At 41.6% G+C, this 115343-nt stretch carries 123 protein-coding genes and 3 pseudogenes (2 of these 126 only partly in view); 24 read left to right on the forward strand and 102 right to left on the reverse strand.

The genetic code is table 11. The features are described from left to right. The 7 genes from AB3489_RS11390 to AB3489_RS11420 all read right to left on the reverse strand — a co-directional run. Positions 1 to 1346 carry the 5' portion of a reductive dehalogenase gene (locus AB3489_RS11390; RefSeq protein WP_368292977.1) on the reverse strand. Its footprint begins 46 nt before the window's first position, so the window shows 1346 of its 1392 coding nt (coding positions 1-1346); it begins with the start codon at positions 1344 to 1346; its stop codon lies off the left edge, out of view. A 15-nt stretch (positions 1347 to 1361) separates the two neighbouring features. Continuing rightward, on the reverse strand, positions 1362 to 1673 hold the full coding sequence (locus AB3489_RS11395) for a dehalogenase (RefSeq protein ID WP_368292979.1): 312 nt from the start codon (positions 1671 to 1673) through the stop codon (positions 1362 to 1364). Between the two features lie 251 nt (positions 1674 to 1924). Continuing rightward, positions 1925 to 2617: a Crp/Fnr family transcriptional regulator gene (locus tag AB3489_RS11400; protein WP_368292980.1), complete on the reverse strand. Its 693-nt coding sequence runs from the start codon at positions 2615 to 2617 to the stop codon at positions 1925 to 1927. Between the two features lie 408 nt (positions 2618 to 3025). Then, complete coding sequence (locus AB3489_RS11405; protein ID WP_368292981.1) at positions 3026 to 3736, reverse strand: Crp/Fnr family transcriptional regulator; 711 nt, start codon at positions 3734 to 3736, stop codon at positions 3026 to 3028. A gap of 573 nt (positions 3737 to 4309) precedes the next feature. Next, on the reverse strand, positions 4310 to 5698 hold the full coding sequence (locus tag AB3489_RS11410; protein WP_368292982.1) for a reductive dehalogenase: 1389 nt from the start codon (positions 5696 to 5698) through the stop codon (positions 4310 to 4312). Between the two features lie 15 nt (positions 5699 to 5713). Continuing rightward, the gene (locus AB3489_RS11415; protein ID WP_158208144.1) at positions 5714 to 6025 is read right to left on the reverse strand and encodes a dehalogenase; all 312 of its coding nucleotides are present in this window, start codon (positions 6023 to 6025) and stop codon (positions 5714 to 5716) included. A gap of 199 nt (positions 6026 to 6224) precedes the next feature. Then, the gene (locus tag AB3489_RS11420; RefSeq protein WP_068883695.1) at positions 6225 to 6902 is read right to left on the reverse strand and encodes a Crp/Fnr family transcriptional regulator; all 678 of its coding nucleotides are present in this window, start codon (positions 6900 to 6902) and stop codon (positions 6225 to 6227) included. A 482-nt stretch (positions 6903 to 7384) separates the two neighbouring features. Between AB3489_RS11420 and AB3489_RS11425 the strand changes: the two genes are divergently transcribed. The 4 genes from AB3489_RS11425 (at position 7385) to AB3489_RS11440 (ending at position 10189) form a co-directional block, all read left to right on the forward strand. Continuing rightward, on the forward strand, positions 7385 to 8080 hold the full coding sequence (locus AB3489_RS11425; protein ID WP_368292983.1) for a Crp/Fnr family transcriptional regulator: 696 nt from the start codon (positions 7385 to 7387) through the stop codon (positions 8078 to 8080). A gap of 36 nt (positions 8081 to 8116) precedes the next feature. Beyond that, complete coding sequence (locus AB3489_RS11430; RefSeq protein ID WP_368292984.1) at positions 8117 to 8305, forward strand: hypothetical protein; 189 nt, start codon at positions 8117 to 8119, stop codon at positions 8303 to 8305. Between the two features lie 143 nt (positions 8306 to 8448). Continuing rightward, positions 8449 to 8757, forward strand: coding sequence for a dehalogenase (locus tag AB3489_RS11435; RefSeq protein ID WP_068883701.1), 309 nt, complete (start codon positions 8449 to 8451; stop codon positions 8755 to 8757). A 13-nt stretch (positions 8758 to 8770) separates the two neighbouring features. After that, on the forward strand, positions 8771 to 10189 hold the full coding sequence (locus tag AB3489_RS11440; protein ID WP_368292985.1) for a reductive dehalogenase: 1419 nt from the start codon (positions 8771 to 8773) through the stop codon (positions 10187 to 10189). 227 nt (positions 10190 to 10416) lie between these two features. Here AB3489_RS11440 and AB3489_RS11445 read toward each other — a convergent pair whose 3' ends face one another. From AB3489_RS11445 to AB3489_RS11485, 9 genes are all read right to left on the reverse strand, one after another. Beyond that, entirely contained in the window at positions 10417 to 11142 is a 726-nt protein-coding gene (locus AB3489_RS11445) for an MBL fold metallo-hydrolase (protein ID WP_368292986.1), read from the reverse strand. Between the two features lie 35 nt (positions 11143 to 11177). Then, complete coding sequence (locus tag AB3489_RS11450) at positions 11178 to 11528, reverse strand: antibiotic biosynthesis monooxygenase (protein WP_368292987.1); 351 nt, start codon at positions 11526 to 11528, stop codon at positions 11178 to 11180. A 22-nt stretch (positions 11529 to 11550) separates the two neighbouring features. After that, the gene (locus tag AB3489_RS11455; RefSeq protein WP_368292988.1) at positions 11551 to 11997 is read right to left on the reverse strand and encodes a hypothetical protein; all 447 of its coding nucleotides are present in this window, start codon (positions 11995 to 11997) and stop codon (positions 11551 to 11553) included. After that, a complete protein-coding gene (locus AB3489_RS11460; RefSeq protein WP_368294629.1) occupies positions 11978 to 12616 on the reverse strand; it encodes a GTP-binding protein in 639 nt (212 codons plus the stop codon). Before AB3489_RS11460 ends, AB3489_RS11455 begins: the two co-directional genes overlap by 20 nt. A gap of 208 nt (positions 12617 to 12824) precedes the next feature. Then, positions 12825 to 13772 (reverse strand): uroporphyrinogen decarboxylase family protein, encoded by a 948-nt coding sequence (locus AB3489_RS11465; protein WP_368292989.1) that lies wholly within the window; start codon positions 13770 to 13772, stop codon positions 12825 to 12827. Positions 13773 to 13856: 84 nt separating this feature from the next. Beyond that, the gene (locus AB3489_RS11470) at positions 13857 to 14492 is read right to left on the reverse strand and encodes a corrinoid protein (protein WP_368292990.1); all 636 of its coding nucleotides are present in this window, start codon (positions 14490 to 14492) and stop codon (positions 13857 to 13859) included. Between the two features lie 64 nt (positions 14493 to 14556). Further along, positions 14557 to 15360, reverse strand: a complete 804-nt coding sequence (locus AB3489_RS11475; protein WP_368292991.1) for a methyltetrahydrofolate cobalamin methyltransferase — start codon at positions 15358 to 15360, stop codon at positions 14557 to 14559. A gap of 292 nt (positions 15361 to 15652) precedes the next feature. Further along, complete coding sequence (locus AB3489_RS11480; protein ID WP_368292992.1) at positions 15653 to 17074, reverse strand: reductive dehalogenase; 1422 nt, start codon at positions 17072 to 17074, stop codon at positions 15653 to 15655. Between the two features lie 13 nt (positions 17075 to 17087). Further along, entirely contained in the window at positions 17088 to 17393 is a 306-nt protein-coding gene (locus tag AB3489_RS11485; protein WP_020492099.1) for a hypothetical protein, read from the reverse strand. Between the two features lie 563 nt (positions 17394 to 17956). On the opposite strand from AB3489_RS11485, the pseudogene AB3489_RS11490 reads away from it, so the two are divergent. Together AB3489_RS11490 and AB3489_RS11495 are read left to right on the forward strand one after the other, a co-directional pair. Beyond that, positions 17957 to 18093: pseudogene (locus AB3489_RS11490) on the forward strand (dehalogenase); the annotation flags it as partial. A gap of 25 nt (positions 18094 to 18118) precedes the next feature. Next, positions 18119 to 18919, forward strand: coding sequence for a nuclear transport factor 2 family protein (locus AB3489_RS11495; RefSeq protein WP_368292993.1), 801 nt, complete (start codon positions 18119 to 18121; stop codon positions 18917 to 18919). Between the two features lie 248 nt (positions 18920 to 19167). Here the strand turns inward: AB3489_RS11495 and AB3489_RS11500 are convergent, their stop codons facing one another. The 3 genes from AB3489_RS11500 to AB3489_RS11510 are packed head-to-tail and all read right to left on the reverse strand — an operon-like array spanning position 19168 to position 22092. Further along, a complete protein-coding gene (locus AB3489_RS11500; protein ID WP_368292994.1) occupies positions 19168 to 20433 on the reverse strand; it encodes a 4Fe-4S binding protein in 1266 nt (421 codons plus the stop codon). Between the two features lie 33 nt (positions 20434 to 20466). After that, a complete protein-coding gene (locus AB3489_RS11505; protein WP_368292995.1) occupies positions 20467 to 20769 on the reverse strand; it encodes a dehalogenase in 303 nt (100 codons plus the stop codon). 30 nt (positions 20770 to 20799) lie between these two features. Beyond that, positions 20800 to 22092 (reverse strand): reductive dehalogenase, encoded by a 1293-nt coding sequence (locus AB3489_RS11510; protein ID WP_368292996.1) that lies wholly within the window; start codon positions 22090 to 22092, stop codon positions 20800 to 20802. A gap of 394 nt (positions 22093 to 22486) precedes the next feature. Between AB3489_RS11510 and AB3489_RS11515 the strand changes: the two genes are divergently transcribed. Next, complete coding sequence (locus AB3489_RS11515; RefSeq protein ID WP_368292997.1) at positions 22487 to 23101, forward strand: TetR/AcrR family transcriptional regulator; 615 nt, start codon at positions 22487 to 22489, stop codon at positions 23099 to 23101. 609 nt (positions 23102 to 23710) lie between these two features. On the opposite strand, the gene AB3489_RS11520 is transcribed toward AB3489_RS11515, so the two are convergent. The 5 genes from AB3489_RS11520 to AB3489_RS11540 all read right to left on the reverse strand — a co-directional run bounded on the left by AB3489_RS11520 (position 23711) and on the right by AB3489_RS11540 (position 27685). Further along, positions 23711 to 23839 (reverse strand): hypothetical protein, encoded by a 129-nt coding sequence (locus tag AB3489_RS11520; RefSeq protein ID WP_282432345.1) that lies wholly within the window; start codon positions 23837 to 23839, stop codon positions 23711 to 23713. 14 nt (positions 23840 to 23853) lie between these two features. Further along, positions 23854 to 25023 (reverse strand): uroporphyrinogen decarboxylase family protein, encoded by a 1170-nt coding sequence (locus tag AB3489_RS11525; protein WP_368292998.1) that lies wholly within the window; start codon positions 25021 to 25023, stop codon positions 23854 to 23856. Between the two features lie 74 nt (positions 25024 to 25097). Continuing rightward, on the reverse strand, positions 25098 to 25733 hold the full coding sequence (locus tag AB3489_RS11530) for a B12-binding domain-containing protein (RefSeq protein WP_368292999.1): 636 nt from the start codon (positions 25731 to 25733) through the stop codon (positions 25098 to 25100). Between the two features lie 253 nt (positions 25734 to 25986). Then, positions 25987 to 27366 carry a reductive dehalogenase gene (locus AB3489_RS11535; RefSeq protein ID WP_368293000.1) on the reverse strand — a complete coding sequence of 460 codons (1380 nt, stop codon included), beginning with the start codon at positions 27364 to 27366 and terminating at the stop codon, positions 25987 to 25989. 13 nt (positions 27367 to 27379) lie between these two features. Continuing rightward, positions 27380 to 27685, reverse strand: coding sequence for a dehalogenase (locus AB3489_RS11540; RefSeq protein WP_068883735.1), 306 nt, complete (start codon positions 27683 to 27685; stop codon positions 27380 to 27382). Positions 27686 to 27939: 254 nt separating this feature from the next. Between AB3489_RS11540 and AB3489_RS11545 the strand changes: the two genes are divergently transcribed. Further along, the gene (locus AB3489_RS11545) at positions 27940 to 28629 is read left to right on the forward strand and encodes a Crp/Fnr family transcriptional regulator (protein ID WP_368293001.1); all 690 of its coding nucleotides are present in this window, start codon (positions 27940 to 27942) and stop codon (positions 28627 to 28629) included. A gap of 279 nt (positions 28630 to 28908) precedes the next feature. Here the strand turns inward: AB3489_RS11545 and AB3489_RS11550 are convergent, their stop codons facing one another. From AB3489_RS11550 to AB3489_RS11595, 10 genes are all read right to left on the reverse strand, one after another. Next, positions 28909 to 30135, reverse strand: coding sequence for a 4Fe-4S binding protein (locus AB3489_RS11550; RefSeq protein WP_368293002.1), 1227 nt, complete (start codon positions 30133 to 30135; stop codon positions 28909 to 28911). A 23-nt stretch (positions 30136 to 30158) separates the two neighbouring features. After that, a complete protein-coding gene (locus AB3489_RS11555; protein WP_025205301.1) occupies positions 30159 to 30461 on the reverse strand; it encodes a hypothetical protein in 303 nt (100 codons plus the stop codon). An 18-nt stretch (positions 30462 to 30479) separates the two neighbouring features. Further along, the gene (locus tag AB3489_RS11560; protein WP_368293003.1) at positions 30480 to 31772 is read right to left on the reverse strand and encodes a reductive dehalogenase; all 1293 of its coding nucleotides are present in this window, start codon (positions 31770 to 31772) and stop codon (positions 30480 to 30482) included. 319 nt (positions 31773 to 32091) lie between these two features. Further along, the gene (locus AB3489_RS11565) at positions 32092 to 32316 is read right to left on the reverse strand and encodes a hypothetical protein (RefSeq protein ID WP_368293004.1); all 225 of its coding nucleotides are present in this window, start codon (positions 32314 to 32316) and stop codon (positions 32092 to 32094) included. A 77-nt stretch (positions 32317 to 32393) separates the two neighbouring features. Continuing rightward, entirely contained in the window at positions 32394 to 33458 is a 1065-nt protein-coding gene (locus tag AB3489_RS11570; RefSeq protein ID WP_368293005.1) for an endospore germination permease, read from the reverse strand. A 27-nt stretch (positions 33459 to 33485) separates the two neighbouring features. Further along, positions 33486 to 34637, reverse strand: a complete 1152-nt coding sequence (locus AB3489_RS11575) for a Ger(x)C family spore germination protein (RefSeq protein WP_368293006.1) — start codon at positions 34635 to 34637, stop codon at positions 33486 to 33488. Positions 34638 to 34674: 37 nt separating this feature from the next. After that, a complete protein-coding gene (locus AB3489_RS11580) occupies positions 34675 to 36279 on the reverse strand; it encodes a spore germination protein (protein ID WP_368293007.1) in 1605 nt (534 codons plus the stop codon). Positions 36280 to 36701: 422 nt separating this feature from the next. Further along, a complete protein-coding gene (locus AB3489_RS11585) occupies positions 36702 to 37958 on the reverse strand; it encodes a 4Fe-4S binding protein (RefSeq protein ID WP_368293008.1) in 1257 nt (418 codons plus the stop codon). A gap of 31 nt (positions 37959 to 37989) precedes the next feature. Continuing rightward, positions 37990 to 38292 carry a dehalogenase gene (locus AB3489_RS11590; RefSeq protein ID WP_368293009.1) on the reverse strand — a complete coding sequence of 101 codons (303 nt, stop codon included), beginning with the start codon at positions 38290 to 38292 and terminating at the stop codon, positions 37990 to 37992. Between the two features lie 34 nt (positions 38293 to 38326). Further along, on the reverse strand, positions 38327 to 39646 hold the full coding sequence (locus tag AB3489_RS11595; protein WP_368293010.1) for a reductive dehalogenase: 1320 nt from the start codon (positions 39644 to 39646) through the stop codon (positions 38327 to 38329). Between the two features lie 191 nt (positions 39647 to 39837). Between AB3489_RS11595 and AB3489_RS11600 the strand changes: the two genes are divergently transcribed. Further along, positions 39838 to 40530, forward strand: coding sequence for a Crp/Fnr family transcriptional regulator (locus AB3489_RS11600; protein WP_368293011.1), 693 nt, complete (start codon positions 39838 to 39840; stop codon positions 40528 to 40530). Positions 40531 to 40734: 204 nt separating this feature from the next. Here AB3489_RS11600 and AB3489_RS11605 read toward each other — a convergent pair whose 3' ends face one another. From AB3489_RS11605 to AB3489_RS11730, 26 genes are all read right to left on the reverse strand, one after another. Beyond that, positions 40735 to 41103 (reverse strand): YccF domain-containing protein, encoded by a 369-nt coding sequence (locus AB3489_RS11605; protein ID WP_368293012.1) that lies wholly within the window; start codon positions 41101 to 41103, stop codon positions 40735 to 40737. 54 nt (positions 41104 to 41157) lie between these two features. Next, on the reverse strand, positions 41158 to 41805 hold the full coding sequence (locus tag AB3489_RS11610; RefSeq protein ID WP_368293013.1) for a pentapeptide repeat-containing protein: 648 nt from the start codon (positions 41803 to 41805) through the stop codon (positions 41158 to 41160). Next, complete coding sequence (locus tag AB3489_RS11615) at positions 41795 to 42349, reverse strand: RDD family protein (protein ID WP_368293014.1); 555 nt, start codon at positions 42347 to 42349, stop codon at positions 41795 to 41797. The genes AB3489_RS11610 and AB3489_RS11615 overlap by 11 nt, the downstream gene beginning before the upstream one ends. A gap of 17 nt (positions 42350 to 42366) precedes the next feature. Further along, entirely contained in the window at positions 42367 to 43347 is a 981-nt protein-coding gene (sppA, locus tag AB3489_RS11620; protein ID WP_368293015.1) for a signal peptide peptidase SppA, read from the reverse strand. A gap of 334 nt (positions 43348 to 43681) precedes the next feature. Next, positions 43682 to 45070 (reverse strand): reductive dehalogenase, encoded by a 1389-nt coding sequence (locus AB3489_RS11625; RefSeq protein ID WP_368293016.1) that lies wholly within the window; start codon positions 45068 to 45070, stop codon positions 43682 to 43684. A gap of 16 nt (positions 45071 to 45086) precedes the next feature. Next, positions 45087 to 45398 (reverse strand): dehalogenase, encoded by a 312-nt coding sequence (locus AB3489_RS11630; protein ID WP_368293017.1) that lies wholly within the window; start codon positions 45396 to 45398, stop codon positions 45087 to 45089. 326 nt (positions 45399 to 45724) lie between these two features. Then, a complete protein-coding gene (locus AB3489_RS11635) occupies positions 45725 to 47101 on the reverse strand; it encodes a reductive dehalogenase (RefSeq protein ID WP_368293018.1) in 1377 nt (458 codons plus the stop codon). A gap of 16 nt (positions 47102 to 47117) precedes the next feature. Further along, a complete protein-coding gene (locus tag AB3489_RS11640) occupies positions 47118 to 47432 on the reverse strand; it encodes a dehalogenase (protein ID WP_199698284.1) in 315 nt (104 codons plus the stop codon). Between the two features lie 130 nt (positions 47433 to 47562). Beyond that, the gene (locus AB3489_RS11645; RefSeq protein WP_368293019.1) at positions 47563 to 48282 is read right to left on the reverse strand and encodes a Crp/Fnr family transcriptional regulator; all 720 of its coding nucleotides are present in this window, start codon (positions 48280 to 48282) and stop codon (positions 47563 to 47565) included. A 458-nt stretch (positions 48283 to 48740) separates the two neighbouring features. Next, positions 48741 to 49187 (reverse strand): hypothetical protein, encoded by a 447-nt coding sequence (locus tag AB3489_RS11650; protein WP_368293020.1) that lies wholly within the window; start codon positions 49185 to 49187, stop codon positions 48741 to 48743. A gap of 1 nt (position 49188) precedes the next feature. Continuing rightward, positions 49189 to 49848, reverse strand: coding sequence for a GTP-binding protein (locus AB3489_RS11655; protein WP_368294630.1), 660 nt, complete (start codon positions 49846 to 49848; stop codon positions 49189 to 49191). A 124-nt stretch (positions 49849 to 49972) separates the two neighbouring features. Then, a complete protein-coding gene (locus AB3489_RS11660; RefSeq protein ID WP_368293022.1) occupies positions 49973 to 50860 on the reverse strand; it encodes a uroporphyrinogen decarboxylase family protein in 888 nt (295 codons plus the stop codon). Positions 50861 to 50987: 127 nt separating this feature from the next. After that, positions 50988 to 51623 (reverse strand): corrinoid protein, encoded by a 636-nt coding sequence (locus AB3489_RS11665; RefSeq protein WP_368293023.1) that lies wholly within the window; start codon positions 51621 to 51623, stop codon positions 50988 to 50990. Positions 51624 to 51710: 87 nt separating this feature from the next. Further along, positions 51711 to 52514 carry a methyltetrahydrofolate cobalamin methyltransferase gene (locus tag AB3489_RS11670; protein ID WP_368293024.1) on the reverse strand — a complete coding sequence of 268 codons (804 nt, stop codon included), beginning with the start codon at positions 52512 to 52514 and terminating at the stop codon, positions 51711 to 51713. Positions 52515 to 53043: 529 nt separating this feature from the next. Beyond that, positions 53044 to 53736, reverse strand: a complete 693-nt coding sequence (locus AB3489_RS11675; RefSeq protein ID WP_368293025.1) for a Crp/Fnr family transcriptional regulator — start codon at positions 53734 to 53736, stop codon at positions 53044 to 53046. Positions 53737 to 54400: 664 nt separating this feature from the next. Continuing rightward, positions 54401 to 55657, reverse strand: a complete 1257-nt coding sequence (locus tag AB3489_RS11680) for an FMN-binding protein (protein ID WP_368293026.1) — start codon at positions 55655 to 55657, stop codon at positions 54401 to 54403. Between the two features lie 192 nt (positions 55658 to 55849). Then, entirely contained in the window at positions 55850 to 56167 is a 318-nt protein-coding gene (locus AB3489_RS11685) for a 1,1-dichloroethane dehalogenase (RefSeq protein WP_368293027.1), read from the reverse strand. A 22-nt stretch (positions 56168 to 56189) separates the two neighbouring features. Beyond that, the gene (locus AB3489_RS11690; protein ID WP_368293028.1) at positions 56190 to 57578 is read right to left on the reverse strand and encodes a reductive dehalogenase; all 1389 of its coding nucleotides are present in this window, start codon (positions 57576 to 57578) and stop codon (positions 56190 to 56192) included. Positions 57579 to 57738: 160 nt separating this feature from the next. Further along, entirely contained in the window at positions 57739 to 58410 is a 672-nt protein-coding gene (locus AB3489_RS11695) for a Crp/Fnr family transcriptional regulator (protein WP_368293029.1), read from the reverse strand. Between the two features lie 204 nt (positions 58411 to 58614). Next, a complete protein-coding gene (locus AB3489_RS11700; protein WP_368293030.1) occupies positions 58615 to 59682 on the reverse strand; it encodes an endospore germination permease in 1068 nt (355 codons plus the stop codon). 237 nt (positions 59683 to 59919) lie between these two features. Continuing rightward, positions 59920 to 61080, reverse strand: coding sequence for a Ger(x)C family spore germination protein (locus AB3489_RS11705; protein WP_368293031.1), 1161 nt, complete (start codon positions 61078 to 61080; stop codon positions 59920 to 59922). Next, positions 61077 to 62657, reverse strand: a complete 1581-nt coding sequence (locus tag AB3489_RS11710; protein WP_368293032.1) for a spore germination protein — start codon at positions 62655 to 62657, stop codon at positions 61077 to 61079. The genes AB3489_RS11705 and AB3489_RS11710 overlap by 4 nt, the downstream gene beginning before the upstream one ends. A 52-nt stretch (positions 62658 to 62709) precedes the next feature. Then, entirely contained in the window at positions 62710 to 63666 is a 957-nt protein-coding gene (locus AB3489_RS11715) for a hypothetical protein (protein WP_368293033.1), read from the reverse strand. 309 nt (positions 63667 to 63975) lie between these two features. Continuing rightward, positions 63976 to 64659 carry a Crp/Fnr family transcriptional regulator gene (locus AB3489_RS11720; RefSeq protein WP_368293034.1) on the reverse strand — a complete coding sequence of 228 codons (684 nt, stop codon included), beginning with the start codon at positions 64657 to 64659 and terminating at the stop codon, positions 63976 to 63978. A 40-nt stretch (positions 64660 to 64699) separates the two neighbouring features. After that, positions 64700 to 66088 carry a reductive dehalogenase gene (locus AB3489_RS11725; RefSeq protein ID WP_368293035.1) on the reverse strand — a complete coding sequence of 463 codons (1389 nt, stop codon included), beginning with the start codon at positions 66086 to 66088 and terminating at the stop codon, positions 64700 to 64702. Beyond that, on the reverse strand, positions 66081 to 66392 hold the full coding sequence (locus tag AB3489_RS11730) for a dehalogenase (protein WP_368293036.1): 312 nt from the start codon (positions 66390 to 66392) through the stop codon (positions 66081 to 66083). Before AB3489_RS11730 ends, AB3489_RS11725 begins: the two co-directional genes overlap by 8 nt. Before the next feature lie 418 nt (positions 66393 to 66810). On the opposite strand from AB3489_RS11730, the gene AB3489_RS11735 reads away from it, so the two are divergent. The 4 genes from AB3489_RS11735 to AB3489_RS11750 all read left to right on the forward strand — a co-directional run bounded on the left by AB3489_RS11735 (position 66811) and on the right by AB3489_RS11750 (position 71457). Further along, the gene (locus AB3489_RS11735; RefSeq protein WP_368293037.1) at positions 66811 to 67227 is read left to right on the forward strand and encodes a YlqD family protein; all 417 of its coding nucleotides are present in this window, start codon (positions 66811 to 66813) and stop codon (positions 67225 to 67227) included. 45 nt (positions 67228 to 67272) lie between these two features. Further along, positions 67273 to 68925, forward strand: coding sequence for a chaperonin GroEL (gene groEL, locus AB3489_RS11740; RefSeq protein WP_368293038.1), 1653 nt, complete (start codon positions 67273 to 67275; stop codon positions 68923 to 68925). A gap of 116 nt (positions 68926 to 69041) precedes the next feature. Further along, positions 69042 to 70616, forward strand: a complete 1575-nt coding sequence (locus tag AB3489_RS11745) for a molecular chaperone GroEL (RefSeq protein WP_368293039.1) — start codon at positions 69042 to 69044, stop codon at positions 70614 to 70616. Between the two features lie 130 nt (positions 70617 to 70746). Next, complete coding sequence (locus tag AB3489_RS11750) at positions 70747 to 71457, forward strand: Crp/Fnr family transcriptional regulator (protein ID WP_025205267.1); 711 nt, start codon at positions 70747 to 70749, stop codon at positions 71455 to 71457. 18 nt (positions 71458 to 71475) lie between these two features. On the opposite strand, the gene AB3489_RS11755 is transcribed toward AB3489_RS11750, so the two are convergent. The 3 genes from AB3489_RS11755 to AB3489_RS11765 all read right to left on the reverse strand — a co-directional run bounded on the left by AB3489_RS11755 (position 71476) and on the right by AB3489_RS11765 (position 73038). Beyond that, complete coding sequence (locus tag AB3489_RS11755; RefSeq protein WP_025205266.1) at positions 71476 to 72087, reverse strand: zf-HC2 domain-containing protein; 612 nt, start codon at positions 72085 to 72087, stop codon at positions 71476 to 71478. After that, the gene (locus AB3489_RS11760; RefSeq protein WP_368293040.1) at positions 72084 to 72566 is read right to left on the reverse strand and encodes an RNA polymerase sigma factor; all 483 of its coding nucleotides are present in this window, start codon (positions 72564 to 72566) and stop codon (positions 72084 to 72086) included. Before AB3489_RS11760 ends, AB3489_RS11755 begins: the two co-directional genes overlap by 4 nt. Before the next feature lie 172 nt (positions 72567 to 72738). Next, positions 72739 to 73038, reverse strand: a complete 300-nt coding sequence (locus tag AB3489_RS11765) for a hypothetical protein (RefSeq protein WP_368293041.1) — start codon at positions 73036 to 73038, stop codon at positions 72739 to 72741. Positions 73039 to 73308: 270 nt separating this feature from the next. Here AB3489_RS11765 and AB3489_RS11770 point away from each other — a divergent pair, with 270 nt between their 5' ends. Then, the gene (locus tag AB3489_RS11770; RefSeq protein WP_368293042.1) at positions 73309 to 74427 is read left to right on the forward strand and encodes an aldo/keto reductase; all 1119 of its coding nucleotides are present in this window, start codon (positions 73309 to 73311) and stop codon (positions 74425 to 74427) included. A gap of 2 nt (positions 74428 to 74429) precedes the next feature. Here AB3489_RS11770 and AB3489_RS11775 read toward each other — a convergent pair whose 3' ends face one another. The 4 genes from AB3489_RS11775 to AB3489_RS11790 form a co-directional block, all read right to left on the reverse strand. Further along, positions 74430 to 76271, reverse strand: coding sequence for a cell wall-binding repeat-containing protein (locus AB3489_RS11775; RefSeq protein ID WP_368293043.1), 1842 nt, complete (start codon positions 76269 to 76271; stop codon positions 74430 to 74432). A gap of 240 nt (positions 76272 to 76511) precedes the next feature. Then, entirely contained in the window at positions 76512 to 76973 is a 462-nt protein-coding gene (locus tag AB3489_RS11780) for a GyrI-like domain-containing protein (protein ID WP_368293044.1), read from the reverse strand. Between the two features lie 100 nt (positions 76974 to 77073). Continuing rightward, on the reverse strand, positions 77074 to 77895 hold the full coding sequence (locus AB3489_RS11785; RefSeq protein ID WP_368293045.1) for a helix-turn-helix transcriptional regulator: 822 nt from the start codon (positions 77893 to 77895) through the stop codon (positions 77074 to 77076). Beyond that, complete coding sequence (locus AB3489_RS11790) at positions 77838 to 77981, reverse strand: hypothetical protein (protein WP_368293046.1); 144 nt, start codon at positions 77979 to 77981, stop codon at positions 77838 to 77840. Before AB3489_RS11790 ends, AB3489_RS11785 begins: the two co-directional genes overlap by 58 nt. A gap of 230 nt (positions 77982 to 78211) precedes the next feature. Here AB3489_RS11790 and AB3489_RS11795 point away from each other — a divergent pair, with 230 nt between their 5' ends. Beyond that, on the forward strand, positions 78212 to 79135 hold the full coding sequence (locus AB3489_RS11795) for an RluA family pseudouridine synthase (protein ID WP_368293047.1): 924 nt from the start codon (positions 78212 to 78214) through the stop codon (positions 79133 to 79135). A 2-nt stretch (positions 79136 to 79137) separates the two neighbouring features. Here the strand turns inward: AB3489_RS11795 and AB3489_RS11800 are convergent, their stop codons facing one another. Beyond that, the gene (locus AB3489_RS11800; RefSeq protein ID WP_025205259.1) at positions 79138 to 79332 is read right to left on the reverse strand and encodes a YwbE family protein; all 195 of its coding nucleotides are present in this window, start codon (positions 79330 to 79332) and stop codon (positions 79138 to 79140) included. 37 nt (positions 79333 to 79369) lie between these two features. Continuing rightward, positions 79370 to 80104 (reverse strand): type II toxin-antitoxin system prevent-host-death family antitoxin, encoded by a 735-nt coding sequence (locus AB3489_RS11805; RefSeq protein ID WP_368293048.1) that lies wholly within the window; start codon positions 80102 to 80104, stop codon positions 79370 to 79372. Positions 80105 to 80225: 121 nt separating this feature from the next. On the opposite strand from AB3489_RS11805, the pseudogene AB3489_RS11810 reads away from it, so the two are divergent. From AB3489_RS11810 to AB3489_RS11820, 3 genes and pseudogenes are all read left to right on the forward strand, one after another. Next, a pseudogene (locus AB3489_RS11810) lies at positions 80226 to 81120 on the forward strand (aldehyde dehydrogenase family protein); the annotation flags it as partial. A gap of 131 nt (positions 81121 to 81251) precedes the next feature. Further along, a complete protein-coding gene (locus tag AB3489_RS11815; RefSeq protein WP_368293049.1) occupies positions 81252 to 81527 on the forward strand; it encodes a hypothetical protein in 276 nt (91 codons plus the stop codon). A gap of 305 nt (positions 81528 to 81832) precedes the next feature. Beyond that, on the forward strand, positions 81833 to 82354 hold the full coding sequence (locus AB3489_RS11820) for a metal-dependent hydrolase (protein WP_368293050.1): 522 nt from the start codon (positions 81833 to 81835) through the stop codon (positions 82352 to 82354). Between the two features lie 42 nt (positions 82355 to 82396). On the opposite strand, the gene AB3489_RS11825 is transcribed toward AB3489_RS11820, so the two are convergent. The 11 genes from AB3489_RS11825 to AB3489_RS11875 all read right to left on the reverse strand — a co-directional run bounded on the left by AB3489_RS11825 (position 82397) and on the right by AB3489_RS11875 (position 91408). Next, positions 82397 to 83083, reverse strand: a complete 687-nt coding sequence (locus tag AB3489_RS11825) for a DNA alkylation repair protein (RefSeq protein ID WP_368293051.1) — start codon at positions 83081 to 83083, stop codon at positions 82397 to 82399. A gap of 462 nt (positions 83084 to 83545) precedes the next feature. Continuing rightward, positions 83546 to 83830 (reverse strand): ArsR/SmtB family transcription factor, encoded by a 285-nt coding sequence (locus tag AB3489_RS11830; protein WP_368294631.1) that lies wholly within the window; start codon positions 83828 to 83830, stop codon positions 83546 to 83548. A gap of 139 nt (positions 83831 to 83969) precedes the next feature. Beyond that, positions 83970 to 84212, reverse strand: a complete 243-nt coding sequence (locus AB3489_RS11835) for a thioredoxin family protein (protein ID WP_368293052.1) — start codon at positions 84210 to 84212, stop codon at positions 83970 to 83972. Positions 84213 to 84284: 72 nt separating this feature from the next. After that, the gene (locus tag AB3489_RS11840) at positions 84285 to 85295 is read right to left on the reverse strand and encodes a permease (protein WP_368293054.1); all 1011 of its coding nucleotides are present in this window, start codon (positions 85293 to 85295) and stop codon (positions 84285 to 84287) included. Between the two features lie 266 nt (positions 85296 to 85561). Then, the gene (locus tag AB3489_RS11845; protein ID WP_368293055.1) at positions 85562 to 86221 is read right to left on the reverse strand and encodes a B12-binding domain-containing protein; all 660 of its coding nucleotides are present in this window, start codon (positions 86219 to 86221) and stop codon (positions 85562 to 85564) included. A gap of 9 nt (positions 86222 to 86230) precedes the next feature. After that, positions 86231 to 87523 (reverse strand): PocR ligand-binding domain-containing protein, encoded by a 1293-nt coding sequence (locus AB3489_RS11850; RefSeq protein WP_368293056.1) that lies wholly within the window; start codon positions 87521 to 87523, stop codon positions 86231 to 86233. A 211-nt stretch (positions 87524 to 87734) separates the two neighbouring features. Continuing rightward, positions 87735 to 88700 carry a uroporphyrinogen decarboxylase family protein gene (locus AB3489_RS11855; RefSeq protein WP_368293057.1) on the reverse strand — a complete coding sequence of 322 codons (966 nt, stop codon included), beginning with the start codon at positions 88698 to 88700 and terminating at the stop codon, positions 87735 to 87737. 92 nt (positions 88701 to 88792) lie between these two features. After that, positions 88793 to 89422: a corrinoid protein gene (locus tag AB3489_RS11860; protein WP_368293058.1), complete on the reverse strand. Its 630-nt coding sequence runs from the start codon at positions 89420 to 89422 to the stop codon at positions 88793 to 88795. Positions 89423 to 89473: 51 nt separating this feature from the next. Then, positions 89474 to 90277, reverse strand: coding sequence for a methyltetrahydrofolate cobalamin methyltransferase (locus AB3489_RS11865; protein WP_368293059.1), 804 nt, complete (start codon positions 90275 to 90277; stop codon positions 89474 to 89476). A gap of 68 nt (positions 90278 to 90345) precedes the next feature. After that, positions 90346 to 90816 carry a hypothetical protein gene (locus AB3489_RS11870; RefSeq protein ID WP_368293060.1) on the reverse strand — a complete coding sequence of 157 codons (471 nt, stop codon included), beginning with the start codon at positions 90814 to 90816 and terminating at the stop codon, positions 90346 to 90348. Beyond that, entirely contained in the window at positions 90809 to 91408 is a 600-nt protein-coding gene (locus AB3489_RS11875) for a GTP-binding protein (protein ID WP_025205254.1), read from the reverse strand. The genes AB3489_RS11870 and AB3489_RS11875 overlap by 8 nt, the downstream gene beginning before the upstream one ends. Before the next feature lie 409 nt (positions 91409 to 91817). Between AB3489_RS11875 and AB3489_RS11880 the strand changes: the two genes are divergently transcribed. Continuing rightward, positions 91818 to 92063, forward strand: a complete 246-nt coding sequence (locus tag AB3489_RS11880) for a hypothetical protein (protein WP_019226215.1) — start codon at positions 91818 to 91820, stop codon at positions 92061 to 92063. 262 nt (positions 92064 to 92325) lie between these two features. Here the strand turns inward: AB3489_RS11880 and AB3489_RS11885 are convergent, their stop codons facing one another. The 12 genes and pseudogenes from AB3489_RS11885 to AB3489_RS11940 form a co-directional block, all read right to left on the reverse strand. Continuing rightward, a complete protein-coding gene (locus tag AB3489_RS11885) occupies positions 92326 to 93618 on the reverse strand; it encodes a GMC family oxidoreductase N-terminal domain-containing protein (RefSeq protein ID WP_368293061.1) in 1293 nt (430 codons plus the stop codon). Then, entirely contained in the window at positions 93615 to 94178 is a 564-nt protein-coding gene (locus AB3489_RS11890) for a hypothetical protein (protein WP_368293062.1), read from the reverse strand. Before AB3489_RS11890 ends, AB3489_RS11885 begins: the two co-directional genes overlap by 4 nt. 34 nt (positions 94179 to 94212) lie before the next feature. After that, positions 94213 to 94629 (reverse strand): hypothetical protein, encoded by a 417-nt coding sequence (locus AB3489_RS11895; protein WP_368293063.1) that lies wholly within the window; start codon positions 94627 to 94629, stop codon positions 94213 to 94215. A gap of 117 nt (positions 94630 to 94746) precedes the next feature. After that, positions 94747 to 95940: a radical SAM/SPASM domain-containing protein gene (locus AB3489_RS11900; protein ID WP_368293064.1), complete on the reverse strand. Its 1194-nt coding sequence runs from the start codon at positions 95938 to 95940 to the stop codon at positions 94747 to 94749. A gap of 115 nt (positions 95941 to 96055) precedes the next feature. Beyond that, positions 96056 to 96148, reverse strand: a pseudogene (locus AB3489_RS11905) (ABC transporter permease); the annotation flags it as partial. Beyond that, positions 96115 to 96258: a hypothetical protein gene (locus tag AB3489_RS11910; RefSeq protein ID WP_368293065.1), complete on the reverse strand. Its 144-nt coding sequence runs from the start codon at positions 96256 to 96258 to the stop codon at positions 96115 to 96117. The gene AB3489_RS11910 and the pseudogene AB3489_RS11905, both read right to left, overlap by 34 nt. Positions 96259 to 96276: 18 nt before the next feature. Next, complete coding sequence (locus tag AB3489_RS11915) at positions 96277 to 96570, reverse strand: hypothetical protein (protein ID WP_368293066.1); 294 nt, start codon at positions 96568 to 96570, stop codon at positions 96277 to 96279. Further along, positions 96522 to 96707 carry a hypothetical protein gene (locus AB3489_RS11920; protein ID WP_368293067.1) on the reverse strand — a complete coding sequence of 62 codons (186 nt, stop codon included), beginning with the start codon at positions 96705 to 96707 and terminating at the stop codon, positions 96522 to 96524. The genes AB3489_RS11915 and AB3489_RS11920 overlap by 49 nt, the downstream gene beginning before the upstream one ends. A gap of 3 nt (positions 96708 to 96710) precedes the next feature. Further along, a complete protein-coding gene (gene hydF, locus AB3489_RS11925; protein ID WP_368293068.1) occupies positions 96711 to 97916 on the reverse strand; it encodes a [FeFe] hydrogenase H-cluster maturation GTPase HydF in 1206 nt (401 codons plus the stop codon). A gap of 14 nt (positions 97917 to 97930) precedes the next feature. Further along, positions 97931 to 99349 carry a [FeFe] hydrogenase H-cluster radical SAM maturase HydG gene (hydG, locus tag AB3489_RS11930; RefSeq protein WP_368293069.1) on the reverse strand — a complete coding sequence of 473 codons (1419 nt, stop codon included), beginning with the start codon at positions 99347 to 99349 and terminating at the stop codon, positions 97931 to 97933. 81 nt (positions 99350 to 99430) lie between these two features. Continuing rightward, positions 99431 to 100477, reverse strand: coding sequence for a [FeFe] hydrogenase H-cluster radical SAM maturase HydE (gene hydE, locus AB3489_RS11935; RefSeq protein WP_368293070.1), 1047 nt, complete (start codon positions 100475 to 100477; stop codon positions 99431 to 99433). After that, on the reverse strand, positions 100458 to 100748 hold the full coding sequence (locus tag AB3489_RS11940; RefSeq protein ID WP_019226250.1) for a TM1266 family iron-only hydrogenase system putative regulator: 291 nt from the start codon (positions 100746 to 100748) through the stop codon (positions 100458 to 100460). The genes hydE and AB3489_RS11940 overlap by 20 nt, the downstream gene beginning before the upstream one ends. Positions 100749 to 101277: 529 nt before the next feature. Here AB3489_RS11940 and AB3489_RS11945 point away from each other — a divergent pair. The 3 genes from AB3489_RS11945 to AB3489_RS11955 all read left to right on the forward strand — a co-directional run bounded on the left by AB3489_RS11945 (position 101278) and on the right by AB3489_RS11955 (position 102759). After that, entirely contained in the window at positions 101278 to 102165 is an 888-nt protein-coding gene (locus AB3489_RS11945; RefSeq protein ID WP_368293071.1) for a DUF3102 domain-containing protein, read from the forward strand. Positions 102166 to 102257: 92 nt separating this feature from the next. Next, positions 102258 to 102482, forward strand: a complete 225-nt coding sequence (locus tag AB3489_RS11950; protein WP_019226252.1) for a DUF1659 domain-containing protein — start codon at positions 102258 to 102260, stop codon at positions 102480 to 102482. A 37-nt stretch (positions 102483 to 102519) separates the two neighbouring features. Further along, positions 102520 to 102759: a DUF2922 domain-containing protein gene (locus AB3489_RS11955; protein WP_015044481.1), complete on the forward strand. Its 240-nt coding sequence runs from the start codon at positions 102520 to 102522 to the stop codon at positions 102757 to 102759. A 128-nt stretch (positions 102760 to 102887) separates the two neighbouring features. Here the strand turns inward: AB3489_RS11955 and AB3489_RS11960 are convergent, their stop codons facing one another. The 4 genes from AB3489_RS11960 to AB3489_RS11975 form a co-directional block, all read right to left on the reverse strand. Next, positions 102888 to 104942: an ABC transporter permease gene (locus tag AB3489_RS11960; protein ID WP_368293072.1), complete on the reverse strand. Its 2055-nt coding sequence runs from the start codon at positions 104940 to 104942 to the stop codon at positions 102888 to 102890. Next, complete coding sequence (locus tag AB3489_RS11965) at positions 104932 to 105699, reverse strand: ABC transporter ATP-binding protein (protein WP_368293073.1); 768 nt, start codon at positions 105697 to 105699, stop codon at positions 104932 to 104934. The genes AB3489_RS11960 and AB3489_RS11965 overlap by 11 nt, the downstream gene beginning before the upstream one ends. A 432-nt stretch (positions 105700 to 106131) precedes the next feature. After that, on the reverse strand, positions 106132 to 107151 hold the full coding sequence (locus tag AB3489_RS11970) for a sensor histidine kinase (protein ID WP_368293074.1): 1020 nt from the start codon (positions 107149 to 107151) through the stop codon (positions 106132 to 106134). Continuing rightward, positions 107148 to 107816 (reverse strand): response regulator transcription factor, encoded by a 669-nt coding sequence (locus AB3489_RS11975; RefSeq protein WP_368293075.1) that lies wholly within the window; start codon positions 107814 to 107816, stop codon positions 107148 to 107150. Before AB3489_RS11975 ends, AB3489_RS11970 begins: the two co-directional genes overlap by 4 nt. Before the next feature lie 382 nt (positions 107817 to 108198). On the opposite strand from AB3489_RS11975, the gene AB3489_RS11980 reads away from it, so the two are divergent. Beyond that, a complete protein-coding gene (locus tag AB3489_RS11980; RefSeq protein WP_368293076.1) occupies positions 108199 to 108810 on the forward strand; it encodes an Ig-like domain-containing protein in 612 nt (203 codons plus the stop codon). A 131-nt stretch (positions 108811 to 108941) separates the two neighbouring features. On the opposite strand, the gene AB3489_RS11985 is transcribed toward AB3489_RS11980, so the two are convergent. Both AB3489_RS11985 and AB3489_RS11990 read right to left on the reverse strand, forming a co-directional pair. Next, a complete protein-coding gene (locus tag AB3489_RS11985) occupies positions 108942 to 109301 on the reverse strand; it encodes a BRO family protein (RefSeq protein ID WP_368293077.1) in 360 nt (119 codons plus the stop codon). 44 nt (positions 109302 to 109345) lie between these two features. After that, on the reverse strand, positions 109346 to 110278 hold the full coding sequence (locus AB3489_RS11990) for a helix-turn-helix transcriptional regulator (protein WP_368294632.1): 933 nt from the start codon (positions 110276 to 110278) through the stop codon (positions 109346 to 109348). A gap of 118 nt (positions 110279 to 110396) precedes the next feature. Between AB3489_RS11990 and AB3489_RS11995 the strand changes: the two genes are divergently transcribed. Then, entirely contained in the window at positions 110397 to 110924 is a 528-nt protein-coding gene (locus tag AB3489_RS11995) for a cysteine hydrolase family protein (RefSeq protein WP_368293078.1), read from the forward strand. A gap of 54 nt (positions 110925 to 110978) precedes the next feature. Here AB3489_RS11995 and AB3489_RS12000 read toward each other — a convergent pair whose 3' ends face one another. The 4 genes from AB3489_RS12000 to AB3489_RS12015 all read right to left on the reverse strand — a co-directional run. Beyond that, the gene (locus AB3489_RS12000; protein WP_368293079.1) at positions 110979 to 111998 is read right to left on the reverse strand and encodes a virulence RhuM family protein; all 1020 of its coding nucleotides are present in this window, start codon (positions 111996 to 111998) and stop codon (positions 110979 to 110981) included. Positions 111999 to 112159: 161 nt separating this feature from the next. After that, positions 112160 to 112762, reverse strand: coding sequence for a class I SAM-dependent methyltransferase (locus tag AB3489_RS12005; protein WP_368293080.1), 603 nt, complete (start codon positions 112760 to 112762; stop codon positions 112160 to 112162). Between the two features lie 283 nt (positions 112763 to 113045). Beyond that, positions 113046 to 113174 carry a putative holin-like toxin gene (locus tag AB3489_RS12010; RefSeq protein ID WP_368293081.1) on the reverse strand — a complete coding sequence of 43 codons (129 nt, stop codon included), beginning with the start codon at positions 113172 to 113174 and terminating at the stop codon, positions 113046 to 113048. 75 nt (positions 113175 to 113249) lie between these two features. Further along, on the reverse strand, positions 113250 to 115343 hold the 3' portion of the coding sequence (locus tag AB3489_RS12015) for a DEAD/DEAH box helicase family protein (protein WP_368293082.1). It continues 1257 nt past the right edge of the window; the window shows 2094 of its 3351 coding nt (coding positions 1258-3351); its start codon lies beyond the right edge, outside the window; its stop codon occupies positions 113250 to 113252.

Raw genomic sequence — 115343 nt, forward strand, 5'->3', positions numbered from 1 at the left:
GGAGGCAGTTTGTATTTTTCCGGCCACTCAAGCCACCATTTATATTTCTCGATCTGTTCGGTGCCATATCCAAACATATCATCAATAGATTTCAGCATCGACGCAGAGGTTTTAGTCTGGCTTCCAAACCAAGTTCCCGCCTGGTGGAACCAGGAATCTTCCTTCGAATTCCACGGGCAGACCTTCATGCATCTCCCGCAGGATGCACCTTCTTCATTACTTGCCCGGAATTCGGCACACTTGTCTGCATTGGTGGCCCAACGCAGGTAACCGTTCATTTCTTGCATATCATCATCTTGTGAAATAGCGCCGGAAGGACAATTGTCGGCACATTTCTTACAGATACGACAGAAGTCAAGAAGGCCAAAATCAACGGGTTTATCCGGAGTAAGCGGCAAATCTGTTGTAATAGCAGCCACCTTATGGCGGAATCCTAACCGGGGATGAATGGTACACTCACCTGTGCGTGATAATTCGCCCAATCCTGCCGCTATAATAACCGGAGGCATATTTGCGTTATAATCCACAGCGTATTGTGCCCGGGCGTTATAACCAAGATTTCTGATATATTGCGCAATAATAACAGAAATGACTCCAGTTGAGTGATATCCCAGGAAAGATTGGGAGAGGCTGATGGCATCATAACCTGTAGAAGCGAGCGTTGTTTTCAAATTCTGATCGACCATAACCACTATAACATAGGGCATGTCCGGTTCAGTCATCGGTTTGACGCACTGTTCCCTGGGCAACTCAAACAATTCTCTTCCGGGAAACGGTTCATATATTACTTTTTCAGAATAGTAAGCATACGACGGCATCTTGCCGATTCCCACATCATCGGCTCTTAAAAAATAAGCCAAGTCTTTGATATGCATCGACATTTGTTCCGGATCAGGAATTTCCGTTTTCACAGGAGCAACGGGACCTTCCACGAGGGGTCTAGGTAGGGCGGTCCCCATTACTATCGCCATGGCCATGGGGTCTTTGGGTATGAGATTATAGAGTCCCAATTGTCCCCTTTGACTGACTTTTCCCTCAGCACAACGATCAAACCCGCTGTCATATTGGCTGGTTCTCTTTATCGGTCCGACAATTTTCGTAGTTCCCAGCCACTTGTCGTTTTGTTCTACAAAACGAAGTGAGACGCTGCCCATATCATGAACAGGATGTAATTTGGACCATTGACCTTTGGGTGCGGCAGTATACCTAAACGTCTCGCCCGCCGCACTGGCGACCTTGGCTGGCGCTGTCAGCGCCCCAACAACTCCCATAGCAGTAGCGGCAGCACCGGCTTTCAGGAAATTTCTCCGGTTTATCTTTAACTGCTGTTTTTGTTCGTTACTCAATTTCTTCCCTCCTAATCAAGCTTGTTGTGAACTTGTGTTTCCCGTTTTCTTCACGCCGATAAAACCTAGCAGCCGTGCCTGAACGACAGCAAGCACCACAGATATCCCTAAGAACAAGAATATAGCCGTACTTGTTGCTTTAACATGGCCGACCGATGCGTTAATGTAAACAAAGGAAACCCCCATCCACGTGATGGCATACCAAATAACATATAAGGCCCAGTTCAGTACTGTTTTCCACATTAAGTCCCTTTTGGCGCGAGGTTTAATAAAAAGAATCCCCGCTAAAAATAACACACCGGCAATAAAAATTAAGAATGTACCCATACATCCACCTCCCTTTTAATATAATTTTAAAGATATTCTTGATAGGAATTTTAGTATGAATTAAACATTAATTAATTTTCTATATCAGCACCTTCTGTATTAGTCATAAATGAGATAATTAAAATATAAATAAAATTTTTATTTTTTTGATCTCTATAATAAACAAACCCTCAGGAACAAAAATCCATGAGGGTTTGTTTATTGACAGCTTTCCAATGACTTGAAAAATTTGTATTATCTGATACTATCTTTTAAAAAAGACGTTTCTCAAATGTTAGCTCTTTTAATCTATCTAAATCATGGATAATGATCTTGCCTTTCTTTTTCTCGATAATCTTTTGCTTTTCCAAATATCCTAATACTTTGGATACTGTAACAAAATGGACTCCTGATATTTCAGAAATTTGTTTCTGAGACAATTCAAGACGGACTTCATATGAATCCCCTACGGGTATTCCGTTAGATATGCAAAGTCCATAAAGAAGTCTTACAATTCTGACCGTAGGATTGTATAATTCCATTTCAATGGTCTGTTTCATAAAATAAATGCCTTTGGCAAAAAGATTTTTCATAATTTCAAAATATAAATCACAGTCAATTTGAAAAATTGTTATAAGCTGCTCCTTTGAAAAAAAACACACTCTGCATTTTTCTATTGCAGTCGCGTAGGCATTATCATTATTCAGCTGAAAGATCCTATCCATGACTCCATTTTTGCCGCAAAAATATACCAACCTTTGCCCACCTTCCTCTGTAACCATGTTGAGCTGGATTTTTCCCGAAAGTACATAGATTAGCATGCACTCATCCCCTGGTAAAATAACCGCACTTCCTTTGGCATAGGATTTCACAACTCCTAAGTGGACAAATCTTTGCAATTTTTCAACGGGATAGAATGTGTCAGGAATTGTTCTTGTCAATTCATTAAAAAAATCATATTCCATGGCTTTCTAACCCCCCAATAATACACTTTCTTATTAATTTATATATTTTCCTACTTATTTGTTTGCATGCATTAAATTTTTTTGTTAGTAAACTGTGTTAAAATACGATAAATAAAAGGAATAATAACTTAAATAGGTACTTTTGGGAAGAAATAATGCCATGAGTCTAGATATTTGAAAATCTTAATTTAATTATAGAATTTGCGATATTAGAATACAATAACTTTTTATCAAACTTTTTTATCTATAAAAATGCTGGTAACGGTCTATCTGACTATTACCAGCATATATCGGACTATTTACTCTTGTTTAGGGCTATTTCAACATTTTACATAGAGCCATTAATTATAATTCAGGTTTGGTTATCAGAATGGCATTTTTTTGTTTGACTAACCCTTATAATATAAATTATAAATTCTTAAATATTTGTGTTCTCTGCGTCAACTCTTTTAGTTTTTCAAGATTATAAATAATCATCTTTCCATTCTTTTTTACCAAAATGTCCTGTCTTTTCAGAAGGGTAAATACCTTTGATACCGTCACATAATGAGCACCGGTTATCTCAGAAATGTTTTTTAGTGTTAACTTTATGCTAACTTCAATATGGCTGTCTACCGGTACCCCCATAGAAATACAAAGATCATGAAGTAACCTTACAACCCTAACCGCCGAATTAAAATAATCCATTTCAACAGCCTGCTTCATAAAATAAGAAGCTTTAGCATTGCTATTTTTTAATAAGTCCAAGATAATATCTCTGTCCAACTGAAAAATATGTTCAATCTGTTCTTCAGAAAAATGACATACTTTGCTATCTTCTAACGCCAGCAAACAACCCTCAAAAGTAGATTTGTAAGCATAATGGTACAGATGACCAAATACGCTATGCTTCCCACCAAAATAGACCATTCTTTCCCTTCCATCATCAAAAATGTAATTTAATTGTACCTTGCCATTAAGTACATAAAATAATTCGCTCCTTCCTTCTCCCGAGAAGCCAATATAGCTTCCTTTGGAATAAAGTTTTGCAGTACCATAATGTACATATTTTTCCAATTTACTTACTGCATAAAAAGTATCTGGAATTCCTCCCATCCATTTTCCAAAATTCTCTTGCATTTTTATCTCCTCTCCTTTCCTTATTAAATTGGGTGCCACTATAGGCATTTTTCAGAATAATTGCCTTATTCTATGGTGATTGAAATTTGCAATATTAGCATACGATAATTTTTTTTATCATTTGTACATCCATATTAACTTTTTTGCAAAAATCGATACCTGTATGGGAATGACTTAAAAGCAATTTGTTCGCTCCTTTTACTTAAGGAATTGGCAATAATACGGAGCAAAGTTGCTCATGTCGGAAAGGGGGCGTAACGAAACTATATGTTTCGGTTGCGCCCCCAAATAGAAAAGACTTCATTTTGAAATTGACGTCTTCGTTTGAGGCTAAGTTGTGATACAGCCCCTTTTTTTAAACAGTGAGCTGTCAAAGTAAATGCAACCTTTACCAGCGTAAATAGTAAGGAGTTGCATTTACTTTGACAGCTCACCCTGAAATATCCATATTTATGGCATCGATTTTATAAAAGAGCTGTTGATACCCAACTTTTTCGTTCGTTTTCAACAGCTCTTCTCATGTTTGATTACTTCATTGCTAAGAATTCTAATACTTTTATATTTTGGAGTCTATTAGAGCGGACTTTTCGGCAATGGCGCCGTTAGAACACTTACGGGAGGCAGTTTGTATTTTTCCGGCCACTCAAGCCACCATTTATATTTCTCGATCTGTTCGGTGCCATATCCAAACATATCATCAATAGATTTCAGCATCGACGCAGAGGTTTTAGTCTGGCTTCCAAACCAAGTTCCCGCCTGGTGGAACCAGGAATCTTCCTTCGAATTCCACGGGCAGACCTTCATGCATCTTCCACAGCAGACACCTTCTTCATTACTTACCCGGAATTCGGCACACTTATCTGCATCGTTTTTCCAACGCAGGTAACCGTTCACTTCTTGCATATCATCATCGAGTGAAATAGCGCCGTTAGGACAATTTTCAGCACATTTTTTACAGATACGGCAGAAGTCAAGAAGGCCAAAATCAATGGGTTTATCCGGAACAAGCGGCAAATCTGTTGTAATACCAGCCACCTTATTACGGAATCCCAACCGGGGATGAATGGCACAATCACCTGTGCGACACAGTTCGCCCAATCCTGCCGCTATAATAGCCGGAGGCATATTTGCGGTATAATCAACAGCGTATTGCGCCCGGGCGTTATAACCAAGATTTCTAATATATTGCGCAATAATAACAGAAATGACTCCAGTTGAGTGATATCCCAGGAAAGATTGAGATTGGCTGATGGCGTCATAGCCTGTGGAAGCGAGCGTTGTTTTCAGATTTTGATCGACCATGACCACAATAACATAGGGCATTTCCGGTTCAGTTATCGGCTTAACGCACTGTTCCCTGGGTAATTCAAGCAACTCTCTTGTGCCAAACGGTTCATATATCGTTTTTTCAAACCAGTAAGCATACGATGGCATCTTGCCGATTCCCACATCATCGGCTCTTAAAAAATAAGCCAGGTCTTTGATATGCATCGACATTTGTTCTGGATCAGGAATTTCCGTTTTCACAGGAGCAACAGGACCTTCCACGAGGGGCTTCGGCAGGGCGGTTCCCATAACTATCGCCAAGGACATGGGGTCTTTGGGTATGAGATTGTAGAGTCCCAATTGTGCTCTTTGACTGACTAATCCCTCAGCACAACGATCAAACCCGCTGTCGTATTGGCTGGTTTTCTTTATCGGTCCGACAATTTTCGTAGTTCCCAGCCACTTGTCGTTATGTTCTACAAAACGGAGCGAGACGCTGCCCATATCATGAACAGGATTTAATTTGGACCATTGACCTTTGGGTGCGGCAGTATACCTAAACGTCTCGCCCGCCGCACTGGCAACCTTGGCAGGCGCTGTCAACGCCCCAACAACTCCCATAGCAGTAGCTGCAGCACCGGCTTTCAGGAAATTTCTCCGGTTTATCTTTAACTGCTGTTTTTGTTCGTTACTCAATTTCTTCCCTCCCAATCAAGCTTGTTGTGAACTTGCGTTTCCCGTTTTTTTCACGCCGATAAAACCTAGCAACCGTGCCTGAACGACAGCAAGCACTACAGATATCCCTAAGAACAGGAATATAGCCGTACTTGTTGCTTTAACATGGCCGACCGATGCGTTAATGTAAACAAAGGAAACCCCCATCCACGTGATGGCATACCAAATAACATATAAGGCCCAGTTTAGTACTGTTTTCCACATTAAGTCCCTTTTGGCGCGAGGTTTAATAAAAAGAATCCCCGCTAAAAATAAAACACCGGCAAGAAAAATTAAGAATGTACCCATACATCTTCACCTCCTCTTTTAATGATTTGGTCCGAGTAACTGAGTACATTGTACAAATATTGTTTTACTAACCCTTATAATATGGATTATAAATTTTAAAATATTTTTGACTGTCAATAATAATTGGTTAATTTTATGGAGTCACTTTTTTTGCATTCTTCTTTTTGTCCCAAACAAAAAGCAACTGACGAAAGGTTCGTCAGTTGCTGATCAGGTCTTTAAGTCTTTTCAAGTCAAAGATTATAATCCTATTGGATGTTTTACGCAAAATGTTCTTTTCTCTTAGATTTTGAAATAATTTGCAGACAGTCACATAATGGACACCTGTCATTTCGGAAATAGCCTTTTGCGACAACTTAATATTAATTTCATAAACATTGTTAATTAACTCTCCTTTCGTGAGGCAAAGCTTATAAAGCAATCGCAGAACCCGAACAGAAGGATTATAAAGAGCCATTTCCTTAGCTTCATGCATAAAATACCCGCATTTTGACGCATAACTCGTAATAAATTCACAGAGAACTTCCTTATCCTGCTGAAACATCTCAAGCAACTGGTCTTTTGAAAAATAGCATACAACGCTCTCTTCTTCCGAAACAACATCAACGAGACAATCATCAGGCTGAAATAATCGATCGGTAAACGTGCCGGCATCAGCATGAAACATTAGCCTTCTTTTTCCATCCTCAGTTAGAAAAGTAATACCTAATTTTCCTGAAATAACATAGATAACGCTATCGATGATCTCTCCGGGTGAAACAACGGAATCTCCTTTTTGGTAATTTCGGACGATCCCCCTATTGAGATAATTTTTCAACTTATTTATTGGATAAAAATTATTCGGTAAAATATAATTGTTGTTAAAAATTTTTTCCATAACTATTATTCCCCTAAAATTTCATTCTATTGTCCTTTTTGTTTCTACGGCTTCCGACTTGTTATAATGAATATTATCATAATTTAAAAACTCATAATGTTGGCGCATGCTACATAACTAAAAAAAAATATTAGGATCGATATCCCCTTCTTAAAATTTTATATAACATTTTGCTAATTTCTATATAATTAGAGTAACTCAATTATCTAGAAATAGAGGACTGTTCCCTTATATGAAATGTCAGTCCTCTGAGATTATTTTCGTTGTATTTATTTAACGGAAGACCTTGATCTTATAGCCTTTATTGAAAAAGCAAAAATTTTACTTATTGGTCTTTTTATGTCTATTTGGTTCGGCATCAATTAACAATTAAGGTGAAATTTTGGAAAGTTAAATCCATATTAAATAAATTAATCAAAGTTAATGTATACTAAATTTAAAAACTTTTATTATTTAAATGACCATAAAGGAGGGAAGAAGTTATGAAATACGATTTTTCTGATGAAGTGGCAAGAACAATTCCTGACACATTCTACCCTGTCGAGAGACTGCAAAAATTTACCCATCTAGGAATGGTGAAATCCTATGCAAAAGGGAGCGCTATTACTTTACCAGGGGATAGCGAGCCGATGCTAATCTATGTGCTTTCAGGAAAAGTCCAAAACAAAATGGTAACAGAGGACGGCAGGGAAAAATTGCATTATTTTTGCGGCAAAAATGGAATCCTGTGCAAGCTCTTTCCGATGAATCATGATAATTCCTATATAACTGCTATAGAAAAATGCAGCGTATGTTTTTTCACTGAAGCGCAGCTCAAAGAAATATTTCAAATAGATGACAATATATTTTTTGAAATCTTAAAGAACACTTTTTCCAAAAGCCTTTATTTTATGATGCAAATAATTGAAATGGAATTATTCAATCCGACGATCAGGATAGTAAGACTGATTTACGGTCTATGCATTTCCAACGGAATACCCGTAGGAAATTCATATGAAGTCCGTCTTGAATTATCTCAGAGAACTATTTCTGAAATCTCAGGAGTCCATCATGTCACGATATCCAAAGTATTAGGATATTTGGAAAAGCAAAAAATTATCGAGAAAAAGAAAGGCAAAATCATTATCCATGATTTAGATAGATTAAAAGAGCTAACATTTGAGAAACATCTTTTTTAAAAATACATAGCCGAGGAAACCAGCAGAATTAATAATATGGTAGAGCTATTTTCGCTCATTAATAAAGAAACAGAAAGTATTGCAAGCATTGCTGAGCAACATTCGGCTTCAACAGAAGAACTGATGGCTACTACGGAAGAATATAATTCGAGCATTGAGGTCTTTTTCAAACGGATACAGAATATTAAAGATTCCAGCAACAACTTGCAAAGAATTATCAAGTAATTTTTGGTTCATAGGTGCTCCCGGAGAAATCCGGGAGCTTTTTTTTGATGTGCACAGACCTGAAAAATATTAGCAATTGTTAATTTAAATTAACAATTCCATCGGACAAATCAGTAGACTTATATCTAAAAGGAGGTGGATTTATGAGTACGTTCTTAATTTTTCTTGCCGGTGTGTTATTTTTAGCGGGGATACTTTGGATTAGACCTCGCGCCCAAAAGGATCTAATGTGGAAAACGGTACTGAACTGGTCCTTATATGTTATTTGGTATGCCGTCACTTGGATGGGGATTTCCTTTATTTACATTAATGCCAGCGTAGGACACGTTAAAGCAACAAGTACAGCTATATTCCTGTTCGGAGGTATTTCGATCATATTGGCGATCGTGCTGGCGCGCTTCTTAGGATTTATCCGTATTAATAAAAAGGTCAATGAATCAATAGAGGTTTAGGGGAGGAAAACGAATGTCCGCAAATTCAGAAAATAACAAAAAAGGATTTTCGGTCAGCCGCCGCGGTTTTCTGAAAACCGGGGCAGCAGCCGCTGCAATGGGCGTCATAGGTGCGATTGCGGCTCCGGCCAAGATCGCCAACGCAGCAGCATCGTCACCTAGTTTGGACTATCAGCCCGCCAAAGGACAATGGTCAAAATTGCGTCCTGTTAACAATTACGGCGGAGCAACCGTCCGTTATGTAGAAAATAATAGCGAGTGGCTCGGGACGACCAAGCTTCTCGGAAAAGTGATTCAAACCGATGAGAAAGATGCCGGGTTTGCCCTGGCTGTATCAGGAGAACTGGGTGACAAAGCACAGGCCGGAATTCTTACTACAATGCTTAGGTCTCCGATGGTGGCACCGTTTGCAGGTGCTATTGGAGCAATCAGTGCACCTGCAATGCTCACTGGCAAGCCAAGTCCTAGAAAATTGCCGATACCTGACCCCGAACAGATGTCTCAGCATATTAAAGATTTTGCCTATTATCTTCGTGTAGACGAGGTAGGAATCGGTAATATGCCCGATTATGCTTACTACGCTAGCCAAATGGCTCCGCCCTTAGCCGCATATCTTACGAAAGCTGTTCCCCAAAGTGTTCCTTATGGAAAAGCACCTATTACAGATAAAATGCCTTACGTTATTTGTATGTCTGTACAGATGCATTTGGAAACATGGTTGGCTTCAACAGGATATGACTCCATGGGTGTCGCCCAATCAAACCGGTGTTACCATGCCGCTGCCAATGCGGCGGTCATCATGGCGAATTATATTCGACAGCTGGGTTATAATGCCCGGGCCCATCATTTTGGGAACTACGAAGTTCTTATACCGGCTTGTATGATTGCCTGCGGAATGGGTGAACTAACCAGGACAGGTGATACTTGTGCGAATCCTCGTATTGGTTTTCGTCATAAAACTTCAGCAGTTACAACGGATTTGCCTTTGGCACCGGATAAACCGATTGATTTTGGCGCACTGGATTTCTGCAGAGTGTGTATGAAGTGTGCGGATAACTGTCCTGGACAGGCGATTACTTTTGAGAAGGACCCTATGCCGCACAAGGGTTATCTCCGCTGGAATACTGATTCTAAGAAGTGTACGGTATTCCGCGCAGCTAACGATGAAGGCGTCAGCTGCGGAAGATGTGTGAAAGTATGTCCTTGGAACTCCAAAGAAGATTCCTGGTTCCATGAAGCGGGAATCTTTATTGGCAGCAAAGGAGAAAATGCTTCAAAGTTGCTTAAAACTATCGATGATATGTTTGGTTACGGTACGGAAGAGATTGAAAAATACAAGTGGTGGTTGGAGTGGCCGGAACTTTATAAGTATGACGTTGAAGCAGTTCTCAAGGCCGCTGCAGCACCTGTAGCACCTGGAGCAGCTCACTAAATTCCCGGACTCCCGGAGCCTTATAATCATGACGTTGAAGCAATTCTCAACGTACCCGATTAATCGGAACGATTTTAAGGCGTAATTTTTGAGGACTCTTATTTTCTAAAAAACTGGTGACAGTCTGTTAGACTGTCACCAGTTTTTTTGTGGCTGCGGCTGACGTCATGGATCCGCTTGCCTTACAGAATACAATGTATCCCCGTATTCTTTGGTTTATAAAGCACTTAGCGTGAACTTATAGTAATTTTTCCAATTTCCTGGTTTATATCCCCACGACGAAGTCCACCGTGATAGTATACAACTTGTTCAATATCATAAGGAAGAAGCTTCTTCAGCGATATAGTAGCCATCGGTATATCTGCTGTAAGAATTGGAACTTTTAAATTCCCGTCTTCAATAATTATTGCATCACCTGCGATCAATAATTTACTTTCTTTAATGTACAAGCAAATATGTCCAAGTGTATGCCCTGGAGTGTGAATGATCTCTATTCCTAATTCTCCGAACGGGAACAATTGACCATCAGTTAAAGATTCATCTATTTTAAACTTGGTATTCTTAATTGCAGCCTCAAATCGTTCAAAGTATACTCTTTTTTCCTCCGGCATGTTTGCAAAAGTCTGTTTTAGCGCAGCAGTTTTCACAGGCGGCAGTTCCCCTTGCAGATATGGAACTTCTTTCTCATGGGACAGTACTTTCGCGTTTGGAGCAATTTTTAGGATATCCAGCACAGACCCAGTATGGTCTATATCTTGATGCGTTATGATTATATGGGTCAAATCTTTAATATCAAAACCAGCGGACCCAATCGCGTCCGAAAACAACTGGACCTGCCCCGGAAAACCTGCATCTATTAGAATGCGTTTATGATCATCCCAAAGAAATACAGGGTTTATCAGCCTATCATTTCCACCTATTTCCAAAATTTCAACTCTATCTGCAATCTTCATTGTACATTTTCCTCCCATATTTATATTTTCTAAAATTACCCCTCATGAGAATCAGCAATAGCAACAGGTCTATAAAACCCTCGATTTGGAATCATATTGGATGCAGGGTTGTCTAGTTGCTTTCCAAGTGCAACTTTAAACTTTGAATTAGTTGTTGCCTCTTCAAATGCAGCGTAACTTTCATATTTAGCTATATTGATTAATTGAAAACGTGTTTCGGTTAGAAGCGCACGGTTTAGCTCCGCGCCCAAAAAACCAGGCGAATCACTCATAAGTTTTGAACGTTCACACCACTGTTCTATAAACGAGTCAACCTCTTCTACTGGAATTTCAAATACATTGATAAAGGTAAACGGCTCTTCAGGATTTGGTATTATTTTCGACATATAGCATCCCTCCTTAAGAAAGTTAATTTGCAAATTCTTTTAACGTTTCTGCCAATTTAGAATATAATTCACTTTCATTCTTAATAAAAACAATCAAGGCAATATTGACCGTGACTTTTGGTTTCAGGGTTTCCTTGATTTGAACATCTCCACCTGTCGTGGATAGCATGCAGGAATAGCCTGTTTCAATAAGAAAAGCCTTGATATGCCCCACAAGTCCTCCCTGATCTTCAACCCAGCCAGCCAAAGACTGTAGCTCTTTGTTCAGTCTATCTCTTACCCAAGAATATTCTTTGGCAATGACACGCTCAGCCGAAAAAATGACGGCTCCTTCATGATGGGTAACTGTGATTTCTTCCTGATTGCAGAGCGTTGTTTTCTCATGTTGTTCATGTTGGTCATGATGCTCATCATGGTGGTGACCGCACTGACAGGCTTGGCCTTCGTGTTCATGGTGTTCGTGTACCATTTAAGATCCCCGCCTTTTCAAATAAATCGTCCCAGAATCCAGCCGAAAGCTCGTTTGTAGCGGATACAGGATAACAGTACGCATCCCGGTTATATTTCCGGATACCCTCCTGTACTTTTTCCACAGTCGTTTCACCCACCAAATCAATCTTGTTAACCAACACTGACTTTGTATCCTTTAGCTGCTCTGAGACGAAGTTTTCCATCGCACCAACCAAACGAAACCACCGTTTGGCATCGACTACAATAATTGTCATTGCCTGCATCCCGAGTTCGGTCTCCAGCGCGCTTTTTATTTTGCTCGGAAAAGCAAGCCCAGTTGCCTCAATGATGATCCATTCTGGGCTGTACTCCTTACTAAGATAATCAACTGTATCCGTAAGTTTAGCCGAAGATGTACAGCAGGCGCAGCCGGCAAAAAGATTCTTGACGGTAAAATCCACATTCTCTAGAAGAAGATTATCAATTCCGGCCGTACCGATTTCATTTTCTATGATTACAACTTTTTTTTCATTCTTATTACCATGTGAAATTTCAATGAGATATATTGCAAGCTGCATTAGCACACTGGTTTTTCCTGATCCCAAGAATCCGCTTACTATGATTACTTTGATGGCAATTCCCTCCTTTTCGTTTCATCGTGCTTCTGAGCTCTCTCCAGTACCTTTATATCGCAGAAATTTTGTTTGCTACTCTGGGCCCATTTTAGACTAGCGGTCAGGAAAAGAGCCAACAGAATATAAGCAAAATCCCCTTGAATAAAATTATCCCGAGGATTTTGCAGTCTTTCACTTAAATGATGATTCAAATATTTTTCTATTGAGTGTATTATAACTTATTGACTTCATGCCAAGTTTTCATTAGCATAGGAATTCTTTCGTCACCAGTCATAAAGGCATTTCCTTTTTCATTCATAATTACTGGGAACAGAATGAAATTACCCTTTTTACCATATTGTTCTGCACATCTTTTGGTTTCTTCTATAATCGCCTCTACGGGAGCACCCATATAACTTGCAGGTCCGGATGTATCCCATCCCCCTTCAACAAGTAAGCGACCATGATACTTCGTCAGAATTCCATCCAAGTCATTACAAACCTGCGCAGAATTCCAAATTCTGACACCCATCGCAACATAATCTTCGAGGATATCTTCACATTTTCCACAGGTATGTTGACTGAATATAACACCACGGGAAGTCACAGCCTCAATGATTCTTTTGTGGTGCGGCTTAATGACCTCGCGATAGGTTTTGGGAGACATAAATAATCCACGGGCAGTGGCAAAATCATCAAAGTAGATGATAACATCCGGATTATAAACATCAATATATCGGTTTAAACAAGCTATTTTATAATCTGCCATTGCCTCGAAGAATTCATGACAGGAATCCGGATCTTCAATCAAAGCACATAAGGTATTTTCAAATCCCATAAATGCAGCCATCCGTTCAAAGATACCGCATACATTAAATACCGCAAGTGGCTGCTCTTTTCTTTTTTCGTCAGTATAGTCAGCCAATTCCATTTGTGCCATCTTTTCAATTCCAAGAGAATCAATGTCAGGAAATTTTACATATTCTTTCCAATCAGCAATATCATCAAATAATATTTTCCCTGGCTCCGGTATGACTCCCTCAGCCGTGGCTACCCAGTTTATGCCAAACGGATCCTGCCCGCCCTTCCAAGGTTGATCGGTATTATTGGTTGCCAGCATGCATGCTTTATACATTTCATACAGTATTGGGGAATATTCCGGTTTTTCCCCTTTAAGCATTAATTCAAAATTTTCTCTTTGAGTCAGCGTCATATTGATTTACCTCCTCTTATTTATTAAGATCTCAGCATTTAAGATTTCTTACTATAAGGATTTTACCAATTCAACAGCTTTTACTGAAGCACTACCGGCGTCAGGAGCAAAACCATCGGCTCCGATTTCATTGGCGAATTGCTGCGTGACAGGGGCTCCACCGACGATGATTTTGAATCCGCTCAGTCCGCTGCCTTTAATCGTCTGTACAGCTTCTTTCAGTGACGGCATGGTGGTGGTCAGAAGCCCTGAACAAGCCACTAAGGTAACGTTGTTATTTCCTTTGATTGCTTCAAGCCATTTTGCTAATGATACATCCACACCGAGGTCAACCATGGTGAATCCGGCACTTTCGATCATCATAGAAACGAGGTTTTTACCGATGTCATGCAAGTCACCTGCTACGGTTCCGATAATGCAGGTACCTAGGGAATTTGAGCTGTCGCCAGCCATCAGCGGTTTCAGAATATCAACACCTTTAGCCATCGCTTTGGCAGCCATCAGCATTTCAGGCACGAAGATTTCGCCTGTGGAGAATTTGTCCCCGACAACCCCCATCGAGTCTACCATTGCCTGCAGAATATCTTTTGCTGCGCTTCCTTCATTGAGGGCTTCCTGTACCAGATCAGGAACAAGTTTTGCTTTTCCTGCCTCTACCATTGCTTTGACTTCTTCAATTTTAGCCATTTTTATAATCCTCCTAAAATTTTGTGAATTAAACAACAATTTTGTGATTAAACAGCGTTTACAACTATTTTTTCTGACCAAATCGTCCTTCCCTGAAGGCACCAATGTATTCCATGCAATATTCATCCTGACCTAAGAGGGCTTCCGTTGAGAAGATCATACCTACTAAATCCTGATTCGTCGGGTCAAGGATCCCGCTGTCCATGCCGGCGTTCATTGCCAGAACGCAGAAAGCCTGATTGACCAGCTTTCTGGCCGGCAGGTTAAACGAAATATTGCTGAATCCACCGGTAATGTGAATTGCCGGACACTGTCTTTTAATCTCTCTGATCACGTCAACAATCATGTTAATGCCTTCTTCCGAAGTGCAGAGCATTTCGACCAGCGGATCAATGTGCAGACGGGACGGAGCAATATTAAATTCTTTAGCTCTTTTCATGATGTTTGCAAATACTTCGAGACGTTTCTCTGCTGTCTTGGAAATTCCGCTGTCATCACAAAGAAGCGCAACGCATTCCCATTTAGTATCAGCAATAACCGGGAATACGACATCAATCTTGTCTCCTTCGCCGGATACGGAGTTGATGAGTCCCGGCCGTTTGCAGAATTTAATGGCATCGACGCAAGTCTGAGCATGCGGGCTGTCGATACAAATTGGGGTGTCGCTCACTTCCTGTACCAGGTCGATCAGCCATTTTAAGGTTTCGAGTTCTATTCTGACGTCCGTGGATGCACAGACATCAATGAAATCCGCACCGGCATCAGATTGAATTTTTGCGAGATTTCGGATGAAGCCTGCATCCTTTTCAGTGATTGCTCTCGCTACGGAAGGGATGGCACCGTTGATTTTTTCTCCAATGATGATCATGAATAATCTACCTCCAGTAATACTTTGTTCTTCTGCTGCCTTTTACAGACCCCTCATTCTCTATCTGATGGCTTAATAGGCCAGATAAAATCGGATTGCACCGTGTCGTTTAGCCTGATCTTAAAAATAAAAAATGATGGTAACAATCTAGATGGACTATTACCATCATCTTTTCGGACTATTTACTCTTGTTTAGGGGTTACCCCAACATTTGCCGATATTAATTTTGAGCAGAGTCCCCATAAATTATCATAACTTCTGCGTTCCGGTTAACTTGGTGCGTTGACTTGCTTTACACTCCAGGAGCTGCAGCAGATGCAGTTGCGGAAAAGGCCTTGAGAGTGGCATTAACGTCATACTTATAAAGATCCGGCCACTCCAGCCACCATTTATATTTCGTAACCTCTTCAGTACCGTAACCAAACATATCATCAATGGATTTCAGCAATCTTGAAGCGTTCTCGCCATTACTGCCTATATACAAGCCTGCCCGATGGAACCAGGAATCTTCCTTGGAGTTCCAGGGACATACTTTTACACATCTGCCGCAGTTAACACCTTCATCGTTGGAACAGCGGAATGCCGCACACTTATTTGAATCCGTATTCCAACGGAGATAACCATTATGCGGCAAAGGGTCATCATCATAGGTAATGGCTTGAGCAGGACAGTTATCCGCACACTTTTTACACACTCTGCAGAAATCCTGCATACCAAAATCAATCGGTTTATCCGGTATCAAAGGCAAATCTGTCGTAACTGCCGCAGATTTATGGCGGAAGCCAATACGGGGATGCGCAGCCGTGTCACCCGTCCTGGTAAGTTCACCCATGCCGCAGGCAATTAGAACAGGTGGTATAAGAAGCTCGTAATTCCCAAAATGATGGGCCCTGGCATGATAACCCAGCTGTCGAATATAACTTGCCATGATGACCGCAGCATTAGCAGAAGCGTGATAGCACCGTTCCGATTGGGCGTTGGATATACCGTCATACCCTGTTGAAGCCAGCCAGGTTTCCAAATGCATCTGGACAGACATGCAAATAACGTAAGGCAGCTTATCTGTGATCGGCGCTTTTCCATATGGCGTGTCCATGGGAACAGCGTGCACAAGATACGCGCCTAAAGGTGGTGCCATGTTGCTTGCGTAATAAGCATAATCGGGCATAATACCGATACCTACTTCGTCTGCTCGAAGATAATATGCGAAATCTTTAATATGCTGGGACATTTGTTCCGGATCCGGAATTTGTAATTTATTTGGATTTGGCTCGCCAGTGAGCATTGAAGGTGCACTGATTGCTCCAATCGCATCTGCAAATGGGAGTACCGTAGGATGTCTAAACACTGTGCTAAGAAATCCGGCCTTTGCTTTATCACCTAATTCTCCTGCTAAAGCTAGAGAAAATCCGGCATCTTTCTCATTAGTTTGGACAATTTTTCCAACAAGCTTGGTGGTCCCCAGCCATTGATCGTTACTTTCTACATAACGGACAGATGCTCCGCCGTAATTTGCTTCAGGACGCAATTTTGACCATTGTCCTTTGGTGGGCTGATAGCTTAAACTGGGAGATGCTGCGTTGGCAATCTTGGATGGCGCTGCAATCGCCCCCATGACACCCATCGCAGCGGCTGCTACCCCGGTTTTCAGAAAACCGCGGCGGCTTACTGAAAATTCTTTCTTTGGTTCTTTTTCTTTATTATTTACGGACATTAATTTTCCTCCTCTAAGCCTGTAATGACTCATCCTTTTTCTTTGTACCGATAAATCCTAATACACGGGCTAACACTACAGCCAGAATCAGCGAAATCCCCCCAAACAGGAATATAGCTGTGCTTGTTGCCTTGACATGTCCTACACTGGCATTAATGTAGACAAAGGAAACTCCCATACAAGCGATAACAAAGAAGATTACATATAAGGTCCAAATGATCACGGTTTTCCAAGTCTTATCCTGCTTCGCACGAGGTTTGATAAAAAGGATACCGGCTAAAAAAAGAATTCCTGCCAAAAAAATTAAGAATATACTCATTTTTTCACCTCCCCTCGTTGCTTTTATAAATTTATTGTAATTCGTTACAAATTATAAATCACAGCAAATGCCCTGAGAACCAACAAGATAGTTACTCATGTTGGTAAAGCAACAATACTTTAAATATTGTTGCTTTTTTTTTTAACTAGTAACACATTTGATAAAATCGTTTCCTTTTTGTCGCGCATGACAGAGGATATTTTTATCTGCATTATGGCCGCGACATAGTATTTAATTTTTATTCAATAGGTGTCCAATTAAAAAAAAAGAAAACAATTTTATCAAATATGTTACTGGTATTTTAAAAACTCAACAATATCTTTAATATCGTTGAGTTCGCGACATTTATAACGTTCATGTTGGTGTTCAATGCATTTACAGTGATCTATAATCAAAGTGTGGTCAATCTATACTCATATTTAATCAATTTATATTAATATTTAAAAGAAAAGATAATCATGGATTGATATTTTGTAAAATGTACCCATATGATTGACCAAATCAATTTCAAAGAGGAGGTGAAAAGAAGAGGTTAAGAAATGATGGGTACAATTTAAATTTTTTACATTAATGCCATCGTAAGACATCTTAAAGCATCAAGCACGGTGATTTTCCTGTTTGGAGGAATTCCGGTGGTATTGGCCGCAGTCTGGCGCGCGACTTAGGATTTATCCGTATTAAGAAAGGGTCAATAAAATAATAGAGGCTTAGAGGAGGCAAATGAAATGTCTGAGAATTTAGGTAATAAAGAAAATGGATCTACGAAAGACTTAAATCGCCGCGGTTTTCTGAAAACCGGGGCAGCAGTTGCTGCTGTGGGTGTTATGGGGGCAATGGCAGCACCGTCCCAGATTGCCAACGCAGCTACAGCCAGCCTGAGTGCAACCAGCAAACCTAAAATTACAAGCTTATTTGATATTCTTCCTTATCATAATAATGGCGCAAACGTTATCGATACTGCCAATGTTAAAGCTTTAGTAGAATATGAGCGTTATTGCAGGGACACATATCATTTTGATCAGATGGGAGCTTGCTATGCTGACGATTCGGTGATTGACACAGCATGGTTCCACGGTACCGGAAAGCAGTTTGCCGAGGTATCGAAAAAGTCTGGTAGAGGGGCAAAGCATAAAATCAATTCGATCATCGTTTGGCTGAATGGCAATAAAGCTATTGCCGAAATGCAAGCTCAAATGTTAGGTCCCCGTGGTCAAAAGATTAATGGTATAGAAACGGACGTCGTTTCCTACGCCAGACTTGTTTATCGTGTTCAAAAAACAAATGGACGTTGGTTAATTAAAGGGTTTACACCTATCTATGAGAGAGACGCTTTCATTCCTACTATCCCAACTGCAAACTTTGTATATGATGAAAATGAATTGAATTCATATAGAGCCAGTTATAAATGTGTATGCTATCAATTAAAAGGAATGGGTATGTCGATGAATCAGGATCTACCGGGCGAAGATAAACCTGAGACCGTAGAAAAGGTGTACCAAGATGTAACTGCATGGCTCTTGAAGTAATCTGAAAAACTGGAAATTAACTTTTTAGTTAGAGGACTGACCCTTCATATTAGGGAACAGTCCTCTATTTTTAGATAATTGAATAATAATGATTACAACATATAGAGACGGTTTATTATTATATCCTATAAATCGAAATATCTGTTAAGAAATAGCATGATAAGCCTGCCATTCACTTATCACAATCATGATGGCAACCGCCGAAATCAATAGGATAAATAATAAATCCCCTAGACTCAACTTGCTTTTCATTTTTCTACCTCGATGTTATTCAATTCATTTGCAGATCTTGCTTCGATACCTTCTATTCCTTTGATTCTCGGAACCTTCTTCAATTTCACTTTTTCTAGGATCCCTTTTTCTAGAATCCCCATTACATATTTCCTGGGACGCAAGATTAGTTCATTAAGTATCAACCCCGGACAGAAAAACCTGCACCAGAACCTGCTTATAAAGAAAGAGGTGAAAAATACGACCGGCAAAATAAGCCACTGAATGCCAAACCCCTGCCGTCCAAACAAAGTAGCGAAAGGCTCATAACCTGCAAAACTGGGTGACTTCGTCAAAAATGCCCCTATGAGTGCGAGGTAGATTAATGCATACCTTATTTTAGCCGCTTTTGCTTCAATCGCTTTATTGCAGCATTTGAATTTACCGCCGCCCACTTTTGCCGTGATTTCCTGTAAAGCGCCAAACGGACAAAGCCAGAAACAATAGACATTCTTTCCTAATATCAAGGTGATAACCGGGATTCCGATTAAGAGGATATACCAAACGAGGTTTTCGCGGATAGACGGGAAATTTCCCATGAAAAGCGCGGCTATATTTGCCAGCGAAACAGGCGTATTGTATTGGAAACCAATAAAGACCAAACTGCCTGTAAGGGCAACCCAGCGCAGTTTTCTTTGTTTGAATATCACACCGACCACCATCAGGATGACCAATGTAATGACTGCGATTTCTTTTGAACCGAATTTAAATGGCTGAGCTTCATCTTTAATATCCAACCCGAATTGGTCCCTGGCTACCGCATGGCTTCCCTGGGAAACAGCCTTGGCAATCCCCCGGGAAGAAAAGGTGGCACCGGAAATACGGTCGATATCTTTGTTAATGGACAATGGGTCCGTTATATCTTTGCCGATGAATTTCTCCAGATATTTCTGGTCTATGATCCTCTGAATAAACGAGGGAGTATCCTTATGCGCCGCAATAACCGTCCCGACAATTTTTCCTTGCAGGTCAATTCCGGTGACCATTTTGATCGGACCGCCATAAGCAACCGCTTGTTCGATTACGACGTAGCCTATTTTTTCTTCCCTGCCGTTTTGCCCTTGAATTCTTCCTTCATAAATAACATGGGAAGACGCAATCTTTTGAAAAGATTGCGCTTCCGGAAAAACTTTATTCATAAACGGTATGATATCATTATCTGAATGAGTCCAACTAAAACCTAACGTTATGAGGAATATAATTGTTGCTGCGAACACAACGACGTTATTTACTGACTTTTTCATTTCTTGCTCCTGTAAAGGTCTGCCTGACTGTACTTATGCGGCCTCTGCTTTACCAGCCTTCTTTATTAAGTATATCAAAGAATTTAACCGTACCGTCACGATAATTAAGACAAGAAGAATCGCTCCAAAGATTAAAAGTCCCATACCTGCAGCCTGCATCTCACCTTCATCAATGCTGCTGACAATCCAGGCAATGGTAAAAGCTCCCCAGAGTACGGATATAGACGTTAAAATCCAGCGGGCTACGGACATTTTGCCTGCAGCCTGGAATTTGACATAGACAAACCATATGGATGACGCGATGAGTGCTCCCAGAAGCATCCAGAAGATAATCATATTACCTCTCCTCTTCTCAATAAAATATTTTTATTTATTCCAGAACTTCTTTAATGCATCCGAAACGGTAATCTTCCCGTAGCCGAACAAATCATCAAAGAACCTCAGAACCGGTCTTGCAGGCGTTCTTGTCGCAAATTTTGCCAAATCGTGATGCCATTCCTGTTTTTTGTTATATGGACAGACTTTAATGCAAATCCCGCAGTCACCGCCGACTTCTCCCCATTGTGTTACACACTTCAATCCATCTGCAGCCCATTTTTTAACTCCCGGATTGGTTGCAGGTAACACTTTATAACTTGGTTCTTTATCATTGGATATTGCCTGTGAAGGACAGGCATCCGCGCATTTCATGCAAGTTTTGCAGAATTCCATCGCTCCGAAGGTAATCGGTTTATCAATTGCCAACGGCATATCCACATACATTTTACATAACCGCACTCTCGGTCCAAACTCGGGTGTGATTAGAATACCTATTCTGCTCAGTTCGCCCAGTCCGGCCTGAACAGCCAACGGTACGCTTAAAGCCGTATCGTTACAACACGGTATGACTTTGTAACCTAAGTTTCTGATGAATTTTGCCAACTTAATGGAGGTAACACCCATATTGGAGTAGATATTGGCCGAAGAGGCAGTTTGAATCAGCGTCGGGGCAGTTTGATAACCGTCATAATCCATTTCGAAAGCCATTACGATAACATGTGTCGGTGTAAACGGAAACTCATTGGGAATCGTGGGTGCCACTGTATCCGGATTGAAAACTTCCGTATAGACCCACCGATCATCGTAGGGGGCAATCCCCACTTTACTTGCTCCAAAATAGGTTGCTGCTTTTTTGATAGCAGCAGTTGCGGCTTCAGGGCTCTCAAATTTATAAACTTCAGGATCCACTTTGCCTTCCCACGAAAATAACCCTTGTTTTTGAATACCTGCGGTAGCCTTAGAATGATTGACATCATCTTCAATCGCCCAGCAGGCATTATCAAAAGCCTCTTCCAGCGGGCCCCAGCCCTCTCCCCCCTCTTGAGGCATCATCCCCATTCTTTTTCCAAAATATTTCTGGCCTCCAGGGGATGTCAGCATTATCGGAACTATACCAGCTTGGTTATACCGTTTGTAATCACTGGAGATTTCCACCGGAAACGAATCATGCTGTACGACCTCTGCAGCATTGGCTATGCTACCATCGTAACCTATCAGAGCTGCGCCTGCTGCCCCAACCCCCATTCCGACTGAGGTTTTTAAGAAACCCCGTCTACTAATTTTTTTGGAAATAGCCTTTTCTTGTTCTGTGCTTTCAGTTTTTTCTTTACCCAAATCCATAGTACAACTCCTCCCTAAAACACGTTTATCAATAAATTGCCCTGTCTCAAAAATAATAGGAGTCCACGCTACTGGTGCGTCCTTTGGAACTACGCCCGTTATTTTAGAGTTGCTCACGCAATTAATTGTAATTATAAGTCACAGTAAATGCCCTAAAAACCAACAAGATAGTTACTCATGTTGCTAAAGCAACAATACTTTAAATATTGTTGCTTTTTTAAAAAACCAGTAACATATTCGATAAAATCGTTTCCTTTTTGTCACGTATGTTCGTATGCTATAATATTGTCATGGAAACACTAATGATACGTATCCTATTTCGACTCATAATCGTCAACAATAGAAGAGCTTTTTTGTTGTGCCGACACGATGTGGTAGTGAAAGGAGCGCGTACATGAGTAAAAATGAGGATCATCGTAAGATGAGAACAAAAGAATACCTAAAGATTGCTCTGATCACACTGATGCGCGAAAAGAATGTGCATAACATCACGGTGAAGGATCTCTGTACGCAGGCACAGATCAACCGCGCGACCTTTTACGCACATTACATCGATATGGATGATTTTCTACAGCAAATCATAGAAGAGATGGTGTCGGGAGTGGTACAGTCGATGACTGATGGGCATAAGGATCTCAGTATTTTACTAAAGGATGGACAAGCTTATAAGTGTTATTACCGCTTGTTCAGGTATCTGCGGGACAATGCGGAATTATTTCAGCTGATGCTGGGAGAAAATGGCCTGCCTAAACTTTTCGTTATGCTGAACCAGCAGGGTATTGAGTTGTTCACGGACTTGCTGCGCCCCATGATGCCTAAGTTTGAGAAGATGGTGCCACTGGATGTGCTTACTTACCATATATTCTCAGCTCATGCGGGTCTATTAAGATATTATTTGGATAGCAATATGAAATACAGCCCGGAATATATGGCTGAACAGCTGACGTTGCTCTCTTTCTCCGGTCCTATGTCTATAATGAATCTACTGGATCATAAAGCAGCCCCTTAGAATGTCCATAATATGCCAACGGAGATAACCATTATACGGCAATGGATCGACTGGACTTTCACTAGTCAAATAATTCGTGCTTAGCTGGGACGTAACACAAAAACAACTGACAAAACCTTTGTCAGTTGTTTTTGTTAGTTGTCAGAAAAGCTATTCGGCGGTTTCCAGTATGATATAGTGGGCAGGATCAGCTCTAAAAAAGCTCATAGTATTAAAGCAGCATTGCTGGCTGGTTGGATGCTTGACTAAGAAATAGCGTGATAAGCCTGCCATTCACTTATCACAATCATGATGGTGACAGTGGATATCTATGGTTTTTCGTTAGAGAATTCAATTACTGAATTGAAAAAGACGGTTGGGGGTTGACCCAAAACCGTCCTTTTGATGTAATTGAGAGTTTTCAAAATGATGTCCCCCAGCCATTGATCGTTACGTTCTTCAAAACGAACAATAATGTATAGATTTCCATACAACAGGTGTTGGCAGGCACAACATTAATTAAAGGGCAAAATAGAATTTGGTTTTTCAAAATAATCAGGGAGATAGGCATTAGAAATATTTGAAAAGATAAAACAAAGTATCCTAATTCCAAGCATATTACTCGAAAATCTATGCCATTACAAGCATTGTCATCATTGCTTTAATAATCCCTTCGGCCATAGGCGCAGGCATATTGTTCTTTTCGATGAGTACTTTTTTTAGTTCTTCAAGACTGTCTGTAAGTTGATAATTTTCCATACTTCCCTCTCCTTTTAATATTTTCCGTTTTCATGAATATATTGACATACTGCCGCTAAATTCTCCGGTCTCGCATCATTTAAGGAGACCAAATTTTTGTCGGTTGAAAAAATATAGTTGCCACCGGGCGCATACAACTGTAAACATTCCTTGGCTTTGTCGAGACACTTTTCTACCGTTCCAAGTCGAAGGAGATCAATAGGCATTCCGCCAACTATGCAAAATTTATTGCCAATGGAATCTTTTATCTTCTTCAAGTCACCATTTTCAAACAGCCCAATGATGTCTCCATCCGGCAGTCCCTGCAGAATATCAAGATAGGGCATCCAATTGTTTTCCATAAAGAAGAAAATCTTATAACCCCGCTTTACAGAAACTTCATCTACAAACTTACTCATAAATGGGAAGTAAAATTTTTCAAAGTCTTTTGGTTTTATGAAAGTCGGCAGATGTAGTGGCACAAAGATTACTCCCTTATTATCCTCCGGAGTCGTATAGGCACCTATGGCCATCTCCATAGATGATATAAACAAGGCCTCACAAGCAGCATAAAATTCTTGTGGTTTCCTTCTGATATCACTGGATACCCCAACAAAATCCCGTAAGTAATCAAGTAACATGTCCGGAGAAAGGATAGCCAAACCTTTGGCCAATACCGGGAGTCCCAATTCGTTTTCAATTCTCCCGTCAACCACGGCATTATAGTGTAAAAACTCCATCATTTCGCCAACGGCCTTTTTAAGACGCCCAAGGTTTCCTTCTATATCATTTTTTAAAACAGGAAACTTCCGCGGAATAATAACATTGACAAAAAAATTAAACGGATTTGCAATCAATTGTTCATATTCATCAGGCATCATAGTTTGCCCATGGCTACCTTTTATAACAAAACCTTTATCGGTCAAGGTATACAAACCTTCTCCAAAATTACTCAACATCTTTAACGGAAAAACATTGCCATTTTCAAGAATTCCATCCAAATAAAATTCTTCATTTATTTTATTATATACCTGAAATAATATATTCGGGTCTTTAACATACGCATCTTCCACACTAACTCCGGCATGGTAGGGACCGAATGTTTCTATGATTGGAAGAACCGGAACCCTATCAGGAGTACCTCTCTTAAAGGCTGTATTCAATCTTGTCAATTTTTCCTGATACAAAGGGTTAATATTTGTCATTTAATTTTCCTCCTTTTAGTAAATAAAAGCCTTTATTCACGTATTAGAAGCAGTTTTTAACATTTTCTTGCCTTTTAACTTACCCATTTCTGACATATCTTTACGCCTTCAGCTGCATTGGTTGTAAAGGCATCTGCTCCAATTTGTTCACATGCATTGTTTGTCACAGGGTTTCCGCCAATAATAATTTTTACGTTCTCTCTTAGCCCCGCTTCTTTTAAGGCATCAACCGCATTTTTCATAGATTCAAGGGCCAATGTTAAAACACCGCTCATACCCACGATTTCCGGATTAACCTCCTTCACTCTTCTCACAAATTCACTGGCAGGCTGGTCTATCCCCAAGTCCAATACGTTAAACCCAGCCGCTTCGGCCATGCTCCTAAAAATGTTTTTCCCAATATCATGTAAATCCCCCGCAACAGTTCCCAAGACGATTTTCCCCCTATTGCCTTCATTTTCAGCACTTTGAAAAGGTTTTAGAGTTTCAATGGCATTCGCTAAGAGTTCTCCAGCAAAGATCAGATCTCCAACAAAATATTCTCCTTTTTCAAATTGGTCACCAACAATTGACATTCCACTCTGACAAGCAGCTACTACTTGCTTAGCATCGTCTTCAGAAGGATTTGCCTGAATAAAAGTGTTGAGCAATGAAAGTACCTTCTCCTCGTCAAGTTCCCCTATTGCTGTTGCTATTGCGTCTAAATTCATACTTAAGCCTCCCCGCACAATTTTTTTTACTAGTCCTTATTCAATTTCCAAAGGACTCCGGTTTAGTAAATGATTAATATTATTATAGATAAAATAAATATTTAGATAAAATGAAAATGAACAGATTCCTACTATCCAACAGGTGTTAGATGTATGTACCTCCTTAATTAGGGGATAACATAGAAAAATGTATACGGCCCACCTAAATCAGAAGCGAGCCGTATAATATCATTTTCAGATTAAACTGTACGAATCAGCTCGGCATCTGGATTTTATAAAACTCCGGCCATTCCAGCCACCATTTGTATTTATCAATAACTTCAGTGCCGTAACCAAACATATCATCAATTGATTTAAGCAATTTTGAGGCAGCTTGACCCTGACTTCCGATCCATATTCCTGCTTCATGGAACCAAGAGTCCTCCTTGGAACTCCATGGACATACTTTAATACATCTACCGCAACTAACACCTTCTTCGTTACTGCAACGGAATTCCGTACACTTCTTCGAATCAGTGTTCCAACGCAGATAGCCGTTATATGGCACAGGATCTGGGTCAAGGGTAATCGCTTTAGAAGGACATTCATCCGCGCATTTTTTACAAACCCTGCAAAAGTCCAACATTCCGAAGTCGATCGGTTTGTCCAGAGCCAGTGGTAAATCAGTCGTTATGGCAGCAACTTTTGACCGGAATCCAAACCTGGGGTGAGCGACACAGTCCCCCGTTCTGGTAAGTTCACCCATTCCGGCAGCGATAAGGCAAGGTCCCATAACGGCTTCATAGTTGCCAAAATGTTGGGCTCTGGCGTTATAGCCGAGAATTCGGATGTATTGTGCCATCATTACCGCAATATTTGCAGAAGCATGGTAACAACGTGTGGATTGCGAAACGGCGATTCCATCATAGCCTGTTGACGCCAGATACGTTTCCAAGTGTTGTTCCACTGCCACAACAATAACATTGGGAAGACTGGCAGTAACCGGTCTCTTTGTAATTGTTGCATCCTTTGAAACCATACCTGAAGCAAAAGCCCCCTGGGTAGGCTCCATTGTACTTGCATAATAAGCGTAGGAAGGCATTTTACCGATACCTACTTCGTCAGCTCTCAGATAATAAGCAAGATCTTTAATATGCTGCGACATCTGTTCCGGATCCGGAATGGGGAGTCTTTCCTGTGAAACAGGACCATCGACCATCTCCGGACCACTAATAGCATTAATTGCTATAATATTACTGGTTGCCAGCGGACTCCTTAGACCTGACTGATAATACCCATATTTTGCTTTCTCGCTAAGTAAACCTCTAATAGCTAAGCAGAATCCCCCGTCTTGTTCATCAAATTTTTGAACTTTTCCTGTAATCTTCGATGTCCCCAGCCATTGATCATTATGTTCTGCAGAACGAACAGAGGCTCCTCCATAATTTGCTTCGGCACGTAATTTGGACCATTTCCCTTTGGCAGGCTGATAGCTTAAGCTTGTCGACGCAGCGTTGGCCATCTTGGATGGCGCAGCAATCGCTCCCATGACACCCGCCGCAGCTGCAGCCACGCCAGTTTTCAGAAAACCGCGCCGGCTTACTGAAAATTGTTGTTTGGATGCTTTTTCTTTATTCTGAGAAATCTCCGACATTTACTTTCCTCCTCTAAGCCTGTAATGGCTCGGTCTTTTTCTTAGCGCCGATAAAACCTAAGACTCGGGCTAAGACAATAGCCAAAATAAGTGCAATCCCCCCAAACAGGAAGATCGCCGTGCTCGATGCCTTGACGTGTCCTACGCTTGCGTTGATGTAAACAAAGGAAACCCCTATACAAGCAGTAACAAATAAAATAACATATAAAGCCCATATCGATACGGTTTTCCAAGTCTTATCCTGCTTCGCACGAGGTTTAATAAAAAGAACACCAGCTAAAAATAATATACCCGCCAAAAATATTAGTATTGTACTCATTTGTTTCCTCACCTCCTTAATTATCTTTTTTAATACCAATCTGTAATTACTGTATAAAAAATAATCAAGAATGTATAGATTTCTAGCCAACAGGTGTTGGCTAGATAACATTATTTTAATTTAATGACAAAATAAAATTTATTTTTAAATAATTTAAGCTGGTATCTGACAAAAAAATAGTGTAAACTAAACACAATTCAGTGATAATCAGGGAAATACTTTTTGAAAATCCACGATATAGGAGTTTGATTTTTATGAAAGAGTGTGGCCCCATTTCACATATTGTTAAATTTCGTGATATCCCTGAAAAATTATTGGACGTAGGGGAAGAATTATTCTTTGCTAAAAATAAAGTAGTCTTTTCTCAGGGGGATGTTCCAGACAGATTTTATTATATTAAAGATGGCCGGATCAAAAGTTATAAATACTCTCCAAGGGGTAATGAACAGATAATTTCCCTTCTTGAAAAGGGAAGTATATTCTTAGAATCTGGTATACTTTTCGATATTCCGATTGACAGTTATTTTGAGACTATGGAGGATTCGCATTTAATTTTCGTTAGAAAAAAAGACCTTTTAGATTTATTGGCAACAGATATAGATGTAACATTATATATAATGCAATCGGTTTCCCATAAATTTCATTTTTATGAGTATCTTTTTGACGAACTACAATTTTTTGATACAGAGTGGAGAATATGCAACCTGTTATTAACATTTGCAGATAATTTTGGGATAGAGGTGGAGAATAAAATAAAGCTGAATATTAAAATTAGTCAGCAGTTTATTAGTAATATTCTTGGTGTCAATCGAGGTACGACAATCAAGATAATCAATAAATTAAAAGAACTGAATTTGATCGAGCAAACGAACGGCTATTATCTTATTAAAGACTTGCAGCGATTAAAAAATCATCAAGCCGAAATGTGTGTTCATAAGGCATAGCTGATGTATTATGTTAAATCATCTAACCAAAACATTTAGGAATTTATTGCATAATCATTATCTCGGCCACCAATAAGAAAATGACCAAGGCTAAAGAGCCAAGGTCACGATGATTCTTGTAGTTTATTATCAAGTACAATTTTTAGTGATTAGGTTAATAAACAGCATGATAAGCCTGAATTTCACTAATCACAACCATAACGGCGACAGCCGATATCAATACAATAAATAATAAATCCCCCATGCTTAATTTGCTTTTCATTCTTTAACCTCGATTATTCAATTCATTTCAGATCTTACTTCAATTGCTTCAATTCCTTCGCTTCCCCGAACCTTTTTCAGTTTGGGTTTTTCTAAGATCCCCAGTATATACTTCCTGGGCCTTAATATCATCTCATTGAGTATCAACCCCGGACAAAAGAACCTGCACCAGAACCTGCTGATAAAGAAAGAACTAAAAATCACGACCGGTAAAATAAGCCACTGGATACCGAATCCCTGCCGGCCAAACAAAGTGGCGAATGGCTCATAACCGGCAAAACTCGGTGACTTTGTCAGAAATGCCCCTATCAGTGCCAGGTAGATGAGTATATACCTTAGTTTAGCCGCTTTGGCTTCGATTGCTTTATTGCAGCATTTGAATTTACCGCCGCCTACTTTTGCTGTTATTTCCTGCAAAGCGCCAAATGGGCAAAGCCAGAAACAGTAAATATTCTTTCCTATTATAAAAGTAATCACCGGGATCCCGATTAAGAGGATATACCAAACAAGGTTTTCACGGATCGGTGGGAAATTCCCCATTAATAATGCGGCAATGTTGGCAAGGGAAATCGATGTATTGTATTGGAAGCCAATGAAGACCAGACTGCCTATCAGGGCAACCCAGCGCAGTTTTCTTTGTTTGAATGCGACGCCAATTACCGTCAGGATCACCAAAGCAATAACGGCAATTTCCTTGGACCCGAACTTAAACGGTTCCACTTCATCCTTAACATTCAGCCCGAACTCGCTCCTGGCTACGGCATGACTTCCCTGGGAAACCGCTTTGGCTATCCCCCTTGTAGAAAAGGTTGCGCCCGATATCCGGTCGATATCCCTGTTAATGGATAAAGGATCTGTGATGTCTTTTCCAATAAATCTTTCCAAATATTTTTGATCTAGAATATTATTGATAAATGATGGTGTATCCTTGTGTGCGGCGATAACCGTCCCGACAATTTTTCCTTGCAGGTTAATTCCGGTGACCATTTTGATCGGACCGCCATAAGCAACCGCTTGCTCAATTACGACGTAGCCTATTTTTTCTTCCTTACCATCTTTGCTCTGTTCATTTACTTCATAAATAAGAGGGGAAGACGCAATCTTTTGAAAAGATTGCGCTTCCGAAAAAACTTGATTCATAAACGGTATGATATCGTTATCTGTATGAGTCCAACTGAAACCCAACGTTAGGAAGAATATAACGGTTGCTACAAACACAATGATTTTATTTACTGAGTTTTTCATTTTCTGCTCCTGTTACCCTGATGTTATGCTGCTTCTACCTTATTAGCTTTCTTTTTGGAGGGTATCAGGGAATTTAACCGTATCGTTACGATAACTAAGACAAGAAGAATTGCTCCGAAGATTAACAGTCCCATACCTGCAGCCTGCATCTCACCTTCGGCAATGCTGCTGACGATCCAAGCCAAGGTAAAAGCTCCCCACAGTACGGATATGGAAGTCAAAACCCAGCGGGTTACGGACATTTTGCCTGCAGCCTGAAATTTGATATAAACAAACCATATGGATGATGCCATGAGTGCACCTAAGATTAACCAAAAGATAATCATATTACCTCTCCCCTTTTCTTATTTATTCCAGAACTTCTTTAATGCATCTTCGACACTTATTTTCCCATAGCCGAACAAATCATCAAAGAATCTCAGGACTGGTCTAGCCGGTGTCCTTGCTCCCAATTTCACGAAGTCATGGTGCCATTCTTGCTTTTTGTTATATGGGCAAACTTTAATACAAATCCCGCAGTCACCACCGACTGCTCCCCACTGTGTTATGCACTTTAACCCATCTTGAGCCCATTTTTTGACTCCTGGATTCGTTGCGGTAGATACTTTAAAACTTGGTTCTTTATCATGGGATAACGCTTGGGAAGGACAGGCATCCGCACATTTCATGCAGGTTTTGCAGAATTCCATCACTCCGAAGCTAACCGGTTTATCAATTGCTAAAGGCATATCCACGTACGTTTTACATATCCGCACTCTTGGTCCAAATTCCGGAGTAACCAGAATACCGATTCTACTGATCTCCCCTAGTCCGGCCTGAATAGCCAACGGGACACTTAAAGCCGTATCGTTGGAACAAGGCAGGCACTTGTAACCTAATTTCCTAATAAATGTAGCCAACTTATGAGAGGTAACACCCATATTGGAGTAGATATCGGCTGAAGAGGCCGTTTGGGGCAGAGCCGGGGCAGTCTGATAACCGTCATAATCCATTTCAAAAGCCATCACGATAACATGTGTCGGCGTAAACGGAAGCTCATTAGGAACAGGCATATCTGTTTTTGCATCGAAAACTTCGGAATAGACCCACCGTTCATCATAGGGGGCAATCCCTACTTTACTTGCTCCCCAATAGGTTGCAGCTTTTTTGATAACAGCGCTTGCAGTTTCTGGGCTTTCAAATTGATACACGTTAGGATTTACTTTACCTTCCCAAGAAAAGAGCCCTTGCGATTTATAGCCTAAGGTAGCCTTATACTGATTGATATCATTTTCAATCGACCAGCAGGCGTCATCAAAGGCGAATTCAAGCGGTCCCCAGCCCTCTCCTCCATCTTGAGGTATTGCCCCCATTCTTTTACCGAAATATTGTTTACCTCCAGGGGAAGTAAGAACCGGAGCTAAGGAAGTTTTACTGTACCGTTTGTAATCACTGGAGATCTCCACCGGCATGGTATCGTGCTCTACAGTCTCCGCATTTGCGACATTTCCGCCCATTAATTCAGAACCAAACAATGCGGCACCAGCTGCGCCAACCCCCACTCCTAATGAGGTCTTCAAAAAACCGCGTCTGCTGAATTCTTTGGAAAAGGTTTTTTTGTGTTGAATTCTTTTCTCTTTGTCATCTTCTGGAATCATACCTTATCTCCTCCTTAAAATATTTGACCCTACAAATATCATAGATAAAATAAAAAATTATGAATAGATCTCTATCTAACAGGTGTTCACTATGGAACATTAATTAATTTTAAGGACAAAATAGAATTAGTTATTTCAATATTTACAAGGAGAATCAAAGCGTAACAAAAATAACAATTAAGCTGGTCCCCGAACTTGAAATTACGCTAAGCATCCTGTAAATTCCGAATCGAGGGTTCGCAGAGTTCTTTTCATTTTTTTATTTTTACCATGATCGTCCAGTATTTTTTTCACTCTTTCAGCTAAAGTGAGTAAACGCTTATTGTAAAAAAGAATGAATTGCCGGTATCTTTTTGAGAACCTCTGCTCCTTGATAAATGTCAGGAAACTTTACATGGATTAATTGCAGAAAAGTAAGGGTGAACGCAATGATTGAGAAAGCGGAAAAAACGATCAGCTCCCGCCACTGTTTTCTACTCACCAGGCTGGGTGTTTCTCTGAGCACAATGATGACAAAAGCAGCTATCAATAGGAAAATATACATTCGAACCTCCCATTCGGTCTCTTTCCAATTAGATTCCTTAAACCGCGGATATTGAAGTCCTTAGCGGCACAAAAATGCTACCCTCCGCTTGGCAGCTTTCTTATTTTAGCCACGACCAAAGAAGCAAGCGGAAGAAGCAATTGAAAACTTATATATAGAAAGTACGCAGATTCCTTCCGAGCCATATGAATACTCAATTTATACGACACTAAGGAAAAATTAAGCGCGATGATCCCAATTGGTAACACAAGTTCCGCGTAAGAACGCAGTTTGAGTAGCTGAGCAACCCCCAAGGTTGTAGCGTAATAAGCCGTAATTATGCCAATGAACAGAGTAAACATGAGTCCAATCGCCACCAATATTTCCATTCTGGTAAATACATCGGCGATGTTAATTTGTCGCACTGCCTCGTAATATGGCAAAACCATGATTGCTGCACTATCCCCCAGAACAGCAATGTATTGCACGCTGATAAAAAATAAGGACACCCCTCCAATGACCAAACCCGTACGAAACGCTCTTTTAACCTGATTAACAATATTGACATAGGGTATGAGCATGAGTAAAACGAATACATTAGCAAAGGACACACCTACTAAAACAGAGAGACTGTAAAGCATATCTTTCAATGGAACGTCCATGACCGGGAAAAAATTGGCCGTCTCCATGTCCTTAAGCAACAGAAAAAATGTTAATGAATACAAAATGATTGTTATCGCCGAGAGTATAAGGCCGACCCGGCCGATCACTTCCACTCCTTTTCTAAGCGCCCAAGCGCAAATCAAAAAGAACAGGATTTCAATCACAATCTGCGGTGTTTCCGGCATGATATAGCTCACAACAAACTCCCCGATAAATTGAAAGAACGCAACGAGTACGAAGAAAAAATAACCAAGATATTGAATAGAAATGAATTTTCCGACAAAGGGTCCGAAAATAATGTCATTGATCTGGATGATATTTTTACCTGGAAATTTTACAACCAAATTCAAAAAAAACGAGGACAATAAAAGATATACAAGTAAAGCCGCTAAGGAAATCCACCAAATATCCTGTTTTGCATATCTAGTGGCAAAACCTACCATTAGCGAAGAACACTGAATAATCCCCGCCACTAAAAAAGTCAATTGAGAACTTGCCATTTTCCCTTTTTCTAGCTGCATAATCTCCTACTGCTCCTTTTGAGGAATCTCCACCGGCCTGGTAATTCTCCCGGGAAAATTAAGCTGAGTCTTAATATTCAAGCTGAGATCCAATTGTGGGAAAATATTCTCCCAATCGGACGAAATTTTTTTCCATTCTCCCGGTTCCTTCCTGTGGATCTCCTCTCCAAAACCAAAGATATCGGCATTAAGCTCTTGGGCTTTTTCCAAAGCAGCATTAATTTCATTTTCTATCACTGCTGCTGTTCTTTTCTCTAAATCCTCAAACCCCGTGGGGGTCGCCATGCTTTCCTGACCTGACTGGCTTCCGAGATCGCCTTCAACCCGAATCTCTATTTTGAATTGAAGCTTACCGTCAGCAATCGCAGGGATTATCTTGGTACTGGAATGGGTGATCTCTAACGTGGCTTTTTCTCCATCTGGTCCTTCGATCTCAATAATGCCGTTTCTGATTTCATTTCGTATCCATAAAAGACCGCGCGTTTCTTGGCTGTTCAGTTCACCTGCGTATTTATCCCCCTTAAAAACCGCCGTTCCTGCTAGCCGGAGTTTTTTTTGCTGACCTGCACCGGAAATTTCAATAATCGGCAGAATTGGGGATGTGGTCCTGCTCATCAAACTTGAAATAAATTGTTCCAGATTGACTTGACAGGACTGGGAATTTTCTCCCTGTAATTCGACCAAACGGCTGATTTCCTCTGCCGGCATATTTCCTAACAGCGGCGGTACATCAAGGATCTCGCTTGCTTTGCTTTCCGAAAGAAGAACCCAGACATTTAACCGTGCCTCCTGGTTCCTGACAAAAAAGTCGATATGCTTCTGAAGACCTCCTTCCGCTAATTCCCTGCCCAGAACAATTACGTGATTATGTGGGAAATAGAGTTCCTTGTTCACCACATGAGAAAGACCACGTAGGATATCAAGTTCGTTCGCCCCGGTGTCTGTGACGTTCGTATAGTTTTCCGAACCACCGCCGCTTTGATCCTTTGGATCTGATTTTCCATTGACCGGTTTAAAAATTTCTATGGTCATACGTACATGATTACCATCCGCCTTGTCCAAGCCGATTCCTGAAACAATTGCCAGCGAATTTAATTCATGCCGACCCCAACAGCCACTTAGTACCAGAAGCGAGCAGCTAATTAATAGAATTTTCATAAATAAACCGATCTTTCTCATGGTTCCCTCAGTAAAATCATTTCCTGGTTTTTTTGGATTTTTCAGGGCTTAATCGAAATTCCTGTTTTTGGGGATCGTGCCAGCTGATGGCACGCGGACGAAAGATCATCGCCCAAAGAGGGGCCCTTACAAACGTGTCTTTCATATCGCCGAGGCTGAAAGGTGCCAGTGGTGATAAATACGGGGTTCCGAAGGATCGTAATGAGGCCAGATGGACGAGCAATACCAAAAAAACCAACATAATTCCATATACTCCCAAAGTACCGGCAAACAGCACAAAAAGAATCCGTAAAATCGCTTCTGAATCGGTCTGTGCCGGCAACGTAAAACTGGCGATCGCAGTCAACGCCACCACAATCACCATTGGCGAACCGATCAGACCGGCAGAGACGGCTGCCTCTCCGATTACCAACGCACCGACAATACTGACAGCCTGACCTACAGGCCGGGGTAAACGGATCCCGGCTTCTCGCAATATCTCAAAGATGAGACCCATGAGCAGCGCTTCCATCACAGCTGGAAAAGGAACGCCTTCTTCCGCAGTTGCCATTGTAAACAGCAAGGGAGTTGGAATTAATTCTTGATGAAAGCTGGATATAGCAACATAAACTGCCGGAGCAAGGATACCAATCATGAAAGCGATAAATCGGATGATCCGGACCAAGCTGGCGTAAAAAGGCCTGATGTAATAATCCTCCGGACTTTGAAAGCTTTCAATGAAAAGCGCTGGCACGGTTAAAACAAAAGGGGTTCCGTCAATGAGGACTGCTGCCCGCCCCTCCAACATTTTGGCTGCGACAATATCCGGTTTTTCACTATTGCCTACCGTGGCAAAAAGTGAAAAAGGCGCATCTTCGATGTATTGTTCAATATATCCTGACTCCAGAATCCCATCTGTTTGAATCCGATTGAGCCTGCGATTAATCTCCGAAATCAGTTTCGGATTGACAACTCCCTTTAAATAAGCAATACAGACCGTTGTCTTAGATTGTTCTCCTAAGATCAATGTTTCTAAAGTAAAATTTGGATTTTTCAACTTTCGGCGAATCAATGTAATATTCGTAATAATTCTTTCCGTGAATCCTTCTCGCGGCCCCCGGACAACAGAATCCGTCGGAGGCACCTCCACACTTCGGCTCTCTCCCCCTCCGCCGATCATAACTAACGCCCCTGAAGCTCCATGAATCAAAAAAACAATGCTTCCGGATAGACACTCTTTTATGACTTCTTCAATGACGGTTACTTCTTTGACATAGCCAACGGTAAGTATTGTTTTTTTTATTAATTGCAGCAGTTCCAGACCCGCCAAGGCAGTACTATCTATCCGTTTATCGCTCATCAATGGTTTCATGATATTATCGTTGAGGTTATTGAGATCCGCCATACCATCCAGATAGATCAGTACACCTTCGGTTTCTAGCTTAGATCCTAATGAAAAGTCCCTTATTATGAGATCCATACTATTGCCTAGACTACTACGGATATACTCAACATTTTTTTTTAGGTCCTTGGATAGTCGCCGACAGGTTTTCTGTGTTCGCCTGACCTGCTCATTGTTTGAATTTTGGTTCTGCCACAAATAGCGTATTTTTTTTATATATTCAAACAAAATTGTGCGCACCTTCCACTATTCGGTCATTAACCTTATTCTTACCATTTCAAAAAAATTGATACTCCACTATAAAGGTGATCAATAAATTAAAAGAACTGAATTTGATCGAGCAAACAAACGGCTAATATTTTATTAAAGATTTGCAACGGTTAAAAAATTATAAGGCCAAAATTACGAATTAAATGGCAGCTGATGCTGACCATCCCTCACAGAAGTCGCCAATGAAAAAAATGACCGGGGCTGAAAGCCCGGGTCATAGGCAATATTTTATATGATTACAACATATAGAGATGGTTTATAATTATATACCATAAATCAAAATATTTGTTAAGAGATAGCATGGTAAGCCTGCCATTCACTTATCATAATCATGATGGCGACGGCGGCTATCAATACAATAAATATTAAATCCCCCATACTTAATTTGCTTTTCATTGTTTAACCTCGATGTTATTCAATTCATTTGCAGATCTTGCTTCGATTCGTTTGATTCCCGGAACCTTTTTCAGTTTCCCTTTTTCTATAATTCCTTTTCCCAGAATCCCCATGATATATCTCCTGGGACGTAAGATGATCTCATTGAGTATCAAGCCTGGACAGAAAAACCTGCACCAGAATCTGCTGATAAAGAAAGAAGTAAAAATCACGACCGGTAAAATAAGCCACTGGATACCGAATCCCTGCCGTCCAAATAAAGTAGCAAATGGTTCATAACCGGCAAAACTCGGTGTCTTTGTCAGAAATGCTCCTATCAGTGCCAGGTAGATGAGTATATATCTTATTTTAGCCGCTTTTGCTTCGATCGTTTTATTGCAGCATTTGAATTTACCGCCGCCTACTTTTGCGGTTATTTCCTGCAAGGCGCCAAACGGGCAAAGCCAGAAACAGTAAACATTCTTTCCTAATATCAAGGTGATCACCGGGATTCCGATTAAGAGGATATACCAAACGAGGTTTTCACGGATTGGTGGGAAATTCCCCATTAATAATGCAGCAATGTTGGCAAGGGAAATCGATGTATTGTATTGAAAGCCAATGAAGACCAAGCTGCCTATCAGGGCAATCCAGCGCAGTTTTCTCTGTTTGAAGGCGACGCCAATCACCGCCAGGATGATCAAAGCGATAACGGCTATTTCCTTTGCCCCGAACTTAAACGGCACTACTTCATCCTTCACATCCAGCCCGAACTCGCCCCTGGCTATGGCATGGCTTCCCTGGGAAACCGCTTTGGCAATTCCCCGGGAAGAAAATGTGGCACCGGAAACACGGTCAATATCCTTGTCAATGGACAAGGGGTCCGTGATGTCTTTTCCAATGAATTTATCCAGGTATTTCTGTTCGATGACCTTATCGATAAAGGATGGCGTATCCTTATGGGCGGCAATAACCGTCCCTACAATTTTTCCTTTAAGGTCGATTCCGGTGACCATTTTAATCGGCCCGCCATAAGCAACCGCTTGCTCGATTACGACGTAACCTATTTTTTCTTCCTCACCGTTTTTCCCTTGGATTCTTCCTTCATAAATAACAGGGGAAGACGCAATCTTTTGAAAAGATTGCGCTTCCGGAAAAACTTGATTCATAAACGGTATGGTATCGTTATCTGTATGAGTCCAACTGAAACCCAACGTTAGGAGGAATACAACTGTTGCTGCAAATACAATCATTTTATTTGCTGTGTTTTTCATTTCTTGCTCCTGATAAAGGTCCTTATTGTTGTTACGCGGCCTCTACTTTATTGGCTTTCTTTTTTGAAGGTATCAAAGAATTCAACCGTGCCGTAACGATTACTAGGACAAGAAAAATCGCTCCGAAGATTAACAGTCCCATGCCCGCCGCCTGCATCTCGCCTTCGCCGATGCTGCTGACGATCCAAGCCAGAGTAAATGCTCCCCACAGTATAGATAAGGACGTTAAAATCCAGCGGACTACGGACATTTTGCCTGCGGCCTGGAATTTGATATAAACAAACCAAAATGATGACGCTATTAATGCTCCCAGGAACATCCAAAATATTATCATTTTATCTCTCCTCTTCTCATTAATACATTCTTATTTATTTCCAGAAATCCTTTACGGCCTCAGCAACCGTTGATTTTCCGTATCCGAACAAATCATCAAAGTACCTCAGAATCGGTCTTGCAGGCGTCTTTGTAGCAAATTTTGCTAAGTCATGGTGCCATTCACTAGGTTTGTTGTATGGACATACTTTTATACAGATCCCGCAGTCAGTACCAGCGTCAGCCCACTGTGACAAACATTTCTCAGCATTCACGGCCCATCTTTTTACACCGCCATTTGTGGAGACCGTTGCGACTTCAAAACTTGGTTCTTTATCATGGGTTATCGCTTGCGAAGGACAGGCATCCGCACATTTCCTGCAGGTCTTGCAAAACTCCTTGACCCCAAAAGTAATCGGTTTGTCAACGGCCAAAGGCAAATCTGTAAATATTTTACAGAACCGCTGTCTCGGTCCAAATTCCGGAGTTATAACAATTCCTATTCTGCTGAGTTCTCCCAGCCCGGCATGAATCGCCAAAGGAACGCTCAAGGCAGTGTCATTGCCGCAGGGTACGGTTTGGTAACCTAGAGCTCTAACAAAATGAGACATTTTATTTACTACAACACTCATACTGGAATAAATATTTCCGGCAGACGCAAGTTCAAGAGATGTCGGGGCAGCTTGGAAGCCCTCGTAACTCATTTCAAGAGCCATAACAATAACACTTTTAGGTTCAAACGGGAGTACGTTAGGAACGCTATCGTTTTTTTCTATATTGAATACACGTGAAAATACCCACCGCTCGTCATAAGGGGCTATTCCTACCAGACTTGCACCAAAGAATTTTGCCGCCTTTTTAACAGCTTTACTTGCAGCTTCAGGGCTCTCAAAATTGTATTTCTCAGGGTTTACTTTGCCGCTAATTTGCGGTTCCTTCCATTCATATAATCCCTGACTGGCAAAACCAGGAGCATGATAACCGTTGATACCATCCTCTACCCCAAAGGCACCGGCTTTCAAAGCTTCTTCAAGTCTTCCGTAACCATCTGCTACCTTATTCGGTATCCAGCCCATGTGTTTTCCAAAATAAGTGTCAAATGAAGGTTTAACCTTCGGATCTCCCGACATTGCACGCATAATCACATTTTGTTTTTGATCATACCGTTTGTAATCTGCGGAAATTTCCACCGGATACGAATCATGCTGTACAACCTCTGCAGCATTGGCTATGCTACCATCGTAACCTACCAGAGCTGCGCCTGCTGCCCCAACCCCCATTCCGACTGAGGTTTTTAAGAAACCCCGTCTACTAAATTTTTTGGAAATAGCCTTTTCTTGTTCTGTGCTTTCAGTTTTTTCTTTACCCAAATCCATAGTACAACTCCTCCCTAAAAATATTTTCTACCAATAAGTTATCATTTCTCAAAATTAATAGTAGAAGTCCGCACTACAAATGTAGTCTAGACTACATTTTTATTTATTTTAATAAAAGTATAATTAGTATGTGATAATAATTAATGCAGAAAGGAGAGATACTATAATCAATATTAGGGAGTTTGATTTTTATGAAACATACATCCGTTGAAGAATTCTCAAGAATTTACAGGCTGGATAACTTTTCCAAAACATTGATTGAAAACGGCAAGGAATTATTCTTTAAAAAAAACACAGTTATTGCGTCTCCTGGGGATATCATGGAAGGATTTTATTTTGTCAAGGAAGGCAGAGTAATTGCTTCGGAATTCTCGCCCAAAGGAAATGAACGAATCATATGCATTCTTGAGAAGAGCAGCATTTTTTTGGAGTCCAATGTCCTTTTTGATGTTCCGGTCTTTTGTTACTTTGAAGCGAGTGAGGATACCACTCTCGTCTTTATGAAGAAAGAAGAACTATTGAATCTATTGTCAACAGACTTAAATGTAACGCTTTTTCTCTTGCAATCCCTTACAAAGAAATTTTATTCCAATATGAACCATGTTGATGAATTGCTCTATCATGATACGGAATGGGGGATGTGCAACCTTTTTTTAACATTTGCCGAGAATTTCGGGGTAGAAGAAGACACAAAAATCAAATTAAATATTAAAATCAGCCAGCAGTTTATCAGCAATCTTCTTGGTATAAATCGAATTACGACATTAAGGATTATCAAGAAATTAAAGGAATTAATGTTAATCGAACAGACGAACGGGTATTACTATATCAAAGACATCCAGAAGTTAACAGACTATCAAACGATGTTACAATCCCAACTCTAAATCTGATACTCTTCAAGATAACTTGCCCCAGGACTTCAAGTCCCCAAATACACCGGATAAATATTTTTTATGACTAATTTTTTATTTATTCCATTATTACCATTGCTTAAAGTACCTTTTCGATAAAGGCACTACTAAAAAAAGAACGCCTAAAATGGCGTTCTTTTTTACTGCGTTATTAATCAGGATATTAATGGAAATGGTTTATTTGTCCACAATTTTTGCCCCAAAGGGAATCAAAGCCAGCTGGGCAAACTTAAAATGCTGGAGCCCAAACGGAATGCCGACGATGGTGATGCAGAAAACAAGGCCGATAATTAAATGATGTACGGCCAGCTCCCATCCCAGAAAAACCAGCCAGAGAATATTTAAAAGTAATCCCCCCACCCCAAAGCCGCCAAGAATAACTTCTTTGCCGAATGGCCACAAAACGAGCAGGGATATTTTAAAACACTGCAGGCCAAAAGGAATGCCGACGATTGTGACACACAAAACCAAGCCCGCCACAAACCAGAGAATTGCTCCGATAATGCCGCCGAATATCAACCAAATCAGATTGCCGATGAAGTTCATCTTTGTTTTCCTCCAATCCGCATTGAACGTCTAAGCCTATAGTCTTTGTTCTGCTTATTTGATAACAAGTCCGAGCAAGCCGGCCAGAGAAACAGCCTGCATCGCATTGACGACAGCTCCGTTCACGTCGGCAGGGTTAACACCCAGCCCTTCAATATCACAGCTGGTGAAGTCGATGCCTTTCAACTTGGTGAAATTGAATTGCGCCTGCCGAAGATTGGAATCCGGAAACTCGACTTTCGTAAATGCAGAGTTTTTAAAATCCGCGGAAGCCAGCTGGCATAGCAGAAAGGATACCTGCTTGCCATTCGCATAACTGAAAAAAGCATATTGGCAATTGCAGTTTTCAAAGGTCACATCCCGCAGCGTGGCTTCACTCAAGTTAATCCCTATCAGCTTACAGTTAATAAACTCGACCCGATGCAGGATGGCTTCACTAAAGTCAGCATTGGATAAATCACAATTCTGGAACCGGACATTCATCAGGTCGGCATACCGGAAGATTGCTTCAGTAAACATGACTTTTTGAAAGACGACTTGTTTAAACATGATCCGGTCCGCTTCAATATGATCAAGCGTGCAGTCGTTTACTTCCACGTAGGAAAACATTGCTTCGTCTGTGATATTCTCTCTTGCCAACGTGGCAGGTTCCAGTTCATTATCAAATATTGGGCGGGTCGCATAAAATTGATTATTCTGCATTGGCACTCAATGCTACCGGGATCTGAACCCATTTGCCCCTCTTTTTATCCCCAGCATAAACCACATAGGTATCGCCGATGATATCGGTTAAGGCCTGTTTCCGGGGATGAAACGCGCAAATCAAATAACCCAGGTAGGTGCCGAGCAACTGTGCCAGTGTTCTCCCGACGACTTCCCGCATGGCGACTGCAGACCAACTGAGCGGGCTACCATCTTGGCTTACAACTTTAATTCCCATGATCATTTTCCCAAGTGTTTGTCCGAAATACATTGTCAGCAAAACGAAATATATACTTCCCCAGATGCCTGGAAAGAGTGCATTGATCAGGAAAAATGATTTGATGGTTGTCGTTTCAAGACCTGCCGGCCATATAACCCGGAAAAATATCTGACTGCTCATCGTAATGACTGCCAGATCAATGATAAAGGCCCAAAATCGGGTCCAAAAACCAACGACTCTTAAATCTACAACATTGACACTTTCCACTGTATTGGCACTTTCCGCTGTCTGATCACCGCTGTTTGTCATATTATCAATATCCATGGCTAAGTCACGCTCCTTTAGCGATACAGGTACATCACGGTAGGGGCCGCGCTGTCCTGCAAATTCTGTTTGATCCCCAAGAAATCAAGTTGGGGCGACACCATGGAGAAGAGCCGATTCAAATTAAACAGCGTTTCATTTTGATATTGGATAACGGCGGGATCACTTTCGTTAATCATTTTTGCTGCTTCGGCAATCGCTCCATCCAGATCGCCGATCTGATCGATGAGTCCCAGCGATTTGGCCTGCATCGCTGTATAAATCCTTCCATCGGCGACTTTGATGACGGCCTGACGGTCCATTTTTCTTCCTTTAGCCACTGCATCGACAAAATAGCCATAATACTCATCAATGATTCCCTGCATGATCTGCTTTTCTTCCTCCGTCGCTTCACGCATCGGATTCATGATGTCTTTGTTTTTGCCGCTTTTGAAAACAATTTCCTCAACACCCAATTTTTTTGCCAGCTCACTGTAATTATACGTGCTCATAATGACGCCGATGGATCCGGTCAGCGTATCCCGAGTCGCCAAAATTTCATCCGCAGGCATCGAAATAAAGTAACCACCTGAGGCTGCCAATGTACCCATGGAAACAACCAAAGGTTTTGGGTATCTTTCTTTTAAACTGATCAGTTTCTGATAAATCTCATCACTTTCATATACCCCGCCGCCAGGTGAATCAACTGCCAGGACAACCGCCTGAATCTCAGGATTGGTAAAGGCATCTTCGATTTCCTGTAAAAATATCTGGTGATTATAGGTATCGGTGGATGACAATGAATCAGTCCCCGACTGAATGGTTCCGTTGACGTTAATCAGCGCAATCGTTTTACCGGTTCCTTCCTGATAAGTCCCGGTGGTGAATGAGGGTTCCGAAGGCAACAGGGATTTTTCCAATTTTCCCATGTTTGTTCCTCCGGAAATAACATCTGTCTGTACGTATATCACCAGCAAAACAACGATAACCGCGATAGAAATCCAGCGTTTTTTATTCATACTCTCCTCCTACTGTTTTTCAACATTGATCATAAATTAAGATTGGATATAATTTTGTATGTCTTAGATGTTATTCTATGCAAAACCTCTCGTATTTAAAAACGGAACTATTTCCTTTTCTGTTAATATAAACTTTTAGAATAATTCGCTAAATTTCTGCACTTTCCTTCAAAATACCCATATTTAAGACGATAAACCTCCCGGAGCACATACCCAGGAGGTTTACGGATCTTCCTCTATCACGTTTTTAACAAGGTTTCAGGATTTTTTCGTAATTGGCAGCCACACCAGTATAGCTGGCGAAGATGTTTTGTTAAACGAAGTAATGAAAACTTTACTTCAATACAATAGTTTCCGGAATCTTGTACATTTCTGGATATTCAAGCCACCATTTATAATCCAGGATCTGCTCGGTGCCATATCCGAACATATCATCAATCGATTTAAGGAGACTGGCTCCTGCCGAATTCTGGCTTCCGATCCAAGTTCCCGCCTGATGGAACCATGAATCCTCTTTGGAATCCCATGGGCAGACTTTCATGCACCGTCCACAGGAAATACCTTCTTCGTTTGATGTCCGGAATATACTGCACTTTTTAGAATTGACGTTCCAGCGCAAGTATCCGTTATATTCCACAGGATCGGCATCCTGGGAAATAGCTTGAGCCGGACATTCCGCTGCACATTTCTTACACACTCTGCAGAAATCCTGCAAGCCAAAATCGATTGGCTTATCCGGAGCAAGCGGCAGATCCGTAGTAACGACAGCAGCTTTATGGCGGAATCCGAGCCGGGGATGGAGACTGGTGTTACCTGTGCGGCACATCTCTCCCAACCCGGCTGCGACAAGACAAGGGGTAACTGCCAAAATGTTATTGAAAGCATGAGAGGCCCTTGCATTATAACCAAGCCTGCGGATGTAATTTGCTATGATGACAGATATTAAAGCTGTAGAGATATAAGCATTAAAGGACTGCGCATCACTGATCCCGTCATAGCCAGTGGAACCCAGCATCGTTTCTAAATGTTGGTCTTTCACAAAGCCGATGACATATGGCAACCGTTCGGTTACAGGTTCGATGCATTCCTCTAGAGGTTTTTTCGCCATACCTTTCACATCTAGACAATGATAGGAATAGTAGGCATATTCCGGCATTTTGCCAATTGCTATATCGTCTGCATGCAGAAAGTAACCCAGATCTTTAATGTGTATTGACATTTGCTCGGGATCAGGTATCGCCAATTTATCCGGATTAGGCTTTCCTGTTCCTGCCACAGCTGCCGGCGTAGCAAGAAGAACAGCGGCTTGACCAATTGCTGTGTTTAAAGGGGATCTCGGAGTTTGGGTCAAGTATCCTCGAAATGCCTTATCTCCAACCCCATTAGCTCCTTCTTCACCAAGTAGATGTCTTAATGTCAGTCCAGTAGCATGGTCAGCTTCGCTGATATTCTTGATCTTTCCAACGATCTTAGTGGTTCCCAACCATTGATCATTATGTTCCACATAGCGTACTGCAGCACTGCCCATATCGTGCACAGGATGAATTTTGGACCATTGTCCTTTTGGCGCAGCAGCGTACTGCACAGCGAAGTTGTTTGCTGCACTTGCAAACTTACCAGGTGTTTTTAATATTCCGGCAGCACCAAGGAATGTGGCTGCAGCGCCGGCTTTCAGAAAATTTCTTCGGTTGATTTGAAGTTGTTTTTTTTGCTCACTACTCATTCTTTTTCACCTCTTTTCAAGCTTGTTCAGTATTTGCCTTTTTCGTTTTTCCAATCGTGATGAAGCCTAACAAACGTGCCAGTACAACTGCAAGGATGATAGCTAATCCTCCAAATAGGAATATTGCAGTACTCGTTGCTTTAACATGCCCTACGGATGCGTTGATGTAGATAAAGGAAATTCCCGTCCAGGTAACAGCATACCAAATCACGAATAAGACCCAATTAATTACTGTTCTCCACATTTGCTCCATTTTGGCGCGAGGTTTAATAAAAAGAATCGCGGCTAAAAATAACACGCCAGCTATAAAAATCAACAATGTACCCATTATTTTCACCTCCTCTCTTAGCGATTTGGTCAATCCGGATGACTAGGTACATTGTACAAAATAAGGTAATTAAATGATTCAATCTAAATTGAAAATGGAAATATTTTATTCAATCTAGATTGAAAATGATAATATTTTAGGTAAGCTGCATACGGGACAATTGCTAGATTGATACAGATAATAAAATAATAACAGTGAGTATGTAGAAGAAAGGTTAGTCCCCTTTGCTTGGTGGCTAACCTTTCTGCGCTTCATCTCTTCTTTGTCCAGACACACGTGGAGTACTCAGATGAAGGAAATCGCTCCATATTAAGCGTTGGATATGCTTATTTTACACCTGTCAATGAAGTCCTTGTTGAAGTCAATGCATCCGGAATTTTGTGGTTTTCCGGCCATTCAAGCCACCACTTATAATCCAAGATCTGCTCGGTGCCATATCCGAACATATCATCAATCGATTTAAGGAGACTGGCTCCTGTCGAATTCTGGCTTCCGATCCAAGTTCCCGCCTGATGGAACCATGAATCCTCTTTGGAATTCCATGGGCAGACTTTCATGCACCGTCCGCAGGAAATACCTTCTTCGTTTGTTACCCGGAATATTTGGCACGTATTAGAATTGACGTTCCAGCGCAAGTATCCGTTATATTCCACAGGATCGGCATCATAGGAAATGGCTTGAGCCGGACATTCCGTTGCACATTTCTTACACACTCTACAGAAATCCTGTAAGCCAAAATCGATTGGCTTATCCGGAGCAAGCGGCAGATCCGTAGTAACGACAGCAGCTTTAGTGCGGAATCCGAGCCGGGGATGGGCACTGGTGTTACCTGTGCGGGACAGCTCTCCCAACCCGGCTGCGATAAGACAAGGGGTAAGTGCCAAAATGTTATTGAAAGCATGAGAGGCCCTTGCATTATAACCAAGTTTGCGAATGTAATTTGCTATGATGACAGATATATTAGCTGTAAGGTGATAAGCATTAAAGGACTGCGCATCACTGATCCCGTCATAGCCAGTGGATCCCAGCATCGTTTCTAAATGTTGGTCTCTCAAAACGGTGATGACATATGGCATCCGTTCAGTTACAGGTACGACGCATTCCTCTACAGGTTTTTTCGCCAAATCAAACGCGTTTAATGTATGATAGGAAAAGTAGGCATATTCCGGCATTTTACCAATTGCTACATCATCTGCACGCAGAAAGTAAGCCAGATCTTTAATATGCATTGACATTTGCTCAGGATCAGGTATCGCCATTTTCTGAGGAGCAGGCTTTCCTTCCATAACTGCCGGCGAAGCAATAGGACCAGCGGCTTGAGCAATTGCTGTGTTTATAGGGGATCTCAGAGTTTGCGTCATGAATCCTCGAAATGCCTTATCTCCAAGTTTACCTCTTAATAGCAGTCCACCGCCACCGTCAGCTTCGCTGATATTCTTGATCTTTCCAACAATCTTAGTGGTTCCCAACCATTGATCATTATGTTCCACATAGCGTACTGCAGCACTGCCCATATCGTGCACAGGATGAATTTTGGACCATTGTCCTTTTGGCGCAGCAGCATATTGCACACTGCTTGCTGCACTTGCAAACTTACCAGGTGTTTTTAATACTCCGGCAACACCAAGGAATGTAGCTGCAGCGCCGGCTTTCAGAAAATTCCTTCGGTTGATTTGAGGTTGTTTTTTTTGCTCACTACTCATTCTTTTTGACCTCTTTTCAAGCTTGTTCAGTATTTGTCTTTTTCGTTTTTCCAATCGTGATGAAGCCTAACAAACGTGCCAGTACAACTGCAAGGATGATAGCTAATCCTCCAAATAAGAATATTGCAGTACTCGTTGCTTTAACATGCCCTACGGATGCGTTGATGTAGATAAAGGAAATTCCCGTCCAGGTAACAGCATACCAAATCACGAATAAGACCCAGTTAATTACTGTTCTCCACATTTGCTCCATTTTGGCGCGAGGTTTAATAAAAAGAATCGCGGCTAAAAATAACACGCCAGCAACAAAAATCAACAATGTACCCATCATTTTCACCTCCTCTTTTAACGATTTGGTCAATCGGATGACTAGGTACATTGTACAAAATAAGATAATTAAATGATTCAGTCTAAACTGAAAATAATCATTTTATAAATTAATAATATTTTACAATTGCTAATTAGTTAGTGCCCTCATGTTTGAATAATTGTGTTTCTTGTGTCAATTCTTCCAGCTTTCTGATATCAAAAATAACGATCTTGTCTCTCTTCTTATCTAAAATATGAAGCGTGTTCAGCGTGCAGAATACTTTGGAGACGGTTACATAATGAGCTCCGGTTATTTCAGAAATATCTCTCAAGGGTAAATTAATGTTGATCTCGATATGATTATTAACCAGCTTCCCCTGAGAAACGCATAATTGATAAATCAATTTCACAATCCGTATTGTCGGATTTAAAAAGTCCATCTCGGCTGCCTGTTTCATAAAGAAATTGCATTTGGCGCTCTCATTTCTCATTATTTCAAAGAAAAGATTTTCGTCCATATGAAAAATCTTTTCAAGCTGTTCCCAAGAGAAAAAACATAGTTGGCTGTCTTCTAAGGCTACAATATAAGCCGCCATACGATTGTCGGAGTTATATTGAAATAAATAGTTGAACATACAGTGTTTGCCGCCAAAATAAACCATTCGTTCTCGTCCATCGCTGAACAGAAAGTTTACTTGCAATTTGCCGGTAAGCACATAGATAAATTTATGGATTACTTCACCCGGTGAAATAACTAAACTATCTTTTAAGTAAGCTTTGACAGTACCGTATTGAACATACTTCTGCAATTCGCTTATCGGATAAAATGTATCTGGAATACCCACCCTCCATTTTTCAAAATTCTCCTGCATAATTTCAATTCCCACTCCTCTCTATAATTTCCTTTGTCAATAATCATAAATTTAGTATAGACTTAATTAATGAAAAATTCTTCAATTCATACTTATTTTGCTTTGCGATGCCGTACGCACCAATAAACCCTAAGTATCCCGGCTATTATAACAAAAGGGTGTATTTGTTATATTGAGGGTGTGGTTAAACACGGCCACGAAGGGGGCGTAACGAAACTTTATTTCGCGACGTCCCCTTAACCTATCTAGCCCAATTTTTTCAGCTCATCTTTTATCAGTTAGTACTACCATCTTCCTCATATTATGAGCAACACAGTGCAAATGCTTACCCTAATATTAGAACCTGATTATCCAAAAAGTATATCATGATTAAGTTTTGAGTCATGGGATAGAATTTAAACAGTTATAATGTTTCCCGGAGGAAAATCATCTTTACGCTCGTCATAATTTCTGGAAAGTTAATTGACTAATTTTTTTAACGTTTCTGCTAATTTAGAATATAATTCATTTTCATTGTTAATAAAAACTATCAGGGTAATTTTGGCCGTGACTTTTGGTTTCAAGGTTTCCTTGATCTGTACATCTTCGCCTGTCGTGGATAGCATGCAGGTATAGCCGGTTTCAGTAAGAAAAGCCTTGATATGCCCCACAAGCCCTCCCTGATCTTCAACCCAACCTGCTAAGGACTGTAGCTCTTTGTTGAGCCTATCCCTTACCCACGAATATTCTTTGGCAATGACACGTTCAGTAGATAAAATGACGGCTCCTTCATGGTGGGTAACTGTGATTTCTTCCTGATTGCAGAGCACCGATTTCTCATGCTGTTCATGCTGCTCGTCATGGTGGTGTCCGCACTGACAGGCTTGGCCTTCGTGTTCATGGTGTTCATGGTGTTCGTGTGCCATTTTAGATCCCCGCCTTTTCAAATAAATCGTCCCAGAATCCAGCCGAAAGCTCGTTTGTAGCGGATATAGGATAACAGTACGCATCCCGGTTATATTTCCGGATACTCTCCTGTACTTTTTCCACTGTCGTTTCATCCATTAAATCAATCTTGTTAACTAACACTGACTTTGTATCCTCCAGCTGCTCTGAGACGAAGTTTTCCATCGCACCAACCAATCGGAACCACCGTTTGGCATCGACAACAATAATCGTCATGGCCTGCATCCCGAGTTCGGTCTCCACCGCGCTTTTTATTTTGCTCGGAAAAGCAAGACCAGTTGCCTCAATGATGATCCATTCCGGGCTGTACTCCTTACTAAGATAATCAACTGTATCCGTAAGTTTAGCCGAAGATGTGCAGCAGGCGCAGCCGGCAAAAAGGTTCTTGACGGTAAAATCTTCATTCTCTAGTAGAAGGTTATCAATTCCGGCTGTACCGATTTCATTTTCTATGATTACAACCTTTTTGTCGTTCTCATTACCATTAGAAGTTTCAACGAGATGTCTTGCAAGCTGTATTAACACACTGGTTTTACCTGACCCCAAGAATCCGCTTAATATGATTACTTTGATGGCAACCCTCTCCTTTTCAGTATAATCGTGCTTCTGAGCCCTCTCCAGTACTTATATAGAGAAATCTGTTTGCTATTCGAATATAAGCAAAATCCCCTTGAATAAAATTATCCAGAGGATTTTGCAATCTTTCACTTAAATGATGGTTTAAATATTTATTCTATTGAGTGTATTATAACTTATTGACTTGATTCCAAGTCATTATTAACGCAGGAATTCTTTCGTCACCGGTCATAAAGGCATGTCCTTTTTCGTTCATGATTACTGGGAACAGTATAAAATTTCCTTTTTTTCCGTATTGCTCTGCACATCTTTTCGTTTCTTCAATGATCACCTCTACGGGAGCGCCAATATAACTGGCAGGTCCGGATGTATCCCAACCGCCTTCTACAATTAAGCGGCCATGATACTTCGTCAGGATTCCCTCCAAATCATTACAAACCTGAGCAGCATCCCATATTTTAATACCCATTTCAACATAGTCTTCGATAATATCTTCACATTTCCCACATGTATGTTGATTAAAGATAACGCCACGGGAAGTCACAGCCTCAACGATTCTTTTGTGGTACGGCTTTATGACTTCGCGATAGGTTTTTGGTGACATAAACATCCCACGAGCAGTTGCCAAGTCATCAAAATAGATGATAACATCCGGCTTATATGCGTCGATATATCGGTTTATACAAGCGATTTTGTAATCTGCCATTGCCGCAAAGAATTCATGACAGGAATCCGGATCTTCAATCAAAGCACATAAGGTATTTTCAAACCCCATAAATGCAGCCATCCGTTCAAAGAGACCACATGCATTAAATACTGCAACCGGCTGTTCCTTTCTTTTTTCGTCAGTAAAGCCAGCCAATTCAATTTGTGCCATCTGCTCAATTCCAAGAGAATCAACATCAGGGAATCTTACATATTTTTTCCAATCAGCGATATCATCGAATAATATTTTTCCTGACTCCGGTATGACTCCCTCAGCCGTGGCTATCCAATTTACGCCAAACGGATCCTTCCCGCCTTGCCATGGTTGGTCTGTATTATTCGTTGCTAACATGCACACTTTATATAGTTCATACAGCAAAGGGGCGAATTCCGGTTTTCCTCCGTTAAGCATGATCTCAAAATTTTCTCTCTGAGTCAGCGTCATATTGATTTACCTCCCTTTAGCGAGATTTTTCATCTTATAAAGATTTTACCAACTCAGCAGCTTTCACTGCAGCACTGCCGGCATCAGGAGCAAAACCATCGGCATTGATTTCATCAGCGAATTGTTGGGTAACAGGAGCACCACCGACGAGAACTTTAAAGCCTGTCAAACCACTGGCCTTGACCGTTTGCACGGCTTCCTTTAATGCTGGCATCGTTGTGGTCAAAAGCCCGGAACAAGCCACTAAGGTAACATTTTGATTTCCTTTGATAGCTTCAACCCATTTTTCATGCGGCACGTCTACACCGAGGTCAACCACGGTGAACCCGGCACTTTCGATCATCATAGAAACAAGGTTTTTACCAATATCATGCAGGTCGCCTGCTACGGTTCCGATAATGCAGGTACCTAAGGAGTTTGAGGTGTCGCCAGCCATCAGCGGTTTCAAGACATCAACACCTTTGGCCATCGCTTTGGCGGCCATTAGCATTTCAGGAACGAAGATTTCGCCTGTGGAGAACTTGTCCCCAACAACGCCCATCGAACCTACCATTGCCTGCAGAATATCTTTTGCTGCGCTTCCTTCATCGAGCGCTTCCTGGACCAATCCGGGAACAAGTTTTGCTTTTCCTGCCTCTACCATTGCTTTGACTTCTTCAATTTTAGCCATTTCTTATAATCCCCCTTAAAATTTTATTCTGAATAGATTGAATAACAATCTCTGATTGAATGCTGTTTGATGAGCCAGCGCTTACAACTATTTTTTCTGACCAAAACGTCCTTCCCTGAAGGCGCTAATATATTCCATGCAATATTCATCCTGACCTAAGAGAGCTTCCGTCGCAAAGATCATACCAACCAAATCCTGATTCGTCGGGTCAAGGATCCCGCTGTCCATGCCGGCGTTCATTGCCAGAACGCAGAAGGCCTGATTGACAAGCTTTCTAGCAGGCAAGTTAAACGAAATATTGCTGAATCCGCCGGTAATGTGAATTGCCGGATACTGCCTTTTAATCTCTCTGATTACGTCAACAATCATGTTGATGCCTTCTTCCGAAGTGCAGAGCATTTCGACCAGCGGATCAATGTGCAGACGGGACGGGGCAATATTGAATTTTTTAGCTCTTTTCATGATGTTTGCAAATACTTCGAGACGTTTCTCCGCAGTCTTGGAAATTCCGCTGTCATCACAGAGAAGCGCAACGCATTCCCATTTGGTATCGGCAATGACCGGGAATACGACATCGATCTTGTCACCTTCGCCGGATACAGAGTTAATGAGTCCCGGACGTTTGCAGAATTGAATCGCATCGACGCAGGTCTGAGCATGCGGGCTGTCGATACAAATCGGGGTATCTGTCACTTCCTGTACCAAGTCAATCAGCCATTTTAAGGTTTCGAGTTCAATTCCGACGTCCGTGGATGCACAGACATCAATAAAATCCGCGCCGGCATCGGATTGGATTTTGGCAAGGTTTCGAATGAACCCTGCATCCTTTTCAGCGATTGCTCTCGCTACGGAAGGGATGGCGCCGTTGATTTTTTCTCCAATGATGATCATGAATAATCTACCTCCAGTAATACTTTGTTTTTCTGGTTTTGAATAATTGTGTTCCTTTTGTCTCTCTTCTTATCTAAAATATGAAGCTTATTCAGCGTACAGGATACTTTGGAGACGGTTACATAATGAGCTCCGGTTATTTCAGAAATATCTCTCAAGGGGGTAAATTAATGTTGACCTCGATTTGATTAACAGGCTTTCCCTGAGAAACGCATAATTAATAAATCAATTTCACAATCCGTATTGTCGGAGTTGTATTGAAATAAATAGTTGAACATACAATGTTTGCCGCCAAAACAAACCATTCGTTCTCGTCCATCGCTGAATAGAAAGTTTACTTGCAATTTACCGGTAAGCACATAGATAAATTTATGGATTACTTCACCCGGTAAAACAACTAATTCGCCTCCTCTTTTAGCGATTTGGTCAATCGGATGACTAGGTACATTGTACAAAATAAGATAATTAAATGATTCAGTTTAAATTGAAAATAATCATTTTATAAATGATAATATTTTACAAATGCTAATTAATTAGTGCCATCATGTTTGAATAATTGTGTTTCTTGTGTTAATTCTTCCAGCTTTCTCATATCAAAAATAACGATCTTGTCTCTCTTCTTATCTAAAATATGAAGCTTATTCAGCGTGCAGAATACTTTGGAGACGGTTGCATAATGAGCTCCGGTTATTTCAGAAATATCTTTCAAGGGTAAATTAATGTTGACCTCGATATGATTATTAACAGGCTTCCCCTGAGAAACGCATAATTGATAAATCAATTTCACAATCCGTATTGTCGGATTTAAAAAGTCCATCTCGGCCGCTTGCTTCATAAAGAAATTGCCTTTGGCATTCTCATTTTTCATTATTTCAAAGAGAAGATTTCCGTCCATATGAAAAATCTTTTCAAGCTGTTCCCAAGAAAAAAAACATAGTTGGCTGTCTTCTAAGGCTACAATATAAGCCGCCATACGATTGTCGGAGTTATGTTGAAATAAATAGTTGAACATACAATGTTCCCCGCCAAAATAAACCATTCGTTCTCGTCCATCGCTGAACAGAAAGTTTACTTGCAATTTACCGGTAAGCACATAGATAAATTTATGGATTACTTCACCCGGTAAAACAACTAAACTATCTTTTAAGTAAGATTTGACTGTGCCGTATTCAACATACTTCTGCAATTCGCTTATCGGATAAAATGTATCTGGAATACCCACCCTCCATTTTTCGAAATTCTCCTGCATAATTCCCGCTCCTTTCTTACAATTTCCTTTTTATCAATTATTTCAAAGCTTTTGTGTCAATAATCATAAATTTAGTATAAGCTTAATCTATGAAAAATTCTTCAATTTATACTTATTTTGCTTTGCGATGCCGTACGCACCAATAAGCCATGACAACATGCTCCTAAGGGTGTATTTGTTATATTGAGGGTGTGGCTAATAAAGACATCCTGGCCGAGCTTGAAAGAAGGCTCGATAAATTTTCAATTGACGGCACATATTAATATACCAACGGAGATAACCATTATACGGTAATGGATCGACTGGCCTTTCACTAGTTAAATAATTCGTGCTAAGCTAGGTCGCGACACAAAAACAACTGACAAAACTTTTGTCAGTTGTTTTTGTTAATAGTCAGAAAAGCTATTCGGCGGTTTTCAGTATGATATAGTGGGCAGGATCAGCTCTAAAAAAGCTCATAGTATTAAAGCGGCATTGCTGGCTGGATACTTGACTAAGGGATAGCTTGATAAGCCTGCCATTCACTTATCACAATCATGATGGCAACAGCGGATACCAATGCAATAAATAGTAAATCCCCCATGCTTAATTTGCTTTTCATACTTTAACCTCGATGTTATTTAATCATTTATAAATCTTACTTAGATTCCTTCAATTGCTCGATTCCTTTGGTCCCTTTGATTTCCGAAACCCTTTTAAACTTCCCTTTTTCTGGGAACCCTTTTTCTAAAATCCCCATAATATATTTCCTGGGACGCAAAATGATCTCATTGAGTATTAACCCCGGACAAAAAAATCGACACCAAAATCTCTTTATTAGAAGTGATGGAAAGATTACCAGGGGTAGAATAAGCCACGCAACGCCAAAACCTTGTAACCCAAATAACGTTGAATAAGGCTCATAACCGGCAAAGCCGGGGGATTGAAGCAAGATGGCAGCCAATAATGCCAAATATACCAATACATATCTAATCTTTGAGGCGTTTGTTTCTATTTTTTTGTTAGAGCACTTAAAATTCCCTCCGCCGATCTTACTTAAGATTTCCTGCAAAGCACCAAAAGGACAAAGCCAGAAGCAATAGAGGTTCCTACCGGCCACAAAGGTAATAATTGGAACACCGATTATCAGAATATACCAGACCAGATTTTCCTGGATGGAAGGGAAGTTACCCATTAATAGGGCAGCAACGTTAGCCAGAGAAAAAGGAGTATTAAATTTAAAGCCTATAAAAATTAGGCTACCAATTAAGGTTACCCATCTTAACTTTTTGCTTTTTAATACAAGCCCAATTAACATCAAAATAACGAGCAACAGTACAGATATTTCTTTTAAACCAAACTTAAAAGCAACTTCCTCATCCGAAACACTCAATTTAAACTGGGTTCTTGCTACAGCGTGACTTCCTTGGGAGATTGCCTTAGCTATTCCGCGGGAGGTATAAGTTGCCCCAGAGACACGATCAATATCTTTTTCAATGTTCAATGGTTCAGTAATGTCCTTGCCAATAAACTGCTTTAGATAGCCATGTTTCAAAACCATCTGAACAAAAGAAGGTGTATCTTTATAGTTTAAAATAATTGCTTTTTGAATTTTCCCTTTCAAATCAATTCCTGTAGCCATCTTAATCGGGCCGCCATAACCCACTGCCTGATCAATGACTACATAGCCAACTCTTTGCATTTTTCCATCTCCCCCTTGAACTATTCCCTCATATGTTAGAGGAGAAGACGTGACCTTTTGGAAGGATTGGGCTTGAGGAAGGACTTCTTTGGCAAATGGCAGCAAATCTTTTTCGGGTATCACCCAACTAACAAATAATGAAATTACTAATGTCAATATAGCAATGATCTTAATCACATTTTTTGTTTTATTCTCTACTTTTTTGTTAATCATCGTGACTTTACCCCATCTTTTGTACCAAATAAATGTTCGTCTGAAGGTTCAACCAGCATATCTGTTGGAATCAATAAATCCATACAAAGGGGAGGCGTTCCCTCCCCTTCGTTGTAATAAAACTTTTAATCTTACCTTAAAACCCTTTATGATAGCTATATTGCCAAGTACTTATTTGCATTACTTAGGGCTTTATGCACTCTGGCTTACTCCATCAGTATGATTTTTTTTAGATGTAGGAATTCCTCTTATAATTACTATCCTGGTTATCGCTCCGATAACAACTGCAATACCCCCAAATATAAGAAGACCTACTCCTGCAGACCGGAGACTACCTTCTAAAACGCAACTCCATGACCAAGCAACAGCAAACAATAAAACCAGAAAGCTTACGGTAGCTCCTGTCCAGCCAAGCCAAGTAATGGATAATTTCGTATTCTTTCGTAAGATGTTAACACCCCAAACAAAACCGGCAACTAATAATCCCAGGATAAAAGTCATCAAGGCCATTTTCTTTGCCTCCTTTTATTTTTTATTTCTTCCACCAATCTGCTATCGCTTGTTCGTCATACAATTTTCCGTATCCAAAAATATCATCCATATTTTTCATGATCGGTGTAATGCCAGGTGTCCCTGTTACACTCCTAACTAAGGTATGGTGCCAACCTTCTGGCTTAGTATACGGACAAGAAGCTATACAAGCTCCGCAGCATGAACTGATGTTGTCCCCACCCCATGAGCTAAAGCATTTTACCGGGTCCATATACCATCTTTTTATCCCCGAATTTTGCATATCCCCACAAGGTCCGTCAGTTGTAGGCGCATCACTGCTAATAGCTTGAGCAGGGCATTGATCGGCGCATTTTTTGCAGCTATTGCAAAATTCAGTTACGCCGAATGATATAGGTTTATCATGATTTAAAGGCATATCAGTAAATACTTTACAGATTCTAACACTTGGACCAAGATCAGGCGTAACAAGCAGCCCCATCCGGCTGTATTCCCCTAGACCCGCCTGAATAGCCATAGGTATAGATAATGCCGTGTCACTTCCTATTGGGACCGCATGATATCCCAGATCTTTAATAAACATGGATAAACTAAACGCAGCAAATCCCATCTTGGCATAAGCCAATCCTACTTGAGTCGATCCTAAAAAGGTCGGGGCACAACTTATTCCTTCATACTCCATGGGAATAGTCATTACGATTGCGTGTTTGGGTTCAAACCCAAAATCTGAAGGGATAAACTTCTTGGCTGTACCATCAGTAACCGATAATGGGTTAGGATCAACATAAGCAAGCGTTTCATTATAAACAAACCGTCTGTCAAAAGATGCAATACCGACACTATGGGCACCGAACGTTTTAGCCATTCTTTTTACTGCCATTGTTCCTTCTTCTGCATTTTTTACACCGGGAGAATGAATATTCCTCTCAGGATCGCCCCACCTAAATGCAAACTCGTTCACTTTAGGATGCCAGGTAAAAGGCCCTTTATTGGCGACGCCGGCACCATTGACCCCTTGAAAATAATATTCAAAGGCAAAGCATGCACGTGCAGCCGCACCATCAAGTACAGTATAACCGGGCGAGCCATCTTTCAAATAACCACTCCATCTTGCTGCATAAAAACTTTCTTTCGCTGCTTGAAGTGATTTGTCTCCCAATGCGAGCCGACCATATATACTCCTTTGTCCGGTAAACGGTTTGTAGTTTGCAGGGATATCAAAGGGGAATTCATCCAGTGCCTTGGTCGTCCCTGCATATACCTGTTTTGGATCGATAAGTGACCTCCCTTCCAATGCAGTAGTTGCAGCGGCAATTGCAATACCCGTAGAAGCTCCGGCTCCGAATTTAAGAAATTGTCTGCGATTAACTTTTGTTGCCGGTTCATCAGTATTGAATTTTTCTTTAGCCATAACCTAACCCTCCTTTTTTTCTACATTATATAAAAAAGTAACTATCACGTCTTTTGCATAAAAAACGTATTAATAGTCTTTATAATTACGATTTTAATATAGCATTAACAACAAAAAAAATGGCACTAATGTGCCGAAAGTAAGTTCCCCAATAAAAATTCTAAAATGTTTCTTCAAAGCTAGGTTGTTCATAAATCTTACGGGAAAACAGTATTTTTCTCCCTTGTTTTTTAATAATTCCTTGTTTGTGGTATTCACATAGTATTTTAGAAATTGTAGTACGGTTTACGTTTAGAATTTCGCTCATACACTCATGGGTCAGATTCATGATGGGTTCAAGCCATTCTTTCTGGCTGTCATAATTACTTGCTGATTTTAACAAGAGTGTTAGTCTTTCTTCAACATTTAAGAAACTAATTGAAGCTACTCTCTTAAAAGTATAATAATGCCTCGCACAAGACTGTCTCATTAACTTGAGCGCAAATTCGGAGTCTGCTAAGAATAATTCAATTGCTCTATCTTTACTGAGATAGTAAACTTCACTATCGGTAACGCTAATGGAAGAATATGTAATTGGCAATCCAGAAAAGAGGCTCATATCACCATAAATACAACCCTCCTTAAAAAAAGTCATGATCTTTTCGTCACAATACTCATTTCGAATAACAGTTTTTATAATTCCTTTATAAATGAAGTAAAGCCGGTGGCTTAAATCATCTTGGACCGTATTTACTTCTCCTGGCTTAAGCACTTTTCTATATCCGTTTTTACTAAATATCCGAGTGAAATAATCAAAATCATCTAAAAATTTTTCGGTAGGAAAAAAAAGCATATGCCAATCCCCCCCTATTTATAATATTTTGAATCAGGACTATAAAATTTCATATATTATACCCAAATTATACTCTATTAACTTTGATAATAATGTCTCCTTGAAAACAAATAACTAACAGCCTAACCTACAAAAATGAAATAGGCTGCAACAAAATTGATAGGTCTTGCGTAATTTAAAAGGGGCCATCTCACCACTCATTATTTACTTCAATCTTGTTTTAATTTCAGCTCCGGCCAGAATTATCAAAGGCAAAATGACCTGAAAAGGCAAAGCGAAATATTTATAAATATCCAGCCAATCATACATTTCAAGTATATTGGCAAAAAGAATAATTGCCAGCGTCATCATTAACAATCCCACGGGGATTGCCAGCTCTTTATAATTTTTAATATTTACAATCTTTGATATTCCCATTGAAGCCGCAAACATACATACACATAATTTTACAAAAAGATCAAGTAAGAACGCCAGACCGATTAGAACTTCTATTCTGGTAAAAAACTCCCCCAATGATATTACGCTGACTGCAGCATAAGAAGCAAAATAAAACATGCCGAGTGATAATCCTATAACGGCATTCCTTAAACCTGCAGCTAGAAAAAAAAGTGTGCTGATAACAATGCCATAAATATAAATTTTGTAGGGGTTGCTGTTTGCTTTTACCGAACCGAATAAAGTGGTAAAGAGTACTGTTTCAGCGAAAGGAAATGAAAATATTGTAAAGGCGCTTCCCATTAAAATATTAAATTCGGTGCCCGCAACAGGCTTAAGGTTGCTGAAATCCATGGATTTTACAGATAAAAAAAGGGTCACCAACAATGACACGAATACGACCGGCAGGGCAACTCTGGTCCACCTTCCCAATGTCTCCACACCGCTTTTTATCATCCAGACACTCAGTGTAAAAAGGAAAACCAAAGGGACTATCTTTGGTGTTTCCGACATGGCGACGACGTGAATAAATTCTGAAAAATTCCGCATAAGCAATGAGCCCAGAGATATTGCGTATAATACGTATAAAGAAATTATGGCCCTTCCAAAAAATTTTCCGAAGACGTCAATGACAATGGCGTAAAGGTTTTTGCCCGGATACAAGCTTACAATTCTTGCATACACCATCATCATTGGGGCAAACAGGACCAGGCCGATAATAACCGCCAGCCAGGTATCCTGTTTTGCTTTACTGCCGGTATACATAACCGAGTTGCCTAAGATGAACATAATCAGAATGTAAATTGCTTGTTTTGTTGAAATTAAATTTTTTTGCATCACTTTGTCCCTACTTTATTCCCAAAATCCAGATGATAATGTCTTTAACTGGCTCTGCCGGGCTGGGAATCTTGACACCCAATCCATACAGGATATTTATAACCAATGTAAATAAAAAAACTGGCATATAAATAAGTAAGGACTTTTTATTATCCCTTTTCTTTTTCATGAGGGGTATTATGTCAAAAATCAGTATAGCAAGGTATAAAAAGCTACAAATCAAAATATAACGCAATTTCATCCACCAACTTTAGCCTTCGATTTCAACAGCCCGGTGTTGATTATTTCCATTTCTGCTGAAACCTCGATATTGAGTGATTGAAACAAACTATCCCATTGCGGTTTTATTTTTTTCCAATAATCAGAATCGTTCTTATATATGGCGCTTCCGAAACCGAAGATATCACTGTCATATTCCCGTTGAACCTTTGTAATCAATTGTTTAATATTTGCTTCAATGGTTGCTGATGCTTTTTCTTCTATTTTTTTAATACCGCTTTCCGTATTAAGGTCGGCTGATGTTTGCATTTCACTCAACGCAACTTGCGTTTTGATCTCAATTTTCATTTCAGGCAATTTACCGGTTAGAATCGGTGTGACTTTTGTTTTGCTGTCTATAATCTCAAGGCTTATATCAGGAGAGGCAGATTCCATATTAATTATAAGCAGCCCGCTAGTCACCTGGTTTTTTATAAAAACCAGGTATTTTGATTCATCGCTCCCAAGATAACCAAGCAGCTTGTCTTTTTTAAAAACTGCCGTGCCACCAAGTTCCGTGATTTTATCGTTATGATTATTTGCAATATCCAGCGCAGGTAGTATTAATGAGATTCCTTCACCACCCAACATATTATTGGCCTGGTATAATTGCACAGATGCTGTTTTCGACAAAAACTTGGGATTGTTCTTATCTATGTTACTAAGAGCATAAGAAGTTATGGGATCGTTAAGACTTTTTTGTTCGATCACCTCTTTTGCTGTCTTCTCTTTGGAGATAAAAAGATTAATCGTGATTCTGGGTTCAGAATCTCTGTTAAGCCAGTCCAAAACCGGGGCTATGCCTTCGTGTGCCAACTCATTGCTGATGATCACTGTTTTACAGTCTCCGTAATACAGTTTTTTATCGGATCTCTTTAGGGCATTTCTGACCGCGTCAAATATTGTATTTCCATCCGATTCAATTAATTGGGATTTTACAGTTGGTCCCTGCGTACCGTCACCTCCTAATTGACCCAATATCTCGAAAGTCAGATGATATCCGGTACCGTCGCTACCTTTATCAAAGGCCGTTCCGGTAACAACTGCAAGGGTTTCCAGTTCTCTGTAATTAGCGCATCCCGACATCAGTATTGGAATAAAGATTGACAAGAAGATTAAAACTTTTCTTTGCCTTTTCATTCCGGATCACCGTCTGAATTGCTTCTGGTTTTATCAACAGCCATAAATTGGGGCCTTTTCATCATATTCCACCATGGTGACCTTATATACATATCTTGTTTACTCTGTAAGCCGTTCATAATAGGGATTCCAAAAGACCGGATGTTGAACAAATATATCATTAGACCCATCATGCCGAAAATATATCCGTATAAGCCGAGTATCGAAGAAAGACACAGCAATATAAAGCGTATGATAATAATTCCGCCCTTAATTCTGGGTATCAATAGACCGGTAATACCTGCTGTTGCCACGATGACAATCACAGGTGCGCTGACTAGCTTAGCATCTACGGCAGCCTGTCCGACAACAAGAGCGCCGACAATACTCAGAGATTGACCGATATTGCTGGGCATTCTGTTTCCTGTTTCCCGCAATATTTCAAACATAATAAGCATCAAAAACATTTCAACTACCGTAGGCATAGGAACACTCTGACGGGCCATTATAATACTCATCATCAATGGTGTTGGCAGTATTTCATGGTGAAAGCATGTTATGGCCACATAAACAGCCGGTGCACTTATTGTCAACAAAAACCCGAAGATTCTTAACAACCTGCCTATCGACGCAAAAAAATAATTGAGATAATAGTCGTCACTGCTCTGAAAGTGCTCAATGAAAAGATGGGGCAGAGTTAACACAACCGGTGTGCCGTCCAAAAACAGCGCTATCCTGCCTTCTAAAAGCTTCGCTGCAACAGTATCAGGTCTTTCTGTACTTCCGATTGTCTTGATGGGGGAATAGGGTTCTTCGTCGATAAGTTCACTGATATAATTGACATCCAACGTACCGTCAATTGAAAGTTTATCGAGCCTTCTTTCAAGCTCGGCCAGAATATCTTTATTAGCCACACCCTCAATATAACAAATACACCCTTTTGTTTGCGTTCTGGCTCCGAATACCTTGAATTTGATTTTTAAATCCTGTGTTCTGAGTTTCCTCCGAAGCATCGTTAAATTGGCCATGATGGATTCATTAAAGCCTTCACGCGGACCTCTTAAAACCCTTTCTGCCTCAGGTTCTGCAATGGCTCTGGTTGCCCAGCCTTTTGTATTTAATATAAGAGCATCACTGTATCCGTTAACCAGCAGCACCGAATCCCCATACACAATAGCCTGAATGATTTGATAAAAATCAGATGTTTTATCAACGCTGCCGGATAAGGTGACCTGCTTGGCAATAACATTTATAAGGTCGGATGCTTTGGGATCGAACTCATGTTCCAAAAGCGGCTGTATAATATCTTCATTTAATAATTTGTTATTAACCATGCCATCAATATAAAAAATGCAGCATTTAATCGTAGTATCCGCTTGATTTTCAATATAACGGGTGATCAGTGTTTGATCATCTTTAAAAATGTTTTTGATGAGATCAATATTTGTATTTAAATCAGTCGTTAAAATTGGCCGGTTGTTATCTTTAATCTTTGAAGCGTAAATTTTCCGAATCCACATCCAAAATACACTTCCATCCGTACTGTGATGCATGGCTTCAATACTGTATTGTACCAATAAGACATATAGTTTATTCATTTTTTCAGCTAGCACTTTTTTAGGAGCCTATCAAGGCAGCAGGTATCTTCAGCTAATAGGTTACTTGATTTTGGACATTAAAATTGTTCAGACATAACCAATGCAAAACTTTTTCTTTTAAAAGATATAATTCAAAGGACTGGTCGGTAGGAAAGTATTTTGTGAATTCCTCTGACGCCGCCTCATCCTCTGTGTATTTCGCTTTTTCTAGAGCAAATTCTTCAGTGGCAACTTCAATCTGTTCCATGTTGCAAATCTCATTGATCACCAGGTTTTCCATAATCATTCGTCTGGTTACTCTTTCGCATTCCATTCTAAAATATGCGTCGTTTTCATTAATTTGCATTATTCGGTCAATGTCAGGAGAACTTGAATTCATAATTGACCTTTTAGTTTGTTCAATTATCTTATTTAAAGCTTGATCAAACTCATCTTCATCAAATTCGTAACTGGAATTTTCGATAATCGTTTTCAGAACTAAGTCCCTTTTTTGTTGATAAATATTGGCTAAACCTCTGGATTTCAATATAGCCGCATACTTTTCTTTCATTTCGTCCAAGGTACGGCAGTCCGTTTCCATTTTTTGTACTAAGTCATCTGTGATTTCCGGGATTTTTTTATAAATAACATCTGTAATCGTTGCGTATAAATTAACTTTTTTATTCCTGATCCTTTCAATGACACAGGTCTCATCAAAATCGATTTCCATGCTAAAGCTTTCCCCCAATTTTTTGCCGATAGCGTTCATAAACTCTTTCAAGTAACTCTTATCACCTACTTTATACTGCAGTTTGTTTTGGCAAAATTCTGGGACTAAAATTCCTCTTTCCTTAGCCTCGACTTTAATTATGATGACATCTTCCTCTTCGACGGTTGTGTTCTGCTTGCACCAAATATTCACGGTATTTAGGATTGATTCAAGTACTGCTTTTTCTAAATCTTTTTGATCAAACCCTTTCGGTTCAGCCAGATTTAAATTTTTGTATTGACCAAGAATAAATTTATGCATTGTATTCCTCCTGTAAATATTATAACTATTTAAATTCTATCCCATAACTCCAAAATAAAACTTAATCATGATATACTTTTTGGATCATCAGGTTCTAATATTAGGGAAAGAATTTGCACTGTGTTGCTCATAATATGAGGAAGATGGCAGTACGAACTGATAAAAGATGAGCTGAAAAAATTGGGCTAGATAGGTTAAGGGGACGTCGCGAAATAAAGTTTCGTTACGTCCCCTTCGTGGCCGTGTTTAATCACAGCCTTCAGTTGAAAGCAAAAATATTTTTAAGCAATAAAATTAAATAGGTTAATTTTATTCTTCTTCATAAAGCATAAGGTATTTATTTAGCTTTTCCACATCATAGACGATAAGCTTTTTCCCGTCCTTCCCTAAGATCTTTTCGTTTTTAAGTTTTTTAATGACATTGCATACCGTTATAAAATGCAACCCGGTAATTTGTGAAATATAGTTCTGCGGCAAGGGGATGTCAATAAGACACCTTCCATCCTCATATACACCTACCTGTAAAACAAGATTTCTAATCAGATGACATATTCTTGTTGTAGCTGTATCATAGGTTCTTTCTACTAACTTTTCTTCAAAGTAGTTTGATTTTTGGCTTAAACCCTTAAGGATTTCTAGCGCAATCGTATTGTCATTGGAGATGATCTGCAGAAGCTGTTCACTTGTAAACATACATGTTTGGGTATTGCGAGTTGCAATAATTTGTAACGGACTGTCTTCCGAAGGAAAAAGCTCATTAATGATAGCATTCTTTTCGGCAAAGTATTGAAAATGTTCCCTGCCACTTGAAGAAAGCCTGGAAACTTTAACTTTACCATCAATAATTAATAATAGTTTTTTCAAATACTGTCCTGGAAGGATTATGGGATCTCCCTTTTTAAAGGTACACATTTCGCCCAAATCACAATAATCAATTAATGCAGGTATACCATAGAAATTTTCCGGCAAGTAGTTTCTCTCTAAATAATCCATAATCATGCCTTATTTTTCTACTGCATAGAATATAAATTCATTAGTTATTAGCCGGGATTTTAATTTTGTACAATTCCGGCCAATCAAGCCACCACTTAAACCTTGGAATGACCTCTGTGCCATACCCAAACATATCGTCAATTTTAACCAGTAGATTTGCAGATGTACGACCGCTGGCGCCGATTGTAATACCCGCTTTATGGAACCAGGAGTCTTCCTTGGAGTTCCAGGGGCAGACCTTCATACATTGGGCACAGCAGACACCTTCTTCATTTTCAGCTCTGAAATGTATACAAGCGTCCAGATTAAAATCCCATCGCTTATAGCCATTATGAACTATTTCATCATCATCATAGCTGATGGCCTGAGCAGGACAGGTTTGGGCACATTTTTTACATACACGGCAGAAGTCCTTTGCGCCAAATTCAATCGGTTTATCAGGAGCTAGCGGAAGATTTGTCGAAACACATGCAATCATGTGTCTGAAACCTAGTCTGGGATGAGCTACCCCCTGAGGTACCCTGGGTTGTTCACCAAGACCGCTGGCAATAGCAACCGGAGGGATAATAACATATTCTTTTCCCTGGTGAGAAGCAACAGCTTCGTAACCGAGAGCTCTGATATATGCGGCTATGGAAGTGACAATTCCTGATAGCATCATTGTTGCTCTGTTGGATTGAGAATTGGCGATACCGTCATAGCCGGTAGATCCCAAAAATGTTTCAAGATGTTTATCAACCGATACACAAATGGTATATGGATGAGTGGCAGCACTTACAACATTAGGCTTACAAACTTCTTCGTAAGGCTTTCCTGCTATCATACCAGGCTTATCTGTAACCATGGTTTCCCAAGGGGCGAACTCCGGTGTCAATCCTATACCAACTTCGTCGGCATTTAAAAAATAGGCAACGTCTTTAATGTTCATAGACATTTTTTCCGGGTCAGGAATAGGCAATTTATCTTGTGCCGGTTTGCCTTCACAAAGTGTAACTAAATTATTTTGAACAGTTGCAGTTCCGGTAGCCAGCGGATAGCGACGGAAATCAAAGCTCAGTATACCGTATTTTGCTTTCGGTCCCAGCTCATTACGTAATGCCCTATTAAAACCGCCGTCATACTGCCGAAACTTAGATATCTCCCCAACAATTTGCGTAGAACCTAACCATTCTTTGTTATGATTAACGTAGTTTACACTAATCCCACCATAGTCCGCTTCCGGTTTCAGCATAGACCATTGCCCGGGTTTTCCTTTTTCATAATTCACCTTGTAGCCGAGCTCTGCTGCTTTAGCTACGCCAGGAATTGCAGTTGCAGCCAAAACACCGGCAGTTGCAGCTAAAGCGGTACTACCTAACAGAAAACTTCTTCGACTCATCTCTTTTTTATTAGTGCGATTTTCTTCTGCGTTCTTAACGTCCTTATTCACTAAGACTTGCCCCCTTTACTTTTGATTTACCTAAGAAACCTAAGAAGCGAGCCAAAATCAAACCAAGTATGACTGCGCTACCCATAAACACGAAGATAGATACACTTACTGCCTTGGCATGGCTATAACCGGCATTAAGATAGATAAAAGATACTCCTGTCCAAAAGTCCAAAAAGAAAATAACATAAAGAACCCAGTTAACCACCGTTAACCATTTTTTACCAGATTTCGCTTTGGGTAACATAATGTAAATAATCCCTGCCACGAAAAGAGCCCCAGCTAAAAAAACAAGAAAAGTCCCCATAATTTCACCTCCCTACCTCATATTTTTTTCATAATAGTCCTTAAAAATAAGTATAGCTATTACTAAAAATATTTCTGTCATATTTCTAACAAAAATCTCAATTTTGTCAAAAGCACCTAGAGAATTCGGAAAATAATTTTGCATAATACATTCTGGCTTATATTGAGCGAGTCAAATATTCTTTAGTCGCTACTAAGCTCATAAAAAAAATTAGATACTATACTGTTCTCAATACTTATAAAATGTTAAAAATGATTTAACAAGGAGGTATGCACATGCGGTTTGGCAGCACAGAGATGCTTGTTGCCTTGATGGAAAATATCAAAAGCATTAAAAAAACTTAAAAATGATATAATATGGGAAAAGAGCTGGAAAGCTAGCTTAATACTGCGATTTAGGATGTGGAAGGAAGAAATAGATGTCAAGCATTACAGTTTTCAGACAAATTCTAATAAAAGAATTAATTACAGAAGGTTCTAAGAGCAATACGACCAAACAAATCAATAAAGAGATCAATAACGTTATGGATGAGCTGAAAAAATTTGAAGACAATAAAACCAAAGCGTTAACAGAGGCCTCTTTAAGAGGGTCTGATCAGAACCAGTTGGATAGGTTCCGTCAACAGTTTGAAAACAATTCGTCAAGCTACCATTTACAGCGGGATGAACTCCTGCAGAAACTGGAAGCGGTCAGTCAATTTAAGATCGGTGAAGAAATAGTCCTTGCTTCCGTAGAAGGTCCCTACGAACTTCAAATTGGGCAGACCTTGCAAGAGGCTACCGTAGCGGAAATTATAATTAAAGACGGGATCGTTGTTGAAATTCGGAATTGTTAGATTTGTATTCGGTGATAGTCTCTTAACAAGACAGGAGAATGTTTTATGCGATTAACAATCGGTTCATCCTTGGGTTTTTCAGGAACAGCAAGAAGTGAAATAGCCAAAGGTGTATATGCCGTAGCAGATTTGGTGCAAACGACGATGGGTCCCTTGGGGAAAAATGTAATCATCGAAAGAAGATATGGTTATCCATTGGTAACAAAAGATGGTGTAACCGTAGCCCGGCATATTGTCCTTTTAGATCCGGCTCCATCCGTTGGCGTAAAACTTTGTCAAGAAGTAGCACAAAAGACAAACGATTTAGTTGGCGATGGAACAACGACTTCCATTGTCTTGTTCGCATCCATGGTAAGGCGAGGGATGAAACTCTTGGAGGCCGGCTATAATTCACAACAACTGAAAAAAGGCATGGAGTTGGCTTTGCAATCAGCCTGCGACAAGTTAGAAAAAATGAGTATTCCAGCTGACTCGATTGAAAAAATACTGAGTGTTTCAACGGTCTCCTCGAAAGACATGAAAATAGGAAGGCTTATTGCCGAAGCCATGGAAACGGTAGGAATAAACGGAATTATTACAGTGGGTTCCAGCCAACAAAAGAAGAGCTTCGTCGAAGTAAGTTCCGGTCTGGAAATTGAGAAAGGATATACCACTCCCAATTTCATTACCAAAGGTGACCGTATGATGATTGAACTTGAGGAAGCGTTTGTGTTTATGACTGACTGCCCCATAACAACAGTCAATGAAATGGATAAGATTCTCAATTGGTGTATCGCTAACAAAAGAAGCTTGCTGCTAATAGCCAATGATATTCGAAGAGATGCTTTAGGTGCTTTAGTCTGGGCCAAGAAGAGCGGCAGGGTAAACGGGGTGGCCATTGAAGCGATAGGTTCCGGACAGCAGAGACTAGATTTTCTTGAAGATATTGCGGTGTATACGGGTGGCAGTGTTGTCTCTACGTTGTTAGGAAGTTCTTTAGATAGTTGTAGGGTATCAACTTGCGGGAAGGCGGACCGGATCGTCGTGACAGGCGGGAAGACCGTTATAAGCAATGGTAAAGGTAAAACAGAGGATATAGAAAAGCGCATCAGGCAGCTCAGAACCTTGTTAGAGATGAGTTCTAGTAAAAAAGAGCAAGCTGTTTTCAAAAATCGAATTGCCAATTTGTCAGATGGTATAGCTGTTATTCAAGTAGGGGGCATAACCGACATTGAAATGCAGGAATTGAAATACCGGGTGGAAGATGGGGTTCACGCAGCCCAGACAGCTGTGAGATCCGGTATCTTGCCGGGGGGTGGGAAAGCTGCCTGGTGGGTGGCCCAGAACTTAAAAGATGAACTTGAAAGTATAAAGCTGGCGGGCAAGAACGAATTAAATGATGGATTAGCAAAGGGTTATGAGATCGTGATCAAAGCTATGGAAGAACCCATGATCCAAATGCTGAAAAATGCCGGCAAAGACTATGTGCAAATTATTAAATCACTCAACTCCGTACAATCTTGGGTTGGCTTTGACATTGTTACCAATCAGATGACGGATATGCTGAGAGGAGGTATCGTAGATCCCAGTTTGACCATAATTAGCTCATTAAGGAACAGTATCAGTTCCGCTTCCATGCTATTAACCTGTGAGGCTTTGGTGGGTGAAGGGTTATTTACCAAGTCTCAACCTGAGCTTAAAGATCTGACTACTTATTGAGTAAGTGTTAGGAAATATTAAAGTATACCTTCAGAAACCGGCAGAGCTAATCTGAGTGCAGAAAAAGCAATTTTTAAATAATTATTCACAATTAAAAGCAAAAAGGGGTTAATTGCATGGAGTCTATGATTCTAAAAGGTGAAAAGGCCAGGAATGCTTTGGTTCGTGGGATCAACCTGGTTACCGATTGTGTGAAGGCAACACTAGGACCAAACGGACATAATGTCGTTTTTGAAGAAAGAAGGCCCCGTTTTCCTACGACTACAAACGATGGAGTAACCATCGTAGAGCGTATTGATCTCCGAGATTCCTTTGAGAATCTTGGTTGCAGAATTCTCCAGCAAGCCGCTGGACAGACGAATAAAATGGCTGGAGACGGAACGACTACTTCGATTATTCTGGCACAGGGGTTTGTACAGGAGGGAATAAAGAACGTTGCAGCCGGTGAGAATTCTTTGGATATATTACAGGGTATGAGTAAGGCAATTGACTTAGTAATAACCAAGCTTAGAGAAAATGCCACTGAAGTAAAAACAATAGAACAAATCCAACAACTAGCGACCGTTTCATCCGGTGAGGAGGAAATTGGAAGAATCATTGCCCAGGCCTATCAAATAGTAGGAATGAATGGAATTATCCAGTTTGAACTGGGTAAAAAACAAGAAACAATCTTAGATATTGTGGATGGCATTAAATTTGCCAAAGGATATCTTTCTCCTCTCATGATCAATAAGCAGGAAAAGGCCTGCGTAGAGTTGGAGAATCCATTGATTCTGATTGTTGATGAGAGGATTACGTATATCTATCAAATCATGAGCGTTCTGGAAAGTGTTGTTTCCAGTCAAAGGCCCTTGCTTATTATTTCCGAGGACATCTCAATAGAACTATTGAAGTTGTTAGTGTCAAACAAAATAAATAGAACCATGGAGATCGCTGCCGTTACATCCCCTGGTTACGGGGAGAGGCGGAAAGCTTATCTGGAGGATATTGCCACACTTACAGGGGGAATGGTAATCTCTGAGGAAAACGGGATTACCTTGGAGGAAGTACTCAGCCAACATCTGGGCGGAGCTAAAAAAGTAATTGTCCAAAAAGAAAGCACTTCCATAATTGGCGGGTATGGTTCTAAGACCGAGATAGAGGAAAGAGCCCAACAAGTTAAAGCGCGAATTGCGGATGCTGAGGACGATTGGACCAAAGGTAAGCTTCTGGAGAGATTAGGATGGCTGAATGGAAAGATCTGTACTGTTAAAGTAGGGGGGGCTACAGAAGCAGAAGCGATCAGAAAACAATATTTAGTAGAAGATGCTTTGAACTCTACAAGAGCAGGGATCGAGCATGGTGTTTTACCCGGAGGCGGAGTTGCTTTACTGGAAGCAGCAAAAATTTTGGAAACTGTTCAAAGTGCTAATAAGGGTGAAATGGCAGGAAACAAGATTGTATCCGAAGTCTTAAAACTACCGGTAAAAATTCTCGCCGAAAATAATGGACGTAACTCCTTGGAGGTTATCTCAGAAATCATGACTTTACCTCAAGGATATGGGTATGATGCGTTAACAGACTGTTATGTGGACCTTGTGGAGCAAGGGATTTTTGACGCAGCAGAAGTGACTATTCAGGCATTGCAAAATGCTTATTCTGTTGCAGCTTTGGTCATTAATTCTGAGGGTTTAATCACGTATGAGGTCTGAAATAAAAATGACCATACAAATCCAAAAATTATTTAAATATATATTTGATTAATAAATAGAGGATAAAGATTTGTAAAAACACTTTGTTTGGGTAAGTATATTTAAAAATTAAAATGGGTGGGTGTATGTGATGAATAGTAACGTTCATTTTTGCCTAAAAAGTATACCGACTTTTTCCTCTCTGGACCAAAGAATACGTGGCAAGATGTGCTCTTTTGCCAGCCAGAGATTATACAAAGTTAACGAATATATTTTTAAACAGGATGAGGCGGCTGATACCATTCGTATATTGTTGTATGGCGTCTTGAAACTTTTTAGAGTAAATGAGTGTGGAACAGAAACCATTCTTGATTATGTATCTCCAGGCGAAGTCGTCGGATACGATACTTTCTTTCAGCAAAACGTTTATAATTATACTTCTTGTGTTGCTGTAATAGAATCTAGAATATGTTGTATAGATCGGGCCAATTTTGAAAGACTTTTGATGGATGAACCCACTTTAATGCAAACTACATTATCTGAAATGAGCAATTATTTAGCTAATTTAAATCAAAATATATTGGGTAATAAGATTATGCCTGCCAAAGAAAAATTAAAAAGCACTTTTTTATCTTTAGGCCAAGATCATGGTGTAGAAATTGAAGGCGGAATCAGAATCAATATAAAATTAACTCAGCAAGAAATTGCAGATTTGATTGGAATTTCCCGGCCGGTAGCCTGTCAATTAATTAGCGAACTTGTTGATGAAGGATTCATTGATAGAAAAGGTAAGACTTACATTATTCGCAAAGAGCATTTATGCCCTAATTTATTTATTATGAGTAAGTGGAAGGAATGTTAAAAAGGATCAATCTAACTGCTATTCCACCAATTTACCGTTCACAAACTTAACGGTTTTATCCGCAAATTCGATCACGATCGTATTCGTAGAGTTGTCTATTGTGTCCGGGTCCGGCACTACGGTTCCTAAAGAAAAACTGGAGCCTACATCATCGAATGGATTATGGAATACCCAGGCAAATTTGTAATGCTGTTCAATCCCGATGACCTGACGATTATCACCAAAGATAAACTCAGGTTCGGTCGAATGCCGGATTAAGTCGTGTCCGTTTTTCAGCTGAAAGTTGATTTTCAAATAATTGTCTTTGATCTCATGCGTCAACTCCATATCTTCAGAGGATACGGGAAATCCAACAGCAAAAAGACTTACAAAAATAAGGAGGATGACGGCTACGGCCCCTACTGTAATGGCTGCCTTTCGGATATAACCCTTCCGTACCTTCTTCAGATAGTCAAGTTCCCTGACCTCCGTTACCGGCACCTCTTCCTTGATTTCATCCGTCATCTCCTGATAGAAAGTCCGGCAGTCTTCACAACCAGCCAGATGTTCTTGTATTTCTTTATTACTGGCTTCACTGGTAAGACCTTCAATATGAGATGGTAATAGGTCCTTGATTATATCACACTTCATTGAACTCTCCCCTTCATCATTTTTTGTTTCCCCCTATAGAAAGTTACCCTGGCCCAGGTCTCATCTCTGCTCAGAATCTCCCCAATCTCGCGAAAACTGAATTCTCCTGTGAGTCTCAGGTACATCACTTCCCGCATTGGTTCAGCCAACAGATGCAATTCTTTAAATAAGCTCATTTTCCCGTCACGCAGTACGATATGATCTTCCACAGAATGATCTGCCGAAGGAATTTCCGGGGAGAGCTCTGTCGTTTGTGTTCTTTTATTCCCGGCCAGCGTCTTATACCAAATATGTTTGGCAATCTGACAAAGCCAGACATAGATTTTACAGGTCCCATCATAACTTTTCAGCGATTTAAGGGCACGGTAAAAAGTCTCCTGCATCAGCTCTTCTGCGATTTGTTCTTCGTGGCAAAGACTCAATAAGTATTTATAAACCTGGCGTGCATACTCCTTATATAGTTGCTCGAACTCCTGCATCCATTCACCTCCTCCGAACATATATCCAAAAAATGAACAGTCCGTTACATCATCATGAAGAAAAAGCACCGAGATTTCGGTGCCTAAAAAATATAGCCTATTAGGATGTCCTTAATACCCCACCTCCCTGCAAGCAGTATAAACCCTCCACTACGGGGGAAAGTCAAGGCCATTACTCCTTTTTCTCTTTCTTTTTCTTTCGGGATAGGGACGCCCCACCGAAGCCGCTGATCACAGCAATATAGAAGCCAAAATCATACCACCAGCCTGTATTTACAGTCTCATAGATGCTGATATTGTCCTTAAATAACCCGACAATCAGTGAAATGGGCGCAATCCACCCATGCCAAACGCCCCATAAAAAGCCTGCCGGTCTTTCAGAGGTATACGTGCCATCTCCCGGTATACATCCTGTCAATGTAAAGGAAATTAAGATTGCCATAATCATGAAGATGATATATTTCTTTTTCATATAGGCCTCCTTACCCAATTACTTATTTTTATTCCGTCAGTATTTCCTTAATCAGGTCAATACCATTATAAGATATTTCTAGCAGAAGCAAAATAAGATTCAACATGGAACAATTTTGGAATCAATCATCCAATACTCCCGGACAGCAGAGAGCCTGACTTAGAGCTATACATACCTCCCCTGCCGTATGCTTGACGGAATGGCAAATCTACTTTATTCTCTATTTATTGAAAATTTTTATTGCACGTCAACTGTGACAGGAGATAAATCATGGACTATTTAGGCAAAAATATACGGAAGCTCGGTTTTGGACTGATGCGGCTTCCGATGATCGAAAAAGAAATTGACCTTGCGCAGACCAAAGAAATGGTTGATCTGTTCATGGCCAAGGGGTTCACATACTTTGATACGGCGTACGGCTATATCAATGGGAAATCGGAAGAGGCCATCAAGATAGCCCTTGTTGACCGCTATCCCCGCGAGAGCTTTCAACTTGCGACTAAGCTTCCGGCCTGGGTGGCTGCCACTGCCAAAGAAGCGAAAGAAATGCTCCATACCTCGCTTCGGCGCACAGGAGCCGGATATTTTGATTACTATCTGATGCATAATGTGAGTGAAAGCCGCAAGAAAGTCTTTGATGACTTCGGTATCTGGGATTATATGCTGGAGCTGAAAGAGAAGGGACTTGCCCGTCATATCGGTTTTTCCTACCATGACAAGGCTGATTTACTCGACCGTATCCTGACTGAGCACCCTGAGACAGAATTTGTTCAACTCCAGATCAACTATGCTGATTGGGAAAGCGAATCCGTCCAGTCGCGCCAATGTTATGAGGTGGCACTTAAGCATAACAAACCGATCATCGTCATGGAGCCTGTGAAGGGCGGCGCACTGGCCAACCCGGCCGACAGTGTCCGGGAAATATTTGAAGAAGCCGATCCGAAAGCTTCTTTAGCCTCTTGGGCCATTCGCTTTGCCGCTTCTTTGGACAAGGTCATCACTGTGCTCAGCGGGATGTCTACCACCCAGCAGATGAAAGACAATCTTTCCTATATGGAGGGTTTCCGCCCTTTAAGTCCAGAAGAAAAGGCCGTCATCGTACGGGCACAGCAGGCGCTCCATGTCATTCCCTCTATTCCTTGTACCTCGTGTGCGTATTGTCTGAAAGGATGCCCACAGCAAATTCACATACCGGTTTTTTTAGATGCCTTGAACCGGAATATGATCTTCGGTGATTTACAAGGTGCCAAAAGAACTTATCAAATTGCCTTGATGCTGGGCAGCACAAAGCCTTCCGCGTGTATTGCCTGCGGCAACTGTGAAGACGTCTGTCCTCAGCAGATCCATATTATTGATACGTTAAAGGATGCTGAAACTCTCTTGGCATAGGATCAATTCGTTTGCAGTTCAACCATCTTCGCTTGAATTGCATTCAATAAATCCTGCCAGGTCTTGTTATATTTTTTCAGGAACGGGATGGGGTCAATATGATCTGTTTCCCGATAGGCATAAGAGATATCCATATGGCTGAAGATATCTTTTTGGGGGTCCCAACCATACCGGATACAAGCATCTGCAACCAAAAGGACGGTCTGATCCCAAACTTTTTTAAACTGCTCGGGCTGATTTCCTTCCGGTTCACACATTTCTACGGAAAGGTACCTTTGGTTGGCTGTTTGGGCAGCATGCCAGGCCACTTCGTCTTCCGGAATCATTTGCACGGTTTCAGTCCAATCTGCAACATAATGGGTGGAGGAATAACGGTTAGGGTAATTAAAGTATTGAACTATTTTCTGCGCGGTGGCCCCAGGGTCCGCTGTGGAATGAATCACAAATCCTTTGGGGGATAAAGGCGTAGCCGGCCGGTTGTAAGAGAGCAGCTGTATCCCCACTTTAAGACTCGGGAAACGGACCGGAAGCGTCCTTGACTCCGTGAGACTTCCTGAGCTTGGTCTGAGGATTCCTGAGCCATCTGCATCCGCAACCACCTTAAAAGTGTAGTTGCCAACGTCCTGAACGCTTTTGTCATTAAGCGTCAGGATTATTTTTTGACCGGTCGTAACGTTCAGCCCCGATATCTTGACCCTTTGTCCAGCATCGAAAATCTGTTCAGGGGTTAATGCATTCATGGTTCCGTTTATCGTGATTTTATCCTGCCCAGCTATCGCCAAGTACTTATCCGGAAGGAAGAACTCCATGGTTCCGTTGTTCAAGGTTTCCCCAGGAAGATAGACCAGGTAAATATTCTTGGTGGCTCCCGCGATTGTACTCGCCGGAGATACTGAAAGTTCGCCATCGTTGGTATTGGCTAAATTAATGATCCGCTGCAGGACCGAAAATTTAACTGCATTCTCTCCGCCAAGTCCCGTCACCACCGTAAAAGGTGTGATCTTCCCTTTGAGATATTTTTGCGTAACCTCCGGCAGGGTGTCACGCACGAGAATAAGCGGGGATGATGATTTAGCAGCCAGTACAGCACCAGTTAAAGCATCGGCGAACTCTGTTCCTTTGGGCCCCTCACCCACAGCAACAAACAAGCGGGAAAAATCCAATTGGCCGGAAAAATACGCTAAAACCGCTGCATTGGTGGCATAACGGTCAGAACCAGCTAACCGGAAAGCTCCCGGCACTTGTTGGGCTACCCCCTCGCTGATTACGCCTGTACCTCCAACAATATAGGCTTGCTCAATGGTCTGTTTTTGCACATATTCATTGACGCTTTGCGGCAGCTTGTCTTTACCGGCGAGTAAGATCGGTATTTCCGCTTGTGCTGCCACAGCCGCAATGGAGAGTGCGTCCGGATAATTCTGCCCTGTTGCCAGAATCATCTTGTTACTGTTTAACGCTTCGGCAATCATTACCGATGTTTCATAGCGGTCATTACCGGCGAGACGAACAATCTCGGTCACACCGGCTTCACGCAACGTTGTCTCAATCTCCGCAGAGATGCCCGAAGTCCCGCCTGTAATAAAAATGCGTTTGACACCAAGCCGTTGAATCTCACTCCGTGCATCAACATTCAGGGATTCAGACTCCGTCAGCAGGATTGGAGCATGATACTTCGCCGCCAGTGGCCCGGCGCAGAGAGCGTCTGCAAAGTCATCGCCGCGGGCCAAGACAGCATACTCCGACGATTCCCATCCTTTCTGGGAAATGGCTGCCGCTGTCGCATAACGGTCTGAACCATAGATTCGATCGATTTGAGTCGTATCTGCATTTGCTGAGCTTGTCATCCATCCGGTGAAAAAAAGAAAACAAAATATAAGTAATCCACTGGATCGAAGGTGTCTTAATAATTTTATGTACAATCTGCTTTCCTCTTTTGTTTTATTTCTTGTCAAATCATGATGTTTCCATAAGAGAATTGTACTATATTTATTCCTTTCACCACCAGTTGATATGTTTTCCTCTTCTAGAAATAGATGTAAAACCTCCAAACAGAAATTGTAAGGAGGTTTTATGAATCCAGGATTTTATTTTTCAATAATGGGCATTACAATTCTGGTCAGAAGCTCACTCTCCGGAACATCGCTGGGCGCATTACAGTAGTATTCGTAATACACGCCAGCCGGTTTGCAGCCATTTTCTTCGATCCAGCGGAACATTTCGTTATAAGGCTGCTCCATCCCGCTATAGGGTCCCTTGTAAATGCAGCTGGCAGATTTGCCGGCTGGAATCTCCCGAGCATGAATCTCCTCCTTATCCGGGAAAAGCTTAGCAACGGGAAGCCCCATTTCTACATCCAGGTTTTCCATATCCAGGTTGTAGTAGGCAGTATACGGAGCATCGACCGGCTGGACACCGAGTTCATTCAGATACCCCATGATTTTCCCATAGCTTTCGCCGATCACTTTCGGCAGTTCGGCCACGGTCGTTTTCGCTGTGACCACCATGGCAGGCTGAGCTTTACGCTCCGAAAGTTCAATTTTAAACATGACACTTTTCTCCCTTTCAAATATTTTTGTTCCATTAAGTTTTCACTATCTCTAAGTTTTCACTACCTCTATCTTACTGGAATGCATTGACAATAGGATGTCATATTTGAGGAGCTTCGTATTTTTCTAAAGCCAGTTTTAACCGTTCGGTAACGATTCGCCGGATATGTACGGGCTCCAATACTTCAACATAGCTGCCGAAAGAAAGGATATAGCCATAGACCCACTCATCTTCCGGAAAGTCCACCTCGACGACCAAAGTGCCGTCCTCATTTTTTGTAATGAGTTCTTCGGCAAAATCATCGTAAATCCGGTTTAAGATCCTGGGCTGAAACTTTAGTTTAAGATGGACAGAATCCGGTAGGCCGCTTGCCTCTTCTTCCCATTCCGGACAAAGCCTCGGGGTAAATGTTTCTTCCAAGACCATAACATTTTTAACTCTGGTCAGACGAAAAATGCGGTGCCCTTCCCGCTTGCGGCAGTAAGCAATTAAATACCTGGTATGGCCTTTGTACAGCAGCCTCTCCGGTTCAGCCGAACGGCTGCTTTTTAGGCCATTGGAATTTACGTAATCAAAGGAAATTACCCTGCGCTGCCAAATCGCTTCTTTAATATCGTTGAATTTATTCTTTTCATTGGGCGTGCTGCTCCAATAAGAGAAATCGATCTCGATCCGATCTTTGCGGGAGGGCTCCTTAAACACCGCTCCAAGTTTTGTCAGGATATCCTCACTTTGCGGATATCTGGTAGCTTGCAGGGTCTGCAAAGCAAGCAGCAAACCGTCCCTCTCCTGCTCACTGATCATGACCTTGCTCAGAGAATACTCCTCCAGCAGTGATATTCCCCCGCCGTTGCCTCTGGTCATCACCACCGGAACCCCGGACGTGGATAGAATATCAATATCCCGGTAAATCGTCCGCACTGAAACCGGTCGGAGAGCTCACCGGCAGTGATGGTCCCTTTATTCAATAAAAGAATAATCATTTCCAAAAGCCGGTTGATCTTCATCGTTTCACCTCTTAGAACATATGTTCTATTGTTATTTTATACCATCAACAGATTAAATGCAATAATTAAATATAGTAGGAGGCCAAATGGCTGATAGAAAATCTCGCCTATTGCTATTTATTCAATAATAGCTAATACTAAAATGTCAGAGTTTTTTTATCATAATGGCAATTATCTTATGGAAAGATTCTCGCTTACTCAAAATAATATGATCATGAAGGGGTTAACAGATGAAAAAAGCAAATACCAAACATCGTCCAGAGAAACAAGCTTCCCTTATCGTTGATAAAGAAAATGAATTGTTAAAGTTCCTTATCGCTCAGTTGCCACAACAAGGGAGAAACTCTATTAAGTCACTTCTCGCCCATCGCCAGATTTCTGTAGACGGCGAAGTAACAACTTTGTTTAACTATCCGTTGGTTGCTGGTCAAAAGGTTAACATTAATCGGAGCAAAGTCTATCAAGAAAGAAGAGAGCTCAAGCCCCTGGGGCTAAAGATTTTCTTTGAAGATGAATATCTTATCATCATAGAAAAACCTGCCGGAATGCTTTCAATCGCGACCGACAGAGAAAAGGAATTAACAGCTTATAATGTTTTAAGTACACATATCAAAAAAAGAGATAATCAGAGTCGGGTTTTTGTTGTACATCGACTGGATAGAGAAACCTCCGGGGTCATGATGTTTGCCAAAAGTGAAGAGATAAAGGAAAAACTCCAAAACGCCTGGAAGGAAGTTGTTCTGGAAAGAAGTTATGCCGTGGTTGTTCATGGTCCCCTAACCGACGATCAAGGGACCATCACCTCTTGGTTAACAGAAAATAAAGCGCTTCGAATGTACTCTAGCAAGACTCCCAATGGGGGGCAAAAAGCCGTGACCCATTACAAGGTATTGGAAAAAAACAATTCCTATTCTTTATTGGAGGTAAAACTGGAGACCGGCCGCAAAAATCAAATACGTATTCATATGCAAGATATCGGGCACAGTGTTATCGGGGATATAAAATATGGAGGAATAAAGAGCAGCATCAACCGGTTAGGACTTCATGCTCACATCCTGGCTTTCAAGCATCCGGTAACCAATGAAATTATGCATTTTGAAAGTCCGATTCCTAAAGAGTTCTTGAGTCTTTTTCATAAAAAACAAAATAAGTAATCCTAAGGAATGATTTGCTTTACTCGACCTACAATGCCATTACTTAGCCGGACTTTAATTCCATGAGGATGATTCGATGAATTCGTTAGAATATCTTTAACGATTCCTTCGGTCAATTTTTCTGTTCGCTGATCTTGTTTTTGTACGATAAAAACGTGTGTGCCGGGCTTAATATTTGCACGATTATTTCCATCCATCAATATGAACACCTACTTATTGCTAATTTTCTGGCAGCTAAATCTCAGAGAAAATATCAGATAAAAGTATTTCCAAATCCGGGAAGACAGTCGATTGAATCGTATCTCCCTGCTGGAAACTCCTTAGATTGTCTATATCTCTTTCTTTAGAAAAAGCGTATTGAAGAATGCTTTTGTTTTCCAGACTTACAACCCAGTATTCTAAAACACCACTTTTCATATAGAGATTTAATTTGATAACCAGATCTTTGCCTTTGGTCGAAGGCGACAAGACTTCGACCACCAGAGTCGGTATGCCTTCATACTTGTTCTTTTCATTAACCTTGTCTTCATCACAGATCACGATGACATCCGGCTGGACAACATTCGGATCTTCTTCAAACTTGGTCGCATAACCGAAAAGACGTATATCCAGCGGAGCGGTTAAGGATCGACAAGTTTTTCCCCTAAAATAGTTATAAAAATGACCGGATATTTCGTTAACAACTACCTGGTGGGTAAAGGAAGGTGAAGCTAACAGATAAATCTCACCATCGATCAGTTCGTACCTTTGATCAGAGGAATCAACCAGCTCCATATATTCTTCATAGCTCACCGTTTTTGTCGATCGATATGTATTTGCTTCTTCGTGGACAAGGAAATAGTCCGGTTCGTTATAACGGATAAGTTTGGCAACACTCTTGCCGTTCTTGGTAATAATAATATCTTCCTTCTCTACCAGAGAAAGATATTTTCCAAAAGCATTTTGCATATCTGTGGTATTGATACGCATAAGATCACCTTCATCCTGGATTTACTAACTTAGGTATTATTATAAAAAATATTAGCTACTACGTCAATTTATTATTAGCTAATGTTCTTTTCTCACATTTTTATAAAGCGAGAATGATCTCGCTTTCCTATCACCAGAGCCTTATGGCGTAGTGCTGATTATCGCACCGTGGAATTACCCGATACATCTTTGCCTTGAACCGTTAATCGGTGCAATATCCGGCGGGAACTGTGCAGCCCTCAAGCCTTTCGCTTATACTCCGAGTACCAGCCGCGTTTTAGCTAAAATAATTTCGGATATTTTTGACCCCGAGTATATCACAGTCGTGGAGGGCGGCAGAAATGAAAATCAAGCGCTGCTGGATGAAAAATTCGATTCCATCTTTTTCACCGGAAGCGTGGCCGTAGGAAAAACCGTCATGGAGGCCGCATCCAAAAACCTCACACCTGTGACGTTGGAGCTGGGAGGAAAAAGCCCTGTTATTGTGACCGAGACAGCTAATTTGCGTCTGGCAGCAAAGCGTATCGCCTTCGGCAAAGTGCTTAATGCCGGGCAAACCTGTGTCGAACCAGATTATCTGATGATCCATGAATCCGTCAGGGATCGCTTTCTAACCGAATACGCCAATGCCCTGAAGGATTTTTTTCCTTCGTCAGATATGTCCGACATGCCGGTGATTGTAAATGAAAAGCATTTTAAGCGCCTTGTCGAGTCATCCCAAGCCTCTGGCGCTCTATTTGTTCACTTCAAGCAAAGCGATGGAGGATAAAATCCTGGAGACCTGTTCCTTTGGCGGCGGCTGTATCAACGATACGATCATCCATCTAGCCACACCGCACATGGGCTTCGGCGGTGTGGGATATTCCGGCATGGGTCAATATCATGGCAAACTCAGCTTTGATACTTTCACCCATTATCGCAGCATTGTCAAAAAGTCCACTTGGCTTGATCTGTCCATGAGATATCACCCTTATACAGATGGAAAGTTCAAACTAATCAAACGTTTTTTGAAGTAGAAGTATGATTCCTTCTAAGCTGCTTAAAATAAAGACTGGAAAGGGCAAGTTAAAATAAAGGAGGGCTTATCATTAACAAAACAAAGTTAATTGCATTATCCCTAACCGTTGCTTTAATTTTTACTTTGTCATTGTCTTTCGTGGTAATTGCTGCTACGGAGCAGAATAGCCCGAACGTACAATCCCCGTCCTGCTATGACAAAATGATCGACAGAATATCGCAAGAAAAGGGAATTTCTAAGGAAGAAGCTAAAGTTCGATTAGAGGCAAAGCTCAAGGAGATCGCCCAGAAAAAAGGTATTACGGTCGAAGAACTGAAAAAGCGGATGGCGGAAGGTAAATGCTGCAAAGGCCACGGAAAAATGGATGAAGCGAAACTTAAGGAAATAGCTGAAAAAAAGGCATAACGGTTGAAGAGCTAAAGCAGAGGATAGAAGAACACCATAGCAACAAGGAAAAAGCTCTTCAGTAGCGGATAGAAACCCTGCTGACAACATGATTATTCTTGCCCTTTCCTTTACTATTCACCTCAATACTGATCCCTTTGAGCACTTATTTTTTTTTGTCAAATGATTTCATCGGCATGGATTTTGGCAATGATCCTTTATTTCGTGGTACAATATATCGGGCGATTAGGATGTAACCGACAATAAGAAGCCTTACCGCTGACCATACCAGCGATAAACTGTGATTTGCAATCAGGGAGCAAGATATGATTCTCTTCGGACATTTAGGATTGACAGGATTAGCTGCAAAAGCAGCCGAAAAATCCTTAGGAAACATCAAAATTGATTACAGAGTCGTCTTCGTCGGGTCCATTTTGCCCGACTTGATTGATAAACCTATCGGCCGTTTTTTGTTTGCCGAAACCTTCCATACCGGTAGAGTATTTGCACACACGTTATTGTTTATCTTCCTCTTATTGGGGATTGGATACTATCGTTGGCATAGATATCAAAAAAGTGGTTGGTTGGTGTTGACCGGAAGCTGTCTTTTCCATGACGTATTTGACGCCATGTGGATGATTCCGGAGACATTTTATTGGCCGCTTTACGGCATGAAATTTTATGCGTCAACAGAAGGGTCATGGCTTCAAGCAGATTTGACCAGCCTAATGACCGATCCGGCATCTTATGTGCCGGAGATTACGGGGTTTATCATCATCCTGTATTTCATCCGAAAATTGATTGTACACCATAGGGCTAAGGCTTTCCTCCAAAATGGCGTACTATAAAGAGCAGTGACTCGGCCGCCCGGCACATGGATACATAGAGACTTACGTTTTCAGCGTCCGCAGGTACGCCTTTGCTTCGTCGCCGATCCGGTAACTCTCAATCGCTTTCTGGATAGCTTTGTTGTGCGTCCACTTCTCCAAACGCTGTTCCTGTATGTACGGCAAGACCGCTTCGTACTGCTTGGCCAATGCCGTTGCGAAATACCAGGCGATCATCATGTTGATATAGTATTCGTCTGACCGGATAACCGCCACAAGCTCAAGCATCTCCGGCTGGAAATCGTCATCGAGATAGAAGCGCATCAGCATTCCGATCCCGAATCGCACCGTATAGGTCCGGCCGGATACCAGCCATACTTTGATTTTTTCGTAGAGTTCGGGCAGGCGCTTTTTGAATATCTTCGGTGAAATGAGGTCACAGGTTGCCCAGTTGTCTATGTACGGCAGAAACTCGTCAACGGCGGCAACAGCAGTATCATAATCCCTGATCGTTTCAATCAGGAAACCGTGCAGGTTATTTTCTTCATAATACGCATGCGGCAGGATTTTGAGGAACTCCGAAGCCTCCGGCGTTTTGGAAAACTCCCTGGCGAGCTTCCGCAGATCCGGTGTGCGGACGCCGATCACGTTTTCCGGGTTCACCGTCGGCATAAGTTTGCACGCAAACTCTTTGTATTTCAGATCCTGCAGCTCGAATAGCCGGCGCAGTATCTCTTCTTTGCTGCTCATATCGTTATCCCTTTCATCAACAGAATGTTATTCTGGGATTTATATAAAATTCATATAGTTTCCCGCGCCATGATGTATTAAAACACCCGAGGAAATTCTCCCTCGGGCTTCTTTAAAAAATCTAGCAGCAGCAACCACGCCTCCGTCTTACAGGTGGATGACATGGCGGATGATGATAAGCAGGCGGCCTATGGCTTGGCGGCCAATGACGCGTTCCTGCTAATATGGGCGATACTATCCCCACCGTATTATTAATCGGCGCGACTACAGGTTTTCGTATAATATATTTGGCCAGAAAAGGGAGAAACGCTAGACCGGAAAGATACATATTAATCATCTCCTACATTCTGTTTTCGTCTCCCAATACTATCTTATGTAGACATCCTATTGGTTGTCCCATAATAGAAGGCGAACTGACTAAAAAAGATAAGTAATTGTAATCATCAGCAGTTTGATCATTTTTCACTTGTATTTTTTAAAAAGTGATTTTAGCATAGGAAACATAAAATGCTCTTTATTCAAAGAGTATAAATTCCAGACTGCTTCTTGGCGTTTTATAAGAAGCGCATTGTCGGAGAGTATTTTTAAATGGTATGAAAGTGCAGATTGCGATATTTTAAAGTAATCAGTTAATTCGCATACGCATTTCTCGCCATTCTGATAAAGATGGAAAAGAATATTTAGCCTTAACTCATCCGACAATGATTTAAAGCAAGTTGCATAGTTAGAAAATGAAGAATCTATGATTAATGCCTCCTTTTATATCAAATAAAATCGATAACAATATCAAATATACTTGATATAGCTAATTATATGAACAATATCTATCTCCGTCAATAATGGAAAGGGGGGCGAGAGATACTCTCCCCAACCTCCCCAATCTAGTTCATACACCCATCTCATCCTGTATATATTTTTTAATTTCATCTTTACTTGGGACTCTTCCCATGGATTTTACTTTCTCATTTACAACAACGGCCGGAGTCTTCATAACACCGTATGCCATTATTGTTTTCATATCTTTGACCTTCTCGACTGTCGCGTCTATACCCATTTCTTTAATCACTTCATCGGTTTTCTCTTTTAGACCATAATCGGAACAGCAGGATACCAAGACTTTAATATTCATCTTGTAATCAATCCTTTCTTTGTTTTGATATATCACTAATCTGCATTAATGCAGGTACAATGATTGATTTTTCTAGACTAAAATTATATTAAAAAAGTAGCCGATAAATACAATGGTAACTGCCATAATTCCTATAAATACTGCAAGTAATTTGGGCTTTAAAACCTTGCGGAGTATTATCATTTCCGGCAGGCTTAATGCCGTTACCGCCATCATAAACGACAACGCCGTACCCATAGGGACTCCCAGCTTAGTGAGTTCGCTGACAATAGGCAGTGTGCCTGCAGCATTGGAATACAGGGGTATCCCAATAATAACGGCGATTGGAACTGCAAAAGGATTGCCTTTCCCTGCATACTTTGCAAGCCAGTCACCAGGAGCCCAACCGTGTATGGCAGCTCCAATTGCCAGGCCTATAACGACATACGGCCAGATTTTCTTGAGCAAATTCAGGTCATAGCTCCATGCATCTGAAATTCGCTGCTTCCAGGTAGGCTTTACTAGCTCAGCATCGCCCATACGTATAGAAAATACATCGTCTTCAAGATATCTTTCCATCTTTAGTTTACCAATGATGAATCCTGCAACAATTGCTATGATTACTCCTGTTGTAATATATAAGACAGCTATTTTCCAACCGAACAAGCCCCAAAGCATGACGAGTGCAACCTCGTTTACCATTGGTGAAGATATAAGGAATGAGAAGGTTACGCCCAAGGGTATTCCTGCTTCTATAAAACCTATAAATACGGGAACAGCAGAACAAGAGCAAAAGGGAGTAACAATACCCAGAAGGGCGGCAACAATATTACCGATAAACCCGCGCGCTTTTCCTTGCTCCCCCAAAAGTTTTTTGGTTCTTTCAGGAGGAAAGAAGCTCCTTAAAATTGATACGATGAATATGATAATGATCAGCATCAGGAAGATAACTATCGCATCTGTGAAAAAGTATTCTACGGAGTCCTTAAAACGTGCTGACTCCAGAAATTCCGGATTCGTGCCGAACAAGCCAAAAATCCATTTTAACAATGCAGTTAGCAAATTGTATAAAAAACTTGATGTATGACCAATTACTGCAAACACCTATTCCACACCTCCAATTTTGAATATTATGAGTTATTGCTGTTGTACTTGCTGAGTTTGCTGCGCTCTTTCTATAACAAAGCTTCCTCATATCAAAATGTTTTGTTGTATTAATCAAATTATTTTGATATATTAGAGTATATGCTACGTGAAACAAAAAGTCAACACATCAAAAATAATTGATGCATTGACTTAATTCTGCAAGACCGCCCTTAAAGTGTTAATACTGTCTCATATCATACTATCAGTGAGAACTATTAAAATTGCTATACAAGGAATCTTCCGATTCGGTTGTTGACTAAATCATCGACCGCTTCGCTCGCTTCAAATAAATTAGCTGCATAGGCATCCGCTTTTATACTAGCTGCATATTTAACCGTTACCGGTGCACCACCGACGATGACTTTAACCTGTGAACGCAGCCCCTGTTCGGTTAATGCGTTAATGATATAGCCTAATTCCGGCAGCGTTGTAGTCAAAAGCGAAGACAACGCCAGAACGTCCGGTTTATACCTTCGGACAGCCTCGATAAATGATTTCACCGTGACATCAATGCCCAAGTCAATAACCGTGTACCCGCTGCCCTGAAGCACCATAACGATTAAGGACTTTCCGATATCATGTAAATCTCCTGCAACTGTGCCAATTGCCACAATCCCCTTTTTCGAACCACTGTGTCGTGATATTATCGGTTCCATTACATACATCGACGCATGTGCCGCTCTGGAGGACATCAGCACATCTGTCACATAAATTTCCCCATTAAACATTCTTAATCCAAGATCTTTAAACGCCGGGTTGATAGCAGTGTCAATAATTTTATCTGTTCGAAGCCCGTTATTGAGAGCTTCTTTTGTCTTATCCATCGCCGTCTGGGTCTGGCCTTTTTCAATGGCTTCCTGAAGTTCAACTAGTACTTTTTCCATTTTTCATCCCTATCTTTTATGGTATTTTCGGAATTGAGTTGGCGTAATCCCTTCAGATGTTTTGAACACCTTGGTAAAATAACCAGAGTCCGAAAAGCCGACATTTTCAGCAATAGTCTGAATTTGATAGTGGGGATTCAAAAGAAGTCTTTTCGCTTTTTGGATGCGTACCTTTAACACATAATCATTAATTGACATGCCCATATGGTCTTTAAACATTCTACTGGCGTAACCAGGGCTCAGGCAAACCGAATCTGAGATAGCTTTCAATGAAAGATTTCTCATATATTCATTTTCAATATATTCGATCATCATTTTTATATTTGCGTTTAAGGGTTTATTTTGTGTTTCCTTAATGCGTTCTAAGTACGCGTCCACAGCTATTGAAGCAAGAACACAGAGGTTTTCAACAGAATTTGTTTCATAAATCTTACCGATATAGTTGTTATTGATATCCACAAACTGTGACATTTCCAAGCCCATCTGGGTTGTAACCCGTAACAGAATTACCAGCAATTCGGTCATTTTGGCACGTACCACTGATAAATTGTTGTGTGATTCATACCTCAGCCCAAATATGATCGTCTGAAGATAGGCTTTTGCTGATTTTTCGTTTTTGTACAACGCTACCATTATTTCGTTTTCGTCAACCAGCGAACCGCCTGAACTGCTGCCGAGCTGTTTTTCTAGGATTTTTCTGTTTTCAATTTCAGCATAATACATTGACTGCTGGCTGGCGAATTCCTTAATCTGTTCATAATTCTCCCACCCAGCTTTCGTGATATAATTGGCAACCACATAGAGCAGATAAGCTGCCGCCTGAACCTGATGACCAGATATAATTGGAAGTTCGCGCACCGCTTCAAATAGATCCTGAAAGTCTGTGGTAAGCGACTTGTTCATTTCTCTGAGTTCAATCCAAAAGAACTCTTCCGGCTTCCACATCAGCACTTGACCACAAATAATCGTTCCCACATGCTCTCCGTTCAGTATGATCGGTGCAGCCCATTCAATCAGACCTGACGGACAGCGGAAAATGTATGGTTCACCAAACATGGCTGCCTGTTTCCCTGCCCTTTTATAGGCACTCTGGCACCTATTGTTTCCACCTTTCAGTCCATATATAATACGGCAGAATCTACAGCATTTTTTAGTGCCGCTTCTTGGGAAAATAGATATGCCCTCAACATCAACAATATCGGCCATCAAACTGGTGGTCGTTGTAAATGAGTCCAATATTTCTTTCAAGGTTCCGATATCCACAAAGTCAATGATTCTGTTTTGACTTGTTTGATCTTTCATTCTGACCGCCTATAAAAACAAATATCTTACCTTCAGGTATTATTATATCATCAATTTTCAGAATTAAATATGAAGGATAAACAATTATAGAACTCCTAGTGGACAATGTCTTATATATTCTAAAAACCTCCTGCATAATGTTTTTTCCATCATCCAGGAGGTTACCGTTTTTACCATGTTTTGTTTTGTTCAAATATATATCAGTCAACGCCTATAGTTTATCTACCTTATGCCATGCTTCTGCCAGCGGCTCTAAGCGTGAATCTCCTACAAGAATCGAGTTGCCTTTTTCGTTCATAAGTATCGGCAAAAAGATATAATTGCCTTTCTGTCCATATTGCTTCGCGCATCTTTCTCCTTCAGCAATTACATCTTCCGTCGAAGCATTAATATAACTGACTGGCCCTGATGAGTCCCACCCACCTTCTACAATTAGACGGCCTTTATATTTTTCCAAAATTCCCTCGATATCGTTGCTAATCTGCGCAGGAGTCCAAATTCTTGCACCCATTTCAACAAAATCTTCAATAATTTCTTCACATTTTCCGCATGTATGCTGTGCAAAAATGACGCCTCTTGAAGTGATCGCTTCAATTATTCTTTTATGAGACGGTTTAATCAAATCACGATACACCGTTGGAGACATAAATAGCCCATTCGCAGTAGCTATATCATCAAAGTAGGTGATCACATCTGGGTGATACACATCAATAAAACGGTTGTGACACGCAATCTTGTACTCGGCAAACGCTTCAAAGAATTCCTTGCATGACTCTGGGTCTTCAATCAATGAACAGAGTGTGTTTTCAAAACCCATAAAGGTAGCCAGTCTTTCAAACAAACCGACTCCACTAAAAACATTCACAATTTTTTCTTCCCTATTAAAGTTAGGCAATTCAACTTGAGCTGCCTCATCAATGCCTAACGAATCGATGTCCGGGAAGTGAACATATTTTTTCCAATCTGCAACATCATCAAACATAAATTTGTTAGGCTCTGGAATCACACCCTCTTTCGTTGCAATCCAATTAACACCAAATGGATCAACGCCCCCAAAAAAGGGCTGATCGGCATTATTTGTTCCCATTAAGCCTAAATTGTTTAACTCAACAAAATATGGAATAAATTCAGGTCTTCCTCCATTCAACATTGCTTGAAAATTTTCTCTCTGATTCATTTAAACCCATCCTTTCATTAACAAGTTAGAGTTTATAAAATCCTTATAATCTCTAAATCTTTGTGGATACAAGGTTATCCTGATCATTTATCTTAGGAAACTAACTCCTTCGCCTTTACAGCAGCACCGCCTGCATCAGGAGCATAAGCATCGGAACCGATTGATGCCGCGAATTCTGGTGTAACAGGTGCTCCACCGACAATGATCTTGAAACCAGTCGTTCCGCTAGCTTTGATTGCTTCAACAGTAGCTTTCAATGCGGGCATGGTGGTTGTTAGAAGTCCTGACAAGGCCACTAAGGTAACGTTTTGAGTTTCTTTGATAGCCTCAATAAATTTAGCGATCGGTACGTCTACACCAAGGTCGACTACTTCAAATCCAGCGCTTTCAATCATCATAGCTACCAGGTTTTTGCCGATGTCATGAAGATCCCCTTCAACCGTACCAATAATGCAGGTACCTAAGGAAGTGGAGCTTCCTCCGGCTAGAAGCGGTTTTAGCACCTCGACACCCTTCGCCATCCCTTTAGCAGCCATCAACATTTCAGGAATAAATACTTCTCCTGAAGAAAATTTGTCTCCCACAACTCCCATGGATTCGATCATCGCCTTGAGTATACTTTGAGCATCATTTCCCGCGTCTAACGCTTCTTGTACTAACCCTGGAACAAGTTTCGCTTTTCCTGCCTCAACCATTGCTTTTAATTCTTCCATCTTAGGCATTACTACGTCCTCCTCTTTAGTTGATTTAATTTCGAGAGAGTTATTTTAAAATTATTTTTTTTGACCAAATAATTCTTCTCGATAGGCTCCAATGTATTCCATGCAGTAGTCGTCTTTCCCTAAGAGTGCTTCTGTTGCATAGATCATCCCCATTAAATCTTGGTTAGTTGGAGCGATAATCCCACTATCCATTCCCGCGTTCATCGCCAGTACGATAAATGCCTGATTCACCAGTCTTCTAGCCGGAAGATTAAAGGAAATATTGCTTAACCCTCCGGTTACGTGGATAGCTGGATACTGCGCTTTAATGTCTTTAATAACGTCAACCACCATATTAATACCATCTTCAGACGTACAGAGCATTTCTACCAACGGATCGATGTGCAAGCGTGATGGGGCAATATTGTGTGCTTTGGCTTTCTCCATGATCTTCCTAAACACTTCCATCCTTTTTTCGGCTGTCTTAGGAATTCCGGTGTCATCGCACAAGAGGGCCACGCATTCCCAATTCGTATCCGCGATGACAGGAAACACGAGTTCGATCTTGTTCCCTTCACCGGAGACTGAATTGATAATCCCTGGCTTTTTGCAGAACTTCATGGCTTCAACGCAGATATGGGCATGGGGACTGTCTATCGCTATCGGCTTATCGGTAACTTCCTGGACCAAGTCGATAAGCCATTTCATCGTTTCGAGTTCAAGGCTATCTTCCACTGATGCACATACATCAATGAAGTTTGCTCCTGCATCAGCCTGAGTTTTGGCTAGATTACGAATAAAGCCTGCATCCTTTTCAGCGATTGCTCTTGCTACAGAAGGAATTGCACCATTAATTTTTTCACCAATAATAATCATGCTTAAGAATCTCCTATCTACTTGTATAATACTTCTTATAATACTTCTTATACTATTGAACGCCTTCTTCACCTGTGTAGTTCAAATTTCCAGTCGCTTCTCCTTTCTGTGTCACCTCCGATCCGTCTAGGGCTTTCTTGATCATCTTCAAGTCTGTCAAATATTGCGATCAGTTGTTCTTCCAGTCCTAATTGTGAAACATTAAATACGATCAATACTAAACTGACTAGTACATCTTCATTTATCGAACCTGCTGATTCATGGGTGTGGCAGTATACTTCATCCCCTGTTGAAGAAATCATAACCGAATGATTGTTGGCAGAAAGAAATCCTTTGACATGTCCGATAATACCGCCTCGGTCCAAGACCCAGGAATTCAGCGCCTTGATTTCATTTTCTATGATGTTTTTTATCTTATTACAATCCTCATGCTGAATCGTATTTTCACCTGAGACTGCAAATGCGCCTTCCTGTATTGTCGTTTTAATTCGATATTTTCCCCGTTTTGACAATTCTGTATCGCTGCTGAATTCAACCACTTCTTATCACCTGCAATATCGTCTCATCAATTTCACTCATCCCACTGATGCGGTATAATGCGGCTTTGTCATTTAGGTTTCGAACGTCATTTTCGATTTTATTCAGTGTTTCTTCATCTACAAGATCTGTTTTATTGATAAGAATGATCTGTGCATTACTCAGTTGTCCTTCAATCAATCTCTCTAAAGGAATGCGGATTCGTTGCCAGCGGCTAGCATCAACTATTGTCACGATTCGGGCTGTCATCCTAAGATTATTGTAAATTGAATCTGAGATGCTGCTTGGATATGCAACGCCTGTTGCCTCAATGATCAGCCATTCGGGGTCATTTTTACGCGCGATGTCTTGAATGCCTGTGATGAGATCGTTGTTTAAACTACAACAGATGCAACCTGAGAAAATATCTCTTACTTCATAGCCATTTCTTCGTAATACTTTATCGTCAATCCCAACCTGACCAATTTCATTTTCTATAATTGCAACAGTTGTCTCTTTTATTCTTTCAGAACTGTTAACAATAGAATGCGCCAACTGCAAGAGGACACTGGTTTTCCCTGAACCCAAAAACCCGCCTAGAATAATTATTTTGATTGCAAGTCCCCCCCAGTCTCACAGATTATTTAAGAATTTAACCTATTACTTCGTTATATGTGCTCATTATATATAAACGAAATAATAGCGTATATGGACGAAATGGTATAATTTTATAACAATCCAACCTTGTCAACACGGCTGTGATGCCGGTTTTTTTAATTTTGTAAAATCACGCTATTATATACGCTCAAAATGGTAAATTTCAGTTATTCTGTTAAAGACTACGTGACAAGCCTGCCTGAAAGACACGAAATGAGTGAAACCTTAATAAGGCTATTGCCTCGATATGCGAAGACAATAGCCATTACGATCTGATTGCAGAAAATGAATATTTATGGAAATAACTATTCTTGTCCAAACAACTGGAAAGTGATATGATATTGCTAAAGGTCAGGAGGGTGAGCCTATGGATAAATCGGATATAATCCTGGATAAATTAAATTCAATGGAAAAATCTTTGCGAGCAGAAAATAAAACGCTTAGTGACAAAATAGATAGACTTGAGAACAAAGTTGAAAAACTCGAGAACAAAGTTGATAAAGTCAGCGAAAAGCAAGATATGTCCTGGCAAGCAATACAAGAGATACGGGATGATTTGACGGAAAACAGTGCCCAAATTAAAATCATTGATAACAAGGTGAAGGCTTTATAGCCTTTATTTTTATGTTTTTCACCTCAAGAAGTTTACAGCGCATTGATTATACCCTTTTATTGGGCGCAAAAGTCACCGTCACTTCTTCTGTTGGGATGCGTTTGATTTTGGGGTTGTAGATTGAGCCGGGCCATGCTCATCCTACCTCTTCCGTTTTTTAAGAAATTACAAGCCTATACATTGTATTTATCTCGTATACTTTTTATTGATATAAGTGAACTGAATGGAAATTGAATGGAATGGATATCAAAAATAGCCTGTTTTACAGGCCATTTTTGTCAATGATGATTTTACTGACCCTCTTCGCCATCGCCATGATCGTTAAAATCGGCGGATTCCCCAAAGACTCAGGGAAAAGCGTTGCATCAGCTACATACAGGTTCTCGGGCAGCCTGGGGTTGTGAAAGGTCACGGCTTCGTCTGCGGTAAGCGGCAGCATACCGCCGGGGTGTCCGGCATTGATCGTTCCCAGGAAAATAGTATCTTTTTTTATCCCATACGTGGAAAGGATCTCCATGCAGAGTTCGACTTCCTCCCGCAATCTTTCCTGATCTATATCGCTCAGCGTTTTCCTGATGTTTTTGTTATCAACCGTTCCGGCGCTTGAATCCGCCAGCTTGATCATCAGGGATACAATATCCTGGGCAGGATACCGCCAGCTAGGATGAAAGAAAAAGCTCAGATAATCAAAGTAAGGGGATAAAATAGCATGCTCCCTCTGTACGGCAAAGGGCATCGAAAGCTCTTTGTTCTGAAGACTTCCTTTTTGCCGGGCAGCCACGCAGAGAACCGGATCAACGAATAATCTGCTTTCGCATTCGATCCCCGAGTTTTGAAGAATGACGGGGGTTGAAAATCCGCCTGCCGCCAGGATTACAATATCCGCCGGGTAAAATACGGAGTTGAAGCCTTTTTGGGCCTGGACCCCTTTTACGAGACCCTTTTCCGTTACAAGCTTCACTACCTGACAGCCTGTGATGAGCTCCGCACCCAAATCCTGTGCAGTGTTCAGAAATTGACGGCTGTCCCATTTGACATGATACCGGCAGCCCAGGACACACCTCCCACAGCCGGTACAGCGCTGATAATTACCCAGCTTAGGCAAAGGCACAGGATTCAGGTCCATTTCCGTGCATATTTCAAACAGCCTTTTGGTGGAATTCTGCCATTTAGGCCGATGGTCATCGGTGACAGGGATTTCCGTGTAAAGCTCCTCAAATTCATCATCCAGATCAATGCCAAGATCCTTAAGCCCTTTGTCCATACGCAGCGCATTTCCTGCCGAAAGCGTGGTCGTCCCGCCTAAGCCCCTGCCGCTGACCATTACCATACTATCCGGGGTTTTCCTGACGCTCATCGACGGAAACAGCAGTTGTATTTCCCTCTCATCGAAGAACAGTCCGGTTTTTCTTAGCTTTTCCAGAACAGATAAATTGATAGAAAACGGCTTGAATTCCCGGCCTGCCTCCAGGACTGTCACCTGAAACTTCCCCTGCAGTTTCTTGGCCGAGGCAGCCCCTCCCGCACCGCTGCCGACGACGATTACCCTTTTCATGTTGAACCGTCCTTACTTTTTACCTGAAGTTCCCTTTGAAAATATCCTTTACAGCATTCATTGCCTTCCGTAATCCTGTGCTGAAAACACAGCCTGCCGCCGCCTGAAAGCCCCGCAGTCAGCCCTTCATCCAGCGCGGAAATCAGTTTGCAGACTTCCCCGGAATAATAACTGCTGAAATAGCACTGCCGGATGATGATTTCCCCCTGCGGGTCACATTGAAAATCAATGCCGATCAACTGATAGATCACCTTCAGGGCCGTAACAGCCTCTTCCCAGGTTCCGATATGCAGGGTTTTTCTCAAGTTCCGTCCGAATCGATAAGCATTTTGGTACAGCCGCTGTTTGACTTGTTCAAGAGGGCGTCCGCTCTGCAAATGATTTTCCGCTTGTTCCTTGGTAAATAAGGCGTATTGCAGGAGAAGCGCAGCCGAAGAAAGCCCCTTTAGCTCCGGCAGCTCATTTTGGAAAGCATCCGCCGTCAAGCGGAACAATTCCTTCAGTTTTTTCCTCTTGATCCATTCAGGCAGGCAGCGCTGGATGATTTTCAGAAGCATCATTGACTCCCTGTTTTTTCAGTCTTCGCCAAAAGAGCTAAGCATTACCGCTAAGTCCGGTTTTCCTTATTTTTAGGTAAAAATACAGTGCCGCTAAACCAATCAACCCATCAACAACGAAGTTGGCAAAAAAAATCAGGTAGGGCTGGTAAATGAAAAATAAAAATAGAGAAAGGATGGAAGATGCCAGTTTGGCATGGGTCAATAAAAATGGATAGATGTGCTGCGCCGGATTTCGATACATCAGGATGGCAAGCAAAGTAACAAGATACATATAAGCAACTGCCAGTGTCAGATAAAACCCGGCGCCTTCAAACGAAGCTTCGGGTAATCCAAAATAACCGGAAATACGGTTAAAGAATATCAGGGCCGCATCAGGAAAGAACAGGAAAATCAGGCCTACAACGGCAAATATCCCTGCTGCAAACAAGCTGAACAGTTTATACAAGCTCATAACCTATACCCCCATAACCCTATCCCCATTACTTCCTTCCTACCTCTTCATCCCAATGATTTCATCCCTATAGCTTCACTTCAATCATTTCACTTCCACGGCTTTATTCCGATAGCCTTACCCCTTATAATACAGCCGGGAAAATTCGGACAACGGACTGAACCGAACTTCCTTCATCATCTCCAACGTATCTTCTTCGCTAAGGGGTGACTGCCCTTTATAATGTTTTTTCAGTAACGCATAATTCTTGTTCATAAAGCAGCAGCTTTCCGACGGAAAATGCGCTTTCATCTCCGAAAAAACGGCTTGCGCCGATTTATCCCGGACATTGCCGAAGGTTATCGGTGTAAACACACACGGGCTTACCTCGCCAAAGGCATCAATATAGACCATTTTATGGCCTGCATTGCAGCCAAAATGCTCTCCACCTTCAAAATGCCCAAGATAATTCACCGTGATTTTTCTCTCTTGATTGTATTTATCCTGCAAGTGCACAAGGCTTAAACGCTCTTCTTCGGTAAGGACTGCGGCCTCATTCCAAAAAGCTTCCACCGTTGGCTTGGTTTCACTCAACCAGGCTTCATCGATTCCAAGGCTGATCAGGAACGCCAGAAATTTCTCAACCTGATTTTCTCGAAGCATTCTCCTGGAGATGACCGTCGATACACTGACATGAACGCCTGTGCCTTTAAATATTTCGATCGCTTGAAGCGCTGCCTGGAAAGCCCCACGGCATCCTCTGATCCCGTCATGTTCTTCCTCCTGCCAATGATCCAGGCTGATCGAGACATAGCAAAGGCCCGCCCGCTTTAACTCCGCCGCCAGCTCTTTTGTAATACCCATGCCTGTGGTAAACAGCTTAATGGCGCAATCATCTCCGGCGCTTTGGACGATCTCTACGAGATCTTTGTTCATAAGCGGCTCCCCGCCGGTAAAACCCAGCCAGAAAACACCCATTTTCTTAAGATCCTGAATGAGCTGTTTGATTTCTGCCGTATTGAGAAGTTCCCCACTTCGATTCTTATTGTAACAATAGGCACAATGCTGAGGACAGGCATCGGTCAGGCTGATTTGAGCGTGGGAGGGCCCCTCCGTCCTTGCCAGAAGGTGCTCGTTGATAAAGCGGGTAAAAGCTTTACTGTTTACCGGGGGCAAATGGGAATGAAGGACCAGCTGCCCGCCGACATTCAGTAAACGGAACTTCCCCATGTATTTCATCAGGAACCAATTGATTGAAGGTTTGACCCTGATGATTTGTTTGTTTGCCCATAGCGATCTGGCTAAGGCAATCTTATTCTTGAATTCGGACATGGCCGGCGCACCTTACATTCCATATATTTCTACTTGATAGTTTATCATAATTATACCTACATCACCATACATTGACCTGCTTGTAATTTATAATGTATCAAACAAAACTCTGATTCTACCTGTCTTTCTCCGAGCGTGCGAAAAAAAATGTACCGATGATCAGGCAAACCACCGTCAACACTGCAATAGCGATAAAGGACACCACTGGAGTGGTTGATCGGGATAATCGCGCCGGAAAACCTCCTGAGCAAGGTCTTCGGCTGTAACGGTGCTTCCGGTGAAACCGGAAATTTGCCGGACAACCTTCGGATAGTGCATCCTGAAGATCGTTTGAAATCAATCCAGAGCGGCCGAGTCCAGCAATTTTTTTGCCAATTCGATATTCCCGTCGGATTCCTCTATGATTTGATTCACCTTCTCATATCCCAAAGTCGTTGTATACGCCGTTGCGAAAGCGTAGGACCTTTCAAGAAGCTCCCGGCATCTCTCCGCATTGGGCTCAATCAGGTCGATACACTTGGTCCGGAATAACGCAGTAGCTTTGGTCAGAAGCGCGAGGTTTTCAAGCAGGGCATCGGCGATTAACGGCAGAAAAGCATTGAGTTCAAATTCGCCATGGGAGGCCGCCATGGAAATGGCAGCGGCGCAAGCCTGATCTCCGCCAGGCCCCCTTTCGGCCCTGAATTCATCAGACGCAAATCATTGGAAATTTTCATCAGATTTACCGCAAGATGCATTTCACCGGTTTTATCTTTTCCCAGACGCATCGTTTACTCCTCAATCTCCGCTAAGATTTGCGGGAACATGGCAATACTTCGTTTCAGGATTCCCTGCATATAAGCGATCAGGATACCGTAATTGGTCATAGGCACCTGCTGGTCCTCAGCGCATTTCTGGCGGTATTTCATTTCTCTTTCGTTCAGCATGCATCCGCCGCAGTGGATAATTAAACGGTAGGCGGACAAGTCGTCAGGGAATTCCGAACCGGATGTAAACGCAAAGCGGATCTGCTTCTGGGTGTCGTTTTTGATCCATCTGGGCAGCTTTACGGTTCCGATGTCATCACACTGCCTGTGGTGGGAACACCCCTCCGAAATGAGAACGGTATCGCCGTCCTTCAACGAATCCAGCACTTTTGTGCCCTTTACAGCCATCTCCAGGCTGCCCTTATATCTGGCGAAAAGGATTGAAAACGAAGTCAAAAAAATATCCTTGGGCGTATCCGCGGCTGCCTTGGCGAAAACCTGGCTGTCCGTGATCACAAGCCTCGGCTTTTTGCCCAGATTCTCCAGTGTTTCCCGGAATTCAAATTCTTTCACCACAATCGCCGTTGCATCCGCTTCCAGAATGTCCCGGATCGTTTGTTGCTGCGGCAGGATCAGACGGCCCTTCGGTGCAGCCTTGTCAATCGGCGTGACAAGCACGACAAAATCCCCAGGATGAATGAGGTCGCCCACTATTTTAAGTTTCGGCTCCTCTGTGACAGCCAAAGCGGCTATTTTCTCCTTCAGGGTTTGGATGTTCCAGCCGGTTTTGGCGCTGACATAGATTTCACGGTCGTTTCCGGCCGGTACCTGCCCCAGGAAATCGGCTTTGTTGTAGACAACGACATAATGGATTCCCTTCTCGCCAAGCAGCCTGATCAGTTCTTCATCTTCAGCGCTCTTTCCATACGCCGCATCGATCACCAATAGGGCGATATCGGTTTTATTCAATACCTGCCGGCTTTTTTTGACACGCAGTTCTCCCAAAGCACCCGTATCATCAATCCCGGGCGTATCGATGATCACGACGGGGCCTAACGGAAGCAGCTCCATCGCTTTGTATACGGGATCGGTGGTCGTCCCCTTCACGTCCGAGACAATGGTCAGATCCTGACCCGTGACGGCATTGACAAGACTTGATTTACCTGCATTTCTTTTTCCGAAGAACCCAATATGGACACGGTTGGCGGAGGGGGTGTCATTCAGTCCCATTGCTTTTTACCTCCTTACAATCTGAAATCACGGCGGCCGTTGACGATATGATGGAGATTCTGCCGGACAATATCTTTCACTCTTTCACTGGGGATATCCCGGATTCCTTGGGCAAGGACAGCCTCCCCTGCTGATTTCGTGGCAGATGAAGCATAATCCTCCAGATATTCCTTTAAGGTCATCAGCGCATTGGGGTGGCAGCAATTCTGGATCTGTCCGCTTTTGCACAGACTCATAAACCTGTCGCCGGTCCGTCCTTCCCTATAGCAGGCGGTACAAAAGCTTGGAATGTATCCCAATTCCATCAGCCACCTGACGATTTCATCCAGGGTCCTCCTGTCGCTTATGTCAAATTGAGCGGTATTTTCATTTTCTGCTTCAGGTTGGTGATAACCGCCGACACTTGTTTTGGAACCGCCGCTGATTTGAGAAACCCCAAGATGCAGGACACACTCGCGGCAAGCCTTACTTTCCCGCGTTGAGACAATCATGCCTGTGTAGGGCACGGCAATCCGGATGCAGGCTACCAATTTGGCAAACAGGCCGTCATCGATGCCATGACTGAAAGCCGACGGGTCAATATCATCCGCAGGGCATATCCTCGGAACACTGATGGTATGGGGGCCTACGCCGAATACAGCTTCAAGGTGCTCGGCATGCATCAGTAATGCTGCAAATTCATAGCGGTACATCTCCAATCCAAACAATACGCCCAATCCGACATCGTCGATACCGCCAAGCATCGCTCTGTCCATGGCTTCCGTGTGATAGGCATAATGATGCTTCGGCCCTGCGGGATGCAGTTTTTCATAACTTTCCTTATGGTAGGTTTCCTGGAATAGGATATAGGTGCCGATCCCTGCCTCTTTCAGCTTCTTATAATTTTCAACCGTGGTTGCGGCGATATTGACATTGGCCCGCCGGATCGCGCCGTTTTGATGCTTGACACTGTAAATGGTAGCGATGGATTCCAGAATATATTCAAGCGGATTATGGACCGGATCTTCACCGGCTTCAATCGCGATCCGTTTATGGCCCATGTCCTGAAGCGTGGTCACTTCGCGGCGGATTTCCTCCTGGGTCATTTTCTTGCGGAGGATGTGTTTGTTCTTCGCGTGATACGGACAATAAACGCAGCCGTTGACACAGTAATTGGACAGGTAGAGCGGCGCAAACAAAACAATCCGGTTCCCGTAAAAATCTTTTTTGATCTGCTCGGCGAGGGCATAGATTCCCTGGTTTTTTTCCTCAATCTCACAATCCAGCAGCACGGCGGCTTCCCGATGCGAAAGTCCCTGGCGAAGTTTTGCCTTTTCGATAATGCTGTCAATCAGGCCGGCATTGTTTTTGTTCTTTGCCGCATACGCCAGGGTATCCAGAATTTCCTGATGCGAGATAAATTCTTCTGCTTTGGCTGATGCTACATTGTACATAGGGGTACTCCCTTCTTAATCGGGTCAGATACTTCTTTCCCTTCAGTAATGGAATCCTCTTATTAATATTATGAAATTAACTTAAACCATCGATCGATGGTCCCCGCGGGAAACCGGCAGCTGACAGCCGATGCTTTCCATCCTTTTTTGCAGGCAGGAGCGGCATTCCGCAGCTTCGTCCCCCGTGCAGATCTTGTTATCGTAGAGCAAATATTTATTCCGTACCTCCACCGGAGACAGGTTGGGCATTACGACGTTGGCACCGGCCAGAATACCAAGTTCCCTCCCTTGCGGGTGGATCGTACCGAGAGCGGTCGTCGCCGGCAGTAAAACGCTCGGCAGCATCAATCGGATCAAGCCAAGCAAAAATAAAGTCAGCTCCAGCGTTCCAGATTCCTGGTCTGCAAACGGCGTTTCGTGATGGGGGATAAAGGGGCCGATCCCGACCATATGCGGATTCAGTTCCTTGATCAATAACAAATCCTCCACCAGCGCTTCCGTCGTCTGAAACGGAGAACCGACCATCACTCCGCATCCGACCTGATAGCCGATCTCTTTCAAGTCATAGAGACACTGCTTTCTGTTTTTGAGGGACATGACAGCCGGATGAAGCCTTCCATAGTGTTCGGCGTCGGCTGTTTCATGGCGAAGCAGGTAGCGGTCGGCACCTGCTTCATAAAACGCTTGATAGGTTTCATAGCTTTTTTCCCCGATGGAAAGCGTCAGCGCGCAGTCAGGATGATTTTTCTTAATGGATTGGATGATTTCGATTATTTTTTTATCGGTAAAATACCCGTCTTCACCTCCCTGCAGCACGAAGGTGCGATAACCAAGCGCATACCCGGCAGCGCAGCAATCCAGTATTTGTTTCTTTGACAAGCGGTAGCGCTCCGCCTTCCCGTTGCTTTTACGGATCCCGCAGTAGTAGCAATCGTTTTTGCAATAATTGGTGAACTCGATCAGTCCCCGCAGATAGACATCGTGACCGTAGTTTTGCATCTTTACCGTTCTGGCCTTGGCAAACAGATATTCAGCAAGCCTGGCATCTCGATGCTGATCTATCAGTACCCTGTATTCTTCCGGTGCAAGCACGCACGTTTCCTGAAGTTTATCTATCAGCTGTTTCATCGGCGGCCTCATTTTCCTTTTTAACGGTTACCTTGGAAAATGCCGCTTTGGAACTAACCCCCGGCAGTTTTCCGAGCTTCCCGGAAAGGGCGCTGATCACATCCTGCGGGGCATCCACTGCAATGCTGATGATGCTAATGCTTTTTTCACGGTACGGCAGGCCCATTCTGCCAATAATATACTGCCCATAATCATGCAAAATCGCATTGAGTTTCTCGGTCGACCCGGTATCTTCCACAATGATTCCGATTATCGCTACTCTGGACTCCATACATTAACCCCCTCATATCAAAAAATGCGCCTGGAAAGGCGCAATTAATCAAAAAATAATGATAAATATTGCTGTGCCTTTCGCCTTATACGATGTATTTAGCGTCAGTAACAATACGGTTTCCTGCTTTGTCAAAAGAAATTCTTGTGACGCAGCCACTTTTAATGTATTCCATCCGCGCTTATTTGTCAATCCCCACCAACGTACGCTACTTCACAAGTCCAATTAAATTTCCGTACCCTTCCCGCTCCATATTTTCTTTGGGCACGAACCGCAGCGAGGCGCTGTTGAATGCGTATACTCGAAAATAAGCAGGAACCCAGCTGTTCTGCACAGCCGGATTCCTGCTTATGATTGATACGACTACCAATGACCTATATGACCCAATATTATTATATGACTTGTCTGTCATAAGTGTTCAAATTTTACATAGGGTAAGCGCTTTGCCTTTAAGGTTATAAACCTTTTATCACGATTGTCAGGCTTATCCCATATGATGTGAATAAAGTACAGGAAAGACGGTATCAATATGAGTGATTTGCTGACAGAACGTACGCCGCCTGTCATCGCGGCTGAAATCAATACAATCAAACAACAGACCAATAAAATTCTGCTGGCCAGCGCCGTCGAAGTAGGAAAACGTCTGAAGGAAGCCAAAGCGCTGCTGCCTCATGGGGAGTGGGGCAAGTGGCTGGAGGAATCGGTAAGTTATTCTCAAAGAACTGCAGAAAAACTGATGCAAGTCTTCGATGAATATGGGATTAAACTGCTCGTCTCATCCGAAGATGACGGTAGTTCAAATCCGCCGCCGGTGGCGAATTTGACCTACAGCCAGGCCCTCATCCTTCTTGGGCTCCCGGAAGAGGAACGGGATGGGTTTATCGCTGAGAATGATGCAGGCAGCATGAGCAGTCAGCAGCTGCAGCAGGCAGTATATAAGAGGAACCAGGAGCTTGCCGGGAAAGAAGACGAAGACCTGCAGAAAGTCTTTGCTGAGCAAAAAGATAAAATCTCCAAATTATCAGATGAGCGCGATCGGGCGAAAAAAGAAGCCACGGATAACCTGCAAGCCGTATGGGCCGAGCAGGGAAATGTTTTGAAGCTGCAGCGGAAGCTTGACGTCCTGGAAGATGAAAATGCAGCAGCCAAGCGCATCGCCGAGATAGAACACGAAAGCAGGGTCTTAAAGCTCAACCTCTCCATGACCCAGGCAGATGCCCGCTTTGAGCTGATAGCCAAAGGACTCGATGATCTTTTTATCGCCATCAAAGAAATGGCCGCAGCAGACCCGGATGCTTGCAAATTATATATCACTTATGCCAATCAGTTGATGTCTAAGACGCTGAACAAGTTAAAGCGCATAGAGAAAACGACCATGGCAGTTCCGAAAGCTCCGGAAAATCCTGAAAAAGATTAATCTCTTTGCCTGAACGCCTGGAAAACAAGGGGCATATACTAAAAAGGACATGCTTTTCGGACAAGCAGAAAACCAGGAAAAGAGGTAAGCTTATGACATTAGTGGTAAACACATTGGACTCCGTGCTGGCAACCCGCTATCAGACAGGGACTACTGCCGGCGGCGGCCCGGTTCTCAAGCAAAAAAGCCTGACCGGCGTTAAAGCAACGGCAACTGATCAGGACGTATACGATGTGGCTGTCGCTTTATCAAGCCTGGTGGATTATCCATTGGCAGATATCCGCCGCCTGAATATTTTCGAGTTGGCCGATGAATAAACCGGCCGGAGCAATAATTCCAGGGTGGTGACAGAGCATGGCAATAACGAGCCAGAAAGTTTTAAGAATGGTATTTACGACCGTAGGTGGTAAGGCGTTTACCATTACCCTTCCCCAGCCAAAGGCAGGCCTTACGCTTGCCCAAGTCGGGACGGTCATGGACCTCATCATGGCAAAAAACATTTTTGCCACTTCCAGTGGGGATCTGGCAAGCAAGAGAGATATTAAAGTGGTAGATACTACCACGGACGATCTCTTCGATCCCCCACAAGAATAAAATACTCCGGCTAAGCTGTCCGGAGAGCATGGCTGGTTTCAAGGCATCATTTCGAGGAATGGGCGGCTGCAAGGCCGCCCTCGTACAATGAGCTTTACATCAATAACCCTTCTATTCTTCATTTTTAATCATTCATCGTGCATCCCATTCTTTAAGATAATATTTCTGCTGCCAAAATAGGTCGCCAGAAAATAGGCGCCGTAGATCAGGAGAATGGCCACGGCAGTAATCACGATGTTGGAGGCCGCGTTGATACTGCCAACCTGCCGGACGGCCTCGTTGGCGACCTTAATGCCGACGATGGAATGGATACAGGCCAGGGTAAGCGGAATCAGAAAATAAACCGCGATTTGTTTGAAAATCGTCCGGCTTAACAGCTTATGATCCGCGCCGATCTTTTTGAGAATGGCATACCGGTGCCGGTTATCCGCGGCTTCGGAAAGCTGCTGCAGCGCCAGGACAGCCGCGCTCGTAATCAGAAAGATCAAGCCGACATAGATTCCCACAAAGGAAATAATCGCTTTGGAACCGCCTGCCTGGGCGAGTATCTCATTCTTAGAAATGGCGGTAATCTTTGGCTCGGACGGAGCGGATGATGAAGCGGCATCCTGAATTGAATGAAAGGCTCTCATAAATTTGTCCTGAGCCGCTATTGAATCACCAACACAGTTCAAGCAGAGAACGTTTTGGTGAACAACGCCGTCCTGTTTTAGCCTATCCGGAAGGACAAGCGTCAAAATACTGTTATCGCCATTTCCATTTTCATTATTAATACCTGCGGCCAGAAGTTCGGGGTAAACGGTATATTCGGTCCCGTTCAAATTTAAGCGGGGCCCGCGCGCCAAATATTTTTCCAGATACTCCTGGTAATCGGCTTCAGACCAGGCATATTGCGTCAACAGCGCGACCTGATTGCCTGCAAGGCTGATGCCTTTTTTGTTTTGCAGCATCATAATCTTGTTGTAATCCATTTGCGTGATATAGTATAGCGGCAGCGGATATATTTTGTCCCGGATCATTTTCAGGTCTTGGGCGGGAAAAAGATCCTCGATATTTTGAAATACTGTTTGCAGGTTCAATTTCTGTTTCTGATATTCATAAAACGGGTACTGGCAGGAGCTTTGCGTATACGCTTCCATATTCAAGCCCTGACTGCTCAGATAGTCCGAAAGATCCGTGTCCGCCGTCCCGGTAATGGTGATATCAAACGGGGCGGCATCTTTGTAGCCCTTATTCAGCACATTGGTCATGCCGATGCCGGTGGAAAAAATGCCGATGGTGGCAAAAAGCATTAAGCAAATTAATGATATGGAGATAAAAGCCGTATTGATCCGACTGTTGATCTGCTTCAGGATGAACATGTTCAGCCCTTTGAGGTATACTTTTTTGTTGGCTTGAATCATACTGAGCAGAAAACCGGACAGCGAGGCAAAAAACAAAACGGTGCCGACCGCCCCGAGTATACAGGCGATAAGAAGCCTGCGGTCAAAGACCATAATACCGTAGATCAGGACACTCCGGTAAGCTGCCCCGATCAAAATAACCGCTAACAAAAAGAGAACAAGCGTAAGCCATGGATTTTTAAGCCGCTGTTTTTCATTTTGTTTTGCGGAATTAATCAGATCAATCAGCTTATACTTGGAAACAGCAAACGTGCTGGCGCCTATCACGATGGCAAAAATAATCCCAAAATAGACGATGGTTTTCCAGAAAGCCTGAAGAGAAAAGACAAAGGTGTAGGCGGTCATGTCCACCTCAAAAAGCTTCGCCGTGACCACCGATAAACCCTGTGAAAGGAATATTCCGGCCAAAAGGCCTGCCGCCAGGGAAACGAGACCGATGATGAACGTTTCCATGATCAGGATCCTGGCGATTTTGTGTTTTTCCATTCCTAAGGTCATATAGATCCCAAATTCTCTTTTGCGCCTGCGGATCAGAAAGTTATTGGCATAAATAATCAGGAACCCGAGAATAAACGAGATAAAAATGGAAACCCCGTTCATCATCTTAGTGATGCTTTGCATAATCGCCAAAGCAGAATCCGAGATATGCATCATGGCTTTCTGTGCTTCAAGGGAGTTAAAGACATAAAACACACAAACTCCGAAAGTGAGTGTCAGAAAATACAGGGTATAATCCGAGAAGCTCTTGCGGACATTGCGGAAGGACAGTTTAAAGTACATTGGCTGCGTCACCTCCGAGCAGGGTCACGACATCAATGATTTTTCGGAAGAATTCTTTTCTGGAATCAGCGCCGCGGTTCAATTCATTGAAAAGCTTCCCGTCTTTAATAAAGAGGATCCGGTGACAATAGCTGGCCGTAAACGCATCATGGGTCACCATCAGGATCGTTGCCCGCAGGTCTTGGTTCAGTTTCTCCAGACATTCCATCAGCATCCGCGCGGATTTGGAATCCAGCGCTCCGGTGGGTTCGTCCGCCAGAATCAGGGCCGGATTGTTGACGATAGCCCTTGCCGCGGCAATACGCTGGCGCTGCCCGCCCGACATCTCATAAGGGTACTTATTGATGATTTCTTCGATTTCCAGTCTGCGGGCGACCTGATTCACTTTTGCTATCGCCGTTTGGTGCTGTTCTCCCGCAATCGTCAGCGGCAGAATGATATTTTCAAACCCGGTTAACGTATCCAGCAGGTTGTACTCCTGAAACATAAACCCAAGTTCTTCGCGTCTGAATTTGGCCAACGCCCGGCTTTTCATCGCTGTGATATCCTTGTTCCGGATATGGATATTCCCCGACGTTACGGTGTCAATGGTTGCGATGCAGTTTAAGAGCGTCGTCTTCCCGCTGCCGCTGGCTCCCATAATGCCGGTAAATTCCCCTTCGCCGACACTGAAGGATACATTGTCAAGGGCCTTGGTCAGGCTCCCTTTGTTGCCGTAATATTTTTCCACATTCAAGACCTTTAAAATTTCGTCCATGGTTACCTCCCCTGCTCACATCTACGAGTAGATCGATTCATAAATTCCGATCATAGCTAAGAATTAGTCAGCGTAATGGATAGCTAGCGCTAAGCAATCGATCAACGAGTTTATTTTAAAAGGTCTTGTTAGGATCTGCCATGACTTAAGCTTACGGTAACCTTACATTTTTGTCATGTTAACATGAGGGTTAGATGATATACAATTATCTGGGGCTGGTCTGTGTGCCACAATTCCGCTTTCGGCAGATAGCGCCATCCTTGGCGCTAACAGCCGCGCTTCACAATCCGTGCTTCGCTTGACGCTGGAACTTGTGGCACACAGACCTAATATGGGGTAAATTTGAGAAGTTTTATGAGATATTTATAATGAGATATTTATAATGAGATATTTATAATGAGTTATTTATAATATGTTGTACGGAGTTCATGGTTAGATAATGTCGGTCATTGAGCTCTTGGGGAAAACAAGATATAGGGTCGTACCGCTGCCGTGGATAGATTCCGCGCTGATGGCTATGCCTAATTTTTCGCAGAGTCTGCGGCAGATGTAAAGGCCCATGCCTGTGGATTTTCCCCTTAGCCTGCCGTTTGTTCCGGTAAACCCCTTGTCAAAGATTCTGGGCAGTTCATTTGCGGGAATTCCCAGCCCGTTATCGGTAACCGCAAGAATACAACGGTTATCACGCTCAGCAGCTGTAAATTTTAGATGGGCGTCCTGTTCGTTTGCGTATTTCAGGGAATTCAAAATGATTTGATGAAGCATGAATTCCAGCCATTTAGTGTCCGTATAAACGGTCTTCTCCAGGTCATCCGTCGCAACGGACATGCCGGTTCCGATCAGCTGTTGGGCGTTTTTCTTAATTGCCGCTAAAACTGGTTTTTCCAGACTCGTTTCTTTAATGAGGTAATCTTTTTCGACGGCGCTGCTCCGGGCGTAAAACAAGGCTTGTTCCACATAGTTTTCAATCGCGTCCAATTCCTCGGCCATGCTGTCCGTTGCTTCGCTTCTGTTATTTTGCGCAATCAGCTTGGACGAGGAGATGGGCGTTTTGATTTCATGAACCCACATTTCGATATATTCACGGTATTCGTCATGCTTATTTTTATATTGGTTGATTTCTTCAAGACAGGCCTTGTTGGATGTTTTTAAAATGTCGTGGAGCAGAGCGCCTTCATAGAAATCCGGTTCCGAGACCATTTCGGCAATGAGGTTCTTGCGGTCGAGCCTGTCAAAGGAACTGACGAGCGTATGATAAAACGTGTACTTTTTCTTGAACTCCATTGCCAGCGGAATCAACGCTCCGACAACATAAATGGTTCCGATGACGGCGGCGAAAGCCTTTCCTCCGGCCGGATTTAAAGCTGCCAGCATAAGAATGGTCATGACGGCTACCAACAGGTGACAGACGATATAGGCTCTTTTTTCTTTGATAAAGTCTCTTATGGTCATATGATCAAGTACCCCTGGCCGCGTTTGGTCTCGATGACATTTTCAAGGCCGGCGTCCTCCAGTTTGCGGCGCAGCCTGCCCATATTGACAGTCAAGGTGTTGTCGTCGATAAAAAGATCGCTGTTCCATAAATAACGCATCAATTCGTCCCTGCTTACAATCGCGCCTTTTTTTTCACAGAGACAGGTCAGCATCTTGATTTCGTTTTTGGTAAGTTCAATCGAACTGCCGGCAACCTCCAAACTGCTTTTGGCAAGATTGATCGTAAATTCACCGCAAGTCAGCCTGTCCTGCGCCGTTTCGCGGTAAACCCGTTTCATGACCGCCGCGATCCGCGCCAGCAGGATATGGGTATTGTAGGGTTTGGTGATAAAGTCATCGGCGCCCAGGTTCATGGCGGCCAGTTCATCCATTTCCGTATCGCGGCTGGTGACCACGATGACCGGTACCTCGCTGTGCTTCCTGATTTCCCGGCAGATATGGAAGCCGTCATACACAGGCAGGTTGAGATCAAGCAGGATAAGCTGCGGCGCTAAAGAAAGTGTGAAGCCAATGATATCCTCAAATGTTCCGGGCGCATGGCATTCATAGCCGTTCTGGGACAGGAAGATGCAAAGCTCATCCCGGATTTTTTTATTATCCTCAATAATCAGTATTTTTTCCAAATCATGACCCTGCTTTCTTCATTACCCTCTTATTTTTAATATATCATATAATCCGGTCCAAATTAAACGGTTGTCTTTCAGGTATACGTTCTAATTCAATCAATTAATTCCATTGTTTATATGCAATCATGAAAATATTTCAAGGCATTATTTTTTTTCACAAATATTTAGTAAATTATGTTAAAATATATTTGTAATTTTCTAAAATCGGAATTTTTAGCAGTTGAATCAACTTCATATATTTATCCATAATTTGAACTGTTATTCTTGAAAGAATAATGGTTCTTATGTTGTTAAGGGGTTTCGACTTTTTTATATAGAAATTTACAATTTTCAACACTTAAAATAGGCTCATTCTTTACTATACTAGGGAGATGTTGCGTTGATAAGAGAAAAAATAAAAACAATTGGAAGAATCCTATTACCTATCGTAATTATTTTGTTGTTATTTTCATCTAATACTTTTGCCCATTCAGGAAGAACTGATTCAAACGGCGGACATAGAGATAACAAAAATGCTAGTGGATTAGGTTATTACCATTATCATCATGGTTACGGCCCTCACTTACATCCTAATGGAGTCTGCCCATATGAAACACCAGAAAAAACAACAATCCCTGAACCAGTTGACGTTAGCTCTGTAATGATCAATTCTATGGATAACACTGTATTAGAAGTTGGAAACAAAACTGTATTAAGTGCTACTATTTACCCTTCAGATGCAGAGAATAAATCTATTACTTGGTCATCAAGTGATATCAATGTTGCTATAGTTAGTGAAAATGGTATCGTTACAGCAGCAAATCCTGGTTCCGCGATCATAACAGCTAAATCAAGTAACGGAAAAACAAATAGTATCACTTTAAATGTTGACGAAAAAGCAGAGCCTGTTTCAACAGTCAGCGATCAAGATGAATCCGGTTCTTCTGTTCTCGGCTATGGTGTTGTAGCTGCCATTGCAGCTTGGTTTCTATTAAGAAAAAAGAAAAAATAAAGAACTCCTATAAATTAACTTAACCATGATCCCCCGTTTCGATTGTATATAAAATTTATCACCTCACTTGATGGGGAGCCTTTTTGATTAACTAATCCCATGAAATTCAGCTTGTATTAGCAACCTAGTATCTAATTCCGACAATAACCATTTTCTTCCAACAAAGTAATCCCTTCGGTTATTTTCTCCGGTGATAGAATTGTTGATATTAAATAACATGCATAACGGGAAAGCATTATATCTTCTATCTCTCGTTCAGCACCTGAACCGATATCAACCATTTTGCGGATCTCCGCAAAATGGTCTGCAACAAGATAGCCGCTATTTTGGCAAGCGATCTTTGCACGCTCTATTACATCGGTAAAACTCCTCCATTGTTGGTATTCCAATACAACCTTTAACTCTCTGGCATACCAAAACTCAATACCCTCTGTAGTCAAATGTTTGATGGACTCAAAAGTTTTTTCAGAATATTTTTCAATCTCAGTCATATGAGCTTTCCTCCTCTGAGACAATTAAATATCGAACATATGTTCTAGCTTTCGTATAAGGTAGCTATAGCATGTATTCTACGCTTCATTTCTGTGCGGATATGTAACGGCTCTAAACACTCGCATTTATCCCCAAAACTGAAAAGAATATTGTAGTAGTATTCGTTCTCTATGAAAGGAAAACTAACAATGTAATGCTCATCACCGTCTGGCGAAAAGTGTTCATAAGTGCAATAATCAAGCACCCTGTCCATGACAGATTTATGAATACGAATTTTGACTTTTGTTTGCATCGTTGCCAAAATATCAGTAAAATCCAACTGCGGTTTTTGATAATCTCGTGGCGTAAAAAATTCCTCTTGTATTTGTAGGTTTGATGTGCGGGATAGTTTGAATAGGCGAAAATCATTTCTTTTATGGCAATACCCTTGTAAGTACCAATGACTACTTTTCAATACAAGTTGATGGGGCTCGGCTGTTCGTGCGGTTTTATTTCCGTAGCGGTCTGCATATTCAAACGAAAGCAGCTTACTTTCCTGTAAAGCTGTTTTGATAATTTCTAAATAGGATTGTATGTTCCTGTTGCCCATCCACGGACTTAAATCGATATATATTTGATTTGCTTTTAATTCAATGTCTTTCGCTCTATCGGCGGGGAGAAAACTCTTGACTTTCGCAAGGGCGTTTACCAGTTCATCACCTCGTATCATGTTGGAAAGACTGGAAAGCCCCATCAAGATAGCGGAAAGGTCGGTAGTCGAAAAAACCTTTCTATCAATCTTGTATTTCTGCATGATTTCAAAGCCGCCGCCCACTCCCGATGTTGCGCGAACAGGAATACCCGCCAGGTTGATCGTGTCTATGTCGCGGTAGATTGTGCGGGGTGAAACTTCAAACATATCTGCTAACTCCTGTGCGCCTATACGCTCTTTATCAAGGAGTATCATAATTATCCTAACAAGCCTGTCAACCTTCATCTGATAGCCGCCTTTAAAATTTTTTTTATCATTATGGATTGTTGCCACACTGTTGTCAACAATTACACGGTACAATAAAATAGCAAACAAATCAATCTACCTATCAGGAGGAGACACTATGCAGAAAAAAGCCTTAGTAATCATTGATATTCAAAATGACATAACAAAAAATTATAAGGATATTATTGACAATATCAATAAAGCGATTGATTGGGCAGTCCATAATAATATTCATGTTATTTATATAAGGCATGAAAATTTGTCAGCCGGTACGAGGACTTTTAAAACCAATACATATGGGTCTGAATTAGCTTCAGACTTGAAAATAGTATCAAAAAATGTTTTTACAAAATACAAAGGAAACGCATTAAGCAGTGAAGAATTTGCAGACTTTATTAGTAAAAATGAAATATGTGATTTCTACATAACAGGAGCAGATGCCGTTGCTTGTGTTAAATCAACCTGTTACAACTTATGCAAAGCAAATTATGGCGTTAATGTCCTATCAGATTGCATTACCAGTTATGATAAAAGGAAAATTGACGAAATGCTACGCTATTATGAAAGTAAAGGCAGTAAAATCATTCGTTTAAATGACTTGTTACCAAAGCGGGACCCTGGATATTCCCAGTGTTTCGTTGATTAAGCTTGAAAATATAACGGAACAAGCATCATCGTAAAGCTGCTTGTCTATCATGGTTCATTCGTCCTTACCGTCTTTACCCTTAAGGTACTTTGCCATTTCTTTATCGAATTGCGAGATGTAGTCCTTATCCTGCTGAAAGCGGAACTGCCCGTAAATGTCTTCCGCTTTTTTTACTGCATCCTCATGCGAAATTGACCCTTTATCTTTTAAGACTTTTCGTCGGTTGCTCTGTAAAAAATGATCCGTTTCGCGCAGCCAGTCCATCATGCTCATTGGTACTTCGTCCTCCGCCATTAGTTCTGCATAATCAATAAACATGGTCACGATGCGGTTAAGACGCGTAAGTTCCTTTTCATTAAGATAGTTTTTGGCAACCCCCACATCACGCTTGATAATCTTTCCATCCGGTGCTGCTTTCCATGTAGTCAGTCCCATTGTAGGATGCTCAAGCGTGACCCGCTCGGCAATTAATTCTGCAGCTGTCTTTCCGGTTATAGCATAATGGAGCTTGTTCTGCACAAAAGAATAGAACTCCCGGGTAGAACTGCTGTCTTTGTCATAGTCGTAGCTGCATTGTTCAAACACATCGGCGATCTTCTGGTACGCTCTTCGCTCACTGGCTCGAATCTCGCGGATACGCTCCAGCAATTCATCAAAGTAATCTTTGCCGAAAGGCTTGCCGTTCTTCAAAAAATCGTCATTCAGCACAAACCCCTTTTGGATATACTCGTGCAGCGTTTTAGTGGCCCATTGACGGAAGCGTGTCGCCTTTTTTGAGTTAACACGATATCCTACAGCGATGATCATATCCAAACTATAAAATTCCACCGTACGCTTTACAGTTCGGCTGCCCTCTTCTTGAACTATTTCCATTTTGGAAACAGTTGCTTCCGCAGTTAATTCTTCATCTTCATAAATATTATTAATGTGTTTACTAATAGCGGCGACGCCAACTTCAAACAGCTCCGCAATTGCTTTTTGCGTCATCCAGAAGTTTTCGTCCTTATAACGTACCGAAACCGTCACATTGCCGCTGTCCGTCATGTATAAAATGATTTTATTTTCCTGTCTCATATTAGATTACCTTCCGAGTTTACTTACAAATTTGTTAACATCAGAACATATGTTCTATAGGTATTTTATACCATTTATAAGTCAGGGGCAAGGATTTCCTACGCTATTCTTGTAAAATAAATATCATTCGCTTAAATGACTTGTTATCGAATCACATCAATTCACTTGGATGAGCATACATAAAAAGCAGTCTGGATCCCGGTGTCAATCACTTCCACGCGTGAAAAATAAGCTTTCATTTCATCCGCCCCATGACGTACAAATTCAAAATAGTCGCCTCCTTCAGCCCATTCTGCAATGTCTGTAAGCCAGCGACGCTTCTGATTGTAATCATAAAAAAGAATTCGGCCGCGCGAAAGCCTGCTGGCCTCAGCATAAATCTTTTGGCGCAAGCCGGAGCTCAGACCATGAAGGACATAAAAGGCAAGAACCAAGTCGAAACTCTTTTCCGGGAAATCCAGCCCCTGGGTAACATCTGCCTGGACAAACGCGATCGATCGGTCTTGCGTCGACTTTTTAGCCGCCCGCAGCATACCATCGGAAAAATCCACACCGGTTCCCAGATAACCCCTTTCAGCCAGAGAATATAATAATGCCCCTGTGCCGCAGCCAATGTCGAGTACTGCGCCAGCAGAGGGAATTTGAAACAAATCATCGTAACGGTTAATGAGCGAGCGATAGTTTTTTACTTGCTGACGGAAATACCAATTATAGATCGGTGCAATTCGATTAAATACCGAGGCATGTTTTACAAGTTCCTCCATAGGATTACTCCTTTTAATCTCATATTTGCCATAAGACCCAAACTTTCTACTTCGACGCCCTCCTCTTATAATATCATTTTAACAGCTACTTTTCTGCACCTGTTTGTCTCCCCTTTTTCGTCTATGATCTGGGTAAATTAATGTATAAAAAGTAAATCGAATATGATATACTATTATCAAAAGAGGAACCATGCTGCGAACATGATTCCTCACAACAGCCGCTTTAAGAGCGGTCGGCATAAGAATGAGCGAAATAAACCGCTAATCCTTGCTCAGGGGCGGTTTATTTCTTTTTAGGAAACGAAAGTAATAAGACAACCAATGTCCCAAATGAGATCATCAGTGTTAACGCCTGATATACTTCCATAGCATCACCTCCCTTCGGAGGAAATGCCAACCGTCCTGTAGCCATCTGTTGTATGAATATTATACCATATTTTTACATAACTTTGGACATTTTATCACATATAGCAAATATCGCCAGAATCTAACCTATCACCTTCACGGCGTTATCCTTAATCGATGTAACTGCTTGTACAATTCGCTTTTGCTTCACCCCATCAAAAAGCTTGATAAAACTCTGCGGTTTATCAAAAGGCGGTTTCATCAGTTCCGATATACTATCGATATAACCGTTTTGGACAATGTGATTCACGATCTTTTTAACAAAGACAATCTGGGACTGGTTGAGAGACTGGTCATTAATGAATTCAGAAAAGGCAGCAACTGCAGCCTCATACTCCATCTTGGCGATTTTTCGGACCAGTAAGCCAAACGGAGTATCCTGGTATTCCCTCTTATAATCCTCTGCCGTGCCCAGTTCACCGGTCAAGATATGTTCTAAGCTTTGGTAATCTTTAGTTGTAAGTTGGATATTATTCCTTAATTTATGAATCGCAATATGGTCTTTGTGCTGCTCAATATAGCGGTTCACCTTGAGCTTATAGTCTTTAAAATCATAGGCCGGGCCTAAGGGATCTCCTTCTTTAACCATTAGGATATCATCCTTGAGATTCGTATAGATGGGGTTCTTATTGGGGCCATCATCAAACAGAAACTTGATTAAATCGCGAAGCTCCACTCTCACCTTTTCAAAGATGATACTATCGGATGTTTCCCAGAATTCGTCGGTGCCTATGGTATTGATGAGTTCGACTTTCTCTTTGATCTGGGCTATCGTCATTCGCTTACTTAGATTGATACCAATATTAATGAGCTCTTTTTTACCTTTTTGAAACTGTCCCAAACCTTCGATCTGAGCAACCATCAGACCATACATTAAGTTGTCAAAGCGTTTCGCATATTCGTCGGTGTCATCCTGATAAACAATGGGGGCCAAATAACTGGTAAGATCATGCTTATCACGATCAGACAGACAGGTAAAAGCCTCTTGCTGTTTAAATTTCTCAACGTATTGGCGCTGTAATTTTACTGACACTAATTCCGAATTCAGCGCGTTAATTTGACTTAATACTGTGTGAATCAGACTGTTTCTGATTTCCTGGTAAGGTGCATCGATAAAGGCAGATTGCTGGAGAAGATGGATCAAGCGAATTCTTTTCGCAAAGATCACTTCGGAAAGGCTTTGCGTCTCGCTTCCAGTTAAGCCCTCTTTGTTGGTTCGGAAAAATTCAAAGTTTCCCAAGTAATCAAAGATCAAAAAATGAGTCTTATCCTGATCTTCACCGAAGAGATTGGGACAAAGCCTGGTTCCCCGGCCAATCATCTGCCAGAACTTTATTTTCGAGCGAACGCGCTTGAAAAATACGAGATTGAGAATTTCCGGCACATCGATACCGGTATCCAGCATGTCCACCGATACGGCAATATATGGATCTCTTTCCGCGATTTTAAAATCAATGATGAGGGTTTGCGCATAGCTGTCGTCACAAACGATTCGCTTCGCGAAGCTCCCGTGATATTGGGGATAGAGTTTATTAAATCGATCGATGATATATTGCGCGTGCATTTTGTTTTGAGCAAAAATAATGGTTTTTCCGAGACGATCTCCACCGGCGACCTTTAGCCCTTTGATCATCAGATCTTCAAGGACGGTATCGACGGTAGACTGGTTAAAGATAAAATCATTGATCGCCGGAGACGGAATAAAATCAGGCATCTCTCCGTCCTCATCGGTAAAATCCTCTTCAAAGCGGGCCTTGTCTTCTTCGGGAAGGTCATCGTAAGCGATCCCTTCCTCCAGAAACTTCGTTTTGACTTCAATATTATGATACGGAACGAGTACATGGTCCGTCTCCACAGCCGTTTCATAGTCATAGGCGTAAGTAGGGACGCCTCTTTCCATTTCAAAAAAGTCGTAGGTATTATGGTCAACCTCTGTTCTTGGTGTAGCGGTAAGTCCGACCAAGAAAGCATCAAAATATTCAAAAATCGCCCGGTATTTTTTAAAGATACTGCGATGGGCTTCATCAATGATGATCAAATCAAAATGAGCCGGGGTAAATAACCGCTGCCCCTCCTCGGTCTTCGCTGAATCGATAGAATTCAGCATGGTCGGATAAGTGGAAAAGACGATGCGGGAATTCTTATCTTCTTTGTTGCTCAGGAGGTTGCACAGCGA

Origin of the sequence: Dehalobacter sp. TBBPA1, assembly GCF_040931655.1 — a bacterium.
In the GTDB taxonomy this organism is placed as follows: Bacteria; Bacillota; Desulfitobacteriia; order Desulfitobacteriales; family Syntrophobotulaceae; genus Dehalobacter; species Dehalobacter restrictus.

Coding starts and splice junctions, on each gene's coding strand:
- AB3489_RS11395 (WP_368292979.1), bottom strand. CDS start 1,673: ATGGGTACATTCTTAATTTTTATTGCCGGTGTGTTATTTTTAGCGGGG.
- AB3489_RS11400 (WP_368292980.1), bottom strand. CDS start 2,617: ATGGAATATGATTTTTTTAATGAATTGACAAGAACAATTCCTGACACA.
- AB3489_RS11405 (WP_368292981.1), bottom strand. CDS start 3,736: ATGCAAGAGAATTTTGGAAAATGGATGGGAGGAATTCCAGATACTTTT.
- AB3489_RS11415 (WP_158208144.1), bottom strand. CDS start 6,025: ATGGGTACATTCTTAATTTTTCTTGCCGGTGTTTTATTTTTAGCGGGG.
- AB3489_RS11420 (WP_068883695.1), bottom strand. CDS start 6,902: ATGGAAAAAATTTTTAACAACAATTATATTTTACCGAATAATTTTTAT.
- AB3489_RS11425 (WP_368292983.1), top strand. CDS start 7,385: ATGAAATACGATTTTTCTGATGAAGTGGCAAGAACAATTCCTGACACA.
- AB3489_RS11430 (WP_368292984.1), top strand. CDS start 8,117: ATGGTAGAGCTATTTTCGCTCATTAATAAAGAAACAGAAAGTATTGCA.
- AB3489_RS11435 (WP_068883701.1), top strand. CDS start 8,449: ATGAGTACGTTCTTAATTTTTCTTGCCGGTGTGTTATTTTTAGCGGGG.
- AB3489_RS11440 (WP_368292985.1), top strand. CDS start 8,771: ATGTCCGCAAATTCAGAAAATAACAAAAAAGGATTTTCGGTCAGCCGC.
- AB3489_RS11445 (WP_368292986.1), bottom strand. CDS start 11,142: ATGAAGATTGCAGATAGAGTTGAAATTTTGGAAATAGGTGGAAATGAT.
- AB3489_RS11450 (WP_368292987.1), bottom strand. CDS start 11,528: ATGTCGAAAATAATACCAAATCCTGAAGAGCCGTTTACCTTTATCAAT.
- AB3489_RS11455 (WP_368292988.1), bottom strand. CDS start 11,997: ATGGTACACGAACACCATGAACACGAAGGCCAAGCCTGTCAGTGCGGT.
- AB3489_RS11465 (WP_368292989.1), bottom strand. CDS start 13,772: ATGCTTAAAGGGGAAAAACCGGAATATTCCCCAATACTGTATGAAATG.
- AB3489_RS11470 (WP_368292990.1), bottom strand. CDS start 14,492: ATGGCTAAAATTGAAGAAGTCAAAGCAATGGTAGAGGCAGGAAAAGCA.
- AB3489_RS11475 (WP_368292991.1), bottom strand. CDS start 15,360: ATGATCATCATTGGAGAAAAAATCAACGGTGCCATCCCTTCCGTAGCG.
- AB3489_RS11480 (WP_368292992.1), bottom strand. CDS start 17,074: ATGTCCGTAAATAATAAAGAAAAAGAACCAAAGAAAGAATTTTCAGTA.
- AB3489_RS11485 (WP_020492099.1), bottom strand. CDS start 17,393: ATGAGTATATTCTTAATTTTTTTGGCAGGAATTCTTTTTTTAGCCGGT.
- AB3489_RS11495 (WP_368292993.1), top strand. CDS start 18,119: ATGTCTGAGAATTTAGGTAATAAAGAAAATGGATCTACGAAAGACTTA.
- AB3489_RS11500 (WP_368292994.1), bottom strand. CDS start 20,433: ATGAAAAAGTCAGTAAATAACGTCGTTGTGTTCGCAGCAACAATTATA.
- AB3489_RS11505 (WP_368292995.1), bottom strand. CDS start 20,769: ATGATTATCTTCTGGATGCTTCTGGGAGCACTCATCGCGTCATCCATA.
- AB3489_RS11510 (WP_368292996.1), bottom strand. CDS start 22,092: ATGGATTTGGGTAAAGAAAAAACTGAAAGCACAGAACAAGAAAAGGCT.
- AB3489_RS11515 (WP_368292997.1), top strand. CDS start 22,487: ATGAGTAAAAATGAGGATCATCGTAAGATGAGAACAAAAGAATACCTA.
- AB3489_RS11520 (WP_282432345.1), bottom strand. CDS start 23,839: ATGGAAAATTATCAACTTACAGACAGTCTTGAAGAACTAAAAAAAGTA.
- AB3489_RS11525 (WP_368292998.1), bottom strand. CDS start 25,023: ATGACAAATATTAACCCTTTGTATCAGGAAAAATTGACAAGATTGAAT.
- AB3489_RS11530 (WP_368292999.1), bottom strand. CDS start 25,733: ATGAATTTAGACGCAATAGCAACAGCAATAGGGGAACTTGACGAGGAG.
- AB3489_RS11535 (WP_368293000.1), bottom strand. CDS start 27,366: ATGTCGGAGATTTCTCAGAATAAAGAAAAAGCATCCAAACAACAATTT.
- AB3489_RS11540 (WP_068883735.1), bottom strand. CDS start 27,685: ATGAGTACAATACTAATATTTTTGGCGGGTATATTATTTTTAGCTGGT.
- AB3489_RS11545 (WP_368293001.1), top strand. CDS start 27,940: ATGAAAGAGTGTGGCCCCATTTCACATATTGTTAAATTTCGTGATATC.
- AB3489_RS11550 (WP_368293002.1), bottom strand. CDS start 30,135: ATGAAAAACTCAGTAAATAAAATCATTGTGTTTGTAGCAACCGTTATA.
- AB3489_RS11555 (WP_025205301.1), bottom strand. CDS start 30,461: ATGATTATCTTTTGGTTAATCTTAGGTGCACTCATGGCATCATCCATA.
- AB3489_RS11560 (WP_368293003.1), bottom strand. CDS start 31,772: ATGATTCCAGAAGATGACAAAGAGAAAAGAATTCAACACAAAAAAACC.
- AB3489_RS11565 (WP_368293004.1), bottom strand. CDS start 32,316: ATGTATATTTTCCTATTGATAGCTGCTTTTGTCATCATTGTGCTCAGA.
- AB3489_RS11570 (WP_368293005.1), bottom strand. CDS start 33,458: ATGGCAAGTTCTCAATTGACTTTTTTAGTGGCGGGGATTATTCAGTGT.
- AB3489_RS11575 (WP_368293006.1), bottom strand. CDS start 34,637: ATGAAAATTCTATTAATTAGCTGCTCGCTTCTGGTACTAAGTGGCTGT.
- AB3489_RS11585 (WP_368293008.1), bottom strand. CDS start 37,958: ATGAAAAACACAGCAAATAAAATGATTGTATTTGCAGCAACAGTTGTA.
- AB3489_RS11590 (WP_368293009.1), bottom strand. CDS start 38,292: ATGATAATATTTTGGATGTTCCTGGGAGCATTAATAGCGTCATCATTT.
- AB3489_RS11595 (WP_368293010.1), bottom strand. CDS start 39,646: ATGGATTTGGGTAAAGAAAAAACTGAAAGCACAGAACAAGAAAAGGCT.
- AB3489_RS11600 (WP_368293011.1), top strand. CDS start 39,838: ATGAAACATACATCCGTTGAAGAATTCTCAAGAATTTACAGGCTGGAT.
- AB3489_RS11605 (WP_368293012.1), bottom strand. CDS start 41,103: ATGAACTTCATCGGCAATCTGATTTGGTTGATATTCGGCGGCATTATC.
- AB3489_RS11610 (WP_368293013.1), bottom strand. CDS start 41,805: ATGCAGAATAATCAATTTTATGCGACCCGCCCAATATTTGATAATGAA.
- AB3489_RS11615 (WP_368293014.1), bottom strand. CDS start 42,349: ATGGATATTGATAATATGACAAACAGCGGTGATCAGACAGCGGAAAGT.
- sppA (WP_368293015.1), bottom strand. CDS start 43,347: ATGAATAAAAAACGCTGGATTTCTATCGCGGTTATCGTTGTTTTGCTG.
- AB3489_RS11625 (WP_368293016.1), bottom strand. CDS start 45,070: ATGAGTAGTGAGCAAAAAAAACAACTTCAAATCAACCGAAGAAATTTT.
- AB3489_RS11630 (WP_368293017.1), bottom strand. CDS start 45,398: ATGGGTACATTGTTGATTTTTATAGCTGGCGTGTTATTTTTAGCCGCG.
- AB3489_RS11635 (WP_368293018.1), bottom strand. CDS start 47,101: ATGAGTAGTGAGCAAAAAAAACAACCTCAAATCAACCGAAGGAATTTT.
- AB3489_RS11640 (WP_199698284.1), bottom strand. CDS start 47,432: ATGATGGGTACATTGTTGATTTTTGTTGCTGGCGTGTTATTTTTAGCC.
- AB3489_RS11645 (WP_368293019.1), bottom strand. CDS start 48,282: ATGCAGGAGAATTTTGAAAAATGGAGGGTGGGTATTCCAGATACATTT.
- AB3489_RS11650 (WP_368293020.1), bottom strand. CDS start 49,187: ATGGCACACGAACACCATGAACACCATGAACACGAAGGCCAAGCCTGT.
- AB3489_RS11660 (WP_368293022.1), bottom strand. CDS start 50,860: ATGTTAGCAACGAATAATACAGACCAACCATGGCAAGGCGGGAAGGAT.
- AB3489_RS11665 (WP_368293023.1), bottom strand. CDS start 51,623: ATGGCTAAAATTGAAGAAGTCAAAGCAATGGTAGAGGCAGGAAAAGCA.
- AB3489_RS11670 (WP_368293024.1), bottom strand. CDS start 52,514: ATGATCATCATTGGAGAAAAAATCAACGGCGCCATCCCTTCCGTAGCG.
- AB3489_RS11680 (WP_368293026.1), bottom strand. CDS start 55,657: ATGATTAACAAAAAAGTAGAGAATAAAACAAAAAATGTGATTAAGATC.
- AB3489_RS11685 (WP_368293027.1), bottom strand. CDS start 56,167: ATGGCCTTGATGACTTTTATCCTGGGATTATTAGTTGCCGGTTTTGTT.
- AB3489_RS11690 (WP_368293028.1), bottom strand. CDS start 57,578: ATGGCTAAAGAAAAATTCAATACTGATGAACCGGCAACAAAAGTTAAT.
- AB3489_RS11695 (WP_368293029.1), bottom strand. CDS start 58,410: ATGCTTTTTTTTCCTACCGAAAAATTTTTAGATGATTTTGATTATTTC.
- AB3489_RS11700 (WP_368293030.1), bottom strand. CDS start 59,682: ATGCAAAAAAATTTAATTTCAACAAAACAAGCAATTTACATTCTGATT.
- AB3489_RS11705 (WP_368293031.1), bottom strand. CDS start 61,080: ATGAAAAGGCAAAGAAAAGTTTTAATCTTCTTGTCAATCTTTATTCCA.
- AB3489_RS11710 (WP_368293032.1), bottom strand. CDS start 62,657: ATGAATAAACTATATGTCTTATTGGTACAATACAGTATTGAAGCCATG.
- AB3489_RS11715 (WP_368293033.1), bottom strand. CDS start 63,666: ATGCATAAATTTATTCTTGGTCAATACAAAAATTTAAATCTGGCTGAA.
- AB3489_RS11720 (WP_368293034.1), bottom strand. CDS start 64,659: ATGGATTATTTAGAGAGAAACTACTTGCCGGAAAATTTCTATGGTATA.
- AB3489_RS11730 (WP_368293036.1), bottom strand. CDS start 66,392: ATGGGGACTTTTCTTGTTTTTTTAGCTGGGGCTCTTTTCGTGGCAGGG.
- AB3489_RS11735 (WP_368293037.1), top strand. CDS start 66,811: ATGTCAAGCATTACAGTTTTCAGACAAATTCTAATAAAAGAATTAATT.
- groEL (WP_368293038.1), top strand. CDS start 67,273: ATGCGATTAACAATCGGTTCATCCTTGGGTTTTTCAGGAACAGCAAGA.
- AB3489_RS11745 (WP_368293039.1), top strand. CDS start 69,042: ATGGAGTCTATGATTCTAAAAGGTGAAAAGGCCAGGAATGCTTTGGTT.
- AB3489_RS11750 (WP_025205267.1), top strand. CDS start 70,747: ATGAATAGTAACGTTCATTTTTGCCTAAAAAGTATACCGACTTTTTCC.
- AB3489_RS11755 (WP_025205266.1), bottom strand. CDS start 72,087: ATGAAGTGTGATATAATCAAGGACCTATTACCATCTCATATTGAAGGT.
- AB3489_RS11760 (WP_368293040.1), bottom strand. CDS start 72,566: ATGCAGGAGTTCGAGCAACTATATAAGGAGTATGCACGCCAGGTTTAT.
- AB3489_RS11765 (WP_368293041.1), bottom strand. CDS start 73,038: ATGAAAAAGAAATATATCATCTTCATGATTATGGCAATCTTAATTTCC.
- AB3489_RS11770 (WP_368293042.1), top strand. CDS start 73,309: ATGGACTATTTAGGCAAAAATATACGGAAGCTCGGTTTTGGACTGATG.
- AB3489_RS11775 (WP_368293043.1), bottom strand. CDS start 76,271: ATGACAAGCTCAGCAAATGCAGATACGACTCAAATCGATCGAATCTAT.
- AB3489_RS11780 (WP_368293044.1), bottom strand. CDS start 76,973: ATGTTTAAAATTGAACTTTCGGAGCGTAAAGCTCAGCCTGCCATGGTG.
- AB3489_RS11790 (WP_368293046.1), bottom strand. CDS start 77,981: ATGAAGATCAACCGGCTTTTGGAAATGATTATTCTTTTATTGAATAAA.
- AB3489_RS11795 (WP_368293047.1), top strand. CDS start 78,212: ATGAAAAAAGCAAATACCAAACATCGTCCAGAGAAACAAGCTTCCCTT.
- AB3489_RS11800 (WP_025205259.1), bottom strand. CDS start 79,332: ATGGATGGAAATAATCGTGCAAATATTAAGCCCGGCACACACGTTTTT.
- AB3489_RS11805 (WP_368293048.1), bottom strand. CDS start 80,104: ATGCGTATCAATACCACAGATATGCAAAATGCTTTTGGAAAATATCTT.
- AB3489_RS11820 (WP_368293050.1), top strand. CDS start 81,833: ATGATTCTCTTCGGACATTTAGGATTGACAGGATTAGCTGCAAAAGCA.
- AB3489_RS11825 (WP_368293051.1), bottom strand. CDS start 83,083: ATGAGCAGCAAAGAAGAGATACTGCGCCGGCTATTCGAGCTGCAGGAT.
- AB3489_RS11835 (WP_368293052.1), bottom strand. CDS start 84,212: ATGAATATTAAAGTCTTGGTATCCTGCTGTTCCGATTATGGTCTAAAA.
- AB3489_RS11845 (WP_368293055.1), bottom strand. CDS start 86,221: ATGGAAAAAGTACTAGTTGAACTTCAGGAAGCCATTGAAAAAGGCCAG.
- AB3489_RS11850 (WP_368293056.1), bottom strand. CDS start 87,523: ATGAAAGATCAAACAAGTCAAAACAGAATCATTGACTTTGTGGATATC.
- AB3489_RS11855 (WP_368293057.1), bottom strand. CDS start 88,700: ATGAATCAGAGAGAAAATTTTCAAGCAATGTTGAATGGAGGAAGACCT.
- AB3489_RS11860 (WP_368293058.1), bottom strand. CDS start 89,422: ATGCCTAAGATGGAAGAATTAAAAGCAATGGTTGAGGCAGGAAAAGCG.
- AB3489_RS11865 (WP_368293059.1), bottom strand. CDS start 90,277: ATGATTATTATTGGTGAAAAAATTAATGGTGCAATTCCTTCTGTAGCA.
- AB3489_RS11880 (WP_019226215.1), top strand. CDS start 91,818: ATGGATAAATCGGATATAATCCTGGATAAATTAAATTCAATGGAAAAA.
- AB3489_RS11885 (WP_368293061.1), bottom strand. CDS start 93,618: ATGAAAAGGGTAATCGTCGTCGGCAGCGGTGCGGGAGGGGCTGCCTCG.
- AB3489_RS11890 (WP_368293062.1), bottom strand. CDS start 94,178: ATGATGCTTCTGAAAATCATCCAGCGCTGCCTGCCTGAATGGATCAAG.
- AB3489_RS11895 (WP_368293063.1), bottom strand. CDS start 94,629: ATGAGCTTGTATAAACTGTTCAGCTTGTTTGCAGCAGGGATATTTGCC.
- AB3489_RS11900 (WP_368293064.1), bottom strand. CDS start 95,940: ATGTCCGAATTCAAGAATAAGATTGCCTTAGCCAGATCGCTATGGGCA.
- AB3489_RS11910 (WP_368293065.1), bottom strand. CDS start 96,258: ATGCACTATCCGAAGGTTGTCCGGCAAATTTCCGGTTTCACCGGAAGC.
- AB3489_RS11915 (WP_368293066.1), bottom strand. CDS start 96,570: ATGGCGGCCTCCCATGGCGAATTTGAACTCAATGCTTTTCTGCCGTTA.
- AB3489_RS11920 (WP_368293067.1), bottom strand. CDS start 96,707: ATGCGTCTGGGAAAAGATAAAACCGGTGAAATGCATCTTGCGGTAAAT.
- hydF (WP_368293068.1), bottom strand. CDS start 97,916: ATGGGACTGAATGACACCCCCTCCGCCAACCGTGTCCATATTGGGTTC.
- hydG (WP_368293069.1), bottom strand. CDS start 99,349: ATGTACAATGTAGCATCAGCCAAAGCAGAAGAATTTATCTCGCATCAG.
- hydE (WP_368293070.1), bottom strand. CDS start 100,477: ATGAAACAGCTGATAGATAAACTTCAGGAAACGTGCGTGCTTGCACCG.
- AB3489_RS11940 (WP_019226250.1), bottom strand. CDS start 100,748: ATGGAGTCCAGAGTAGCGATAATCGGAATCATTGTGGAAGATACCGGG.
- AB3489_RS11945 (WP_368293071.1), top strand. CDS start 101,278: ATGAGTGATTTGCTGACAGAACGTACGCCGCCTGTCATCGCGGCTGAA.
- AB3489_RS11950 (WP_019226252.1), top strand. CDS start 102,258: ATGACATTAGTGGTAAACACATTGGACTCCGTGCTGGCAACCCGCTAT.
- AB3489_RS11955 (WP_015044481.1), top strand. CDS start 102,520: ATGGCAATAACGAGCCAGAAAGTTTTAAGAATGGTATTTACGACCGTA.
- AB3489_RS11960 (WP_368293072.1), bottom strand. CDS start 104,942: ATGTACTTTAAACTGTCCTTCCGCAATGTCCGCAAGAGCTTCTCGGAT.
- AB3489_RS11965 (WP_368293073.1), bottom strand. CDS start 105,699: ATGGACGAAATTTTAAAGGTCTTGAATGTGGAAAAATATTACGGCAAC.
- AB3489_RS11970 (WP_368293074.1), bottom strand. CDS start 107,151: ATGACCATAAGAGACTTTATCAAAGAAAAAAGAGCCTATATCGTCTGT.
- AB3489_RS11985 (WP_368293077.1), bottom strand. CDS start 109,301: ATGACTGAGATTGAAAAATATTCTGAAAAAACTTTTGAGTCCATCAAA.
- AB3489_RS11990 (WP_368294632.1), bottom strand. CDS start 110,278: ATGAAGGTTGACAGGCTTGTTAGGATAATTATGATACTCCTTGATAAA.
- AB3489_RS11995 (WP_368293078.1), top strand. CDS start 110,397: ATGCAGAAAAAAGCCTTAGTAATCATTGATATTCAAAATGACATAACA.
- AB3489_RS12000 (WP_368293079.1), bottom strand. CDS start 111,998: ATGAGACAGGAAAATAAAATCATTTTATACATGACGGACAGCGGCAAT.
- AB3489_RS12005 (WP_368293080.1), bottom strand. CDS start 112,762: ATGGAGGAACTTGTAAAACATGCCTCGGTATTTAATCGAATTGCACCG.
- AB3489_RS12010 (WP_368293081.1), bottom strand. CDS start 113,174: ATGGCTACAGGACGGTTGGCATTTCCTCCGAAGGGAGGTGATGCTATG.